Here is a 115,343-nt window from a genome sequence, read left to right on the forward strand (position 1 = left end):
AACGGCGACCCGGACCGGCCGATAATCACCGGTCGCGTGTACAACGACGCGAGCATGCCGCCGTGGGCGCTTCCGGCAGCGGCGACGCAGATGGGCTTTATGAGCCGGACGAAAGACGGCTCGGTCGACAACGCCAACGCCCTGCGCTTCGAGGACAAGGCGGGTGCGGAGCAGGTGTGGATCCAGGCCGAGCGGAATATGGATACCAGCGTTAAAAATGATGAAACGCACAGCGTCGGCGGCGAACGCAGCCACTACGTGAAGAAAAACGAGCTGCATCGCGTGGAGGCTAATCAGATCCAGGCGGTGAAAGGCGGAACCGAGATCCTGACGGGGAAAGGCAAGCTGGATGCGGCGGTGGAACAGTACGTTATCGCTTCCGGAACAAAGCTGAGGCTGGTCTCCGGCGAGAGCGCAATTGAGCTTAACGCGAACGGCAAAATTAGCCTGATCGGCAAAGAGTTTAACTTCTTTGTTGAAGGGGATGGCCATATCACGACGGGCGGTAAGCTGCACCTGAATACCTCTGGCACGAAACCCGGCACCACGGCGCCGGGCGCGGGGCACAAAGGAGACATTGATGCGGCGGTTCAGGCGAAATTCACGCCGCCGAAAGAATAACCGCTTTCTGTCTGACGCCATGTTGTCCATAACGGCCCTTAAAATTCTTCAGCATTCTTAGACGCGGATTCACCAATGAAATATACCCTCCAGGAAGGTTCGTTTTCCCTTTTCCCTGCGGCCTGGCAGGATAACAGCATGAACATTATTCGCGATGACGAAAGCGGGCTGTCCGTCGTGGTCAGCCGCGGCGTTATCCCGGATGGCAGCGATTATGAGAAAGAGTTCCACCGCCAGTGGGACGTGATGCGCCCGCAGATGGGCGAGGTCGCCCAGAGCGAATTCCAGCGTGTGAAAGCCGGGCCTGACGGCAACATCAGCGGTCTGGAGGTTGAAACCAACTTTGACCATAACGGGCAGCGCCTGTGGCAAAAACAGCTGGCCGTGCAGACGCCGGGCAAACCGGTGTTGATGATTTTTACCCTCTCAGCGCTCAGAGCATTCACTGAAGAGGACGAGGGGCGCTGGAGCGCGCTTAAGCAGAGCCTGACGCTAAACGACAACCGGAATGTGTAAGGCATGAGCGATAACAACGCGGCCCGTAAGGGCGACGAGATTATTCATTCCAGCATTTTTGCGGACATCACCAGCATTGTGGCGGAAGGCGCCGCTTATGCGGTGATCGGCGCGGCGGTGGGGGCAGCAGCTACCGTGGCGGCGCCATTGCTGGGGGCAGGGGCGGCAGCCGCAGGCGTGGCGGCGATTGGCTCCAGCTGTCTGTTAAGCGGCATCATTGGCGGCGTGCTGGCCAACGTGGCGGGGATCACAGACGATATCAGCAGCGCCGCCGAGGGGTTAGGCAACGCGATTTTCCCGCCGTCGCCTGCGGGTAAAATTACTACCGGTTCGAATAACGTTCTGACCAATGCGATCCCCGCCGCGCGCGCGGCCGGGACGCTGACGCCAGCAGATACCCCTTCACCTGAGCCGCAGTCTCCGGGCAGCTTTGCCGATTACGCGGGCATGCTGCTTTCCGCTGCCGGACAGTTTGGCAGCGAAATGTGGCAGCCGAGCGTGGCGTCTGCCGCCGCGGGCACCTCACCGCTGGAAGAAGACAAGGTGGCGTGTGAAAAGCACTCCGGACCGCAGTATCTGGCGGAAGGCTCGAAAAGCGTCTTCATCAACGGCCAGCCTGCGGTGCGTGCGAAAGATCGCACCACCTGCGAAGGGACCGTTTCCGATGACGTCTCCCCGAACGTGATCATCGGCGGCGACACGCTCACGGTTCGCGATATCAAAAGCGGCAAAACGCCGGGGCTGGCGCTGGGGATGATTGCGCTCTCCCTGCTGCGCGGCCGTCCGGGCAAGATCCTGAAAAACATGCCCTGCGCGCTGGCGGCAGCCGGCGGAGGGATGCTGGCCGATATGGCCGTCAATGCCGTGTTTGGCTCCTCGCACCCGGTGCATGCCGCCACCGGCGTGAAGGTGCTAAATGACGATGATGAACTCGATTTCTCGCTGCCGGGCCGCTTCCCGCTTCGCTGGCAGCGCAGCTATAACAGCCTGACCACCCGAGAAGGGCTGTTTGGCCTGGGCTGGGCTACCGCCTTTGACAGCTATCTGACGCTGGAAGAAAACAACGCCACTTGGTTCGACGAAACCGGACGCGAGCTGAGCTTTGAACTGCCCCCTGTCGACCGCGCGTTTTACAGCATCAGCGAAGGCATCATTATCCGCCGCAATGAGAGCGGCGACGTGGCGATTGCGGACGATGACGGCGCGGTGTGGCGTCTGTATAAACCGACACGCGCGAACCCCTTAATCCTGCGTCTGGCCTCCCTTAGCGATGAATACGGCAACGCGCTGCTGACGGAGTGGGACGAGCACGGCAGGCTGGTTGGTCTTCACGACGAGCCGCGGGCGATAGACGTCACCCTGCGCTATGAGGACGAACGATTCCCGCAGCGCGTGACCGCCGCCAGCCATTTCGACGGTAGCCGTAGCTGGCCGTTGATGCAGTGGGGCTACGATGCGCGCGGCCAACTGGCGAGCGCGACGGATGCCTCTGGCGTCGTCACCCGCGAATACCGCTATAACGACCACGGCCTGATGGTCTGGCACAGCCTGCCGGGCGGGCTGGAGAGCGAGTACCGCTGGAAAAAATTTGACCACTGGCGCGTGGTGGAAAACCGCACCAGCACCGGCGACGGCTGCCGCTTTACCTATGATTTAGCCGCCGGGCTAACGACCGTCGAGCACTATGATGGTCAGAAGCGTCAGCACTACTGGAACGCGCAGAGCCTGATCGTCCGCTTCGTAGACGAGCGCGGTGAAAACTGGCGCTACGAGTGGGATGACAACGAGCTTCTGACCCGTCGCATCGATCCGCTCGGGAATGCCGTTACCTTCGTTTATGACGAGATGGGCAACCGGGTGCAGGAGATCGACGCCGACGGCAATGCCCGCGCAACGACCTGGCTTGAGCACCGCGCGCTGCCGTCTGCGATTATCGAAGCCGACGGCAGCACTACCCGTTTCTGGTACGACGACCATCACGGCCTGAAGCGCGTGGTGGACCCGATGGGGCAGACGACGCTGCTGCGCCGGGACGAGTTTGGTCAGGTCGTTGAGGAGGTCGATGCCGCGGGCAACAGCCGCTACCAGGAGTACAACGAGGCGGGACAGCTGGTGCGCGCGACGGACTGCTCTGGCCGCACGACCCGGTATCACTATCATCCACTGGGCTGGCTGGTGGCCGAGACTGGCGCCGACGGTGAAGAGACGCGCTATCGCTACGACGCTGCAGGGCGTCCGGTGCAGCTCGATCGCCCGGAAGGCTGGACGGAGTCGCTCAAATGGAACGAACGCGGCCTGCCGGTGAAGCATGCTGGCGCGGATGGTAAAGAAAGTGAGTTCAGATACGATGAGGCCGGGCGCTTAACCGCTACGCGAAATTCTCAGGGTGAAGAGGTCCGTCGCCGCTGGGACAGCCGGGGGCGTCTGATTGCTCTTGAAAACGAAAACGGCGAAGCGTATCAGTTCCGCTGGGGAGCCGATTCGCTGCTGCTGGAAGAGACGGGGCTCGATGGCGTGGCCTCGCAGTATCGCTACGACGCCTGCGGACGCACGATAGCTCGCACCTTTGCCGCCGGTCATCCGGAGGCCATTACCCATGCCTTCGCCTGGAGCGCGAGCGGCCAGCTGGTCGCCCGCACCACGCCGGAAGGCCAGACCCGCTATCACTATACCCCGTCCGGGCTATTAAGCCGGATTGGGCTGCACCCTGCACTTTCAGCGGACGCGTGGAGCACCGAGGCAGAGCAGGAGCTTGCCTTTGAATATGACGCACTCGGTCGCGTGACGCGCGAAGCGGGCGAGCATGGGGAGCTGGCGTGGCAGTACGACGCCCTTGGCAACCGCACCTCCGTTACGCTGCCGGATGGCCGCGAGCTAAAACAGTTCTACTACGGCAGCGGGCATCTGCTCAGCATTGCTCTCGATAAGCTGTCGGTCTCCGACTTTACCCGCGACGAACTCCACCGGGAGACCAGCCGCACGCAGGGGCTGCTGACCACCCGCAGCGAATACGACCGTCTCGGCCGCCTGCATCGCCGGGACGTCTTCACCGGCAACGCCCAGCGCCCGTCGCCGCGCCGCTGGTCCCGCCGCTGGGATTACGACTATCGCAATAACCTGGTGCGTGAAGAGCGGGACGATAACCCGTTCAGCTGGTACCGCTGGCAGTACGACAGCGCCGGGCGTCTGCTCGTTCAGGACGGTACGCTGCCCGGCCAGGAGCAGTGGCGCTGGGATGCTGCCGGTAACCCGCTCGAAGGCTCTGCTGAGAAGGTCACGCACAACCGCCTGACGCAAATGAACGGCATTCGCTGGCGTTATGACATCCACGGCCGCACCGTGGAGAAAGATAATGGCCAGACGCGCTGGCACTACCGGTACGACGGCGAGCACCGCCTGACGGAGGTTATCAGCCAGCCGCGGGACCGCAACAGGCCGCTGACGCAGGTCAGCTTCCGCTACGACCCGCTCGGACGCCGCATCAGCAAAACGCGCCGCCAGATGCTGGGCGGACAGCCAGCCGGCAAGCCGGTCACCACCCGGTTTGTCTGGGAAGGGTTCCGCCTGCTGCAGGAAATGCACGGGGATGTGCCGCTCACCTACGTCTACAGCGACCAGGACAGCTATGACCCGCTGGCGCGTATTGACGGCGTGGAAGCGCCGGAGATTTTCTGGTTCCACTGCCAGCCGAACGGCACGCCGGAGCGGATGACGGATATCGAAGGGCAGGTACGCTGGGAAGGGGTTAACAGCGCCTGGGGCAAGCTGCTGCGGGAAAGCGAAACGCAGCTATCAGGATATTCCCAGAACCTGCGCATGCAGGGGCAATACCTGGACCGTGAGACAGGGCTGCACTACAATCTGTTCCGCTATTACGACCCGGACTGCGGGCGGTTTACGCAGCAGGACCCGATAGGGCTGGCGGGGGGGATAAACCTTTACCAGTATGCGCCGAATGCGTTGGGGTGGGTGGATCCGTGGGGGTTGAGCCGCGAGTGTAGCGGTAAAACGAAACCTGATTTCTATGTTGGTCCAAGTGGCCCTAGTTCGACTATGCCTTCTATCGCATACCGGTATATGGATAGCAAATATGCTGCACAGACAATGGAAAATAAATCAGCACCATTAAGTTATTTTGGATATACGAAATATAAATCTGCACATGAAGCCAGGGATGCCTATCAAATATTTTATGAGAAAGGTAATCCTGATTCATGGAGTGATGCACGTTTACTGGGTGAGTTTGATACATTACAACTTTATAAAAATGGTGTACCTCAGGTGCAAGTCCCTCTTGCCAATGGTGGCAGAGGGCCAGGTTATGAGCTTTTCACCAGTGCATATCCTGAGTATGGTAAAGGTGGGGCATTACAGTTGCTACCAGTCGAACGTAATTACCCTGTTATTTTTGACCGTGTTACTATAATTCCGGAGTAAAAGCGATGACAGAAGAAGAGTTACGAAAAAATCTTGTTTTTTTAATAAAAAAATATGTTCGGGAAAGTCAACAGGAAGCATTTTATGATGACATATCAAAGCCTGATGTGCCAGTGAAAGGTATTTTAGCTGACTTTAATAAAGTCAAAACAAGAACCGTTGATGAAGCGGATGGAGATTTGATACGTGATATTTACTTTTACTTTTGCTAACTAATAGTCATGCGGGGAATTAATTTCTTTCAGGTTGTTTATTATGTTTGTTTTTTATGAAGGGTGAACAGGTTGATGCATGGGGAAGGGTAAATGACTCTTGACTCGTCCCAATAATTATCGTCCTCTCTGAGAGATATTGGAATAATATCAATTACGCCTTTTGTTTTATATATCACGCATTACGCTTAATCCCCTTCTGTTGACTTTATTCACAACCTGTTCGTCGCTGATGATAATCCGCTCGAAGGGGCGATTGAGAAAATTACCCATAACCGCCTGCTGCAGGAGGTACACGGTGACGTGCAGCTGACCTAAGTCTACAGCGACCGGACAGTGATGATCCGCTGGCACATTTTGACGACGTTGATGCCCCAGCGATCTTCTGGTTCTACTGCCAGCCCAACGACACGGCAGAGCGGATAGCGGATATCGAAGGGGAGATGCGCTGGGAAGTGGCGAACAGAGCCTGAGGTAAGCTGCTGCTGGAAAGCGAGACGCAGCTATCAGAATATCCCCAGAATTGTGTGAGCCAAACAAATCAGTATATGAAGTCAGGAATGCCTATCATGGATTACGATTCATATAATGAAGTACTCGATTATCTCAGGTTTTTTTTCAACGTAAGAGTGGACTCATCAATTTATTTAGAAAAACTAATGACTCTTATTGAAGAATCTCGCTTTGAAAAAACAGTGATAATAAGAGCTATTTATGAAACGTACATGCAGTATGTAAAACAAAATAGAGATGGCATAAAAGTTATCTCCGGGGAAAAAGAAATGTGGATTGACTTACTGTACCATTGGCAATAAGACTTTATTGTTGTGCGTATGACATTGTAAATGGTTATAACAAATGTAATTTGTACAGGGGGAATTCTACTCATATGGAGGTTATCATGTTGAGTCGATTATATCATTAAGATCTTGTCACACGATCAGAAGTAAAGCAGGGCAACATGATTGAATTAAAATTTAAACCGATTACAGGTGAACTAAATCTTGATGATCTGCCTTTGGAAATTGATACTGAAGAAGGCTTTTGTAAGTGTGATTTATACCGCGAATTGGTAAAGCACAAAGCCGTTAAGAAAACCATGCCAAATCACTACCTTGTTGACTCAGCAGTGTTTTCCGATAAAGAATTTCAAGTTACCATACGCCCAGTGTGCTATGGTTTTCCTTTTATGCTTCATCTTGTTGATAAAAACAGTCAATACTATAAAGCATTAAATGATTGGAATGCTCGAACTAATATTCACATGCTAAATGAATCAGTAAAAAGCTTGTCTGATTGGCTGAAAGAATCACTAAACCTGGACACGCCTGATACCACAGAAACAGATATCATTAGGTGGAACTTTGCGTGGGGGCGGGTTTCAGTCTCATATGAGACAAAGTCATTTAATCATGGGATATATATAGTTTGGAATATAACGTAGTCACTTCCAGACAAGGTTGTTTAGATATGTTAAAAATGAATCTTGATGTTCATACTGGATTTGTAGCAATTAACAACTACCCAATCGAATTAAAAGATGTTGATACTTTTAAAAATTCCGCATTTTACAAGTTCTTCTCGCCATTGACTAAAATAGGTCCTTTTTATTTCGCTATGGATAATATTAAATGGAAAGATCAAATTTTCATTTTGGAACTGAGGCCTTCAGCATTTTCTTTTACTCCATCATTATTTCTTACTAGTAAGGATGGACGTTTTTATAAAACGCTAGAGGATTGGGATAAAAGGGCTAGCCTGAGTAATTTATCGGATGAGCAGCAGCGTTTGACAGCATGGGTTGAGAGTGAAATAACCTCAAAGCCTAAGCTTAAAATTACCAATCCCCCATATGGATTTCAATGGGAGCATGAATGGGGAAGTATTGTTGTACAGTCCAATGAAAAAAGCTTCGATTGTGGTATTTATATCGAATGGAATGTTTGGCTAAATAATGTTATTAATTAATAAAATCCCTCTTTTTCTTCTTGCCTTACTTTTTCTATTAATAACTTAAAAGCTCAATAAAAATGAAATTAACTAATCGACTGAAGAAGAAGATATTAGTGCTGGATGGCATTGATAATGACTTTATAGATTATGGCGCAAAAATAGCATGCCCTGAATGCGAGGGTGTAATAGTCTATTCCATCGTAAACTCATATGAGTTTGACTCGCTCTCTGAGGAGGTAAAGTACTTTTTGGTTAAGAAAATGAGAGGAGTGAAGCTTGTTAGTGATCATAATGAATTTAGCTATGATGAAAGCCAATTACATGTTTCGAAAAAAGCATGTTCAAATTGTTTAAAAGAATTTTCTATTGTATTAACGTATAAAGAGGTACAGCCAGCCCGATACCGGGTATATCTTATGGGGTTTTTTGAAGGTGACTTGAAACAGATCAAACTTTAAAAATTGAGGTTTACCAATGATTGCAAATCTCATTTGTGTTAAAGAAAATGACCTGGTTCAATGGGCGTGTGGTGAAAGTAACATACTGGTTAGTATGCCATGTTTAGACTATGCAATGGTCGACTCAACACGCCAGTTAGTCTTTGCGTTAAGCGAGCCAAAGCCACTATCAACCGTTTTGACCATCTTCAATGCGCAGGGCGAAAAACTATTTTGGTCAGCACCTCCTGAAGGCGCATTTTTCTGTTACTTAACTTTCAACCTGTCAAAGGAAGTGGTTGTGGTCTGTAGCTATGCGGAAAAGCAAAACGGCTGGCATGATTGGTTTTATTCCTGGGAGATGAAGCGTAATGCTTTGTCTCAATTGGGCCCTGCGTATTAACATCAAAAGCGCCAAAAAATGATAACAATAACCGGTGGCAAAAGAGGCTGCAAAGGCAGTTCCAACAAGCAGTTTAAAACAGAGCTGAGAGGCAAAGAATGAGCACGGTTTACATTGTCATTTTAACCTATATCAAACCCCTTGAAGAGGTTGACGCAGCGATACCAGCTCATGTGGAGTGGCTAAAAAAGGGGTATGCAGAGGGGATATTTCTGGCTTCCGGAAGACGGATCCCAAGAACCGGTGGGGTCATTCTCGCTAAATCTGAGAGTCTTGCCTCTCTTGAAGAGCGCTTGCGCGAGGATCCTTTTCAGGCGTTAAAGCTTGCGACTGCCGAAATCATACCCTTCGAACCCAGTATGAAGGCAGAACTTTTAGACAATGTGTTTTGACGCTGCAATAAAAAAATCCACGCCAGGGCGTGGATTTTTTTGACTCAAGACGAATCAGACGTTAAACAGGAAGTTCATTACGTCGCCATCTTTAACGATATAATCTTTCCCTTCCGCACGCATCTTGCCTGCTTCTTTCGCGCCTTGCTCACCTTTGTAGGTGATGAAGTCTTCAAACGCGATGGTCTGCGCACGAATAAAGCCTTTCTCGAAGTCGGTATGGATTTTACCAGCAGCCTGAGGCGCAGTTGCACCCACAGGGATGGTCCACGCACGCACTTCTTTCACGCCAGCGGTGAAGTAGGTCTGCAGGTTCAGCAGCTCATAGCCTGCGCGGATCACGCGGTTCAGGCCCGGCTCTTCCAGACCCAGCTCGGCCATGAACTCTTCACGGTCGGCATCGTCCAGCTCGGCGATATCAGATTCAACGGCCGCGCACACGGCAACAACCACAGAACCTTCAGCCGCTGCGATTTCACGTACTTTGTCGAGGTACGGGTTGTTCTCGAAACCGTCTTCGTTAACGTTGGCGATGTACATGGTTGGCTTCAGGGTCAGGAAGCTCAGGTATTTGATTGCCGCTTTGTCTTCTTCAGTCAGGTTTTTCAGCGCGCGCAGCATGCCGGCGTTTTCCAGCTGTGGCAGACATTTTTCCAGCGCAGCCAGTTCCGCTTTCGCGTCTTTGTCGCCACCTTTGGCTTTCTTCTGCACGCGGTGAATAGCGCGTTCGCAGGTATCGAGGTCAGAGAGCGCCAGCTCGGTGTTGATGACGTCGATGTCGTCGGCCGGATCCACTTTGTTGTTCACGTGGATAATGTTGTCATTCTCGAAGCAGCGCACAACGTGACCGATCGCTTCGGTTTCACGGATGTTGGTCAGGAACTGGTTGCCCAGACCTTCACCTTTGGATGCGCCTTTTACCAGGCCCGCGATGTCCACGAACTCCATGGTGGTCGGCAGAATACGCTGTGGCTTCACGATTTCCGCGAGCTGGTCCAGACGCGGGTCAGGCATTGGAACAACGCCGGTATTAGGTTCGATGGTACAGAACGGGAAGTTCGCCGCTTCGATACCCGCTTTGGTAAGCGCGTTAAACAGGGTGGATTTGCCCACGTTTGGCAGACCGACGATACCGCATTTGAATCCCATTTCTAAATCACCTTAATATCTTGATAATCAATCCGTTAACGATAACCGACTGATGAAAAGTAAATAACTACGCCTATTATACACGTAACCCGCATGACGCGCGGTAAAAATGCCGTACCGGGTGGATTATTGCGCTTTGAAAGCGTGCAAACGGTTTGTCGCTTTGGTTAACCCATCTTTCAGCCAGATTTCGGTGCAGCGCGCCGCTTCGTCTACCGCCTCGTCAATCAGTTTCTGCTCAGAAACCGGGGGCTTACCCAGAACAAAACCGACAACTTTGTTTTTATCGCCCGGATGGCCGATTCCCACGCGCAAACGGTGAAAATTCGGGTTATTGCCCAGCTTGCTGATGATGTCTTTAAGACCGTTGTGGCCGCCGTGCCCGCCGCCCAGCTTGAATTTTGCCACCCCAGGCGGAAGGTCCAGCTCATCGTGGGCCACCAGAATTTCATCCGGATTAATGCGATAAAACGTCGCCATCGCCGCCACCGCTTTACCGCTCAGGTTCATAAACGTAGTGGGCACCAGCAGGCGAACATCCGCGCCAGCAAGGTTGATACGTGAGGTATACCCGAAGAATTTAGGTTCTTCACGCAGGGGAGCACGTAACCGCTCGGCCAGCAGATCGACGTACCATGCCCCGGCATTGTGGCGGGTGGCCGCATACTCTGCGCCCGGGTTGGCGAGGCCGACAATCAGTTTAATCGTCACGATTCAATTCCTAATGGGTTCCAGATCTGGCGCGTAGTTTACTGTCTGGCGCGCCGCTTGACAAAATTCTGCGATCTTCACAGTGAGATACGAATAATTACCTATTTGAACAATTAGAATTTCAAGCTGTTCAAAGTCTTATTTGTAAACTTTTGTTTGGGAGTTATCTGTAATTGTGATCATTCACGCAACTCATAAAAGGGGCGTTGTCTATACTTTACACACAAGGATTAGGGGCTTTTCCCCTGACGACCCAAAGTTCCGGAGGTGACACATGAAACGCAAAAACGCTTCGTTACTCGGTAACGTGCTGATGGGATTAGGGCTGTTCGTGATGGTAGCCGGCGTGGGTTATTCAATTTTAAACCAGTTGCCGCAGTTTGACCTTCCGCAATATTTTGCGCATGGCGCAATATTGAGCATCTTTGTTGGTGCGGTATTGTGGCTGGCAGGGGCTCGCGTGAGCGGCCACGAGGAAGTGTGTGACAAATACTGGTGGGTGCGCCACTACGACAAACGCTGTCGTCGCGACCAGCATAAGCACAGCTAGTGCTGCGATATCGAACACCGAAACGGCTCCCGAGGGAGTCGTTTTTTTTGCATCAAGGGTTGACCCTCACGTAACGTAAGGCTCCAGAGTGGCGGCACTGGCAAAGAAAAGGAGCAGTTATGTTGATTCAGGTGGGTGAGCTGGCAAAACGGGCCGGCATCACCGTGCGAACGTTGCATCACTATGAGCAAACAGGGTTGTTGCTGCCTTCTGCCAGAAGCGCGGCAGGTTACCGACTTTACAACCTGGCGGATGTTCAGCGTCTGCACATGATCCAGGCGCTGGCAAAAGCGGGGCTGGAACTTGCTGAAATCAGGGATTTTCTGGAACAGGAGTCGCTATCGTTAACGGAGCTCCTCGATGCGCAAATCAGCCTGCTGGATAAGCAGCTGCGCAGCATAAATACGCTGCGCGACCGGATGATGGATTTACGCACCGGGCTTCTCGACGATGCGACCCCGGATCTGGAATCCTGGCTACAGACTCTGGAGTTGATGAATATGTACGATCGCTGGTTTAGCAAAGAAGAGTTACAGCAGCTGCCGTTTGTGGTGCAGAAGGATGCGCTGGCGGCTATCTGGTCGGGGCTGGTTGCGGAGGCCAGCGCGCTGCTGGAACAACACATACCCGCGACGGACGCGCGGGCGATGGACCTGGCTACGCGCTGGATGGTACGCCTGGAGCAGGACACGGCGGGCAAGCCGGAGTTTCTCACCCGGCTGAACGAAATGCACAGCGTTGAGCCACAGATGCAGGCGCAGACCGGCATTACGCCGGAGATGACCGATTACATTACGCGGGCGTTTGCCGAGTCGAAGCTTATTATCTGGGAGAAATATCTCTCTGCCGAAGAGATGGCATTTACCCGTAAGCACTACTTTGACCGCATGATGGAGTGGCCGCCGCTGGTGGCGAAGCTGCACCAGGCGCAGCGGGGAAATCTCGATCCCACCTCTGACGATGCGCAAAAACTTGCCGAAAACTGGCTGGCGCTGTTCCAGTCTTACGCGGGCACGAACCCGGAGACCCAGCAAAAGTTTCGCGTGGCCATGCAGCAGGAGCCGCATCTGATGAAGGGAACATGGATGACGCCTGCCGTGATCGCATGGCTCCAGCAGGCGATCGGGGTGATGATGCAGAGACGTTTCTCTGCATCAGGTGGCTCACAGATCCGCTAACGCCGCTTCACGGTTAGGGTAGAAGGAGAGTCGGCCAGGGATGGGCTGCACGCCCGCGCGCGCCATGGTGCGCAGTGGCTGGAATTCCAGGTTACTTACCCGCAGCTCGCAGCCTTCCGGCAGGCGTTTCACAAAGCGCTGGAAGGCATCCAGCCCGCCGGCATCCAGCACCGGTACGGCATCCCATTTCAGCACCACAATCCGTTTGCCCGCGATGCGGGACTCCAGATCGCTGAACAATCCTTCCGCCGCGGCGAAAAACAGCGGGCCAATCACGCGCAGTACCAGCACGTCGTCGGGCACCTCCACGTTAACCGGGGATAGGCGGGTCATCTGCGCAATGCGGCGCATAAACAGCAGGGATGCGAGCACGATCCCGACGCTGATGGCGATGACCATATCGAACAGCACGGTCAGCGACATGCAGATCAGCATCACGATGATGTCGTCTTTCGGGGCGCGACGCAGCAGGTTCACGACCTTGTGCGCCTCACTCATGTTCCAGGCCACCATCAGCAGGAGGGCAGCCATGGCGGAGAGCGGCAGCCAGGAGAGCAGCGGGGCGAGGATCAGCAGGGCGAGGATCACCAGCACGGAGTGGATAACCGCCGATACGGGCGAGGTTGCCCCGGCGCGCACGTTTGCCGCAGAACGGGCGATAGCCGCCGTGGCCGTAATACCGCCGAAGAACGGCGCGATGATATTCCCTAATCCCTGGCCGACCAGCTCGCCGTTAGCTTTGTGTTTGGTGCCGGTCATGCCGTCAAGCACCACGGCGCAGAGCAGGGACTCAATCGCCCCCAGCATCGCCATGGAGAAAGCAGCAGGAAGCAGGGCGCGAAGGGAATCCCAGCTTAAGGTAAAGCTGGAGCCGGGCAGTTCCCACGGCAGCACCAGCTGCGGTAACAGCTGCGGAATGCCGCTGCCCTGTGAACCGTCCGCCAGAACATAGTGGAACTGCGAGCCGATGGTGGCGACATGACCACCGAACATATTTACGATAGCCATCACCGCGCAGCCCAGCAGCAGCGCGGGCAAATGGCCCGGCAGACGAATGCCCAGACGGGGCCAGACGATCAGCGTGCCCAGCGTCACAATCCCGATGGCGGCGTCGCCCAGGTTCGCAGTCGGCAGGGCCATAAACAGCGCCCCCACTTTTTGCAGATAGTGTTCAGGAACGTGAGCCATTTGCAGGCCGAGGAAATCCTTGATTTGCATCGTCCCGATGGTGATACCGATCCCGGAGGTGAACCCCAGCGTCACGGAAAGGGGGATGTACTCGATCAGGCGGCCAAAGCGGGCCAGGCCAAACAGTATTAAAAAGACCCCGGACATCAGGGTGGCGACCAGCAGGCCTGCCAGGCCAAACTGTTGCGAAACGGGGTAGAGGATCACCACAAAAGCGGCGGTTGGGCCGGAGACGCTAAAGCGTGAACCGCCGGTCAGGGCGATGACGATCCCGGCAACGGCCGAGGTGTACAGGCCGTACTGCGGCGCAACGCCGCTGCCAATCGCCAGCGCCATCGCCAGCGGGATGGCGATAATGCCGACGGTGATCCCGGCAATCAGGTCACGCACAAAGCGTGACGAGGTGTACTTCTCTTTCCAGCAGGCGTCGATGAGGGCGCGAAAGGGCAGAACATGTGAGGAGGTTACGTTTTTCACAATTATCTATCATCCGTATGCGCATCATCTGTCATATGAATGGCAGGTGAAGGAGGCATTAATCATACAAATAAAACCCAGAGACAAAAAAACCCGCCGCAGCGGGTTTTTGGGCCGTGTCCGATTAGTGTTCGAACATTGCAGAGATGGATTCTTCGTTGCTGATACGACGAATCGCTTCGGCCAGCATCCCGGACAGGGTCAGGGTACGCACGTTTGGCAGTGCCTTGATCTCGTCGCTCAGTGGGATGGTATCGCATACTACAACTTCGTCAATAACGGAGTTGCGCAGGTTGTTTACCGCATTGCCGGAGAAGATCGGGTGGGTCGCGTAAGCGAACACGCGCTTGGCACCACGCTCTTTCAGCGCTTCAGCGGCTTTACACAGCGTACCGCCGGTATCGATCATGTCGTCAACCAGCACGCAGTCGCGGCCAGCAACGTCACCGATGATGTGCATCACCTGAGAAACGTTAGCGCGCGGACGGCGTTTGTCGATGATTGCCATGTCGGTATCGTTCAGCAGCTTAGCGATAGCACGAGCACGTACCACGCCGCCGATGTCCGGAGAAACCACGATTGGGTTGTCCAGGTTCAGCTGCAGCATGTCTTCCAGCAGGATTGGGCTGCCGAATACGTTATCAACCGGGACGTCGAAGAAGCCCTGGATCTGCTCTGCGTGCAGGTCAACGGTCAGTACGCGGTCAACGCCGACGCTGGACAGGAAGTCGGCGACAACTTTGGCGGTGATTGGCACACGCGCGGAACGAACGCGACGGTCCTGACGGGCATAGCCGAAGTAAGGAATAACAGCAGTGATACGGCCTGCTGAAGCACGACGCAGGGCGTCGACCATAACAACCAGTTCCATCAGGTTGTCGTTTGTTGGAGCACAGGTGGACTGGATGATGAAAATATCACCACCGCGTACATTTTCGTTGATTTGTACGCTGACTTCGCCGTCGCTAAAGCGACCTACGGCGGCGTCGCCGAGGGAAGTGTACAGGCGGTTGGCAATACGTTGTGCTAGTTCCGGGGTGGCGTTACCAGCAAAAAGCTTCATATCAGGCACGAGAAGAACCTCAGGCATGCGTCCAGTGGTGGATAGCGTTCGCCGCAAACTGTGCGGGCCAGGCAAATGCTATCCAGGCGGTGTATTAAAGAGCGCGATGCAACGTCTGGAACAGGGTGACGTTGTCACCGAAACTCAGTCTGCGCCAGAATGGCGTGCTGCAGGGGGGACGTGTTCATCCCGCGCGCTACAAAACCATGCAGCCAAACCGGCGCTTGCTCAAGCACCTGACGAGCGGCGGATTCGGTGTCAAATTCAGCAAAGACACAGGCCCCTGTACCAGTCAGGCGCGACGGCGCGTATTCTAACAGCCAGGAAAGCACCGCATCAACCTCGCGAAAACGTTTTCTTGCGATATCCTCGCAATCGTTGCTGAATTCACAATTTAATAACGTTTCTATTGACCGAACCGGGGTATCTCTTTTCAGGTCTGGATCTTTAAAGATGACCGGGGTCGGAATGCTTACGCCAGGGTGGGCCACCAGATACCATTTTTCCGGCGGTTCAGCCGGGGAGAGGATCTCACCCACGCCCTCGGCAAAGGCCGCGTGACCGCGAACAAACACCGGGACATCCGCGCCCAGCGTCAGGCCTAAAGCGGCCAGCTCGTCCTGCGACAGCCCGCAACCCCAGAGGTGGTTCAGGGCAACCAGCACCGTGGCGGCGTTAGATGAGCCACCGCCCAGCCCGCCGCCCATCGGCAGACGTTTCTCGATGCGGATGTCCGCACCGCTTCCTGCCGGCAATCGTCCGGCTTCTGCCGCGGCTTTCATCAGCAGGCGCGCAGCGCGAACGATCAGGTTGTCCTCATGCGCCACGCCTTCCACCGGCGTCAGGAGGCAAACCTGGCCGTCCTGGCGCAGTTCGATAGAGATCGTGTCCCCATAATCAATAAACTGAAACAGCGTTTGCAGGGTGTGGTACCCGTCAGCACGCTGGCCGGTAATGTATAAAAACAGGTTCAGTTTTGCCGGAGAGGGCCAGTGGGTCATCATTTAACGATCCAGTTGTCCATTTTCAGCTTGATGCGCTGGCTGCCCTGGGTCAGTTCCATATTTGATGGCAGCGCCGGTTTACTCTTGCTGTCATAGTCGTTGTACACCACTTTCCAGGTTTTGCCGTTCTGGGTGTAGCTCATCTGGCTCAGACGGTATTGCTCGTCAAGCGTGTAGTCGGTTGCCTCACCCGGCAGGCCAAGGATCCACTGACGCAGGCTGTTGAGCGGGATAGGCATCCCGGTCAGCTTGCCAATCATCTCTTCGGCATCGGTCGCGGTGTAGTGCTGGCCTTTATTATCGGTGATCTGCGCTTCGCCCGGTTTCGCGATAAGCTCCAGCTCGGTGCTGCCCAGCGGGTTCAGCAGCAGCAGGCGATAGTTGTCCTGGCCCGTCTGCTGCCAGAAGAAGCGCGCATAAACCTTTTGTTCGTCAGAGAGATAAGCGAAGGCGCCGCGGGTCTGGTACTGGCTCAAATTACGGACGTCCTGCTGGTGCTGACGCCACTGCGGTGAATCAGGGCTTTTGCCCGGGCCTTTTGGTTGGGTGACGGTACATGCGGTCAGAACCAGTGCCGCCAGCGGCAGCAGGCGAATCAGTCGGGTCATAATGAGGACAAATCCTTGAGATACGTTGCAGTTATGACTGTTAATGCTAGCGTCGAAGGGTGCTACCGTCTACGTTCAAATTATCTCAAAGCGTTGTGTAACCTATTACTCCGAAAGGGGGCAGTCCCTTTTATTGATCTCGCGCATCCTGTATGATGCGTTCTGCTAACCTTATTAACGCTGGTACTACTCCCGCTCAACATGACCCTATTAGCACTCGGCATCAACCACAAAACGGCCCCGGTTTCGCTGCGAGAACGCGTTACGTTTTCGCCGGATACGCTTGACCTGGCGCTGGACAGCCTGCTTGCACAGCCGATGGTGCAGGGTGGCGTGGTGCTCTCGACGTGCAACCGTACCGAGCTGTATTTAAGCGTGGAAGAGCAGGATAACCTGCATGAAGCGCTGATCCGCTGGCTATGCGACTACCACAACCTCAACGAAGACGAGCTGCGCAACAGCCTGTACTGGCATCAGGACAACGATGCGGTCAGCCATCTGATGCGCGTCGCCAGCGGGCTGGATTCGCTGGTGCTGGGCGAGCCGCAGATCCTGGGTCAGGTGAAAAAAGCGTTTGCGGATTCGCAAAAAGGGCACCTGAAGGCCAGCGAGCTGGAGCGCATGTTCCAGAAGTCGTTCTCCGTGGCGAAGCGTGTGCGAACCGAAACCGACATTGGTGCCAGTGCGGTTTCTGTTGCTTTCGCGGCCTGCACCCTTGCGCGTCAAATCTTTGAATCCCTCTCAACCGTCACCGTAATGCTGGTGGGGGCGGGCGAAACCATCGAACTTGTGGCGCGCCATCTGCGCGAGCATAAAGTGAAAAAGATGATTATCGCAAACCGCACCCGCGAACGCGCGCAGGTGCTGGCGGATGAAGTGGGGGCAGAGGTGGTTGCCCTGAGCGACATCGATGAACGTCTGAAAGAGGCGGACATTATTATCAGCTCTACCGCCAGCCCGCTGCCGATCATCGGTAAAGGGATGGTGGAGCGCGCGCTGAAGTCCCGTCGTAATCAGCCTATGCTGCTGGTGGATATCGCCGTTCCGCGCGATGTGGAGCCAGAAGTCGGCAAGCTGGCTAACGCCTACCTCTACAGCGTGGATGACCTGCAAAGCATCATTTCGCACAACCTCGCTCAGCGTAAAGCGGCGGCGGTTCAGGCTGAAACCATTGTCGAGCAGGAAACCAGTGAGTTTATGGCCTGGCTGCGCGCGCAAAGCGTCAGCGAGACCATCCGCGAGTACCGCGGGCAGGCGGAGCAGGTGCGTGATGACCTGACTGCCAAAGCGTTAGCGGCCCTTGAACAGGGTGGCGACGCACACGCAATAATGCAGGATCTGGCGTGGAAACTGACCAACCGCCTGATCCATGCACCAACCAAATCTCTTCAGCAGGCAGCCCGTGACGGGGATGATGAACGCCTGACTATTCTGCGCAACAGCCTCGGGCTGGAATAGCGCCCTATACCCATTTTCTAAGACAAGGTGCACTTACGCCTATGAAGCCTTCTATCGTCGCTAAACTGGAAGCTCTGCACGAGCGCCATGAAGAAGTACAGGCGCTGCTCGGCGATGCCGGGACCATTGCGGACCAGGAACGTTTTCGCGCGCTCTCACGTGAATACGCGCAGTTAAGTGATGTTTCTAAATGCTTTACCGACTGGCGACAGGTTCAGGAAGATATCGAAACCGCGCAGATGATGCTCGACGATCCTGAAATGCGCGAGATGGCGCAGGAAGAGTTGCAGGATGCGAAAGCGCGTTCCGAAGAGATGGAGCAGCAGCTTCAGGTGCTTCTGCTGCCGAAAGATCCGGACGATGAGCGTAACGCGTTTGTGGAAGTCCGCGCCGGTACCGGCGGTGACGAAGCGGCCCTGTTTGCCGGGGATCTGTTCCGCATGTACAGCCGTTACGCCGAATCGCGTCGCTGGCGCGTGGAAATCATGAGCGCCAACGAAGGCGAGCACGGTGGCTACAAAGAGGTTATCGCCAAGATCAGCGGCGACGGCGTGTACGGCCGTCTTAAATTTGAATCCGGCGGTCATCGCGTGCAGCGCGTGCCGGCCACCGAATCTCAGGGACGCATTCATACCTCAGCCTGTACGGTAGCGGTGATGCCGGAGCTGCCGGAAGCGGAACTGCCGGACATCAACCCGGCCGATCTGCGCATCGACACCTTCCGTTCCTCCGGGGCGGGTGGTCAGCACGTTAACACCACCGACTCCGCCATCCGTATTACCCACCTGCCGACCGGCATCGTCGTCGAATGTCAGGACGAGCGTTCGCAGCACAAAAACAAAGCCAAAGCGCTGTCCGTGCTGGGTGCGCGTATCCATGCGGCAGAAATGGCGAAACGCCAGCAGGCGGAAGCGTCTACGCGTCGTAACCTGCTGGGCAGCGGCGATCGCAGCGACCGTAACCGCACCTACAACTTCCCGCAGGGCCGCGTGACCGACCACCGTATCAACCTGACGCTCTACCGTCTGGACGAGGTGATGGAAGGTAAGCTGGACATGCTGATTGAGCCTATCGTGCAGGAATACCAGGCCGACCAGCTGGCGGCGCTGTCCGAGCAGGAATAATGGATTTCCAGCGCTGGTTACGCCAGGCCACCGGTGAGCTTTCAGAAAGCGAAAGCCCTAAGCGCGATGCCGAAATTTTGCTTGAGTACGTGACGGGCAAAGCCCGCACGTATCTGCTGGCCTTCGGTGAAACCGAACTCACCGCAGAGCAGGAGGCGCAGCTGGCCGCGCTGCTCGCCCGCCGTAAAGCCGGCGAGCCGGTGGCGCATCTGGTCGGGGAGCGCGAGTTCTGGTCGTTACCCCTGTTCGTCTCAGCGGCGACGCTGATCCCGCGCCCCGACACCGAGTGTCTGGTGGAGCAGGCGCTGGCGCGTTTACCCGCAGAGGCCTGCCGCATTCTCGACCTCGGTACCGGCACCGGTGCTATCGCGCTGGCGCTCGCCACCGAGCGGCCCGATTGCGCGGTAACGGCGGTCGATGTGATGCCCGACGCGGTGGCGCTGGCGCAGCGTAACGTGGCGCGACTGGGCGTGGCTAACGTGACCGTGCTGCAGAGCAGCTGGTTTAGCGCGCTGGAGAAGCAGACCTTCGGGATGATTGTCAGTAACCCGCCCTATATCGACGAGCAGGACCCGCACCTGGCGCAGGGGGATGTCCGCTTCGAACCGCTGACGGCGCTGGTCGCCGCCAACGACGGGTTAGCCGATCTTGACCATATTGTGACAACGTCACGACAGCATTTGCTTCCCGGCGGCTGGCTGCTGGTGGAGCATGGCTGGACGCAGGGTGAAGCCGTGCGTGCGCTCTTTACGCAGGCGGGTTACGCCGCCGTCGAGACCTGCCGCGACTATGGCGGTAACGAACGCCTGACGCTGGGGCAGTGGCCGTGAGCCTGTTTACCGTACTTATTACCGTCCACCTGATTTCCGTTGCGCTGACCATCGGCTTTTTCATCGTGCGTTACTGGTGGCGCTACAGTAATAATCCGCTGATGAATGCCCGCTGGGTGCGTGTCGTGCCGCACTGTATCGACACGGTGTTGTTCCTTTCCGGTGCCGGGCTCATGTGGAAGACCGGCTATCTGCCATTTACTGATAAAGGCGCATGGCTGACTGAAAAGCTGTTTGGCGTTATCATCTACATCGTTTTGGGTTTTATCGCGCTTGGGCGTCGTCGTCCGCGCAGCCAGCAGGTTGGGTTTATCGCCTTTCTGCTGGGTCTGGTGGTGCTGTACATCATCATTAAACTCGCCACCACAAGAATACCGTTACTGGGGTAAGTCATGAGGTCCTTAGCCGATTTCGAATTTAATAAAGTGCCGCTCTGCGATGGCATGATCCTGATTTCGGAGATGATCCGCGACGATTTTACGTCGCAGTATGTCTACGATGAGCTGGAGAGTCTGGTTAGCCTGGCGCGCGAAGAGATCAATCAGGCGCGTCCGCAGGACTGGCAGCTGGAGAAGCTGCTTGAGCTTTTCTACGGCGAATGGGGTTTCTGCGACACGCGTGGCGTGTACCGCCTGTCTGACGCATTATGGCTGGACCAGGTCTTAAAAAATCGTCAGGGTAGCGCGGTTGCGCTGGGCTCTATTTTGCTGTGGGTCGCGCACCGTCTGGATATTCCGCTGGTGCCGGTCATTTTTCCAACGCAGATGATCCTGCGTGCAGAGTGGCTGGACGGTGAGATGTGGCTCATTAATCCGTTTAACGGCGACACGCTGGATGAGCATACGCTGGATGTCTGGCTGAAAGGCAATATCAGCCCGGTGGCCGAGCTCTTTAATGAAGATCTCGATGAAGCCGATAACGCAGAAGTCATCCGCAAGCTGCTGGATACGCTGAAATCCGCCCTGATGGAAGAGCGTCAGATGGAGCTGGCCCTGCGCGCCAGCGAAGTGTTGCTGCAGTTTAATCCGGAAGATCCGTACGAAATTCGCGACCGTGGGCTGATTTATGCCCAGCTCGACTGCGAACACGTGGCGCTGAATGACCTGAACTATTTCGTCGAGCAGTGCCCGGAAGATCCGATCAGCGAAATGATCCGCGCGCAGATCAACGCGATCTCGCACAAACAAATTACACTGCATTAATCTTAATTCCGATTCACACCTGAATAAGGCGATCCTATGAAACAAAAAGTGGTTAGCATTGGTGATATCAACGTGGCAAACGACCTGCCGTTCGTGCTGTTTGGCGGTATGAACGTGCTGGAATCCCGCGATCTCGCTATGCGCATCTGCGAACACTACGTGACCGTGACCCAGAAGCTGGGCATCCCGTACGTGTTTAAAGCCTCTTTTGACAAAGCCAACCGCTCCTCCATTCACTCTTACCGTGGCCCGGGCCTGGAAGAGGGGATGAAAATCTTCCAGGAGCTGAAACAGACGTTTGGCGTGAAAGTGATCACCGACGTGCACGAAGCCTCTCAGGCGCAGCCTGTGGCTGACGTGGTGGACGTGATTCAGCTCCCGGCGTTCCTGGCTCGCCAGACTGACCTGGTCGAAGCGATGGCGAAAACGGGCGCGGTGATCAACGTGAAAAAACCGCAGTTCGTGAGCCCTGGCCAGATGGGCAACATCGTCGATAAGTTTATTGAAGGCGGCAACGACAAAGTTATCCTGTGCGACCGTGGCGCTAACTTCGGTTATGACAACCTGGTTGTGGATATGCTGGGCTTCAGCGTGATGAAGAACGTCTCTAACCAGTCTCCGGTTATTTTCGACGTGACCCACGCGCTGCAGTGCCGCGACCCGTTTGGCGCTGCGTCTGGCGGCCGCCGTGCGCAGGTAACCGAACTGGCGCGCGCCGGTATGGCGACCGGCCTGGCAGGTCTGTTCATTGAAGCGCACCCGGACCCGGACAATGCGAAATGCGACGGCCCATCCGCGCTGCCGCTGGCTAAGCTGGAGCCGTTCCTGAAACAGATCAAAGCGATTGACGATCTGGTGAAAAGCTTCGACGAGCTGGATACCAGCAAATAATAAAAAACCCGCTTCGGCGGGTTTTTTTATGTTTTCTCCCTCTCCCTGTGGGAGAGGGGTGGGGTGAGGGCATCAGGCCGCACCGGATCCATCTTATGCAAATATCGTCATCAGATACGCAATAAACAACGCCATATGTGCCGCTCCGTTCAACACGTTGGTGCGCCCGGTAGAGAACGAAATCTGGCACAGCAGTAACGATGCCACCATCACAATCATCTCTGGCGCGCCCAGCGCAAACTGCAGCTCGTTGCCGGTCATAAAGGCAATCAGCGTCACCACCGGTACGGTGAGTGAAATGGTCGCCAGTACCGAGCCGAAAAACAGATTCATTGCGCGCTGAACCTGATTATTCAATACGGCCTTCAGCGCGCCCAGCCCTTCAGGGGACAGAATCAGCAGCGCCACCAGGAAGCCGGTAAACGCCACCGGCGCGTTCAGCTCGGTTAACAGTGTCTCGAGCGGGTTGGCGTTCATCTTGGTCACGGCAATCACCGCAATCAGATGTACGATCAGCCAAACCGTATGCCACGCGCTGCTGTGGGCCGACGGCTTACCGTGGTGCGGATCGTCGTCGTCGCCGTCGTCTTCATGCTCGTACACAAACAGGCTCTGGTGCGTTTTCGTCTGTATCAGCAGGAATACGCCGTACATGGCGGCGGAAATGAGCGCGACCAGCAGCGCCTGGCCGGTAGAAAAGTTTGCGCCCGGCAGCGCCATCGGGAAGACCAGCACAATAATTGCCAGCGGAAAGAGGGCAATCAGATACTGTTTAATGCCGAACAGGTTCATGTACTGGGTTGCGAATTTGCGTCCGCCCAGTAACAGAGAGAAGCCCACCAGTCCGCCCGTCACAATCATAATGATTGAGTAGAGCGTGTCGCGCATCAGCGTCGGCGCGGCGTCACCGGTCGCCATAAGCGCGGAAATCAGGCTGACTTCGAGAATAACAACGGAAAGGCTGAGAATTAACGATCCGTACGGCTCGCCCAGACGGTGGGCCAGTACGTCCGCATGGCGAACAACGCTAAATGCGCTGGTTAAAATACCGACCAGGGCCAGAATATTGATACCAACCACCACTGGCAGTGACTGACTGCTTCCCCAGAAGAGCAGCACAGCCAGTGCCAGAACCGGGAAAATGAGTGACGACTCCTTGTGGCGGGTCTTTACCGCCTCGTGTGTTGCTGTCATGTGCTTCTCCATCAATGCAGGTGCTTGTAATTATAGATACATTTTTGAGGTCATTAAATTAACAGATCTCTGTTAAATACCCTTTATTTTTTACTTAATTTTACCCTTTGTCATAATTTCACTGTTTGATGTCTATAATACGTCATCTTCATTTAATACTCCTTAAGTAACAGTGAATTATAATTTATTGATGCCCATAATTTCTTACCGGGTGGCACCCTGACGTATCGTCGTCCACACTTATCTCTTTAGCCAAAAGAGAGGTTAGTGATGCCCTATAAAACGAAACGCGAATTACCGGATAACGTACAAAACGTGCTGCCCGCTCACGCGCAGGATATCTACAAAGAGGCGTTTAACAGCGCCTGGGATCAGTACAAAGATAAGGACGATCGCCGGGATGATGCCAGCCGTGAAGAGACGGCGCACAAAGTCGCCTGGGCCGCAGTAAAACATGAATATGAGAAAGGGGACGATGATAAATGGCATAAAAAGAAATAGCCGTGAAATTATTCGCTGCCTTCATTTTGACTTTTCAGGCGGTTGAACTTTCGTTGTATTGCAACTGGTCCGCTAATTGCTTATCGTTATTTAACTGTTGGCAAAATGACCAGCACTTAAGGCCGGGAAGGCGAATTACAGATGTCGCAAGGAAGCATGCAGTGGCGGAGGTGGAAAGTGTTAACGCGTGATTTCTTAATGAAGGCAGACTGTAAGACGGCATTTGGTGCTATTGAGGAATCGCTTCTCTGGTCAGCTGAACAACGTGCGGCGTCGCTCGCTGCTACGCTTGCCTGCCGCCCGGATGATGGCCCGGTATGGATTTTTGGCTACGGTTCGCTGATGTGGAACCCGGCTCTGGAATTTGTCGAATCAGCAACGGGTACGCTCCCTGGCTGGCATCGGGCATTTTGCCTGCGCCTGACGGCCGGGCGCGGCAGCGCGTGCCAGCCGGGACGCATGCTTGCACTGAAAGAGGGCGGACGCACCACGGGCGTGGCGTACCGCCTCCCGGATGCCACGCTGGAAGAGGAGCTTACGCTGCTCTGGAAGCGTGAAATGATCACCGGCTGCTATATGCCGAGCTGGTGCAAGCTGGAACTGGACGACGGACGCACCGTCAATGCGCTGGTCTTTATTATGGACCCGCGCCACCCGCTGTATGAAGCGGACACCCGCACGCAGGTGATTGCCCCGTTAATTGCCGCCGCCAGCGGGCCGCTGGGCACCAACGCGCAGTATCTCTTCTCCCTCGATCAGGAGCTGACCCGCCTCGGCATGAAGGACGATTGTCTGAATGAGCTGGTGGTGAAGGTGAAGGCGCTGCTGGAAGGGAACCCGCTCAACGGTACGCTGCGACCGGGTTTTGCCTGATAATACGCCCGGCTCGCCGGGCGTTTGATTTTATGCGGCCACGTAGCTGACGGAATGCTCCAGAGACTGACTGTGGCTGTCGATCAGCACATCCCACGTGCCGGTATACGGCACGGTAAGCCAGGCCTTATCGTCCTGTACGGTCAGAATATCCGCCTGGGACTGTTTTTGCGCTTTCGAACTCATCAGATGAATACGACAGCGTTCTGAGCAACGCACCACTACCGTATCCCCGCCAAACAGTTTCAAACTTGTTTTTACCAGTGCCATTTTTTACCCCGTAGTCTTAAACAACGCTCTCCCTGCTGCCATATCCGAGCGTGATGTTGTTCACAATTCACTCATGGCATATCACCAAAGGGGGAGGGTCGGGATGCTGATTTTGATCAAAAAATGGCATAACGATTAAACAAAAATGACAAAATTCCTCAAAATATCCGCTGGCGCGCGTTTTACCCGCTAAACGCGCGCCGGAAGAACATTAAATGCGGAAATGGCCGGCGGTTTCAGCAAGGTCGCCCGCCTGGCTCTGCAGTGCGCCCGCGGCGGCGGCGGACTCTACCACCAACTCGGCGTTCTGCTGCACCATGCGGTCGAGATGGGTCACCGCGTGGTTGATCTCGTGAATGCCTTTCATCTGCTCGCTGGTGGCGATGGAGATTTCGCGCATGATGCCGGAGACGCTGCCGATGCTGGAGCGGATCTCATCCATGCTTTCGCCTGCCAGATGCACGTAGCGGGAGCCGGTTGCCACGCTGTCGGTGGTGGAATCAATCAGCGATTTGATCTCTTTCGCCGCCTGGGCGCTGCGGCTCGCCAGGTTTCGTACTTCGCCTGCCACCACGGCAAACCCGCGACCCTGCTCCCCGGCACGGGCCGCTTCTACAGACGCGTTCAGCGCCAGGATGTTGGTCTGGAAAGCAATACCGTCAATCACGCTGGTGATATCGCCAATTTTTGCCGACGCGACTTCAATGGACTGCATGGTGCTGATCGCCTGCGATACCACCTCACCGCCGCGCGCTGCGGCCGCGGAGGCCTTGCTTGCCTGGTCGTTCGCTTCGGCTGCCGATTCATTGGACTGCGTCACCGAGGCGGTGATCTGCTCCACGGCGCTCGCCGTCTCGCGCAGGCTGGACGCTGCTTGCTCGGTACGCCCGGAGAGATCCTGGTTACCTGCGGCAATCTCCTGCGCGGCATTTTTCACCGATTCACTGGCATCACGAAGCTGTACCATCACCACCGAAAGCTTATCGCTGAAGGCGTTAAAGGCCTGAGCAATCTGCGCAACTTCGTCCTCGCCGCTGTCGGGAAGGCGCTGCGAGAGATCGTTGGTCCCGTTGGCAATGTTGTGCATCGCGTCGCGAATATCAGACAGACGCTTCAGCAGACGGGCAATCAGGAAATGGACGATGGCCGCGCTCAGCAGCGCCAGGATCACCAGCGAAATCGCCGATGCTTTAAGCAGGGAATGCATGCCGGAGGTGGCGTCGCCGCTGTCGAGAGCGACGACCAGCAGCCAGTTCGTGCCCGGCACGGCCGTCGCCACGAAGGTTTTCTCAACGTCGTTCAGCGTTCCGTCGACCGAATTACCGCCTTTCAGCGCAGCAAAATCGATGCCTTTGATCGTCTCAGCAAACGGTTTAAGCGTCAGGGCCGGATCGTTAGCCGCAATAACGCTGCCATCGCTGTTCAGAAGTAACCCGCTGCTGGCCGGGGTCGGATGGATCCCGCGTACGTTAGCCACCACGCTGTCCATGGCCACATCGCCCGCCACAACCGCTTTCAGGGTGCCGTTTTCCTTCACCGGCACGGCGAAGGTCACCACCAGTTTGCCGGTACCGGCGTCAACGTAGGGCGCCGTGACGACCGGGCCGTCCGTGCTGACCACCTGCTGATACCAGGGGCGAATGGTCGGGTCATAATCCGCCGGGACACCCGCAGGCTCGGAGAATTTTGCCGTTTTGCTGGCGTAGCCTACATAGACGTTGGTGAATCCACCCGCCTGCGCGAGCTGTTTAAACGCCGGAACCGGGTCGTCACTCAGCGCAACGCTCTGCGCGGAGGCGATGACCATCATCTTGCTTTTTACCCAGTCGGCAATCGCCGTGCTATGGCTGGCGCTGGTGCTGGTCAGGATATCGCGCTGGGACTGCTGGTTATCCTGGCGCGTGACCTGGAAGTTGATAACGGTATTCAGGAGAAGGGCGACGACCAGACAGCCTGCCGTCGCGACGATGATGCGTGCACGAATGGATCTGAACATAAGTGAAATACCTGCTGTGTTGTTTCCATGCCTATCGGCAACCCCGCAGGTAAACTTGATGCTGAAACCGCGTCCATAAGAAAATAATATTTTTACGGGTTTATTATTAAAAAGTTAATACTTTATCGGCGGACAGCGTCCACTCGGCCAGCTCAACCAGCGTACCAATTTCGACACCCTCAATCAGCGGCAGGCCGGTAACGCCGCGCCCGTCGGTGCAGGTCTTGCACAGCTTCACCGGCACGTTTTGCGCGGTCAGGATCTCCAGCATCTGCTGAATGTTATAGCCCTCGGCCGGTTTCTGGCCCTTCAGCCCGGCGGTGACCGCGTCCGACATCAAAAAGAGGCGTAACGCCAGGTCGCTCTCTTTTTCACGCAGCGCAATGGCCAGACGCAGGCTGTTAAAAAGGGATTCGCTGCCGTAGGCCGCGCCGCTGGCGACGATCACAATCTTTTGCATGTTAACTCCTGTTCTTATAAAGGCACGAATATTGCTTAACTTTCCCGAGTTTCGCTGTTCTGGAGAGTAAGCATGACATTAATGGCTGGCATTTCGCCAGGGGCTGCCGAATGGCTCCAGCGCGCAAAGGTGATGCGCCGGGAGCAGCTCAGCAAGCTGGCACAGCTGGGCGTGCTTGTGCATGGCATTAGCCAGCTTGCGCACATGTTACAGTGCGAGCGCGGGGCGTCCAACGTCTGGCTCTGCTCACAGGGTAAGCTTTACGCCCCTGAATGCAAGGCCAGCCGGGCGCTGGTGGATGAAAACCTCGCTGCACTTTACGGCACGCTTGAAGCACAGTCTCCGATCCCGGGAAGTTCCGTTTGCGAACGCATCGGTGGCGCGCTGCTGAGCCTGGAGATGCTCCCCGCGCTGCGTGACGGTGTGATTAAGCAAACGGTAACCGCACCGCAGGCGATGGAGCACTACTCCCGCATGCTTCGCCATCTGCTCAGTATCGTGCCGCAGCTCAATGACAGCATTGACGATCCGCAAATCGCCGGGCGTTTTGTTGCCCTTTATAGCCTGATGCAGGGAAAAGAGCTGGCGGGACAGGAGCGGGCGCTGGGGGCGATTGGCTTTACGCAGGGCTTTTTCGATGATGTGACCCGCCAGCGGCTGGTTGACCGCATCGACGGACAGCAGGCCTGCTTTGAGATCTTTCTCTCGCACAGCGCCGCCGACGTCCAGACCGCTTTTTCCCTGAACTGCCAGCCCGATCGTGAAACGGAGCAACTGCGCCGCGTGGCCTGCACCCGCCAGCCTGCCGCAGACGATGGCCATACCGCGCTGGCCTGGTTTGCCCTACAAACCGCGCGACTTGAACATCTGCGCGCGCTGGAGGAGACGATCATCGCCGATCTGATAGTCGCGGTAGACGAGCGTATTTACCGTGGCGAGGCGTACGCGCCTCCTGCCGATGAGCAGGACGAGCCGCCTGTCCGCTACCCGGAAAAACCCTTACTGACCCTGGTGCGCCAGCAGGCGCGTGAGATAGAGCAGCTTTCGCGCCAGCTTGCATCCCTGCGCGATACGCTTGAAGAGCGCAAAACCATTGATAAAGCGAAAAGCGTGCTGATGACTCATCAGAATATGAGTGAGGAACAGGCCTGGACGGCGCTGCGTAAAATGGCGATGGACAAGAACCAGCGGATGGTGGATATCGCCCGCGCGCTGCTCATGGTGAAGAAGCTTTGGCAGGTAACCCCAAAGGAGTAGCTGCACGGTTAGCGGGCATTTTGTGCCTGATTGAGGTGCGTGAAGGCGGGAGAATTGCCGTTAGCGCCGCGGAAACAGCGTGTTAAAACCTGGCATTCCCTTTGCATTATCTGATTAACCATTTTTGACGATGCGCCAACGGCGGTGCATTCGTCTTCGGGATAAAGGCGTCCAGCGGTGCTTCGGCACTGTCGGGCGCTTTTTTTTGGCTTTTTTTCAGGAGTGGTCATGGCGGATTTGTCGAGACGGCGGTTTTTGCAGGCCAGTATGCTGGCGAGTGGCGCAATGCTGTTACCGGGTGTCATGCAGGCCGCATGGGCGGCAGGCTCGGATAAACCGGAGCAGGAAACGATACGCATCGGGTTTATCCCGCTGACCGACTGCGCGCCGGTGGTTATCGCGGCGCTGAAAGGGTTTGATAAAAAATACGGCATTACCATCGTGCCCACCAAAGAGGCGAGCTGGGCGGCGGTGCGCGACAAGCTGGTGGCGGGCGAGCTGGATGCCGCGCACATACTCTACGGTCTGCTGTACGGGCTGGAGCTGGGTATTGCCGGTAAGCCGCAGCAGATGGCGAACCTGATGACCCTTAACCAGAACGGCCAGGCGATTACCCTCTCAGGCGATCTGGCGGAGAAGGGCGTTCGCGACCTCGATGGCCTGAAAAAGCTGATTGGGCAGCAGGCGCCCGGCACGTACACCTTCGCGCACACCTTCCCGACGGGTACACACGCCATGTGGCTTTACTACTGGCTGGCCAGCGCGGGCATTAACCCGTTTGACGATGTTCGCACCGTGGTGGTACCGCCGCCGCAGATGGTGATGAACATGCGCATCGGCAATATGGTCGGCTTTTGCGTCGGCGAGCCGTGGAACGCGCGCGCCATCAACGACCGCATCGGCTTCACCGCCGCCACGTCGCAGTCCATCTGGGCCGATCATCCGGAAAAAATCCTCGGCACGCGTCGCGAGTGGGTGGAGAAAAACCCGCATACCGCGCGAGCGCTGGTCAGCGCGGTACTGGAGGCGGCGCGCTGGATTGATGCTTCCCCGGAAAACAAACGCGAGACCGCGCAGATCCTCTCCCGCCGCGCGTGGCTGAACACCAAAGAACAGTACCTCACCGGTCGGATGCTGGGCGAGTACGACAACGGTCTGGACACGCGCTGGCAGGACGCCCACCCCATCCGCTTCTTTAACGAAGGGGCCGTCAGCTATCCGTATCTCTCCGACGGCATGTGGTTCTTAACCCAGTTCCGCCGCTGGGGCTTGCTTAAATCCGCGCCGGACTACGCGGGCATTGCACAGCGCATTAACCAGACCGCGGTCTGGCAGGATGCCGCCGCGGCGGTGGGAGGCATTACCGCACCGGCGTCACCGCTGCGCAGCAGCACATTGATGGACGACACCATCTGGAACGGTACCGACCCGGAAGGATACGCCAACCGTTTCGCCATTCATCGTAAAGGGGCCTGATTATGCAGCAACTGCAAAAGACGACATCACACGAGACGCCGGAGAGTGGGGAGGTGATTGTTCTGCCTCCGGTGCAGATTCGCCGCCGTACGCCGACGTTCGCGCGCCGGATTAACGGCATCCTTCAGCGCATCATTCCGGCGTTTCTGGGGCTGGGGCTGCTGGTGGTGCTCTGGCAGCTGGCGGCGATCAACAGCAAAGGATTCCCGACGCCGCTCAGCACCCTGGATTCGGCACTCACGCTGTTCGCCGATCCGTTTTACCGTGACGGACCCAACGACATGGGCATCGGCTGGAACGTGCTCGCCTCACTGCAGCGCGTGGCGGTGGGCTTTGGCCTGGCCGCGCTCGCCGGGATCCCGCTCGGCTTCCTGATTGGTCGCTTCACCTTTTTCTCGCGCATGTTCAGCCCGCTCATCGCGCTGTTGCGCCCTGTCAGCCCGCTGGCCTGGCTGCCCATCGGCCTGCTGCTGTTCCAGAAAGCGGAACCGGCCTCCAGCTGGACCATTTTTATCTGCTCAATCTGGCCGATGGTGATCAACACCGCCGAAGGGGTGCGCCGCATTCCGCAGGACTACCTCAACGTCGCCCGCGTACTGCAGCTCTCCGAGTGGACCATCATGCGCCGCATTCTCTTTCCCGCGGTGCTGCCGGCGGTGCTGACCGGGGTGCGCCTGTCCATCGGCATTGCCTGGCTGGTGATTGTCGCCGCCGAGATGCTGACCGGAGGCTTAGGGATTGGCTTCTGGATCTGGAACGAGTGGAACAACCTCAACGTCGAAAACATTCTCATCGCCATTGTCATCATTGGCGTGGTCGGGTTACTGCTGGAGCAGGGGCTGATGCTTATCGCCCGCCGCTTTAGCTGGCAGGAAAAATAAGGAGCGAAGATGAAACCGATAATTCAGGTCCAGGCCGTGAGCCAGCGTTTTTCCACCGCCAGCGGCGAGTTTCTGGCGCTGCAGAACGTCTCTTTTGATATTCACGAAGGCGAAACCGTGAGCCTGATTGGCCACTCCGGCTGCGGCAAATCGACGCTGCTGAACCTTATCGCCGGCATTACCCTGCCGACGGAAGGCGGGCTGATTTGCGACAACCGTGAAATTGCCGGGCCAGGGCCGGAGCGTGCCGTGGTCTTTCAGAACCATTCGCTGCTGCCGTGGCTTACCTGCTTCGACAACGTTGCCCTGGCGGTGAATCACGTGTTTCGCCACACCATGAGCAAGGCGGAGCGCCGGGAGTGGATTGAACACAATCTCGATCGCGTGCAGATGGGGCACGCCATGCATAAGCGCCCAGGGGAGATCTCCGGCGGCATGAAACAGCGCGTCGGGATTGCCCGCGCGCTGGCGATGAAGCCGAAAGTGCTGCTGATGGACGAGCCGTTCGGCGCGCTGGATGCGCTGACCCGCGCCCATCTGCAGGACTCGGTGATGCAGATCCAGCAGGCGCTCAACACCACTATTGTGCTTATCACCCACGACGTGGACGAGGCGGTGCTGCTCTCCGATCGCGTGCTGATGATGACCAACGGCCCGGCGGCGACCGTCGGGGAGATCCTGAACGTTGACCTGCCGCGCCCGCGTAACCGGGTGCAGCTGGCGGACGACAGCCGCTATCACCATCTGCGTCAGCAGATCCTGCATTTCCTCTATGAAAAACAGCCCAAAGCGGCGTAACGAGGCAGCCATGACGCGACTGATCGTTATCGGCAATGGGATGGCAGCAGCCCGGCTGATTGCCTCGCTGACGGAGCGTGCTCCCGGTCGCTTCGCGATTACCGTGCTGGGCGATGAGCCTGAACACGCGTACAACCGCATCCTGCTCTCTCCGGTGCTGGCCGGGGAAAAACAGGCGGAGCAGATCCGCCTGCAGGATGACGCCTGGTATGAGGCCCGGGGGGTGAGGGTGCGAAGGGGAGAAAAGGTGCTCGCGGTAGATGTGGCGAATCGGCTGGTCCGTACTGCACAAACCACGCTGGCCTGGGATGAGCTGGTGTTTGCCACCGGTTCAACGCCGTTTGTGCCCCCCATCCCCGGCGGCGACGCGTCTCATGTGTTTACCTTTCGTCGGCTGGCGGATATCGACGCGATTCAGACCCTCTCCGGCCCGGCGGTGGTGCTGGGCGGCGGCGTGCTCGGCGTTGAGGCTGCGGCGGCGCTCGCAAACAGTTGTGACAACGTCACGCTGGTGCATCGCGGGGCGTGGCTGATGGAACAACAGCTGGATCGGAAGGCTGGCTTCCTGCTCGAGGAGGCGCTGGCTGAGCGCGGGGTGCGCTGCGCGCTGTCGTCCGGGATTGCGTCCATCGCGGCGGATTCGGTGACGTTATCTGACGGTAAGCGAATGAGCGCCGCACGGGTGGTGCTGACAACGGGGGTACTGCCCAACATCTCACTGGCAAAAGCCAGCGGCGTCAGCTGCGCCCGCGGCATTGTGGTTAACCCGCAGATGCAGACCTCCGCGGCGAACGTCAGCGCCATTGGCGAATGCTGCGAGATCGACGGCCAGACCTTTGGCCTGGTTGCCCCCTGTCTGGCGCAGGCGGATATCCTCGCCGCGCGGCTGGCCGGCGCAGCCGTAGCGTCTTTTGCCCCAGCGGACAGCGGAATGCGGCTCAAGGTGACGGGAATCGAACTGTTCACCGCGGGGCGCGCCACGGAGCAGGCTGACGACGTGGTCTGGAGCGCATGGGATCCGCTGACCCGCCACTACCGACGCTTATTGATTCATCGCGGCGCGCTGGCTGGCGTGCTGCTGATGGGCGACTGCCGCAGCGCGGCGACATTTACCGATTTACTGGCAACGGCTGCGCCCGCTCACGCGGACTGGCTGTTCGATCGTTTCACTACGCAACCGCAGGTTGCAGGACAGAACGCTATGACAAAACCTACTCTGGTGGTGGTTGGGCACGGTATGGTCGGCCACCATTTCCTCGAAGATTGCGTCAGCCGCAATTTGCATCAGCAGTATCAGATAGTCGTCTTTGGCGAGGAGCGCTATGCCGCCTATGACCGCGTGCATCTCTCCGAGTATTTTGGCGGCCGCAGCGCGGAGTCGCTCTCGCTGGTGGAAGGCGATTTCTTTGCCGACAACGGCATTGAGCTGCGCCTGTCGCAGCAGATCGTCGCTATCGATCGCGATGCACGCGTGGTGCGCACCGCCAGCGGGCATGAAACCCACTGGGACAAACTGGTGCTGGCGACCGGCTCATACCCGTTCGTCCCGCCCGTACCGGGCAACGATTTGCCGGGCTGCTTTGTCTACCGCACCCTTGACGATCTGGACGCGATTGCGGCCCATGCGGCAGGCTCCCGCCGCGGCGTGGTGATTGGCGGTGGATTGCTCGGGCTGGAAGCGGCCAACGCCCTGAAACAGCTGGGCCTGGAAACCCACGTGGTGGAGTTTGCCCCCAATCTGATGGCGGTCCAGCTCGACGGCGACGGCGCGGCGATGCTGCGCAAAAAAATCGAGGCGCTGGGCGTTGGCGTTCACACCAGTAGAGCAACGACGGAGATCGCCCCCGCGGACGGCGGGCTGGTGCTTCGCTTCGCCGACGGCGAACAGCTGGAAACGGACATGGTGGTCTTTTCTGCGGGCATTCGCCCCCAGGATGCGCTGGCGCGCAGCAGCGGGCTGGCTATCGGCGAGCGCGGCGGGGTCTGCATTGATGACGGCTGCCGTACCTCCGATCCGGACGTGCTGGCCATCGGCGAATGCGCGCTGTGGGAGGGGAAAATCTTCGGACTGGTCGCGCCCGGCTATCAGATGGCGCGGGTGGCCGCCGCCGCGCTGGCGGGTGAGGATAAAACCTTTACCGGCGCGGATATGAGCACCAAACTCAAGCTGCTGGGCGTGGACGTGGCGTCGTTCGGCGACGCTCACGGGCGTACGCCGGGCGCGCTGAGCTATCAGTGGACGCACGGCCCGCAGCAAATCTACAAGAAAATGGTGGTGAGCCACGACGGAAAAACGCTGCTTGGCGGCGTGCTGGTGGGCGATGCTAGCGAATACGCCACCCTGGTGCAGATGATGCTCAACGGGATAGCTCTGCCAAAAGAGCCGGAGACGCTGATTTTACCCGCGTCGTCCGGCAGCGCGCCAAAAGCGCTCGGCGTGGCGGCGCTGCCGGAAAGCGCGCAAATCTGCTCCTGTCATAACGTCAGCAAAGGCAATATCTGCCGGGCGGTGAGCGCCGGCGCGACGGAGATGGGGGCCATTAAACAGTGTACGAAAGCAGCCACCGGCTGCGGGGGTTGTAGCGCACTGGTGAAGCAGGTGATGGAGTTCCAGCTTTCCGCGCAGGGCGTGGAGGTGAAAAAGGATATCTGCGAGCACTTCCCGTACTCGCGCCAGGAGATTTACCACCTGGTGCGCGTTAACCATATCCGCACCTTCGACCAGCTGATTAGCCGCTACGGGCAGGGGCACGGATGTGAGATCTGCAAGCCGCTGGTGGGGTCGGTGCTGGCCTCATGCTGGAATGAATACCTGCTGAAACCGTCACACCTACCGCTGCAGGACACCAACGACCGCTATTTTGCCAACATCCAGAAGGACGGGACTTACTCCATCGTGCCGCGCATGCCCGCAGGGGAAGTGACCGCTGACGGGCTGATTGCCATCGGCCAGATTGCGAAACGCTACAGCCTTTACAGCAAAATCACCGGCGGCCAGCGTATCGACCTCTTTGGTGCCACCCTTGAGCAGCTGCCGGAGATCTGGCAGGCGCTGGTGGAGGCCGGGTTTGAAACCGGGCATGCCTACGGGAAATCCCTGCGCACGGTGAAATCCTGCGTCGGGTCGACGTGGTGTCGCTACGGGGTGCAGGACTCCACCGGCCTCGCGGTCAGGCTGGAGCACCGCTACAAAGGCCTGCGCGCGCCGCACAAAATCAAAATGGCCGTCTCGGGCTGTACCCGCGAATGCGCCGAGGCGCAGAGTAAAGACGTCGGGGTCATCGCCACGGACAAAGGCTGGAACCTCTATCTGTGCGGTAACGGCGGCATGAAGCCGCGCCATGCGGATCTCTTCGCCAGCGATCTGGACGACGAAACGCTGATCCGCACCGTAGACCGTTTCCTGATGTTCTACATCCGCACGGCGGATCGCCTGCAGCGTACCAGCACCTGGATGGATAACCTGGAAGGCGGTCTCGACTATCTGCGGGAGGTAATCCTTAACGACAGCCTGGGCATCGCCCACGAGCTGGAGCAGGAGATGGCCCGGGTGGTGGAAACCTACCAGTGCGAATGGCAGACAACGCTTAACGATCCGAACCGTCTGGCGCTGTTCCGCACCGCCGTGAATGACGCCGCAGCGGATCGCAACACGCGCTGGCAGGAAATTTGCGGCATCGACGACATTCCGGAGCAGGCGGGCATTGGCGCGCGGCTTGGGCGTAAGCCGATTGCGCTGTTCCGCTTTGGTGAGTTCGTTTACGCACTCGACGATCGGGAGCCGGGCAGCAGCGCGAACGTGCTTTCCCGCGGCATTCTTGGCGATGCGGCGGGGGAGCCGGTGGTGATCTCTCCGATGTATAAGCAGCGCATTCGCCTGCGCGACGGCTGTCAGGTCGATAACGGCGAACCTGCGGTGCGCGCCTGGCCGGTCAAAATTGAAGACGGCAAAGTGTGGGTCGGAAACGACGCCCTGGTGATGCGTGCGGAGGCCTCATGACGGAAACCCGGACAACGTGCCCCTACTGCGGGGTCGGCTGCGGCGTGGTCGCCCGCGTGGAAGGCAAAACGGTCACCGTTCGGGGGGATGAAGCCCATCCCGCGAATGCTGGACGGCTGTGCGTGAAAGGGTCAGCCCTGGGGGAAACGACGGGCCTGCAGGGGCGATTGCTGCACCCCGTGGTTGACGGCGTTGAGGTGGGCTGGGCGCAGGCGCTGGGAGCGGCAGGCGAACGGCTGCGGGACATCATCGACGCTTATGGGCCGCAGGCGGTGGCGTTTTACGCGTCCGGGCAGTTGCTTACCGAGGACTACTACGCCGCCAATAAGCTGATGAAAGGGTTTATCGGCGCGGCAAACATTGATACCAACTCCCGGCTGTGCATGTCGTCGGCGGTGGTTGGCTATAAACGCGCCTTCGGTGAAGACGTCGTGCCGTGCAGCTACGAGGATATGGAAAACAGCGATCTGGTGGTGCTGGCTGGCTCAAACGCGGCCTGGACGCATCCGGTACTTTATCAGCGGCTGGTGCAGGCAAAGCACAACAACCCGGAGATGAAGGTGGTGGTCATCGACCCGCGCAGAACCGCCACCTGTGATATTGCCGACCTCCATCTGGCGCTCGCGCCCGGCAGCGACGCCGGGCTGTTTGTCGGTCTGCTTAACGTGATTCAGGGAACGAACGCATGGCCGATATCCCGCGTGGCGGCGTTTTGCGGCCTCTCGCCGCAGGATATTGGCACGTTTTACGACTGGTTTATGACGGCGCCCCGGGCAGTTACGCTCTACACCATGGGGATTAACCAGTCCTCCAGCGGCAGCGACAAATGCAGCGCCATCATTAACGTTCACCTTGCCAGCGGGAAATTTAACCGTCCGGGCTGCGGCCCGTTTTCGCTGACCGGACAGCCTAACGCGATGGGCGGAAGGGAAGTGGGCGGGCTGGCAAATCAGCTGGCGGCGCACATGCACTTTGAGCCAGAGGATCTCTCGCGGGTGGCGCGTTTCTGGGGAACGGAACGGCTAGCGCAAACCCCGGGGCTGATGGCGGTGGATCTGTTTGACGCCATTGCCCGCGGCGAGGTGAAGGCGGTGTGGATCATGGGCACCAACCCTGCGGTCTCGCTGCCGGACAGCCACGCGGTGTGTCAGGCGCTGGCTGGCTGCCCGCTGGTGATTGTCTCTGAGGTGATGAACGATACCGACACCGGTCGGTTTGCCCATATTCGCCTTCCGGCGCTGGGCTGGGGAGAAAAGGACGGCACGGTCACTAACTCGGAACGGCGCATTTCGCGCCAGCGCGCGTTTCTGCCCGCGCCGGGTGAGGCAAAGCCAGACTGGTGGATCGTCGCGCAGGTGGCAAAGCAGCTGGGCTACGGCGACGCGTTTGCCTGGCAACATCCGCACGAGATTTTTTGCGAGCATGCGGCGCTTACGGCCTTTGAAAATGACGGCGCGCGGGCGCTAAACCTCCATGACCTGTCTGCGCTGACCCGTGAGGAGTGGCAGCGGCTTGAGCCCTATCAGTGGCCGACGGGGGATTTTCCGCGTCGAAACATCGTCCCCGTTAACCCTCTGTCGCACGGCGCGACGGTCAGCGCATTATATCCGCTGATTCTCAACACCGGGCGCATCCGCGATCAGTGGCACACCATGACCCGAACGGGATACGTGGCCAGACTGATGCAGCATATCGCCGAACCGTTTGTTGAGGTTTGCCCCGCGGACGCCGTTCGGTTTTCCCTGTGCGACGGCCAGCTGGCGCGCATCAGCTCGCCGCGCGGCGTCATGGTGGCCAGAGTCCGCGTCAGCGGCGGACAGCGCGAAGGGGAGGTTTTTGCCCCGATGCACTGGAACGCCGGGTTTGCCCGCCAGGGAAAGGTGAATGCGCTCGTGGAAGGGCGCTGCGATCCGATTTCGGGCCAGCCGGAGAGTAAACAAACTGCCGTCAGAATCATGCCCTGGCAGCCCGCCTGGCAGGGGGAACTCTACGCCCGCGAACGGCTGGAAATGCCCGCTTCGGTTTACTGGTGGCGCAAAGCGTCACGCCTGACGGTGGCGGGCGATAAACCGCTGCTGTCGTGGGTAATGGATTACGCCAGCGGCCGGGCCTGGCAACTGCAGATTGCTCAGACCGGAGAGCGCAGCAGCGTGCTGGCCTGGCATGAAGGCCAGCTGATGCTGGGTTTCTGGGAGGGCACCGCGCTACCGGCGCTGGCGCATGCGGTGATAGAAGCCGCTTTTCAGTCACCACCCTCAACGCCTGCTGCGCGCCATGCGCTGCTTAACGGGCAGGGCACCGGCAAGGCGGCGGATCCGGGACGCATTGTCTGTAGCTGTTTCAGCGTCGGGGAAAACGCGATACGGGAGGCGATTGCCGGAGGGTGTGATTCCGTCACCGCGCTGGGGGCGACGCTGCGCTGTGGTACAAACTGTGGCTCCTGCGTGCCGGAGCTGAAAGGACTGTTTGGATAGCGGTGTAAGGGTGTCAGGTGGCGGCTGCGCCTTACCTGACCTACAAATTCGTGCCGCCCCGTAGGTCAGGTAAGGCGCAGCCGCCACCCGACAATAATGTTCAGGATAATCCTGGATTTTCCGTTAAGCCTGCATTTCACTGCTTATCGCGTTAACATAAAAAGAATTGCCTTATGAACACAGGTTCTTATTTACGACGTTGATGGCTGTATCGTCCCGCATTCATTTGCTGTTTTTACTCTCCCTTCTTACGGCCGGAGCCGTTCACGGTGCGCCGAATTCCTTTATGCATCAGGCGCAGAACCCCTTTGATAATAATGGGGATAGTTTGCCCGACCTCGGCATGGCGGCGCCAACGGGCGAGGGGGAGAAGCACCTGGCCGAAATGGCCAAAGCGTTTGGTGAAGCCAGCATGACCGACAACGGCCTCACCACCGGCGAGCAGGCGCGGCAGTTCGCGTTTGGTCAGGTGCGCGACGCGGTGAGCGGCGAAGTGAACCAGCAGATTGAGTCCTGGCTTTCGCCCTGGGGAAACGCCAGCGTGAAATTACTGGTGGATAACGACGGCAAATTTAACGGCAGCAGCGGGAGCTGGTTTATCCCCTGGAATGATACTAACCGCTACCTGAGCTGGAGCCAGCTTGGCCTGACGCAGCAGACGGATGGCCTGGTCAGCAATGCCGGAATAGGGCAGCGCTGGGTCGCCGGGAAATGGCTGCTGGGCTATAACACCTTTTACGATAACCTGCTGGACGAAAACCTGCAGCGCGCCGGGCTGGGGGCGGAAGCGTGGGGGGAAAATCTGCGGCTGTCAGCGAACTATTATCAGCCCTTTGCCGGCTGGCGCGAGCGCTCAGACGTTCAGGAGCAGCGCATGGCGCGCGGGTACGATGTGACGGCCAACGCCTGGCTACCGTGGTTCCATCACCTGAACACCAGCGTCAGCTTCGAGCAATACTTTGGCGATAACGTCGACCTGTTCAACAGCGGAACCGGCTATCACAACCCGGTGGCCGTCAACCTGGGGCTCAACTATACCCCCGTTCCGCTGGTCACGCTGACCGCCGCACACAAGCAGGGCGAGAGCGGCGAGAGCCAGAATAACCTCGGGCTGAAGCTCAACTACCGCTTTGGCGTGCCGCTGTCCAAACAGCTTTCGGCCAGTGAAGTCGCCGCCACGCGTTCCCTGCGCGGAAGCCGCTATGATTCGCCGGAGCGCAGTAGCCTGCCGGTAATGGAGTTCCGTCAGCGCAAAACGCTGTCCGTCTGGCTGGCAACGCCGCCGTGGGATCTGAAAGGGGGTGAGACCGTCATGCTGAAGCTGCAGGTTCGCAGCACGCACGGCATTCGCCAGATCCACTGGCAGGGTGATACCCAGGCGTTGAGCCTGACGTCGCCGGCCAAAAGCAGCAGCAGCGACGGCTGGAGCGTGATTATGCCTGCCTGGGATGGTAGCGAAGGGGCGACAAACCGCTGGCACCTGTCGGCGGTAGTGGAAGATGAGAAAGGCCAGCGCGTCTCGTCCAATGAGATCGTGCTGACCGTGGTGCAGCCGCTGGTCGCATTACCTGACAACGACCCGCGCTGGAAGCTGCTGCCGGAGGAGTAGTCCCTAGAAAATGCGTTCCTGATGGACCCACACGGCGGCCTCAACGCGGGATTTTAATTTCATTTTCTTCAGCATATGTTTCACATGCACTTTGACCGTGCTTTCGGTGATATCCAGGCGGCGGGCGATCATTTTGTTCGGCAGCCCCTGGGCAATCAGCTTGAGAATGTCGCGCTCGCGCGGCGTTAGCTGGCTGACGTCACGGTCGGAGGTGGCGCGGTTTGCACGCAGGCTGGCGGCCAGGACCGGCGTTAAGGCCTCGCTGAGCACCATCTCGCCCGCCGCAGCCTGCTGCAGCGCCTTAAGCAGATCTTCCGGCTCCATATCCTTCAGCAGATACCCATCCGCCCCGCGCTTCAGCGCCGTGACCACATCCTCTTCATGGTTCGACACGCTAAAGACGACGATGCGGCCGGAAAGCGATTTCTCCCGCAGCTTGTCGAGGGTTTCCAGACCGTTCATGCCCGGCATATTCAGATCGAGCAGGATCAGATCGGGATCGAGGGATTCGGCAAGCTCAATGCCCTGTTCGCCGTTGCTGGCTTCGCCCACCACGGTGATATCGGGCGCCATGCTGACCAGCTGTTTTACGCCAGTACGCAGCATCGGATGGTCGTCGATCAACAGGATGGATGCCGGTTCCTGATTAGTCATGGGTTTCTCCTTGAGCAGTTATGAGCGGTTTCTCGGGAATAAAGGTGACGACAACTTCCGTGCCACCCGTCTCTCTCCGGCGAACCTGGCAATCACCGCGCAGGCTTTGGGCGCGGTCTCGCATAATAATTAAACCGTAGTGGTTCGTTCGTTCGGCATTTTCCGGCACGCCGCGGCCGTTGTCGTGAACCGTCAGCTTCACCTGATTGTTGTGCTGGCTGACGGTGACCGTTACCGCCGTCGCGTCGGCATGCTTGAGCACGTTGCTCAGCGCTTCACGGGCGATCTGCAGTAAATGTATGGCCTGATGGGAGGGGACAAACCGCGGCGGCAGCTGGTAGTCCAGCTTCACCGGGAACCCCAGCCGGGCGCTAAATTCGTGACAGCTGGACTCCAGCGCCGGGCGCAGGCCCGGCTCGGTCAGCTGGAGACGGAAGGTAGTCAGCAGCTCGCGAAGCTGTATCCAGGAGGTGTTCAGCTCGTTGCGGATCTGGCTGAGCAGCTGCTTATTGCTTTCCGGCATCTCCGCATCCTGCATCTGCAGGCAGCTCACCTGCATTTTCATACAGGAGAGCGACTGGGCGATAGAGTCGTGGAGCTCGCGGGCGATGGTCGCGCGCTCTTCCATGACGATCAGCTGCTGCTGCTTTTCCTGATGTCTGTCGAGCGCCAGCGTGGCCGTTAGCTGTTCGACCAGCGTATCGACCAGCTGCTGCTGGTCGTGGCTCAGGTGACGCCCGGCCGGCAGGGTTGCCAGCAGAATACCGTACTGGGTGTGGCTGTCCGTTAGCCGCCACTTCAGGGTGGTACCGCTGGAGGTGAGCGGCGGCAGGCCGCGAGGGCAAAGATGGCAGCCTTTGTCATCGCAGGACATATCGGACTGACAGGTAAATTCCTGATGGTTATCTTCGTCTTCCACATCGTAGACCCGCAGCTCAAGGTCGTGAAGCAGGGTCAGATTTTGCAGGCCGTTCAGCACCGGCGAGAGGCGTTCGCATAGCGGCACCTGCATGTGCAGACGGCGGTTGGCCTGCCACAGGAAGGAGAGGATCTCGTTTTTCTGCTCAAGCCCCGCCGTTTTTTCCTGAACGCGCTGCTCCAGCACCGCGTAGCTCTCGGAGAGTTCAGCCGACATGGTATTCAGCGCCTGGCCGAGCATGGCCATCTCGTTGCGCCCGCTGATGTGCGTGCGCTGCGTAAAATCGCGTGCGGTGACCGCGCGGGCCATCGCCAGCAGCTGTTTCCAGGGATTCAGGAGCCGCGCGCGGAGCCAGACGATGGTGAAGATCAGCAGCAGGCCCATAAACAGCGCCATCGCGCGGTGCACCATTACCACCCGGTCGATGCGGAGTTCCGTGGTTTGGTCGAAAGCGGAGACCAGCGCATCAATGCGTGAGACGAACCCCGCCACGTCCTGCGCAACGGCCGCGGTACTGCGCGCCTGTTTCAGGCCCGGCTGCAGCTGGGTGTGCCAGTACCCCTGAAGGGCTTTAAGCTGAGATTGTTGCCCGGCGCGAATGGCGGCATTTTCCAGCTCGGGGCTGAACGCCGTGCGCTCCATTTCATCAAGCAGGGGCCTGTCGTCCTGCGTCAGGGGAACCGACGCCAGCAGACGATAACTCTGCATGCGTAGCGAGCCTGCCTCATTAATGGCATGCGCATTACCCTGTACCCCCTGTACCAGCCAGCCGGAGATCGCCATGCCGGTCACGCCGATGGCGGTGGACAGCAAAACGATCAGAGCGACCTGATTCACGAGCGTCAGCGGTGATAAACATCTTTTTAACATAGCGTGGGCGTGCTCCTGACGTGACCTGCTTGCAGGAATGGCGCTATTCTGGTGTATACCCTGGAGTATACCCATACCAATAAAGGATTACCCCTAAATTGCCAACGGAGTAGGGGGAAGGTGGTGGGGGTAGCACGGATCCGTCAGTACCGTGAAAAACCACGTCTTTTTTACCGAATTAGCCTACTCACTAAGGATAACACCTTTTTTTGTGCCGCAAATCCTCCCACTTTTCCTTTGATTTATATCAACTTACCGCCGCCCTAAAACCCTAATGTTTGCAGCATCATTCGAGAATCAGAGGTGTCTATGAGTCACTCATCCGCTCCCGAAAGGGAAAATGGTGCCGTTATTACTGACTGGCGTCCAGAGGATCCGGCGTTCTGGCAACAGCGCGGCCATCGTGTAGCAAGCCGGAATCTTTGGATTTCCGTTCCGTGTTTGTTATTAGCGTTTTGCGTATGGATGTTGTTTAGTGCAGTGGCGGTTAACCTGCCAAAAGTTGGGTTTACGTTTACCACCGATCAGCTGTTTATGCTGACCGCGCTTCCGTCGCTGTCAGGCGCGCTGCTGCGTGTACCTTACGCGTTTATGGTGCCGGTCTTTGGCGGCCGTCGCTGGACGGCGTTCAGTACGGGCATCATGATCGTCCCGTGCGTGTGGCTTGGCTTCGCGGTGCAGGATACCTCCACGCCGTTCAGCGTGTTCGTGATTATCTCCCTGCTGTGCGGTTTTGCGGGCGCGAACTTCGCCTCCAGCATGGCGAACATCAGCTTCTTCTTCCCGAAAGCGAAGCAGGGCGGCGCGCTGGGCATTAACGGCGGTCTGGGGAATATGGGCGTCAGCGTGATGCAGCTCATTGCCCCGCTGGCGATCTCGGTCTCCATTTTTGCGGCCTTTGGCGGCGGTGGCGTTGAGCAGGCGAATGGTTCATACCTGTACCTGCAAAACGCCGCGTGGATTTGGGTGCCGTTCCTGGTGATCTTCACCCTCGCTTCCTGGTTCTTTATGAATGACCTGTCCGCGTCGAAGGCGTCGCTGAGCGAACAGCTGCCGGTGCTGAAGCGTGGACACCTGTGGGTGATGGCGCTGCTGTATCTGGCAACCTTCGGTTCGTTTATCGGCTTCTCTGCGGGCTTCGCGATGCTGTCGAAGACTCAGTTCCCGGAAGTTCAGATCCTGCAGTTTGCCTTCTTCGGGCCGTTTATTGGCGCCCTGGCGCGTTCGCTGGGCGGCATGGTGTCTGACCGCCTGGGCGGTACCCGCGTGACGCTGGTTAACTTCGTTCTGATGGCGGTCTTCTGTGCGCTGCTGTTCCTGACGCTGCCCGTCGACGGACAGGGCGGTAACTTCATCGCCTTCTTCGGCGTGTTTATGGTGCTGTTCCTGACGGCCGGGCTGGGAAGTGCGTCTACCTTCCAGATGATCTCCGTGATCTTCCGCAAGCTGACCATGGACCGCGTGAAGGCGCAGGGTGGAAGCGAAGAGCAGGCAATGCGTGAAGCGGCGACCGATACGGCTGCGGCGCTGGGCTTTATCTCTGCCATCGGCGCGATTGGCGGCTTCTTTATCCCGAAAGCGTTCGGTATCTCTCTGGACCTGACCGGCTCTCCGGCGGGTGCAATGAAAGTTTTCCTCGTCTTCTATATCGCCTGCGTCGTGATCACGTGGCTGGTATATGGCCGGAATAACAAGAAAAATAAGTAAGTGTGATTATCCGTTTACGCGGCCTTCGGGCCGCGTTTTTTTTGGGTAACAATAGTTACAACATACTGAGAGGCCTGCAGCGAAAACCCGCGGGTAACACCGTGATGGACATCGCTTTACAGGGCGCTCTACCCCTTAATACCTAAGATGTTAAATTTCACTCTGCCTTTTGTACGATAAAATAAAAATAACGATATATTTCATATTGATACGTAATTTATAAAGATACCGCTTTGGTGGTATTTGGTATAACCCCTCGCCAGAAAGTCCCTCATCGTCTTGATCGTTATCAATTCTCCCTCTCTTTCAGGGCGTTACCTTCGCTGCAAATCAGCAATGTCGATTTAGAGAGCCACAGGCTCCACACAGGAGATACCCGATGAGCAAATTTTTGGACCGGTTTCGCTACTTCAAACAGAAGGGTGAAACTTTTGCCGATGGGCACGGCCAGGTTCTGGATACCAACCGGGACTGGGAAGACGGTTACCGTCAGCGCTGGCAGCATGACAAAGTCGTTCGTTCAACCCACGGCGTGAACTGCACTGGCTCATGTAGCTGGAAGATTTTCGTTAAAAACGGTCTGGTGACATGGGAAATGCAGCAGACCGACTATCCCCGCACCCGCCCGGATATGCCAAACCACGAACCGCGCGGCTGCCCGCGCGGCGCCAGCTACTCCTGGTATCTCTACAGCGCTAACCGCCTCAAATACCCTCTGATGCGCAAGCGCCTGATGAAAATGTGGCGTGAAGCGAAGGTGCAGCACAGCGATCCGGTTGATGCCTGGGCGTCTATTATCGAAGACGCGGACAAAGCGAAAAGCTTCAAGCAGGCTCGCGGCCGCGGTGGCTTTGTACGTTCTTCCTGGAAAGAGGTGAACGAGCTGATTGCCGCCTCCAACGTCTACACCGTTAAAACCTACGGTCCTGACCGCGTGGCGGGCTTCTCGCCCATCCCGGCGATGTCGATGGTCTCTTACGCTTCCGGGGCGCGCTATCTGTCGCTTATCGGCGGTACTTGCCTGAGCTTCTACGACTGGTACTGCGACCTGCCGCCGGCGTCTCCACAGACCTGGGGCGAGCAGACCGACGTGCCGGAATCCGCTGACTGGTACAACTCCAGCTACATCATCGCCTGGGGCTCAAACGTGCCTCAGACCCGTACGCCGGACGCGCACTTCTTTACCGAAGTCCGTTACAAAGGCACCAAAACCGTGGCGGTCACCCCGGACTACGCTGAAATCGCCAAGCTGTGCGATCTGTGGCTGGCACCGAAACAGGGTACCGATGCCGCGATGGCGATGGCGATGGGCCACGTCATGCTGCGTGAGTTCCACCTTGATAAGCCAAGCCAGTACTTCACCGACTACGTCCGCCGCTATACCGACATGCCGATGCTGGTCATGCTCGAAGAGCGTGACGGTTACTATGCCGCTGGCCGCACGCTGCGCGCTGCCGATCTGGTGGATGCCCTGGGTCAGGAAAATAATCCTGAGTGGAAAACCGTCGCGTATAACAACAACGGCGAGCTGGTGGCGCCAAACGGCTCTATCGGCTTCCGCTGGGGCGAGAAGGGCAAGTGGAACCTTGAGCAGCGTAACGGCACGACCGGCGAAGAGACTGAACTGCGCCTGAGCATGCTGGGTAGCCAGGACGAAATCGCCGAGGTGGGCTTCCCATACTTCGGCGGCGAAGGTTCCGAGCACTTCAACAAGGTTGAGCTGCAGAACGTTCTGATGCATAAGCTGCCGGTAAAACGCCTGCAGCTGGCCGACGGCTCTACCGCGCTGGTTACCACCGTCTACGACCTGACCATGGCGAACTATGGCCTGGAACGCGGTCTGGGTGATGAAAACTGCGCAACCAGCTATGACGATGTGAAGGCCTACACTCCAGCCTGGGCAGAACAGATTACCGGCGTTCCTCGCGGGCATATTACCCGCATTGCACGTGAATTCGCTGAAAACGCCGACAAGACGCACGGCCGTTCGATGATCATCGTCGGTGCGGGTCTGAACCACTGGTATCACCTCGATATGAACTACCGTGGTCTGATCAACATGCTGATCTTCTGCGGCTGCGTTGGTCAGAGCGGCGGCGGCTGGGCGCACTACGTGGGCCAGGAAAAACTGCGTCCGCAGACCGGCTGGCAGCCGCTGGCGTTTGCCCTCGACTGGCAGCGCCCTGCACGCCACATGAACAGCACCTCCTACTTCTATAACCACTCCAGCCAGTGGCGCTATGAAACGGTCACCGCGCAGGAGCTGCTGTCGCCGATGGCGGATAAATCCCGCTACAGCGGCCACCTGATTGACTTCAACGTGCGCGCAGAGCGCATGGGCTGGCTGCCGTCTGCGCCTCAGCTGGGCACTAACCCGCTGCGCATCGCGGAAGAGGCGAAGAAGGCGGGCATGTCCCCGGTGGATTACACCGTTAAATCCCTCAAGGACGGCTCAATCCGTTTCGCGGCAGAACAGCCGGAAAACGGTAAAAACCATCCGCGTAACCTGTTTATCTGGCGCTCCAACCTGCTGGGCTCGTCCGGTAAAGGCCACGAGTACATGCTGAAATACCTTCTCGGTACCGAAAACGGTATCCAGGGTAAAGATCTCGGCAAGCAGGGCGGCGTGAAGCCGGAAGAGGTGGAGTGGAAAGACAACGGCCTCGACGGCAAGCTTGATCTGGTGGTGACGCTCGACTTCCGTCTCTCCAGCACCTGCCTGTACTCCGACATTGTGCTGCCAACCGCGACCTGGTACGAAAAAGACGATATGAATACCTCGGATATGCATCCGTTTATTCATCCGCTGTCTGCGGCCGTTGACCCGGCGTGGGAATCGAAAAGCGACTGGGATATCTACAAGGACATCGCGAAGAAATTCTCTGAAGTCTGCGTGGGACACCTCGGCAAAGAGACCGACGTGGTGACGCTGCCAATCCAGCACGACTCCGCTGCCGAACTGGCGCAGCCGCTGGACGTGAAGGACTGGAAAAAAGGCGAATGTGATCTGATCCCGGGCGTAACCGCGCCGCACATTATTCCAGTTGAACGTGATTACCCGGCAACGTACGAACGCTTTACCTCTATCGGCCCGCTGATGGAAAAAATCGGTAACGGCGGGAAGGGGATTGCCTGGAACACCCAGAGCGAAATGGATCTGCTGCGTAAGCTCAACTACACCAAAGCGGACGGCCCGGCGAAAGGCCAGCCAATGCTGAACACGGCGATTGATGCGGCAGAGATGATCCTGACCCTGGCACCGGAAACCAACGGCCACGTCGCGGTGAAAGCCTGGGCGGCGCTGAGCGAGTTTACCGGTCGTGACCATACGCACCTGGCGACGAATAAAGAGGAAGAGAAAATCCGCTTCCGCGATATTCAGGCGCAGCCGCGCAAGATTATCTCCAGCCCGACCTGGTCTGGCCTGGAAGATGAACATGTGTCTTATAACGCCGGCTACACCAACGTTCACGAGCTGATCCCATGGCGCACCCTGTCCGGTCGTCAGTCGCTGTATCAGGATCACCAGTGGATGCGCGACTTCGGTGAAAGCCTGCTGGTGTACCGTCCGCCAATTGACACCCGCTCCGTGAAAGCTGTGATGGGGGCGAAATCGAACGGTAACCCTGAGAAGGCGCTGAACTTCCTGACGCCGCACCAGAAGTGGGGTATCCACTCCACCTACAGCGACAACCTGCTGATGCTGACCCTGTCGCGCGGTGGTCCGATTGTCTGGATGAGCGAAACGGATGCCAAAGATCTGGGTATTGAAGATAACGACTGGATCGAAGTGTTCAACAGCAACGGTGCCCTGACGGCACGTGCTGTGGTGAGCCAGCGCGTACCGGCCGGGATGACGATGATGTACCACGCGCAGGAACGTATCGTTAACCTGCCGGGGTCAGAGATCACCGAGCAGCGCGGCGGGATCCACAACTCCGTGACCCGTATTACGCCGAAGCCTACCCATATGATCGGTGGCTATGCGCAGCTGGCCTACGGCTTTAACTACTACGGCACCGTAGGATCGAACCGCGATGAGTTCGTGGTGGTACGTAAGATGAAGAATATTAACTGGTTAGACGGCGAAGGTAATGACCAGGTACAGGAGAGCGTAAAATGAAAATTCGTTCACAAGTCGGCATGGTGCTGAATCTGGATAAATGCATCGGCTGTCATACCTGCTCGGTCACCTGTAAAAACGTCTGGACCAGCCGTGAAGGTATGGAGTACGCCTGGTTCAACAACGTGGAAAGCAAGCCGGGCACCGGCTTCCCGACCGACTGGGAAAACCAGGAGAAGTGGAAGGGCGGCTGGATCCGTAAAATCAACGGCAAGCTGCAGCCGCGCATGGGTAACCGTGCGATGCTGCTTGGTAAAATCTTCGCTAACCCGCATCTGCCGGGCATCGATGATTACTACGAGCCGTTTGACTACGACTATCAGAACCTGCACAACGCGCCGGAAAGCAAACACCAGCCAATTGCTCGTCCTCGCTCGCTGATCACCGGTCAGCGCATGGACAAAATTACCAGCGGTCCAAACTGGGAAGAGATTCTGGGCGGCGAGTTCGAAAAACGCGCCAAAGACCAGAACTTCGAGAACATGCAGAAGGCGATGTACGGCCAGTTCGAAAACACCTTCATGATGTATCTGCCGCGCCTGTGCGAGCACTGCCTCAACCCGGCGTGCGTGGCGACCTGCCCGAGCGGCGCCATCTACAAGCGTGAAGAAGACGGCATCGTCCTGATCGACCAGGACAAGTGCCGCGGCTGGCGTATGTGCATCACCGGCTGCCCGTACAAAAAAATCTACTTCAACTGGAAGAGCGGCAAGTCTGAGAAGTGCATCTTCTGCTACCCGCGCATTGAAGCCGGTATGCCGACCGTCTGCTCCGAGAGCTGCGTAGGCCGTATCCGCTACCTCGGCGTGCTGCTGTACGACGCGGACGCGATTGAAAATGCCGCGAGCACCGAGCACGAGAAAGATCTGTATCAGCGTCAGCTGGACGTGTTCCTCGATCCGAACGATCCGAAAGTGATTGAGCAGGCGCTGAAGGATGGCATTCCGCAGAGCGTCATTGACGCCGCGCAGCAGTCTCCGGTGTACAAAATGGCGATGGACTGGAAGCTGGCTCTGCCGCTGCACCCGGAATACCGCACGCTGCCGATGGTCTGGTACGTGCCGCCTCTGTCACCGATTCAGTCAGCCGCGGATGCGGGCGAGCTGGGCAGCAACGGCATTCTGCCGGACGTGGAAAGCCTGCGTATTCCGGTTCAGTACCTGGCAAACCTGCTGACCGCAGGCGATACCCAGCCGGTACTGCTGGCGCTGAAGCGTATGCTGGCGATGCGCCACTTCAAGCGTGCCGAAACCGTGGACGGCGTGACCGATACCCGCGCGCTGGAAGAGGTCGGACTGACCGAAGCGCAGGCGCAGGAGATGTACCGCTACCTGGCGATTGCCAACTACGAAGACCGTTTCGTAGTGCCGAGCAGCCACCGTGAGCTGGCCCGCGAAGCCTTCCCGGAGAAAAACGGCTGTGGCTTTACCTTTGGCGACGGCTGCCACGGGTCAGACAGCAAATTCAACCTGTTCAACAGCCGCCGCATCGACGCCATGGATGTGACCAGTAAAACGGAGCCGCACTCATGATTGAACTCGTCATTGTTTCGCGTCTGCTCGAGTACCCGGATGCTGCGCTTGCGCAGCATCAGCAGGAGCTCTTTGATGCACTTGCGGCATCTGAAAACCTGGATAAAGAGGATGCCCAGCGGCTTGGCGTTTTCCTCCGCGACCTGTTAGCGCGCGATCTTCTCGATGCGCAGGCGGACTACAGCCAGCTGTTTGACCGCGGTCGTGCAACCTCGTTGCTGCTGTTTGAACACGTTCACGGTGAGTCCCGTGACCGCGGTCAGGCAATGGTTGACCTGATGGCGCAGTACGAGCAGCACGGCCTGCAGCTCGACAGCCGCGAGCTGCCGGACCATCTGCCGCTCTATCTGGAATATCTGGCGCAGCTGCCGAAAGAGGAGGCGCTGGGTGGTCTGCAGGACATCGCGCCGATCCTGGCACTACTCGGCGCGCGTCTTCAGCAGCGCGAGAGCCGTTACGCGGTATTGTTCGATCTGCTGGTGAAGCTGGCCAACGCGTCGGTCGACAGCGAAAAAGTAGCGGAAAAGATTGCCGATGAGGCCCGCGACGATACTCCGCAAGCGCTGGATGCCGTCTGGGAAGAAGAGCAGGTGAAATTCTTTGCTGACCAGAACTGCGGCGAGTCTGAAATCTCTGCTCACCAGCGTCGTTTTGCCGGAGCCGTTGCCCCGCAATATTTGAATATCTCTAACGGAGGACAGCAATAATGCACTTCCTGAATATGTTCTTCTTTGACATCTACCCGTATATCGCGGGCACCGTGTTCCTGGTGGGAAGCTGGCTGCGTTATGACTACGGTCAGTATACCTGGCGCGCTGCCTCCAGCCAGATGCTGGATCGTAAAGGGATGCACGTGGGCTCTAACCTGTTTCACATCGGTATTCTGGGGATTTTTGCCGGCCACTTCCTCGGGATGCTGACGCCGCACTGGATGTACGAAGCGTGGTTGCCTATCGAGGTGAAGCAGAAGATGGCGATGATCGCCGGCGGTGCCTGCGGCGTGATGACCCTGGTCGGGGGGCTACTGCTGCTGAAACGTCGTCTGTTCAGCCCGCGGGTACGTGCAACCACAACCGGAGCGGACATCCTGATCCTCTCCCTGCTGATGGTGCAGTGCGCGCTGGGCCTGCTGACCATTCCGTTCTCCGCGCAGCATATGGACGGCAGCGAAATGATGAAGCTGGTCGGCTGGGCACAGTCCGTGGTGACCTTCCACGGCGGAGCATCTTCACACCTGGACGGCGTGGCGTTTATCTTCCGCGTTCACCTGGTGCTGGGGATGACGCTGTTCGTGCTGTTCCCGTTCTCTCGTCTGGTGCATATCTGGAGCGCGCCGGTGGAGTACCTGACGCGCAAGTACCAGATTGTACGCGCCCGTCGCTAATTTGCCGTTTTGATACCAACCCCGCACTCGCGGGGTTTTTTTTCGCCCCAGCCCAGGTTGTTGCCCGCTGCTGCAAACAGGATCAGCGCACCGCCCGCCAGCTGCGTCAGGTTCAGCGAGTGTCCGAATACCAGATTATCGACAATAATCGCCACCACCGGATAGATAAACGACAGCGAGCCGGTAATGGGCGTAGGCAGCTTTTGAATGGCGCTATAGAGCAGCTGATACATAATGCCGGTATGGACGATGCCCAGCGTCAGCAATATTGGCCAGGGAAAATCGCCGGAAAATGAGGGCATGCGGGCAAACGGCAGAAGCATCACAACGCCGGTCAGCACCTGAATAAAGGCAATATGATGCGGTGCAATCGACCTGAGTTTGCGGGCGATAATGGCCGTTACCGCATAGAAGAAGGCCGCGGCCATTGCCAGACCGATTCCGGCGAGCCAGTTAGCGCCGTGTGCCCCGGTTAACTCGCTTGAGAGCAAAATAACCACGCCGCCAAAGGCGAGGAACAGCCAGCCCCATTTTACCAGGCTGACGCGCTCGCCTAAAAACATCCCCATCAGAACCAGCATAAACGGCTGGGTGTTATATACCACGGTCGAAAGACCAATCGAGATCCGTTCATAGGCAGCGAAAAGCAGCAGCCAGTTCACCACTAATGCCACACCGCCAAGAATAGCCAGCAGCAGCGTCGCCCGGGTGAGGGGGCTAAAAGGCTTTGGGCTTATCCGGATAAAAATAAAAAGCGCCATTGCCCCGATAAGGCAGCGCCAGAACACCACTTCCGTCACTGGCAGACCGGAAAGTAATACAAACGCGCCGATAGAGCCGGAAATTAACATCGCCAGGCTCATCTGCCAGACGCCTTTATGGAAATCACGCATCATCCACCTCCTGATTAATAACGCTATTGTCGAAAATTGCTGACGGGTTTTACAGGGGTGATATAAGGTTGAATACGTTAATGGCTTTTTAAAATTAGGTGAAAGCGATGGAATACCTTCTTGATGATATCGACCGACAAATTTTGGCCTGTCTGGTCGAGGATGCGCGCATGTCCCTGAAGGTGCTCAGCGGGCGTATCGGTCTGACGTCACCCAGCACGGCAGAGCGCCTGAAAAGGCTGGAAGAGCGCGGCGTGATTCAGGGGTATGGCGCACGGGTGAATCTGGCGGCGTTAGGGTACACCCTTCAGGCGATGGTGCGCGTACGGCCGTTGCCGGGGCTGTTGCATAAGGTTGATAAGTATATTCAGGCGATGCCGGAGTGTATTGAGAGCGACAAAGTGACCGGTGAAGACTGTTTTGTTATCCGGCTGGTGGTGCGCTCAATTGAGCAACTGGATGTGCTGCTGGACGGACTGGCGGAACATGCCCAGTGCAATACGTCGATTGTGAAGAGTTCACCCGTGACGCGACGCTTGCCGCCGATGTAGCTGTCTGTTGCCGGGTGACGGCTGCGCCTTACCCGGCCTACGAAGGTGGACTCGGTTCGATTTTGTTATGATTTTTGAAAGTGATGGTGGTGGGGGAAGGATTCGAACCTTCGAAGTCGATGACGGCAGATTTACAGTCTGCTCCCTTTGGCCGCTCGGGAACCCCACCACGGGGTAATGCTATTTACTGGCCTGCTTCCTGCTGGAAGCGGGGCGCATCATATCAAATGAGACGCCCCTGTAAAGCATTCCTTTAGCGAAATGAAGCTGTTTGCCTGCTTTTTATCCGTAAAGGTGCAAAGCTAATCAATTCATTTCTCTGGGATTAAAGAATAATGGTTCTGTTGCCGTAAACGAATACCCGCTGCGCCAGCACCTGATAGAGCGCGCGGCTGAGTACGTTCTTCTCGACGTCACGTCCGGCGCGCATCATATCTTCAGCGGTGTAGGTATGATCCACATGAATCACGTCCTGCATGATGATAGGGCCTTCGTCCAGGTTGTCATTCACGTAGTGCGCGGTAGCACCGATGATCTTCACGCCGCGCTCGTACGCTTGGTGGTACGGGCGCGCGCCAATAAAGGCCGGCAGGAACGAGTGGTGAATGTTGATGATCTTGTTCGGGAAACGGGCAACGAAAGATGGCGTCAGCACGCGCATATATTTCGCCAGAACAACGTAGTCCGGGTTATGCGCTTCAATAGCCTGCGCCATCAGGTCGTCGTGTTCCTCACGGGTATGGCCTTCGTGGCTGACCAGCTCGAACGGAATATCAAAACGCTCGACCAGCGTGCGCAGCGTCTCGTGGTTGCCGATAACGGTAGCAATTTCGACGTCCAGACCACCGTAGTTTGCTTTCATCAGCAGGTCGCCAAGACAGTGTGCTTCTTTGGTCACCAGAATCACGACGCGGCGTCGGCCTGCGGGGGTCAGTTCGCGCACGGAACCTTCCGGCAGCGCGCTGTCCAGATCGGCAAGCAGGGTGTTGTCGTTGAAAATACCTTCCAGTTCGGTACGCATGAAGAAACGACCGGTACGGTGGTCAACGAACTCGTTGTTCTGCACGATATTCAGTTCATGTTTGTAGCAAATGTTGGTAATTCGTGCGATCAGTCCTTTTTGATCGGGACAGATGGTGCGCAGAACTTTACGTTGTAATGATTGCATCGCCGGGAAATCCTGTTTGTATTTGCGAAGTCTGGGTTGTCAGGCGTTACTGCCCGCAACACTTTTTAAATTTTTTACCTGAACCACAAGGGCAGGGATCGTTACGACCAAACTGTGGGCGCGTTCCGTCAATATAATACCATTGCCCGCTTTCCCGTAAGAACCGGGAACGTTCGATAATGGCTCCGGGCTTATTATTCTCACTAAAGCGGGCAACAAAGCTGACGTAGCCTTCATCTGCATGACTCCCGGTTGAGGATTCATAGACGGTAAGGCCAAGCCACTGCGTGTTCGCGAACCCGGCTTCAATGTCCCGTCTGAATTCGGCCGCGCGGCAGGACGGGTGCCAGGTTTTGATCAGGTAGTCTGCGTCTTTGATCACAAAAGCAGTGTACCGTGAACGCATGAGGTGTGACGGGTCTGGTGCAACCTGATCGCCAGAAAGATATCGCTGGCAACATAGGCTATACTCCAGAGCGCTACCACAAGGGCAGAGTTGAGACACGATTCTCTTCCTGGAACAAAAAAATAAGGGCGTAAAACGCTTCGGGTAGCACTATGTTAACTGAGGCGTTGCGTTGACGCTATGTCAGGAATCCAGGGGACGTAAAACAGGGCTAATGAGAAAGGTTAAAATTGGACTGGCGCTGGGCTCAGGTGCAGCCCGGGGATGGTCACACATCGGCGTGATTAATGCTTTAAATCAGATGGGTGTTGACGTCGATATCGTTGCAGGGTGTTCAATAGGATCGCTTGTCGGCTCCGCTTACGCGTGCGGGAAGCTGCCGGACCTCGAAACCTGGGTGCGCTCCTTCAGTTACTGGGACGTGCTTCGTCTGATGGACCTCTCATGGCAGCGCGGCGGGCTGTTGCGCGGCGAGCGCGTTTTTAACCAGTTCCGCCAGGTTATGCCTCTTGAAGACTTCACGGATTGTCACATGCCTTTCGGCGCCGTTGCGACGAACCTCAGCACGGGGCGCGAACTTTGGCTAACCGAAGGGGATATCCATCTTGCTGTGCGTGCCTCCTGCAGTATGCCGGGGTTAATGGCGCCTGTCCCACACAACGGTTACTGGCTGGTTGATGGTGGCGTCGTGAACCCGGTGCCCATCTCGCTCACGCGTGCAATGGGGGCAGACATCGTCATTGCCGTGGATCTGCAGCACGATGCCCACCTGATGCAACAGGACCTCATGCCGGTCAATCTCCAGAGCGAAGACGCAGAGGGTGAGAAACTGGCCTGGCATGAGCGCCTGCGCGGAAGAATCGGGCGTATGGCCGCGCGACGTTCGGTTGCGGCGCCCACGGCAATAGAAATCATGACCACGTCAATCCAGGTTCTTGAGAATCGCCTCAAGCGCAATCGTATGGCAGGCGATCCACCAGATATTCTTATTCAACCGTACTGTCCGCAAATCTCTACCCTTGATTTCCATCGGGCTGAGGCCGCCATCGCAGCGGGCTCGCTAGCCGTCGAAAAGAAAATGGACGAATTGTTGCCTTTTGTGCGAACAGCACGCTAAGCACTTTTTTTGATTACTTCAGCAAAATCTGACAGGCGATAGTGCCGATCGCATGCCACTATTTAGTTACTGTCAGCCAGGGGAGGAAACATGACGCAACCATTGGCCGGAAAACACATTTTGATTGTAGAAGACGAGCCCGTTTTCCGATCGCTACTGGATTCGTGGTTATCCTCACTGGGGGCAATCACCTCACTGGCTGAAGATGGCATCGACGCGCTGGAAAAAATGATCAGCATTACGCCCGATTTGATGATTTGCGACATTGCGATGCCGCGTATGAATGGGCTGAAGCTGGTTGAACATCTGCGTAACGAAGGCAACCAGACGCCGATTCTGGTGATATCTGCCACAGAGAATATGGCCGATATCGCTAAAGCGTTACGTCTTGGGGTGCAGGATATACTGCTTAAACCGGTTAAAGATCTGAACCGGTTGCGGGAAACGGTGTTAGCGTGCCTTTATCCGAATATGTTTAATTCCCGGGTAGAGGAAGAAGAGCGCCTTTTCCAGGACTGGGATGCCCTGGTAAGCGATCCGCCTGCCGCGGCGAAACTTTTGCAAGAGCTTCAGCCGCCCGTTCAGCAAACCATTTCACATTGCCGAATAAATTATCGCCAGCTGGTGGCCGCAGACCAGCCTGGACTGGTGCTGGATATTGCACCCCTCTCTGATTCCGATCTTGCGTTTTATTCACTCGATGTCACCCGGGCGGGAGATAATGGTGTATTAGCGGCGTTACTCCTTCGTGCACTATTTAATGGTTTACTGCAGGAACAGTTATCGCATCAGGGACAACGGCTGCCAGAGTTAGGCAGTTTGCTCAAACAGGTAAACCAGCTTTTTCGTCAGGCGAATTTACCCGGACAGTTCCCGCTGCTTGTCGGTTATTACCACAGCGGTTTAAAGAATCTTATCCTCGTTTCAGCCGGCCTCAATGCTTCACTGAATACCGGTGAACATCATATTGAGGTCAGTAACGGTGTGCCGCTTGGGACATTGGGGACGGCGTATCTTAATCAAATTAGCCATCGCTGTTCCTCCTGGCAGTGCCAAATTTGGGGTGCCGGGGGACGACTGCGCTTAATGTTGTCCACGGAATAAGCAAATGGATCGTAATTTTAAGATTGCTTTACCTGTGTTTTACGGGGAGTGCTACTATCGCTGCCCAGATTCATGCGTATTTATCCTAATTGATCGGCAACGCGTTCTTTTCAGACCCGGACTGTAGGGCGAGGCTGATATACTTAACGCGTTATTTATTGCATAAAAGTTCAAAACTTGAACAGCTCAGGAGAATTTGAATGGCTGCCCTAAATTCGAAAGTCAGAAAGGCCGTCATCCCGGTAGCGGGATTGGGGACCAGGATGTTACCAGCAACTAAGGCGATTCCGAAAGAAATGCTGCCTCTGGTTGATAAGCCATTAATCCAGTATGTCGTTAATGAATGTATCGCTGCCGGCATCACGGAAATTGTGCTGGTTACACATTCATCAAAAAACTCTATCGAAAACCATTTCGATACAAGCTTTGAACTTGAAGCCATGCTGGAAAAACGCGTTAAGCGTCAGCTGTTAGAAGAAGTTCAGTCTATTTGCCCTCCGCACGTCACCATTATGCAGGTTCGTCAGGGGCTGGCTAAAGGCCTGGGCCACGCTGTGCTTTGTGCACATCCTGTTGTGGGTGATGAGCCTGTGGCGGTTATTCTGCCTGACGTTATTCTGGACGAATACGAATCCGATCTTTCTCAGGATAATCTGGCTGAGATGATCAAACGTTTTGACGAAACAGGCAGCAGCCAGATCATGGTTGAGCCTGTAGAAGACGTGACGGCTTACGGTGTGGTTGATTGCAAAGGCGTTAACCTTAACCCGGGTGAAAGTGTGCCAATGATTGGCGTGGTAGAGAAGCCTAAAGCCGACGTAGCGCCTTCAAACCTGGCCGTAGTAGGTCGCTATGTCCTGAGCGCTGAAATCTGGCCTCTGCTTGCGAAAACGCCTCCAGGAGCAGGTGACGAGATCCAGCTGACTGATGCCATCGATATGCTGATCGAGAAAGAGACCGTTGAGGCTTACCATATGAAAGGTAAGAGCCATGACTGTGGTAATAAGCTCGGTTATATGCAGGCATTTGTTGAATATGGCATTCGCCACAATACCCTTGGCGAAGAATTTAAAGCCTGGCTCAAAGAGAGCGCAGGTATTAAGAAATAAGCCACGACAGCAGATGTTAGAAACCGGTGAGGCGTTGCCCACCGGTTTTTTTATGCCCATAACACACCGTAAGCCTGTCTGAAAGTAAGCGCCTTGAAATAGCTGAATAACGCTTTATGACAGAGTGTAAGGGGATGTTTGCGATAAATTTTGGTTAAAAAAAATCCCGCATTATGCGGGATTTTTCTGAATGCGGCGTGATTAATCCTTGATCAGGAAGTCATCCAGCTGTTTACCTTGCTCATCCATGGCTTTCTTGATAACAGCAGGAGTACGACCCTGGCCAGTCCAGGTTTTAGTTTCGCCGTTCTCGTCAACGTAGCTATATTTAGCAGGACGGGCAGCACGCTTAGCTTTAGTACCGGTTTTAGCTGCAGCCATGCTGTTCAGCAATTCATTTGGATCGATACCATCAGCAATCAGCATTTCACGATATTGCTGCAGTTTACGAGTACGCTCTTCGATTTCAGCAGCAGCAGCGCTTTCTTCTTCGCGACGTTCATTAACTACAACTTCTAATTTTTCCAGCATTTCTTCAAGCGTTTCGAGGGTGCATTCTCTTGCCTGCGCACGAAGAGTACGGATGTTGTTCAGAATTTTAAGTGCTTCGCTCATTGTAGTAATCTCAAACTTATAATGGGGGGTGGTTTGTTGACCTAATAATAGAGCCATAAATTCAGTTGTGCAATAGCCAGGAATGTAAGGAATTCAAAAAATACTAAATAATGCCGCTATTATTAATTACGCTAACTTAAATTTCATCACCCGACAGTCTCGCTTGTTATCACGTAAACCTGCTTAACCCGGTCGCTTGCATCTTTTTTTTGTGACATTTACCGCAGGAATTATAGTTGCGGTGGAGAAATATCAGCCTTTCGTATTAGTTCCCTTCAGTGATGTTAAGACAGAAATAGTTAATAAATAGTGAATTTTAATGAACGGTGATTCCACTATAAAAAGAAGTGTTATGTTTGGTGGAACTTATAACATATTGGCCTGGCAAAATGAGTTTACTTCCTGTTTTAACGGATTATTTTTGAAAACAGAAGGCCCGGATTTCTGCTGCGAACAGCATCCTGTGTGCGCTGTATCGCTGATGACCCGACAAAATATGGTACAATCAATCATCGGGAATATTACACATTGATTAGGGTTTTACGGCCAATGGCACAACTTTATTTCTACTATTCGGCAATGAATGCCGGGAAATCCACCGCGTTGCTGCAGTCCTCGTACAATTACCAGGAACGAGGGATGCGTACCGTTGTTTATACGGCTGAGATAGACGATCGCTTCGGTGCCGGGAAGGTGAGTTCCAGAATAGGCCTCTCGTCGCCTGCCAGGCTGTTTAACCCGAAAACTGACCTGTTTGAGGACATTCGCACAGCGCATGCCGCTCAGCCCATACACTGTGTCCTGGTGGATGAGAGCCAGTTCCTGACGCGTGAACAGGTGCATGCGCTATCAGAAGTGGTCGATGAGCTCGATATCCCCGTTCTTTGTTACGGGCTGCGCACGGATTTTCGCGGTGAGCTCTTTGCCGGGAGTCAGTATTTGCTTGCCTGGTCAGATAAGCTTGTTGAACTGAAAACGATCTGTTTTTGCGGCCGCAAAGCCAGTATGGTGCTTCGTCTCGACCAGGCCGGAAAACCTTATGCAGATGGTGAGCAGGTAGTGATAGGCGGTAATGAACGCTATGTTTCGGTCTGCCGTAAGCATTATAAAGAAGCGTTGTCTGTAGGCTCGCTGACGGCGATTCAGCACGACAACAGAAAGTAACGTCAGCTTTATTATTCGGATTATTCAGACATAAAAAAACCCGCCATACAGGCGGGTTTTTATTATTAGACTGTCAGTTAAGCGCTTTTCTTCGCTTTCTTGTCAGCTTTAATCACTGGAGCTTCTGTTTTCACAGCGGCAACGTCGTTTTCTTTGAACTCACGGCCGTAGAAGGTATCCAGCAGAATCTGTTTCAGCTCGGAGATCAGCGGGTAGCGCGGGTTAGCACCAGTACACTGGTCATCGAATGCATCTTCAGACAGCTTATCTACGTGAGCGAGGAAGTCAGCTTCCTGAACGCCTGCTTCGCGGATAGATTTAGGAATACCCAGTTCAGCTTTGAGGCTTTCAAGCCATGCCAGCAGTTTCTCAATCTTCGCCGCAGTACGGTCGCCCGGTGCGCTCAGACCAAGATGGTCAGCGATCTCAGCATAACGACGACGTGCTTGCGGACGGTCGTACTGGCTGAAAGCAGTCTGCTTAGTTGGGTTGTCGTTCGCGTTATAACGGATAACGTTGCTGATCAACAGGGCGTTCGCCAGACCGTGAGGAATGTGGAACTGTGAGCCCAGCTTGTGCGCCATTGAGTGACAAACACCCAGGAAGGCGTTGGCAAACGCGATACCGGCGATGGTTGCAGCACTGTGAACGCGTTCACGAGCAACCGGGTTTTTAGAGCCTTCGTTGTAAGATGCTGGCAGGTTTTCTTTCAGCAGCTTAAGCGCCTGCAGAGCCTGACCGTCAGAGAACTCAGACGCCAGGACAGAAACGTATGCTTCCAGGGCGTGAGTCACGGCATCCAGACCACCGAAGGCACACAGTGACTTAGGCATCTCCATGACCAGGTTCGCATCAACGATAGCCATGTCTGGAGTCAGCGCATAGTCAGCCAGTGGGTATTTCTGACCTGTTGCATCATCCGTTACAACCGCAAACGGTGTAACTTCTGAACCGGTACCGGAAGTGGTCGTTACCGCGATCATCTTCGCTTTCACGCCCATTTTCGGGAACTTGTAGATACGTTTACGGATGTCCATAAAGCGCAGCGCCAGTTCTTCGAAGTGGGTTTCCGGATGTTCGTACATAACCCACATGATTTTCGCAGCATCCATTGGGGAACCACCACCCAGGGCGATAATCACATCAGGTTTGAAGGAGTTAGCCAGCTCAGCACCTTTACGCACAACGCTCAGGGTAGGGTCAGCTTCAACTTCAAAGAACACTTCAGTTTCAACGCCAGCTGCTTTCAGCACAGAGGTGATCTGGTCAGCGTAGCCGTTGTTGAACAGGAAACGGTCAGTCACGATGAGCGCACGTTTGTGGCCATCAGTAATCACTTCATCCAGCGCGATTGGCAGAGAGCCACGGCGGAAGTAGATAGATTTCGGAAGTTTGTGCCACAACATGTTTTCAGCTCGCTTAGCAACGGTTTTCTTGTTGATCAGGTGTTTTGGACCAACGTTTTCAGAGATGGAGTTACCACCCCAGGAACCACAACCCAGAGTCAGGGAAGGTGCGAGTTTGAAGTTGTAAAGGTCACCGATACCACCCTGGGAAGCAGGGGTGTTGATCAGGATACGCGCAGTTTTCATCATCTGACCGAAGTGAGCGACGCGTTCTGGCTGGTTATCCTGGTCGGTGTACAGGCAAGACGTGTGACCGATACCGCCCATGGCAACCAGTTTCTCGGCTTTTTCTACCGCGTCTTCGAAATCTTTCGCACGGTACATTGCCAGCGTAGGAGACAGTTTTTCGTGTGCAAACGGCTCGCTTTCGTCGACAACTTTCACTTCACCGATCAGGATTTTGGTTGTTGCAGGAACGGTAAAGCCTGCAAGTTCTGCAATTTTGTATGCTGGCTGACCTACGATAGCGGCGTTCAGCGCGCCATTTTTCAGGATGATGTCCTGAACCGCTTTCAGCTCTTTGCCCTGCAGCAGGTAGCCGCCGTGGCTGGCGAAACGTTCACGAACGGCGTCGTAAACGGAGTCTACAACCACAACAGACTGTTCGGATGCACAGATTACGCCGTTATCGAAGGTTTTAGACATCAGTACGGAAGCAACAGCACGTTTGATGTCAGCAGTTTCGTCGATAACAACAGGAGTGTTACCTGCACCCACACCGATAGCCGGTTTACCGGAGCTGTATGCGGCTTTAACCATGCCAGGACCACCGGTCGCCAGGATCAGGTTAATATCCGGGTGATGCATCAGCGCGTTGGACAGCTCTACAGAAGGTTGGTCGATCCAGCCAATCAGGTCTTTTGGTGCGCCGGCAGCAATAGCGGCCTGCAGGACGATATCCGCAGCTTTGTTGGTCGCGTCTTTCGCACGTGGGTGTGGAGAGAAGATGATTGCGTTACGGGTCTTCAGGCTAATCAGCGATTTGAAGATAGCAGTAGAGGTTGGGTTCGTTGTCGGAACAATACCGCAGATAATGCCGATAGGTTCAGCGATGGTGATAGTACCGAAGGTGTCGTCTTCAGACAGCACGCCACAGGTTTTCTCATCTTTATAGGCGTTGTAGATATACTCTGAAGCAAAGTGGTTTTTGATCACTTTATCTTCAACGATACCCATGCCGGATTCGGCAACGGCCATTTTAGCGAGAGGGATTCGAGCATCTGCAGCAGCCAGTGCGGCCGCGCGGAAGATTTTATCAACCTGTTCTTGGGTGAAATTGGCATATTCACGCTGGGCTTTTTTAACGCGCTCGACGAGGGCGTTCAGTTCAGCGATATTAGTAACAGCCATAATGCTCTCCTGATAATGTTTAAACTCTTTTAGTAAACCAGCGCTCGATACGTCACTCAGTATAGTCAGAGCCGATACCACTTGCGTAACACAAAGTAAAACAAAGAGTTACTTTCTGCTTCAGCACACTAATTTACTAAAAGAGCCTTACCTTAGCATCATCCATTTTTGTCAGGCGATCTCCCTGGGGGCGTAACCAAGATTACTCACTTCTGAGTACGGAAATCATGATCTGCATCAATTTTTCCCCAAGCTGATACCTTTCAGCAGGGTTATTTCGTTGTGATTTTTCCAGTGTTAAATAATTACGTAAGTATTGGAAGCGGCGCTATCATTGATTATACATATGTTTAACATCCTGAAATGATAACGTTTTGGCACAGATTTCAAGTGAAGTATGCTGATAAAAAGGGTATCTTCAGCGCGATTTCTCATGACAAATTCTCAGTCCCGGGCATATGTATAAGCGGAGCAAAACGTGATCCAAACGCTCTTTGATTTTCCAACGTATTTCAAATTTTTTATTGGTTTGTTTGCCCTGGTCAACCCGGTGGGGATCATTCCTGTCTTTATTAGTATGACGAGTTACCAGACGGCAGCGGCCAGGAATAAGACCAATCTCACCGCTAACCTGTCTGTGGCGGTCATATTGCTGACCTCCCTTTTTCTGGGGGATGCCATTCTTCAGCTCTTCGGCATTTCGATCGATTCTTTCCGCATCGCGGGTGGGATCCTGGTGGTGACTATCGCCATGTCCATGATCAGCGGGAAGCTGGGTGAGGATAAACAGAACAAGCAGGAGAAATCAGAAACCGCCATCCGGGAAAGCATCGGCGTGGTGCCGCTGGCATTACCGCTCATGGCCGGTCCTGGCGCTATCAGTTCAACCATTGTCTGGGGCACGCGTTACCATAGCCTGATGCATCTGATTGGTTTTTCAGTCGCCATCGCTCTTTTCGCGCTCTGTTGTTGGGGAGTATTCCGCATGGCACCGTGGCTGGTGCGCCTGCTGGGGCAGACGGGCATTAACGTCATTACGCGTATCATGGGCCTGCTGCTGATGGCGTTAGGGATAGAATTTATTGTCACGGGGATTAAAAGCATTTTCCCCGGCTTGTTACACTAATATTTCATATGAAAGAACGGAGCGACGGCTCCGTTTTTTTACGTGATTATCAGCAAATCATATAACTTAAGTTGAAATGCTCACATATCATAATAAATTCTACTAATAATGTTCATCTCTTGTATTTCAATAAGTTATTAATTCCGCCTCAACCCGCCTGCACATAAAACCTTCGATCGCTCTGTTATTTTACTCACATGATACTCTGGGGCTTGCTGAGAGATAACCGAAATGATATTAGTAATTTCAACATTCCCTTAGATGAATGTGCTAAATAATAACCAGTTGTTAAATTTTTGTACAAAACCACCCGATGATGGCGCAGCGACGCGCTTATAGAGACAATTTTCTCTATCATATTGAATGTCATGTGTTTTTGATGGTGTTTGATGTCTGGCAGGGCTGCCCCCAAAGATACGGTGTTCACCGTAAAAGAGAATTGCTTAACAAATTTGCAAAATGTATTGGCGCGCGTTTACGCCATTTGATACTTTCCGGCCTAATATTTTGCAGCATAAAACAATCAGATGAGAATTATTTTCATATAGTTCTCTTCTCAGATATCCAGCACGGGTCTCAGACAGGGGAGGCCGGTGAAGAATCGACGCAAGACGGCCATACGAGCGGTCAGTAATAAAAAAGTCGGTGATAGCAAGCAGTAAAAGAAGAACCTGACAGCAGCAAAAAAAACTCCTGCGCTGTACAGGCCCCAACAGGGGATTACACAGCTGGCGAAGGCCAGTAATTATAATGAGTGGAGTACCAACACAATGTCCATCATCACAAAAAAAAATCTGGTAGCGGCGGGGATTTTAACTGCGCTAATCGCGGGCAACGCTGCAATGGCTGCGGACGTTCCTGCAGGAGTTCAACTGGCTGAGAAGCAGACGCTGGTTCGTAATAACGGTGCGGAAGTTCAGTCTCTTGACCCGCACAAAATTGAAGGTGTTCCTGAGTCTAACGTTAACCGCGACCTGTTCGAAGGCCTGCTGGTGACGGACGTAGACGGCCACCCAGCACCGGGTGTGGCAGAAAAATGGGAAAACAAAGATTTCAAAGTCTGGACCTTCCATCTGCGTAAAGATGCGAAATGGTCCGACGGTACCCCGGTTACGGCCGAAGATTTCGTTTATAGCTGGCAGCGCCTGGCGAACCCAAACACCGCCTCCCCGTATGCGAGCTACCTGCAATATGGCCACATCGCCAATATTGATGACATCATCGCGGGCAAAAAGCCGGTTACAGACCTGGGCGTAAAAGCGATTGATGCAAATACCTTTGAAGTGACGTTGAGCGAACCTGTTCCGTACTTCTATAAGCTGCTGGTTCACCCGTCCGTCTCTCCGGTACCGAAATCCGCAGTGGAAAAATTTGGCGAAAAATGGACGCAGCCTGCCAACATCGTGACCAACGGCGCCTATAAGCTGAAAGACTGGGTGGTTAACGAACGCATGGTTCTCGATCGTAACCCGCAGTATTGGGACAACGCGAAAACCGTGATTAATCAGGTGACCTACCTGCCAATCTCTTCCGAAGTGACTGACGTTAACCGCTACCGCAGCGGTGAAATCGACATGACCTATAACAACATGCCGATTGAACTGTTCCAGAAACTGAAAAAAGAGATCCCGAAAGAAGTTCACGTCGATCCGTACCTGTGCACCTATTACTACGAAATCAACAACCAGAAAGCACCGTTCACCGACGTGCGTGTACGTACTGCGCTGAAGCTGGCACTGGATCGCGATATTATCGTGAACAAAGTGAAAAACCAGGGCGATCTGCCAGCGTACAGCTATACCCCTCCATACACCGATGGTGCAAAACTGACTGCGCCAGAATGGTTCAAAGAAACGCAGGAACAGCGTAACGCAGAAGCGAAGAAACTGCTGGCCGAAGCGGGCTACACCGCTGACAAGCCGCTGACCTTCAGCCTGCTGTACAACACCTCCGATCTGCACAAAAAACTGGCTATCGCCGTTGCCTCAATCTGGAAAAAGAACCTGGGCGCAAACGTGAAGCTGGAAAACCAGGAGTGGAAGACCTTCCTCGACAGCCGTCATCAGGGCACCTTTGATGTGGCGCGTGCAGGCTGGTGTGCGGACTATAACGAACCGACCTCCTTCCTGAACACCATGCTGAGCGACAGCTCAAACAACACCGCGCACTATAAGAGCCCGGCGTTTGACAAGCTGATTTCTGACACGCTGAAAACCACTGACGAAGCGCAGCGTACCGAACTGTACTCTAAAGCTGAGCAGCAGCTGGATAAAGATTCCGCGATCGTTCCGGTTTACTACTACGTTAACGCCCGTCTGGTGAAACCGTGGGTAGGTGGGTATACCGGTAAAGACCCGATGGATAATATCTACGTTAAAAACTTGTATATTATCAAGCATTAATGGCAATGAGTGGGGCGAGCATGCTCGCCCCACGGTGTCTAACCAACGTCACATTATATAGGCACACGCCAGAAGGTACGGGCAATGTTGAAATTTATCCTACGTCGCTGTCTTGAAGCGATTCCAACGCTTTTTATTCTAATTACGATTTCCTTCTTCATGATGCGTCTTGCACCGGGAAGTCCATTTACCGGTGAGCGTACGCTGCCGCCAGAAGTTATGGCGAATATCGAAGCGAAATACCATTTAAACGATCCTATCTCCACTCAGTACTTCAATTATCTGAAGCAACTGGCCCACGGTGATTTTGGACCGTCATTTAAATATAAAGACTATTCCGTTAACGACCTGGTGGCGTCCAGCTTCCCGGTTTCGGCAAAATTGGGTGCTGCGGCATTCATTCTGGCCGTCGTTTTCGGGGTCGCCGCTGGCGTTATCGCCGCGCTCAGACAAAATACCAAATGGGATTATGCCGTAATGGGAGTGGCGATGACCGGGGTAGTTATACCCAGCTTCGTTGTCGCGCCATTACTGGTAATGATATTTGCCATCACGCTGAAGTGGCTGCCTGGCGGCGGCTGGAACGGTGGGGCATTAAAGTTCATGATTTTGCCGATGGTGGCATTATCTCTGGCGTACATCGCCAGTATCGCGCGTATCACCCGTGGTTCAATGATCGAAGTGCTGCACTCGAACTTCATTCGTACCGCGCGCGCAAAAGGGCTGCCGATGCGCCGGATTATTTTCCGCCACGCGCTCAAGCCGGCGCTGTTGCCCGTGCTCTCCTACATGGGGCCTGCCTTCGTCGGGATCATCACCGGTTCAATGGTTATCGAAACGATCTACGGTCTGCCGGGCATTGGCCAGCTGTTTGTTAACGGTGCGCTCAACCGCGACTATTCGCTGGTGCTGAGTCTGACCATCCTCGTCGGTGCGCTGACCATTCTCTTTAACGCGATCGTCGATGTGCTGTATGCCGTCATCGATCCGAAAATCCGTTACTAACGCTGGAGCACGCCATGATGTTGAGTAAGAAAAACAGCGAGGCGCTGGAAAACTTCAGTGAAAAACTGGAAGTAGAAGGCCGTAGCCTCTGGCAGGACGCGCGCCGTCGCTTTATGCACAACCGTGCAGCGGTCGCCAGTCTGGTTGTTCTGGTGATTATCGCGCTGTTTGTGACCCTGGCGCCGATGCTGTCGCAGTTTACCTATTTCGACACCGACTGGGGCATGATGTCCAGCGCGCCGGATATGGAATCCGGCCACTATTTTGGCACGGACTCTTCCGGGCGCGATCTGCTGGTGCGCGTCGCTATCGGTGGCCGTATCTCGCTGATGGTCGGTATCGCAGCCGCGCTGGTGGCGGTAATACTGGGTACGCTTTACGGCTCACTTTCCGGCTATCTTGGCGGCAAAGTGGACTCGGTAATGATGCGTCTGCTGGAAATCCTGAACTCCTTCCCGTTTATGTTCTTCGTCATCCTGCTGGTGACCTTCTTCGGCCAGAACATCCTGCTGATCTTCGTGGCCATCGGGATGGTTTCCTGGCTGGACATGGCGCGTATTGTTCGCGGCCAGACGCTGAGCCTTAAACGTAAAGAGTTTATCGAGGCCGCGCAGGTAGGGGGCGTCTCTACCGGAAATATCGTGGTTCGTCATATCGTTCCCAACGTGCTGGGCGTGGTGGTGGTGTACGCCTCACTGCTGGTACCAAGCATGATTCTGTTTGAATCCTTCCTGAGCTTCCTCGGGCTGGGTACGCAAGAACCACTGAGCAGCTGGGGCGCGCTGCTGAGCGATGGCGCAAACTCAATGGAAGTCTCACCGTGGCTGCTGCTATACCCGGCGGGTTTCCTGGTCGTCACCCTGTTTTGTTTTAACTTTATCGGCGATGGCCTGCGTGATGCCCTCGACCCGAAAGACCGTTAAGGAGCGCCGTCATGACAATTATTGAAACGGCCACTGCGCCACAGGCGCAACAGCAGAGCAATCTTCTGCTGGACGTGAAAGACCTCCGCGTGACCTTTAAAACGCCGGACGGGGATGTTACCGCCGTCAACGATCTCAACTTCAACCTGCGTGCGGGCGAAACGCTGGGGATCGTCGGTGAATCCGGCTCGGGCAAATCCCAGACCGCCTTTGCGTTGATGGGGCTGCTGGCATCGAACGGCGTGATTGGGGGTTCCGCAAAATTCAACGGCCGTGAAATCCTCAACCTGCCGGAGCATGCGCTGAACAAGCTGCGCGCCGAACAGATCTCGATGATTTTCCAGGATCCGATGACCTCGCTTAACCCGTATATGCGCGTTGGCGAGCAGCTGATGGAAGTGCTTATGCTGCACAAAGGCCTGGGGAAAGCAGAGGCCTTTGAAGAGTCCGTTAAAATGCTGGATGCGGTGAAAATGCCGGAAGCGCGTAAGCGTATGCGCATGTTCCCGCACGAGTTCTCCGGCGGTATGCGTCAGCGCGTGATGATTGCGATGGCGCTGCTGTGCCGGCCAAAATTGCTGATTGCCGATGAACCCACCACCGCGCTGGACGTCACCGTTCAGGCGCAAATCATGACCCTGTTGAACGAGCTTAAGCGCGAGTTCAACACGGCGATTATCATGATCACCCACGATCTGGGCGTGGTTGCGGGCATTTGTGACAAAGTACTGGTGATGTATGCCGGTCGTACCATGGAATACGGAAACGCGCGCGATGTGTTTTATCAGCCTGCGCATCCGTATTCAATTGGCCTGCTGAATGCGGTCCCGCGTCTCGATGCGGAAGGGGAAGCGCTGCTCACTATTCCGGGCAACCCGCCAAACCTGCTGCGTCTGCCGAAAGGCTGTCCGTTCCAGCCGCGCTGTCCGCACGCGATGGAAATCTGCAACAGCGCACCGCCGCTGGAAGAGTTTGCACCAGGCCGTCTGCGCGCCTGCTTTAAGCCGCAGGAGGAGCTGGTATGAACGCATTAGATGAAAAACGCAACGTGCTGCTCGAAATCGCAGACCTTAAAGTGCATTTCGACATCAAAGACGGAAAACAGTGGTTCTGGCAACCGCCAAAGACGCTGAAAGCGGTGGATGGCGTGACGCTGCGCCTGTACGAAGGGGAAACCCTGGGCGTGGTGGGCGAATCCGGCTGCGGTAAATCGACCTTTGCGCGAGCGATTATCGGTCTGGTCAAAGCCACCGGCGGCAAGGTGGCCTGGCTGGGTAAAGATCTGCTGGGCATGAAGCCGGACGAGTGGCGCGACGTGCGCAGCGATATCCAGATGATATTCCAGGATCCGCTGGCGTCATTAAACCCGCGTATGACCATCGGTGAGATTATTGCCGAGCCGCTGCGTACCTATCATCCGAAGATGCCGCGTCAGGAAGTTCGCGATCGTGTTAAGGCGATGATGATGAAAGTGGGTCTGCTGCCTAACCTCATCAACCGCTATCCGCATGAATTCTCCGGCGGTCAGTGCCAGCGTATTGGTATTGCGCGCGCGCTGATCCTCGAGCCGAAGCTGATCATCTGTGATGAGCCGGTTTCCGCGCTGGACGTGTCCATTCAGGCTCAGGTCGTAAACCTGCTGCAAAAGCTGCAGCGTGAAATGGGGCTGTCGCTGATCTTCATTGCGCATGACCTGGCCGTAGTGAAACACATCTCTGACCGCGTACTGGTGATGTACCTGGGTCATGCCGTGGAGCTGGGCACCTACGATGAGGTGTACCACAACCCGCTGCACCCTTACACCAAAGCGCTGATGTCCGCGGTGCCGATTCCGGACCCCGATCTGGAAAAAAATAAAACGATTCAGCTTCTGGAAGGGGAATTGCCCTCGCCGATTAACCCGCCGTCGGGCTGCGTTTTCCGTACGCGATGCCCTCTGGCCGGGCCGGAGTGTGCGAAAACGCGACCGGTTCTGGAAGGCAGTTTCCGACATGCGGTTTCCTGCCTGAAAGTAGACCCGTTATAATCGCAAGGGCTGACATGATGTCAGCCCTTATTTTTTGCGAGGTAACCGTGTCGCGTTTATTCACGTCAGCCCGTCGGCGGCTTTATCATTTATTATTCGATCCTGAAACGGTATCCGGACGACGCTTCGAAGGTCTTTGTGGCTTATTCGCACTCCTGAGCGTGGTTGTCATCTTTATTGAATCGGGTGCCGGGACGCAATATCACCTGACGTTTGACGAATGGCATATCTTTGTCTGGCTTGAACTGGCGATAACCCTGGTCTTTACCGCTGAATACATCCTCAGAGTGGTTACCTGGCCTAACCCGGCCCGATATGTTTTCAGCTTTTGGGGGGTTATCGATTTAGCCACCATCCTGCCGCTCTATGTGATGTGGCTGTGGCCGGAAATCAGCCTGAGCTATGTCTTTGCCTGGCGCGCGATGCGCGTTATTCGGGTATTACGTATTCTGAAATTACTGCGGTTTATGCCGTCATTGCGCATATTCTGGAGTGCGATCGTTAGCGCGCGACATCAGCTTATTCTGTTCTATTCATTTATTGCCATCGTCATGATTGTTTTCGGCGCGCTGATGTATTTGATAGAAGGGCCGAAATATGGCTTTACGACGCTCAATGCGTCGGTGTACTGGGCGATTGTGACCGTCACGACCGTGGGCTACGGAGATATCACGCCCCATACGCCACTGGGCCGCATTGTGGCGTCAGTGCTGATCTTGATTGGATATTCGGTGATTGCGATCCCGACGGGACTCATTACTACACACATGAGCAACGCATTTCAGAGCCGCAAGCAGCAGCGTAAATGCCCGAGCTGCCATCAGGGCGAACATGAACACAGCGCGCGGTTTTGTAATCGTTGCGGAAGTGAATTGCCGGAGTAAATAAAAAAGGCTGCAATCGCAGCCTTTTTTATTATTCGCGCCAGAGAATATGGCACAGCTTGTGGTCTTTCTCGCGACACAGCAGGACGCGGGCAAAGATGTCGTTAATTTCGCCGCCATCTTCATCAGCCAGCCCAATCACCACTTCGGCAAAGAAGTCAGGATTAAGGTCAAAATCCACATGCTCAGCCCAGTCTTCTGACGGGTCGAACAGTTCAGCACCGCCGCGCTCTTCGAACTGCAAATTAAAGAGGATCACGTCTGCGGGATCGAGGTTATCAACCGCCAGTTCGAGAAAAATGTCGTAGGCCTGCTCGAGCGTTTCGTCTTCGGTCAGGCGATTGTTCAGATCCATTTCCATGATGACTACCTGTTTAACATCGTTGGGCACGTTTTACAGCAACGGACTAAAGAAGTAAAACAGTCGTTCGGCAATTCTCTGCCACAGCGGACGTTTTACCCACAGTCTGGCATCCAGCAGCCGCGAGCGGGAGATATAATCATCCTGCACCGCCGCAAGATCGCCGCCAAAGCCGGCATCATCAATCACCAGCGTGATTTCAAAGTTTAGCCACAGGCTACGCATATCCAGGTTGACCGTCCCCACCAGGCTTAGCTCACCGTCGACGAGAACGCTCTTGGTGTGGAGCAAGCCGCCCTCAAACTGGTAAATCTTCACCCCCGCGGCCAGCAGTTCGCTAAAGAATGCACGGCTGGCCCAGCCCACCAGAAGGGAGTCATTTTTGCGTGGCAAAATGATGCTCACATCGACGCCGCGCTGCGCGGCGGTGCAGATTGCGTGCAGAAGATCGTCGCTGGGGACAAAGTAGGGCGTTGTCATGATCAGATATTCACGCGCCGAGTACGTTGCCGTCAGCAGCGCCTGATGGATCAAATCTTCCGGGAAGCCCGGCCCGGAGGCAATGGTATGAATAGTGTGACCGCTGGCCTCCTCAAACGGCATAATATTGCCGTCCGGCGGCGGCGGCAGAATACGCTTGCCGGTCTCTATCTCCCAGTCGCAGGAGTAGACGATGCCCATCGAGGTGGCAATCGGCCCCTCCATGCGCGCCATCAAATCCACCCACTGGCCAACGCCCGAGTCCTGCTTGAAGAAGCGCGGGTCAACCATGTTCATGCTGCCGGTGTAGGCAATATAGTTATCGATCATGACCATCTTGCGATGCTGGCGGAGATCCATCCTGCGCAGAAATACGCGCAGGAGATTCACCTTCAGCGCCTCTACCACTTCGATACCGGCATTGCGCATCATGCCCGCCCACGGGCTACGGAAGAACGCCACGCTGCCCGCGGAGTCAAGCATCAGGCGGCAATGAATGCCACGCCGTGCTGCCGCCATCAGCGATTCAGCGACCTGGTCGGCCATGCCGCCGGGTTGCCAGATGTAGAAGACCATCTCGATATTATGGCGGGCCAGCTGGATATCGCGGATTAACGCCTGCATGACGTCGTCGGACGAGGTCAGGAGCTGGAGCTGATTGCCTTTTACGCCACCAATCCCCTGGCGCAGCTCGCAGAGCTTAAATAATGAGGAGGCGACGCTGCTGTTCTCCTCGGCAAAGATATGTTTGCAGGCTTTAAGGTCGTGGAGCCACTTCGCGGTCGAAGGCCACATGGCGCGGGCCCGCTCGGCGCGGCGTTTACCCAGATGAAGCTCACCGAAAGAGAGATAGGCAATAATTCCCACCAGCGGCAGGATGTAGATTATCAGAAGCCAGGCCATGGCAGAGGGTACGGCTCTGCGCTTCATCAGGATGCGTAATGTCACACCCGCGATTAACAGCCAGTATCCCAAAATGACCAGCCAACTCACCACGGTGTAGAAGGTTGTCATAGGTAAAAAAATCCTTTTGAAAGCGTATTGTTAAGAGTGTACGCATCAGGATTCATCTGGCAAATAAAAACGCCAGGTAAAAGCGCTGGTTTGCTGACGGGTTGGGTTTATAATGGCCTTTCTTTAAGAGAAAAAGTGTTAGAGAAAGAGTTGTAAACATGAAGCGCAGTAGAACAGAAGTAGGGCGCTGGCGCATGTTGCGACAGGTGAGTCGTCGCAAGGCTCGTTGGCTGGAAGCACAATCCCGCCGCAATATGCGTATTCACGCCATCAGAAAATGTGGATTGACCAGACACCGTAACGCGTTGCTGTTCGCAGTCCAGGATATCTGAGAACCATGAGGGCACCGTAATGGTGCCCACTGTTTTTATAGCGTCTGATTTTTGGGAATAGCGTATTTGCAGCGATATTCCCGTTGTGTTTAGCAAAAGGAGGGAGAAGTGTTTGCGGAGTTTGGTGTACTGAATTTCTGGACGTACGTTGTCGGCGCCTTTTTTATCGTGCTGGTGCCGGGGCCAAATACCCTGTTTGTGCTGAAAACCGGGATCGGTCACGGCGTTAAAAAAGGCTATCTCGCCGCGACAGGGGTATTTATCGGCGATGCGGTACTGATGTTTCTGGCCTGGGCGGGCGTGGCTGCGTTAATCCAGACCACCCCGGTGCTATTTAATATCGTACGTTATCTCGGCGCTTTCTATCTGCTGTGGCTGGGCGGTAAAATGCTCTGGTCGGTCATCACCCGGCAGAATCATGCTCACGAGAGCGGAACCGAACCTGCCAGCGCAATCATGAAACGCTCGCTGGTATTAAGCCTGACGAATCCAAAAGCGATTCTGTTCTACGTATCGTTTTTCGTTCAGTTTATTGACGTGAATGCTGAGAACACAGGTACCTCTTTCCTGATCCTCGCTACCACGCTTGAACTGATTAGCTTTATGTATATGAGCTTCCTGATCTTCTCCGGCGCGTTTGTGACGCGTTATCTGAAAACCAAAAAGAAACTGGCAAAGCTGGGGAACGGGCTGATAGGGCTGCTGTTTGTCGGGTTTGCGGCGAGGCTAGCGTCGCTACATTGATTGAATGAAAGGCTCCTGCGGGAGCCTTTTTAATTCTGTTTGACAGCCCCTCACTATTTAGTTGTATAGTACAACTAAATAGTGAGGGCATAACATGCACACCGAAAACCCCGTAGTCAGCGTTATCCGTAGTTCCTCGCGTCTGATGGTGCGAGAGTTAGGCTTTATGGCGTCCACTCTGGCCTCAACCCATTACTCACCCTCGGCCGTGCACACCCTCGTCGAAATCGCATTGCGCAAGGAGATGACGGCGGGTCAACTGGTGCAGCTGCTGGGTCTGGAAAAGTCCAGCGTCAGCCGAATGCTGGCTCGCCTGATTGCCGCGGGTGAACTGGAAGAGGTGGTCTCCACTGACGATGCCAGAGCAAAATGTCTCAGGTTGACTGCGAAAGGCCATGAGACGGTCAAAAAAATTAATACCTACAGCAACGAGCGAGTTGTCTCAGCGATAAAGTCCCTGAAGCCCGCTCAGCAGCAAACCATCTCTCAGGGATTATCCCTTTACGCCAACGCGCTGCTGGCGTGTCGTGAGACGACTGTCGATACCCGCCCCGACGAGCTTAAGATTGTGCAGGGTTATCTACCCGGCATGATTGGCCGCATTGCAGAAATGCACGGGTGCTATTACGCCCGAGAGCATAATTTTGGTCGTTTCTTTGAGGCCAAAGTGGCCGCAGGTCTGGCTGAGTTTAGTGGTCGGCTGGACAAACCCTGTAACCAGATCTGGCTGGCGGTGATGAACGACAGGATCGTGGGGTCGGTGGCAATCGATGGCGAGGACTTAGTACAGGGCGAAGCCCACCTGCGCTGGTTTATTATCGACGACGGCTGTCGGGGCCATGGCGCGGGAAAAAAATTACTCACCGAAGCCATGCGTTTTTGCGACAGCGTCGGGTTTTCAGCCGTGCATCTCTGGACGTTTAACAAGCTGACCACAGCCCGGCGGCTGTACGAATCGTTTGGGTTTACGCTAGTGAAAGAGTGGGAAGGCGACCAGTGGGGAAGCCTTATGACGGAGCAGCAGTTTACCCGGCACAGAGACGCGTAGCCGCCGCCATAAAAAAGGCTCCTTTCGGAGCCGCCTGGTATCAGAACACTTTCTTATACGGTCGAACCGTCACCTTCGCATACACGCCCGCAGCAACGTACGGGTCAGCGTCAGCCCAGGCCTGAGCGGCTTCCTGGGATTCAAACTCAGCAATGACCGTGGAGCCCGAAAAACCAGCGGCACCCGGATCATTGCTGTCTACAGCAGGCATTGGGCCAGCGGTCAGTAACCGGCCTTCATCCTGGAGCAACTGCAAACGCGCGAGGTGGGCAGGGCGAACAGACTGGCGTTTTGCGAGTGAATCAGCAACATCTTCAGAGTAAATCACGTAAAACACGGCGAAGCTCCTTAACCGGTAAAAGTGTCAGTTACGTTATGTGAAAGGGCAAACGACTGCAATGTAAAATAAAAACAATGTTAATGTCCTGATCTGAATGCGCTTTTTTTGGCCTCTTATGCGCTAAAGTTGCGCCAGAGCAAAGTGTCTTATTGAATATGATTGCTATTTGCATTTAAAATCAGTGTTCGGTTTTTTAACGTTGATGATTATGACTTCGATGACCCTTGATTTACCTCGCCGCTTTCCCTGGCCGACGCTGCTTTCCGTCGTGATTCACGGTGCCGTTGTGGCGGGTTTGCTGTATACCTCGGTTCATCAGGTTATTGAAATGCCAGCACCCGCGCAGCCGATTTCGGTGACGATGGTATCGCCAGCGGATCTCGAACCTCCGCAGGTTGCACCTCCGCCGCCACAGCCGGTTGCTGAGCCGGAGCCAGAACCCGAACCCGTTCCGGAGCCGCCGAAGGAAGCCCCGGTGGTTATCCATAAACCTGAACCGAAGCCAAAACCTAAGCCGAAGCCAAAGCCGGTCAAGAAGGTCGAGGAACGTCCGAAACGCGAGGAGCGTCCGGTTGAACCGCGCGCGACCCAGCCGGTTGAAAATGCAGCGCCTTCACGTCCGGTGATGAACAATACGGCAACGACCGCAAAGCCGACGGTAACCGCGCCAGCGGGTCCGCGGGCCCTGAGCCGCAATCAGCCTCAGTATCCGCCTCGCGCTCAGATGTTGCGCATTGAAGGCCGCGTGCGGGTGAAGTTTGACGTCACGGCGGAGGGTCGCGTTGATAACGTGGAAATCTTGTCTGCTCAACCGTCTAATATGTTTGAGCGAGATGTGAAAACGGCTATGCGCAAATGGCGTTATGAGCCCGGCAAGCCTGGTAATGGGCTGATAGTGAACATTGTTTTCCGCCTGAACGGCGGGGCGCAGATGGAATGAAAAAAGCCTCCTGATGGAGGCTTTTTTTTGCCTGTCGATCAGGCCTGCGGAAGCTGACGAGGTTTACCCTCGCTGTCCACTGCGACATAAATAAACAGTGCTTCAGTGGCCTTGTAGCGCTGTCCAATCGGCTCAGAAGAGACTTTTTTGACCCATACTTCTATGTTGATTGAAATAGAGGTATTGCCGCGCTTGACGCAGCGCGCGTAGCAGCAAACCACATCACCCACCGCAACCGGGCGCAGGAAGGTCATGCCATCCACCCTCACGGTGACCACACGCCCATGGGCGATCTCTTTTGCCAGAATTGCGCCGCCCATATCCATCTGCGACATCAGCCAGCCGCCAAAAATATCGCCATTGGCATTGGTGTCAGCGGGCATTGCCAGTGTGCGTAAAACCAGTTCGCCCTGAGGGGCGTTAGTTGTTGTCATTGTTTTAACTCGTAACGGAAGACTTCAGGCGGGATGCTACTATGATTTCGAGGCGGAGAGAATAGACCAGAACGCCTGTCGTTAACGTCCTGGTCAGTCATTAATCAGTGCTTGTCGTCCTGCGGCATGTGGCGATAGATATATACGCCGCTTAACAGCGTGAAGATAAGCGTCAGCGCGGTCAGGCCGAAGACCTTAAAGTTGACCCAGATATTCTGCGGCAGCCAGAAGGCGATATAGATGTTGGCGAGGCCGCAGAGAATAAAGAAGACCGCCCAGGCGATATTCAGACGCGACCAGACTTCCTGAGGCAGGGTCAGCTCCTTGCCCAGCATGCGCTGGATCAGCGGCTTTTTCATTACCCACTGGCTGATTAGCAATGCACCCGCAAACAGCGCGTAAATCACGGTCACTTTCCACTTAATAAATTCATCGTTGTGGAAGAACAGAGTAAGCCCGCCGAACACGGCGACCAGGACGAACGTTATCAGCGCCATTTTTTCGACTTTACGATAGCGAACCCAGCTGTAGATCAGTACAACAGCGGTCGCAACGATCAGTGCAGTGGTCGCGGCATAAATGTCATACAGCTTATAAAAAGCAAAAAAGACCACGAGCGGTAAAAAATCAAGAAACTGCTTCATTCTGTGATTCCATCTTCTGAGCGGGGCGGGAGACAGCGATGTCCCCGCCTCAGGATTACTGACGAATTAACATATACAGGCGGAACAGGTAGACCAGCAGTACCGCTGAAATCAGATTGCTCAGCGTATTCGCCACCACTGCGCCAACGTTTGGCGTCAATACCGCAAAATTCGGTGCAAACAGTAACAGGAGCGTTTTGGCGAGCAGCCAGCCGATCACGGCGGGAGCCACAAGACGCATATTAGCCCATGCCAGTCTGATGCTGCTGCGCATCGCGGTAAAAATACCCATTTTGTCCTGCACAACCATGACCGGGGCAAAGGAGAGCACGATAGCCAGTAACACACCCGGCACCACGACCAGCATAATCCCCATTTGCACCAGCAGGGTGGTTAAAAAGATCAGGATAAACAGCTTAGGTAAGACCGGCGCGCTGGCACCAATCGCCCGTAAGGCGCTGACCCGATGACCCGCCGATACCAGTTGAATCATCAGTAAAACTCCGCCCGCCAGAACCGCATTACCAATAAGGCCTGAGAACGTGGATGCAGCAGAGGCCCGCAGCAGAATCTGCTGCTGCTCCGGCGTCATGTTTTGCACCAGCTCAAACAACCCCACGCTTCCCGCAAGATGGTCGCCCTGGCTCAGGCTGGCAATCTGTTCTTCACTCGGTGAGAACGCATGACCCAGCACCACCGTGATAAAGGCGCAAAGCAACGCGATCAGTAAAAAGGTTATGAACTGATTGCGGAAAAAGTTTCCCGTGTCACGGTAGACAGACTTCGCCGTGATAGACATGCACTCTCCTTGAGTATTGCAGGTGTTAATTAGCCGGCAATTGTACACCGGATGCGCCTGCTGTGGCAGCATCAAGGCTTGTATGGAAAAGCATATCTTTGTAAAGCGGCGGTAATCCAACGCGCGCCCGGGCGCGATTGCAGGATTCATTGACCTGCCCATCTTCTCCCGACATGGCAAATTCCCGGCACGGGCTGGGACGATCCTCATAGATAGAACACCGGGTAGAAACCCCGGGCTCACCCTGTAGCGCCGCACAGCGGACCTGTTTTTGGTTCGTGCCGCTCATGCAGCGCAGAAAAGGCGTTAGCGGCTCTGTGAGATGAACCGGAACGGTACCGCCGCCATCGCTGGCTTCGGCCCAGTAGAAAGAGACTCGAAAATACGCACAACAGGCTCCGCACGTCATGCACGGTTTTTTATCACTCATGGCACACCTGCAAATGAAGAACGCATCAAATCAACTTGTGAGAGCGCTAAATTATCCAGCCGCCATAGGAAGAGCAAGAGGGGGAAATGAGAAAATTTTGTAACTGTGAAATGCCAAAAATTGACATGGAAACAACTTATTGCTTTGCGATGCGCCACAAAAAATTAACCCAGATCAATGAATGTTAACTTACTGGTTTTAATGTGATCTGTGGCAGATCACTTATTACTCATTTGTGAGTATATTCTCACCCGCGATTAAAACCACAACGATGGAGCGGATATGAAAAAATTAGCGGTGGCAGCCCTTGTATTAAGCAGTCTCTCTGGCGGCGCGTATGCGCATGAAGCAGGCGAATTCTTTATTCGTGCCGGTTCGGCTACGGTTCGCCCAACTGAAGGGTCGGATGATGTACTGAAAATGGGCGGTTTTAACGTCAGTAATAACACCCAGCTAGGGTTAACCTTTACCTATATGGCGACGGATAACATTGGTGTTGAGCTTCTGGCCGCAACGCCTTTCCGTCATCGCGTAGGTCTTGGACCAACCGGTGATATCGCCACGGTGCATCATCTGCCGCCAACGCTGATGGCGCAGTGGTACTTTGGTGACTCAAGCAGCAAGGTGCGTCCCTATATTGGCGCGGGTGTGAACTACACCACCTTCTTTGATGAGAAGTTTAACGATACCGGGAAAGAGGCCGGCCTGACCGATCTCAGCCTGAAAGATTCGTGGGGGATGGCAGGGCAGGTCGGACTGGATTATCTGATTAACCGCGACTGGTTAATTAACGCCTCCGTCTGGTATATGGATATTGATACCGATGTGCGCTTCAAGCATAACGGTGACCAGCAAAGCATCAACACGCGGCTGGATCCGTGGGTGTTTATGTTCTCTGCGGGTTATCGTTTCTGATCTCCCGTCAAACTGGCCACGCGGTGGCCAGTTTGTTTTGCACGCTTCAAAACGACGGATACACCGGTCGCTCATCAAGTTTTACGCAGTGCCTCAGGACCTTTTCCCCATCATATAAATAGCTGAAAGCGTCGCTGGACGTGGAATGGAAAAGAATATCGCCATTCGCAAACGGGATAATTTCGGTATCTCCCGCGCGCTTGTGTCCCGCACCGGTTTCGAAATGACCGCGCCACCTTTCCTGCGTATGGTCGTAAACGTGCAGAATAATCTCGACGAGCCCTCTTTCCGGACAATTAAGGCGCAGGAAGGTAGATGAGAAATTCAGGGAGAGTGCGTGAAAGGGAATCAATAGGGTGAAAACCAGTAAAGCTCGTAAATACATCAAACCGCTAAAACCTCCTTTAAAAGGGATATAAGATTTTACTTAAGTCGAAGGTTTGGGTTTTGCCGTGGATCAAGACGCCTTACAATTCAAAGCGATAAAGGCCCCTTACGAGGCCTTCAGCGATCATTTTTGAATCAAATAGCGAATGGTCGGGCCATCCTGCTGGATGTCCAGCACGGTGTAGCCGTGATTTTTGGCATCCAGCGGAATGTTGTTAATGGACTGCGGGCAGTCGCTCACCACTTCCAGAATTTCACCTTTTTTAAGCTGCGGGAGCGCTTCAAGCGTAGCGACGGCCGGGTAAGGGCAAGGTTCACCGACCATATCCAGGCGGTAGTCAGGCACGATATCTTTCATGCAGCATTCTCCTGCGTTTCAGTTTTGACGGTGGCACGACGAAAGAACCGTTTCTCCTGCGCGACAACCAGTAAAAAAGCGACAAGCAGCAGGCCATAGGTGACCAGCAGGCCGCCGAGCGGACCGAAAGTGCTTAGCAGGTTGACCTTATCCCAGCTAGTAGCCAGCGCCGGAGAGAGAGCGTCCCAGAAGTACGCCAGGATCGTTGAGCCAATAACATTCCCCAGGCCCACCCACCAGTAGTGCACCTGACCTTCAACGGCGCGGTACATCCAGCCAGTTTCACACCCGCCGGCCAGCACGATTCCGAAGCCAAACAGCAGACCGCCAATAACCGCGTTAGGACCGGCCCACATGATTTTCGGTTCGACGCCTAGCTGAACATAGCTGAAAATCCCGATGGCGCTGACAGCCATCCCGGCGATAATCGCCTTCGCCATCATCGTGCGGCCGGTGATCCACATATCGCGAAACGCGGAGGTGAAGCAGATCTGCGCGCGTTCAATGAGCAGGCCAAAACCCACGCCGAACAGCATTGCCAGACCGAGTTTTGGCTGGTTCATGGCCGTACACAGCGCCCATGCCACCATAGCGAAAAAGACCAACATACCGAGGCGGAAACGGCGACGCGCCTGAGAGGGCCTTTGCGTAAGCGGCGACGCGGCGCTCACTTTGACCATTTTGACGGGAATACGAAACAGTGGCAGAAGGGTAAATTTAGCGCCAAAGTAAGAGCCGATGGCCGTAGCGACAGCAAAGAACCAGGCATGCAGCGAAAACTGAGGGATCCCGGTAAAGAAGGCGGCAAGGTTACACCCCATCGCCAGGCGCGCACCGAATCCGGCAATGATGCCGCCGACAATCGCCTGCAAAATGCGGATCCGGCTTTTGGGCAGCCTGAGCTTGACGTTATTTGCCCACAGTGCAGCAGCAAAACAGCCGCCGAACATGCCGATGATCATCATGCCGTCTATGCGGGTTAGCGGCGTACCGTCCAGATGAATGAGTTTAAAGTACCCCCACTCTTCGGTATGTACGCCAGCCAGTTGCAGCAGTTGCCCACCCCAGCGGGTGAACTCGCCGGTAACTGCCCAGAAGGTGCCTGTAATGCCGAAGTAGTAAGTAGAAAGAATGCCTGCCGCAATGACGGCCGGGACAGGTGACCAGAACTTAACCAGGTAAGTCTGTTTGAAGTAGTGCCATGACATGAATAAGCCTCTGAACTCAGAAGGTTAATACTGAAAAGAGACCAGATAATACGCTTATGGCAAGGGTTGAAAAGCCATTCACACCGAAAATATCGACAGGATCAATTTTGACCTAATCCTTTGGTGATGATGGGCACGAAAGGGGAACCGTCTGGCTGAAATGCCAGACGGTAGAAGGGTTATACTTTGCGCGTCGCGGCTTTCATGCCGCTGACGAACGCTTTCAGCTCGGCCAGCATCTGCTCCGGCTTGTCTACGTTCTTTTCGATGATTTTGACGATAGCAGAGCCGGAGATCGCACCTGCCGCTTTCGCCTCAATCGCCGCGGTGACCTGATCGGGAGATGAAATCCCGAAGCCCTGCAGCGGAGGTGCAGCGTGGTATTCAGCCAGCTTTTCCACCAGATGATGCAGCGGCAGCGCCGCCTTGTTCTCAGCGCCGGTCACGCCCGCGCGGGAGAGCAGGTAGGTATACCCGCGTCCGTAAGAGGCAATCTGGCGCAGCAGTTCGTCATCAGCATTTGGTGGACAGATGAAAATCGGGGCGACGTTATGGCGCATCGCCGCCTGGCGGAACGGCGCGGACTCTTCAACCGGCACGTCGGCTACCAGCACCGAGTCGACGCCCACCCGCGCGCACTCGGCATAAAATTCGTCGATGCCGCGGTTAAACACCAGGTTAGCGTACATCAGCAGACCAATAGGAATGGTCGGGTGCTTCTGGCGGATCGCGGCCAGCATCTCGAAACACTGGGTTGGCGTCACGCCCGAAGCAAATGCGCGCAGCGTCGCGTTCTGAATGGTCGGGCCATCCGCCAGCGGGTCAGAGAACGGAATACCCAGCTCCAGTGCATCAGCGCCGGCTTCAATCAGGGTATCGATAATCTTCAGCGACTGTTCCGGGCCCGGATCGCCCAGGGTGACGAAGGGAACGAACGCGCCTTCCTGGCGGGATTTCAGCTCTGCAAATACGTTATCGTAGCGTTCCATCAGATTTCCCCTCGTGCTTTCAGAATATCGTGAACGGTGAAGATATCTTTGTCACCGCGACCGGAAAGGTTCACCACCAGCAGCTGTTCTTTTTCCGGGTTTTCTTTAATCATTTTCAGCGCATGCGCCAGCGCGTGCGAAGACTCCAGCGCCGGGATGATCCCTTCGCTGCGACACAGCGTTTTGAACGCTTCCAGGGCTTCGTCATCGGTAATGGAAACGTAATCCGCACGACCGGTGCTGTTCAGGAAGGCATGCTGTGGCCCAACAGAGGGGAAATCGAGACCGGCAGAAATAGAGTAAGACTCTTCAATCTGGCCTTCATCGGTCTGCATCATTGGCGCTTTCATACCGAAGTAGATCCCCACGCGGCCATGCTTCAGCGGCGCGCCGTGTTCACCCGTTTCAATCCCGTGGCCGGCGGGTTCAACGCCAATCAGGCCCACGCTGGTGTCGTCAATGAAATCGGCAAACATACCGATGGCGTTAGACCCGCCGCCAACGCAAGCGATAACGGCATCCGGCAGGCGACCCTCTTTTTCGAGGATCTGCGCTTTGGTTTCTTCACCGATCATGCGCTGGAATTCGCGCACGATGGTCGGGAACGGATGCGGACCCGCAGCGGTACCCAGCATATAGTGCGCGGTCTCATAGCTGCCAGACCAGTCGCGCAGCGCTTCGTTACAGGCATCCTTCAGCGTGGCGGAGCCGCTGTGCACCGGGATCACTTCGGCGCCCATCAGACGCATGCGGAACACGTTTGGAGACTGACGCTCAACGTCTTTCGCGCCCATGTAGATGCGACACTTCAGGCCGAGCAGGGCGCTGGCGAGCGCAGAGGCGACACCGTGCTGGCCCGCGCCGGTTTCAGCGATGATTTCGGTTTTGCCCATACGCTTTGCGAGCAGCGCCTGGCCAAGAACCTGGTTGGTTTTATGGGCACCGCCGTGCAGCAGGTCTTCACGCTTCAGATACAGCGTGGTTTTCGTGCCTTCCGTCAGGTTACGGCATTTGGTCAGCGCCGTTGGGCGGCCTGCGTAATTTTTCAGCAGGTCGGTAAATTCAGCCTGAAACGCCGGATCTTTCTGCGCGCTGACAAAGGCTTCTTCCAGCTGGCGCAGCGCGGGCATCAGGATTTGCGGGACGTACATCCCACCAAACTCACCAAAGTACGGGTTAAGTAATGTCGTCATCTTCTCTTCCTTAATATGCACGCAGAGTTTTAAACACTGAGGCCAGTTTGCTGGCATCTTTTATGCCGGGTTGGGACTCTACGCCTGAATTGAAATCAAGGCCTGCGCAGCCGGTTTTGGCGGCTTCTACACAGTTATCCGGGCTTAATCCACCCGCCAGCAGGACGTTGTCCAGCTTTTCGCCGTTAAGCAGTGACCAGTCAAATCGCTGACCCGTGCCGCCCTGGCCGTTATCGAGGACGTATTTGTCCACATGGTTCAGGTTTCGCGCGGGCAAGGTATCGCCGACGCTTTGTGCTTTCCAGATCTGCACCTGAGGCGCGAGAGCGGTACGCAGGGCATCGATATACGCCTGATCTTCGCCACCGTGGAGCTGCACCGCGCTCAGAGATAACGCCTCGGCTTTTGCTACGACCTCTGCGATATCCGCATTGCGGAACACGCCGACATAGCTGAGAGGGGCCGCGGCGATCACCTTACGCGCATGCTCTCCACTCACCGCCCGAGGGGAGGTATCCACGAAAATCAGTCCGCCGTAAATGGCACCTGCTTCATACGCGGCCTGAGCATCCTGTTCGCGGGTTAAGCCGCAGACTTTGTTTTCACCCAGCAGCACGCGGCGCACGGCAGCATTGAGATCGTCATGCTCCATCATGGCGGAGCCAATCAGAAAACCGTTGGCAAAGTGGCTCAGCTCGCGCACCTGGGCGTAGCTGTTAATCCCGGACTCGCTGATAACGGTTACGCCCGGACCCAGGCGCGGCGCCAGCTGGCGCGTGCGGTTGAGGTCAATCGACAGATCGCGCAGATCGCGGTTGTTGATCCCGACCACTTTGGCCCCGAGTTGGATGGCGCGCTCCAGCTCCTCTTCGTTGCTTACTTCGGTCAGCACGCCCATATTCAGGCTGTGCGCGACGGCAGCGAGCTGGCGATACTGTTCGTCATCAAGCACCGAGAGCATCAGCAGGCAGGCATCAGCCTGGTAGAAACGCGCCAGCCAGATCTGATACGGGTCAATAATAAAGTCTTTGCACAGGATCGGCTGCGGCGCGATGCCGCTGACGATCGGCAGGAAATCGAAGCTGCCCTGAAAATATTTTTCATCCGTCAGCACCGAGATGGCTGACGCATGATGCTTATAAATACCGGCAATACGCGCCGGGTCGAAATCGTCACGAATAACGCCTTTAGACGGGGACGCTTTTTTGCACTCAAGAATAAACGCGGTGCGCGCACCCTGCAGGGCGTCATAGAAACGACGGCTGCTCGGGACGACGTCGTTCTGGAAACTGGCAAGCGGCTGCTTTTGCTTGCGGGCTTCCACCCAGATGGCCTTATCGGCAACGATTTTCGCTAAAACGGTCTGCATTCTTTACCCTCTTGCCGCAAGTGCGGTAACGCGATCGTAAGCTGCACCGGAGCGCAGTACATCCAGAACTTTTTGAACGTTGGCCTTCAGGTCTTCCTCACCGTGCAAACGCATCAGCATGGCGACGTTGGCAGCAACGGCGGCCTCATGGGCGACCTCACCCTTACCTTGTAATAAGCGCGTCAGAATGTCACGGTTTTCTTCCGGCGTACCGCCTGCCAGCGCTTCCTGATGATACGGCGCAAGGCCGAAGTCGGCAGCGTCCAGCTGGTAGCTCAGAATTTCACCGTCCCGCAGTTCGGCCACCAGCGTCGGGGCATGCAGCGACACTTCATCCATACCGCCGCTGTGCACCACGGCAGCACGCTGGTAGCCCAGGACGCGCAACGTTTCTGCAATCGGCAGGACCAGCTCCGGGCTATAGACGCCAATCAGCGCCAGCGGCGGGTGAGCCGGGTTGATCAGCGGCCCCAGGACGTTAAACAGCGTGCGGGTTTTAAGCTGCTGGCGAACCGGCATCGCGTGGCGGAAACCGGTGTGATACTTCGGTGCAAACAGGAAGCAGACGCCCAGGTCATCCAGCGCTTCACGGGAACGCTCGGCGTTCATATCGAGATTAATACCGAATGCGGCGAGCAAATCAGACGAGCCTGACCGGCTGGAAACGCTGCGGTTACCGTGTTTCGCCACCTTCAAACCACACGCCGCCGCCACGAAGGCGCTGGCGGTGGAGATATTGATGCTGTTACTGCCGTCACCGCCGGTGCCGACAATATCGGCAAACTGATAGTCCGGGCGCGGGAACGGCGCGGCATTTTCCAGCAGGGCCGTGGCGGCGCCGGCGATCTCCTGCGGGCTTTCGCCGCGCACTTTCATGCTCACCAGCGCGGCCGCCAGCTGCTCAGGCTTCAGCTCGCCGCGAACCACCGCGGAGAAGAGCTGGTGGCTCTCCTGCTGGCTCAGGGTCTGCGCCTGGTACAGTTTTTCCAGAATTGGCTGCAGGGTGTTGGTCTGCTCCAGCTTCTGTAACGCCCAATCCAGGGTCTGTTCCAGCAGACGGGCGCCGTGGGATGTCAGGATCGATTCCGGGTGGAACTGCATGCCGCAGACGCGGTCAGCGTCGTGACGCACCGCCATCACCATCCCTTCAAACGAGGCGTTAATGGTCAGCCCGGCGGGAATGTTGCTTCCGACCAGCGAGTGGTAGCGCGCAACCGGAAGCGGATTTGGCAGCCCGGCAAACATCGCCTGGCCGTCATGTTCGATGCTGGACGCTTTACCGTGCAGGATCTCGCCCGCCTGGCCGACGTAGCCGCCGTAGGCTTCAACGATGGCCTGATGGCCCAGGCAGATGCCGATAATCGGCAGCTTGCCGCGCATGCGGGTCAGCAGCTCGGGCATACAGCCCGCTTCGCTCGGTGCGCCAGGCCCCGGGGAGAGCATCAGCACCGGGTTTTGCATGGTTGCCAGACGGTCAATCAGGGTCTGCGCCGGTACATGGTTGCGATAGATAACGACGTTATGACCATTCGCACGCAGCTGATCTGCCAGGTTATAGGTAAAGGAGTCGATATTATCGAGCAGCAGAATGTCAGCCATCAGAAAATCTCCTGTGCATGGTGTGCGGTTGCAATGGCGCGAAGGACCGCACGCGCTTTACTGCGCGTTTCGTCAGCTTCAGACTGCGGAACAGAATCAAGAACAATCCCGGCTCCCGCCTGTACGGTAGCAATGCCGTCTTCGACATAGGCGGAGCGGATCACGATGCAGGTATCGAGGTCACCGTGGGCCGTGAAGTAGCCCACCGCGCCGCCGTAGCTTCCGCGACGGCGTCCTTCGGCTGCGGCAATCAGCTGCATGGCGCGCACTTTCGGCGCACCGCTCAGGGTGCCCATGTTCATGCAGGCGCGATAGGCGTGCAGCACGTCGAGATCGTGACGCAGCTCGCCGACCACGCGGGAGACCAGGTGCATCACGAACGAATAACGGTCAACTTTGGTCAGGTCCGCCACGTAGCGGCTGCCCGGGGTGCAAATGCGGGCCAGATCGTTACGCGCCAGGTCAACCAGCATCAGGTGCTCGGAGAGCTCTTTGTGGTCGGTACGCATCTCCAGCTCAATGCGGCTGTCGAGATCGCGATCCAGCGAGCCATCAGCACGACGCCCGCGTGGACGGGTTCCGGCAATCGGGTAGATCTCAATCTGGCGGCTGGTGGCGTCATACTTCAGCGAGCTTTCCGGCGATGCGCCAAACAGCGTGAATTCGTTGTCCTGCATAAAGAACATGTACGGGCTTGGGTTACTCTTCTTCAGCACGTCGTAGGCCGCCAGCGGGGACGGGCAGGGCAGTGAGAAGCGACGGGACGGCACAACCTGGAAAATTTCCCCGGCACGAATCGCTTTTTGCATCTGGCGAACGACGGCACCGTACTGATCGTCAGTCTGGTTTACATCGCATGTCATTTTTTCCACGCGCTGCACCGGCAGCGCAGGTGGCGCTTCGCGCATCTGCTGTTCCAGTTGGGCGATACGGTGTTCGAGGCGTTCTTTCTCCGCGCTGGACGGCGTGAACAGGCTAGCCTGAATGCGGGTGTACTTTTTCTGATGGTCGATCACCAGCAGGGTTTCAGCCAGATAGAAGCAGTAATCCGGGCAGCGGTTACCCTGTTCCGTTTCAGGCAAATCTTCGAAACCGGCAACCAGGTCGTAAGCAAACAGTCCGCCAAAGAACATCGCTTCGCGTTCCTCTGCCGGCACGGTGACCAGATTCTGCAGCAGGCGGAAGGCATCGAAAACGGAAAGAGAGCAGAGCCGCGCGTCTTCGTCCAGCAGCTGGCTGACCGCCGGGAAATGCAGAATGCGCATTTCCGGGTGGCGTTCATTTTCAATACCTGAAGGCAGAGCGGCATCCAGCAGCGGCAGCAGCGATGCGCCATTGTCCGACAGCGCCTTGATCGTGACGGTATCACCTAACGCGGTAATGCGCAGTGCGCTATCAACCAGCAGCAGACTCTTGAGATCGTCCTTGCTGTCGATATCCGCAGATTCCAGCAGCAAGGTCGCTGGACGGGCACCGCACACCTGATGAAACAGGGCAGTAGGGTTGTGACGATAGGCCGCCTCGCAGGTCAGCAATTCGAGGTGTGGTTTGGCTGTTTGCATTATGTTGTTCTCATTTTCTGTTCAAAAAAAAGCCCGCTTGGTAGCGGGCTGGGTATCTGTTTGCATTTCGCAGACGCGTGACACTGCCCGAAGATCAGGAAGTACGCCACCAACCGTGCAGAGTGAAATGTGCTGTCATTTTCAGATACCTTTCTCGTGTGAACTTGCGTACTAGTTAACTAGTTCGATGGCGTATTGTCAACCCTTGATTTCAGAATTTCGCGTTAAGTCGGTATCATGGTGGTTTCGGATGTCTCCAACCTGTTATGGGAAGTGCTTTGAGCGATACCACCTACGCCATTATTTATGATTTACACAGCCATACTCAGGCCTCTGATGGCCTACTGACACCCGAAGATCTGGTTCATCGTGCCGTTGAAATGCGTGTTGGCACGCTGGCGATAACCGATCACGATACGACAGATGCCATTCCGGCGGCGCGGGCCGAAATTGCCCGCAGCGGGCTGGCGCTGAATCTGGTGCCCGGCGTCGAGATATCCACGCTCTGGGAAAACCACGAAATTCATATCGTTGGCCTGAACATCGATATAGAACATCCGGCACTTCGTGCGTTTTTGCAAGAACAAAAAACGCGCCGCAACCAGCGTGCAGAGATGATCGGCGAGCGTCTGGAAAAGGCGCATATTCCGGGCGCGCTGGAAGGCGCGCAGAAGATGGCGAACGGCGGGGCGGTGACTCGCGGCCATTTCGCCCGTTTTCTGGTTGAGGCAGGCAAAGCAACGACCATGGCGGATGTCTTTAAAAAGTATCTGGCACGGGGGAAAACCGGATACGTTCCGCCACAGTGGTGTACAATAAAACAAGCTATTGATGTGATTCATCATTCTGGCGGTAAGGCCGTGCTGGCCCATCCGGGACGGTATAATCTTTCTGCTAAATGGCTGAAAAGACTGCTGGCACACTTTGCCGAATGCGGCGGTGAGGCGATGGAAGTCGCCCAGTGTCAGCAGGCGCCCAACGAGCGTGCGCAGCTCGTGACCTATGCCCGCCAGTTTGGCCTGCTTGGGTCACAAGGGTCTGATTTCCATCAGCCCTGCGCCTGGATTGAACTGGGGCGCAAGCTCTGGTTGCCCGCTGGCGTTGAGCCGGTCTGGCAGCTCTGGGAACAGCCGCAGCAAATTGAAGAGAGGGAAGTATGAGTCAGTTTTTCTATATCCATCCGGATAACCCGCAGCCGCGCCTGATTAACCAGGCCGTGGAGATCGTCCGCAAAGGCGGCGTGATTGTCTACCCGACCGATTCAGGCTACGCGCTGGGCTGCAAAATTGAAGATAAAGGGGCAATGGAACGCATTTGCCGTATTCGCCAGCTGCCGGACGGCCATAATTTTACCCTGATGTGCCGAGACCTTTCAGAGCTGTCGACCTACGCTTATGTCGATAACGTGGCGTTTCGCCTGATTAAGAACAATACGCCGGGTAATTACACCTTCATCCTGAAAGGGACAAAGGAAGTGCCGCGTCGTCTGTTGCAGGAAAAACGTAAAACCATCGGCATGCGCGTGCCGTCGAACCCGATTGCGCAGGCGCTGCTGGAAACCCTCGGTGAACCGATGCTCTCTACCTCGCTGATGCTGCCGGGAAGTGAGTTTACCGAGTCCGATCCGGAAGAGATCAAAGATCGTCTGGAGAAGGTGGTCGAGCTGATTATCCACGGCGGCTATCTCGGTCAGCAGCCGACCACCGTCGTCGACTTAACCGAAGATGCCCCGGAAGTGATTCGTGAAGGCGTGGGCGACGTAAAGCCTTTCTTGTAAACCTAAGGAATAAGGGGGCAAATGCCCCTTTATTCTCAACGGCGAGTCAATGCCAGGCGTAGACCTAACCCTATAAATGTTACGCCAACGATTCGATCCAGTATTTTCTGCAATCTTCTATTCTGAGAAACTGCACCGGCGGCACTGCCTGCAAGAACAGCAAAAGCGGTATCAGTCAAAAATGCTATCAGCGCGTAGACCATACCCAGAATCAGGAAAGAAGTGGTGTGATGTTCACCCCCTGGTGAAACAAACTGGGGGAAGAAGGAGATAAAAAATAAGAGCACCTTCGGATTGGTTAAGGTTGTAATAAAGCCTTTAGAAAGCAGATTCGTGAGAGTAGATTTTGTCTTCACTGGTTCAGCTTCACGGTGATTGACGGTTTGTTTTGCGAATGTTCCCAAAACCATCTTACTGCCAAGATACATTAGATAAGCCGCTCCAAGATACTTAATGAGGGTGAACATCAGTGGAGAAGCTGTAATCAATGCCGTTAATCCCACTGCACTTGCAACAGCATGGGTACAGCTACCTAAAGCCACGCCTGCAGCAGAGATGATCCCCGCTCGCCTTCCGTTAGCTACACTTTGACCTATCACGTAGGCCATGTCAGGCCCTGGTGTTACGGAAAGGAGAAAAACAGACAGGGCAAAAAGCCCAAAGTTTGTTATGTCCAGCATTGTCACCTCCGAAAAACTCAACGTTTAACACGCATGCTAGCATTGAATGATTATGCATGAAATGGGGTATTTTATGCTAATAAGGTGGTGCCAGAGTCAGCATTAGCACGCGTTTTATTTTTGGCTACCTCGCGAATAATTCCTTTTACCTCTGGCGAAAAAGATTGGTTTGATTCAACACTACTTTGTTTCGAAGGGTTAGCTTGTTTTAGCTATCAATACCGAGACTCAGACGCACAAAACTTGTTGAATCTTTTAGTCTAAAGTTAGTGTAGTATGTCCGCCCACGAATCATTCTGTGTGGCATATTGTTTGCCATGCTGTGCACCATGAAATGTCGACATATCAGTGAGTTAAGTTGTTTTTACACTAACTCTTTGTTTTGAAAGTACACCAGACGCCTGTGAAGGCGACACCTGAGGAAGCTCAATGAGCGAGAAGTTACAGAAAGTGCTGGCGCGCGCCGGCCACGGTTCACGCCGTGAAATCGAAGCCATTATTGAAGCGGGCCGCGTGAGTGTGGACGGTAAAATCGCCACGCTGGGCGACCGCGTAGAAATCGTACCGGGGCTGAAGATCCGCATCGACGGTCATCTTATCTCCGTGAAAGAGTCCGCTGAGCAGATCTGCCGCGTGCTGGCTTACTACAAGCCGGAAGGCGAGCTGTGCACCCGCAACGACCCGGAAGGTCGCCCGACGGTGTTTGACCGTCTGCCAAAACTGCGTGGCGCTCGCTGGATTGCCGTAGGTCGTCTGGACGTGAACACCTGCGGTCTGCTGCTGTTTACCACCGATGGTGAACTGGCGAACCGTCTGATGCACCCGAGCCGTGAAGTGGAGCGCGAATACGCCGTGCGTGTATTTGGCCAGGTTGATGAGAATAAACTGCGCGATCTGTCGCGCGGCGTTCAGCTGGAAGACGGTCCTGCGGCGTTCAAAACCATCAAATTTACCGGTGGGGAAGGGATTAACCAGTGGTACAACGTTACGTTGACCGAGGGCCGTAACCGCGAGGTGCGTCGTCTTTGGGAAGCGGTGGGCGTCCAGGTTAGCCGTCTGATCCGTGTCCGCTACGGCGACATTCTGCTGCCAAAAGGTCTGCCGCGCGGTGGCTATACCGAACTGGATCTGACGCAAACTAACTACCTGCGCGAACTGGTTGGCCTGACGCCAGAAACCACCTCTAAAGTGGCGGTGGAGAAAGATCGTCGTCGCATGAAGGCGAATCAGATTCGCCGTGCGGTGAAGCGCCACAGCCAGGTGAGCAGCAACCGCCGCTCCGGAAGCCGTAACAACAACGGTTAAAAACGAAAGCCCGGTCAGTGACCGGGCTTTTTTTTAGTAATCAATCCCGATTTGCGCTTTGATGCCCGCATCGAAGGCGTGTTTCACCGGACGCAGCTCGCTGACGGTATCTGCCAGCTCCAGAATATCCCGATGACACCCGCGCCCCGTGACGATAACCGTCTGATGCGCTGGGCGGTTATTCAGGGCTGTCAGCACGGCCTCCAGCGGCAGATAATCGTAGGCGACCATGTACGTTATCTCATCCAGCAGAACCATATTCAGCGTGGGGTCGGCCAGCATCCTTTTGGCGTGCTCCCAGACGGCAAGACAGGCTGCGGTATCGGTTTCCCGGTTCTGCGTGTCCCACGTAAACCCGGTCGCCATCACCTGAAACTCAACGCCGTGAGGCTCAAGTAAATTTCGCTCGCCGTTGGGCCATTCGCCTTTGATAAACTGGATAACGCCGACTTTCTGCCCATGGCCGACCGCGCGGGTGGCGGTACCAAACGCGGCAGTGGTTTTCCCTTTGCCGTTGCCGGTAAACACGATGACGATCCCGCGCTCGTCCTGCGCTGCCGCGACGCGTGCATCGACCTGTTCTTTAAGACGCTGCTGGCGCTGCTGATGACGTTCTTCACTCATTGCGAAATTCCCGGTTTACGGCCCGGCTGGGCGTCAAAGGTCATCCCGGTCTTGCGGCGGCTGTCGTCGCCCATCAGCCAGAGATAGAGCGGCATAATATCTGCCGGAGTTTTCAACTTCTGCGGATCTTCGCTCGGGAACGCGCTGGCGCGCATTTTGGTGCGCGTACCGCCCGGGTTAATGCAGTTCACGCGAAGATGGCGGCTCTGATACTCCTCCGCCAGCACCTGCATCATGCCTTCGGTGGCGAATTTTGATACGGCATATGCGCCCCAGTTTGCGCGCCCCTCGCGGCCTACGCTGGAGGAGGTAAAGACCAGGGAGCCTGACTCGGATTTGAGTAATAAAGGAAGCAATGCCTGCGTGAGGAAAAACGTGCCGTTGACGTTAACCTGCATCACCTGCTGCCAGATATCCGGATCTTGTTCATCCATTGGCCGCACCTCTCCAAGCAGGCCGGCGTTATGCAGCACGCCGTCGAGCCGTGGATAGTGGGTGCTGATGCGTCGGGCTAATTCCTGGCACTCCGCGGGCGTGCAGGTCAGTAAATCGAGCGTATACCACGGAACCGGAGTGCCGTATGCGGCCTCAATCTCCTGAGCGACGCTTTTCAGTTTATCTTCGTTGCGCCCTATCAGAATAACGTTCGCGCCGTACTCGGCGTAGGTCAGGGCTGCCTCGCGGCCAATCCCATCGCTGGCACCGGTGACAAGAATGATCCGGTTCTGCAGCAGATTTTTTTGCGGTTGATAATGCACGGTGGCTCCTCAGGTGCCCGGTGATGCAGTGGCACCTTTATAATGACTTTTCGGCTTTATGCCCGAATTAGCATGAGAATTCAATCAGTCTACAGGACGCATTACTGTAAAATTAACAATTTGCAAATATTTAAACTACACGCCGGGGATTCCTGAAGGCGGCTCGCAGAGGTAATGTCACGAGCGAGACGCATGGGCGGGGCTGTTGTACACTGCCGTGAAAGATTCGTGGTTAAATCAAGGTGGAACGCGTGGAATTACTTTCTCAATATGGGTTGTTTTTGGCCAAAATCGCGACGGTGGTGATTGCCATTGCGGTGATTGCCGTTCTGATTGTCAACCTGACGCAGCGTAAGCGTCAGCGTGGGGAGTTACGTATCACCCGCCTGAGCGAACAGTATAAAGAGATGCAGGAAGAGATGTCTCTGGCGCTGCTTGATAGTCATCAACAGAAACTGTGGCTGAAAGCACAGAAGAAAAAGCATAAACAGGATGCCAAAGCGGCAAAGGCAAAAGCGAAGCTCAATGCACCGCAGGAGAAGGCCGCGCCACGCGTTTACGTGCTCGATTTTAAAGGCAGTATGGATGCGCATGAAGTTTCCTCTCTGCGGGAAGAGGTCACCGCCGTTCTGGCCGTGGCGACCCCGCAGGATCAGGTTGTTGTGCGTCTTGAAAGCCCGGGCGGTGTAGTTCATGGCTATGGGCTGGCCGCCTCGCAGCTGCAGCGCCTGCGTGAAAAACAGATCCCGTTGACCGTTGCCGTGGATAAAGTGGCGGCGAGCGGGGGGTATATGATGGCCTGTGTGGCGGACAAAATCGTTGCCGCGCCGTTCTCCATTATTGGTTCAATCGGCGTGGTCGCACAAATACCGAACTTTAACCGCTTCCTGAAAAATAAAGAGATTGATATCGAACTTCACACGGCGGGCCAGTACAAACGCACCCTGACGCTGCTGGGCGAAAATACGGAAGAAGGGCGTCAAAAATTCCGTGAAGACCTCAACGAAACGCATCACCTCTTTAAAGACTTTGTGCACCGGATGCGCCCGACGCTTGATATCGAACAGGTGGCGACGGGTGAGCACTGGTACGGGGTCCAGGCGCAGGAGAAAGGGCTGGTGGATGAAGTCGGGACCAGCGATGACCTGCTGCTCAACCTGATGGAAGGCCGGGAGCTGGTTGGTGTGCGCTTCACCCAGCGTAAGCGACTGCTGGACCGCTTTACCAACAGTGCGGCAGAGAGTGCGGACCGCCTGCTGCTCCGCTGGCTGCAGCGCGGACAAAAACCGCTGCTGTAAACAAAAACGCGAGGCATATGCCTCGCGTTTTGCATTAATCGACCAGGTGATATTTCTCTGAAAGCGTATGTGCCAGGTATTTAAACATGTTAAATACGGCGGTGCTTTTCGGGGTCGGTAACCCCTGTTCGTCAAGGAAGTATTCGCCGCTGAAAATCAGCACCCCATTGCGCTGCTCTACGCCGGTGGCTTCAATGCCCGCCAGCGTATCTTCATGGTCACGGATAAGCTTGTTTGCTTCGATAAGCAGAGAGGCTCGGTCAATAGGTTGGGTCGTATTCTGCATAATCCACTCCTTAAACAGTGACAATAGTCTACGCCGAGGGCGCTTTGGGGGCAAATTTTCCCTGTAATGTGAGGGGGTAAGGTAGCGGGACCCGGCTGGCAGGATTTGCTTTTGCATGCTAATAAAGTTGCGTAACGAATTTTATCAGGTAGAGTGTGCGCTTTCGTCATTCTGGCAACAGAATTGCTTGACATTCGACCTGGAATTCGTCACGAATTACACGAGATGTGAGAAAAATACCCGAAAACTCAATCACCTGGGCGTTTTTTGTTTGACGCTCAGTAAGACAAAGGGGTTGATATCTCCTGACGCAGTCGCAATATCATTGGCTCGTCGTCAGCGGAAGGGAAATCAACGTGCGGCGTATTCCTGGAAGAATTAAATTAGGTAAAGGTGAATATGGGTAAAGCTCTCGTCATCGTTGAGTCCCCGGCAAAAGCCAAAACGATCAATAAGTATCTGGGTAATGACTACGTGGTTAAGTCCAGCGTCGGTCATATCCGCGATTTGCCGACCAGTGGCTCAGCCAGCAAAAAGAGCGCAGACTCTACCTCCACCAAAGGGGCTAAAAAGCCTAAAAAGGATGAACGTAGCGCGCTTGTCAACCGCATGGGTGTTAACCCATGGCACAACTGGGATGCACAATATGAAGTGCTGCCCGGGAAAGAAAAAGTCGTTAACGAGCTGAAGCAGCTTGCTGAAAAAGCAGACCACATCTATCTCGCAACCGACCTCGACCGCGAAGGGGAAGCCATTGCGTGGCACCTGCGGGAAGTGATCGGTGGTGATGACAAACGCTACAGCCGTGTAGTGTTTAACGAAATTACGAAGAATGCGATTCGTCAGGCTTTTGAAAAGCCGGGCGAGCTGAATATCGACCGTGTAAACGCACAGCAGGCACGTCGCTTTATGGACCGTGTAGTGGGTTACATGGTCTCTCCACTGCTGTGGAAGAAGATTGCCCGTGGGCTGTCCGCAGGTCGTGTGCAATCTGTCGCTGTGCGCCTTGTTGTTGAGCGTGAACGCGAAATTAAAGCCTTCGTGCCGGAAGAGTTCTGGGAAGTCGATGCCAATGTGACCACGCCGGGCGGTGACGCTCTGCCGCTGCAGGTAAGCCACCAGAACGACAAGCCTTTCCGTCCAGAAAACCGCGACCAGACCATGGCCGCCGTAGCGCTGCTGGAAAAAGCTCGCTATCAGGTACTGGAACGAGAAGACAAACCGACCAGCAGTAAGCCTGGTGCGCCGTTTATTACCTCGACGCTGCAGCAGGCTGCCAGCACGCGTCTGGGCTATGGCGTGAAGAAAACCATGATGATGGCCCAGCGCCTGTATGAAGCGGGTTACATCACCTATATGCGTACTGACTCAACCAACCTGAGCCAGGACGCGGTCAACATGGTGCGCGGTTACATTGGTGACAATTTCGGTAAGAAATATCTGCCGGAAACTGCTAACCAGTTCGCCAGCAAAGAGAACTCTCAGGAAGCGCACGAAGCGATTCGTCCTTCCGATGTCTCTGTGTTAGCCGAATCGCTGAAAGATATGGAAGCCGACGCCCAGAAGCTGTATCAGCTGATCTGGCGCCAGTTCGTAGCGTGTCAGATGACGCCAGCGCAGTACGACTCCACTACGCTGACCGTCGGTGCAGGTGATTTCCGCCTGAAGGCGCGCGGTCGTATCCTGCGTTTCGACGGCTGGACGAAAGTCATGCCAGCGCTGCGTAAAGGCGATGAAGACCGAACGCTGCCGGCGGTTAACAAAGGTGACGAACTGTCTCTGGTTGAACTGATCCCGGCTCAGCACTTCACCAAGCCGCCTGCGCGCTTTAGCGAAGCCTCTCTTGTGAAAGAGCTGGAGAAACGCGGTATCGGTCGTCCGTCAACCTACGCATCCATCATCTCGACGATTCAGGACCGTGGCTACGTACGTGTTGAAAACCGTCGTTTCTATGCGGAAAAAATGGGTGAGATCGTCACTGACCGTCTGGAAGCCAACTTCCGCGAGTTGATGAACTACGATTTCACCGCGCAAATGGAAGACAGCCTCGACCAGGTCGCCAGCCACCAGGCGGAGTGGAAAAAGGTACTCGATAGCTTCTTCAGCGACTTTACCGACCAGCTTGAAAAAGCGGAGAAAGATCCTGAAGAGGGCGGCATGCTGCCTAACCAGATGGTACTGACCAGCATCGAGTGCCCAACCTGTGGCCGTAAGATGGGGATCCGTACTGCCACGACGGGCGTTTTCCTCGGATGCTCCGGCTACGCGCTGTCGCCAAAAGAGCGCTGCAAAACCACCATCAACCTGGTGCCTGAGAATGAAGTTCTCAATGTGCTGGAAGGTGACGATGCAGAAACAAACGCTCTGCGTGCCAAACGTCGCTGCAAAAAATGCGGCACGGCAATGGACAGTTACCTGATCGATCCAAAACGTAAACTGCACGTGTGCGGTAATAACCCAACGTGTGATGGATATGAGATTGAAGAGGGTGAGTTCCGCATTAAGGGCTATGACGGCCCGATTGTGGAGTGCGAGAAGTGTGGTTCTGAAATGCACCTGAAAATGGGGCGTTTCGGTAAGTACATGGCGTGCACTAACGACGAGTGTAAAAACACGCGTAAAATTCTGCGTAACGGTGAAGTGGCGCCACCGAAGGAAGATCCGGTTCCGCTGCCTGAGTTGCCGTGTGAGAAATCCGACGCGTACTTCGTGCTGCGTGACGGCGCTGCGGGTGTCTTCCTGGCCGCCAACACCTTCCCGAAATCGCGTGAAACGCGCGCGCCGCTGGTCGAAGAGTTGCATCGTTTCCGCGATCGTCTGCCTGAGAAACTGCGTTACCTGGCCGATGCACCGCAGCAGGATCCGGAAGGCAACAAAACCGTGGTACGCTTTAGCCGTAAAACCAAGCAGCAGTATGTTGCGGCAGAAAAAGAGGGCAAAGCGACCGGATGGTCAGCCTTCTTTGTCGATGGCAAATGGGTTGAAGGCAAGAAATAATCTTCCCTTACCGTAACTTACCTGTAAAAGGGCCGGACTTCCGGCCCTTTTTTATTGCCTTGTTATTATTTTTTGTTCCGTACTATACAGTCAGGCTATAAATGATATAGTGGTTATAGTTAACCTGTTTTTTATTATTAAATCGTCTTAAGCGATTGACCGCGTGCGCTAAATCGGATGGTCTGGCATGAAATTACAGCAGCTTCGTTATATCGTTGAGGTGGTGAATCACAACCTTAACGTCTCTTCCACCGCCGAGGGGTTATATACCTCTCAGCCGGGCATCAGCAAACAAGTTCGTATGCTGGAGGATGAGTTAGGTATCCAGATATTTGCCCGCAGCGGGAAACACCTCACCCAGGTGACGCCAGCAGGGCAGGAAATCATCCGCATCGCGCGGGAAGTCCTCTCTAAAGTCGATGCGATTAAGTCTGTCGCAGGGGAGCATACCTGGCCGGATAAAGGCTCGCTGTATATTGCCACAACGCATACTCAGGCGCGCTATGCGCTGCCGGGCGTTATTAAGGGCTTTATCGAGCGCTATCCCCGCGTCTCTTTGCATATGCATCAGGGCTCGCCAACGCAAATTGCGGAGGCGGTATCGAAGGGCAACGCGGACTTTGCTATCGCGACGGAAGCCCTTCACCTGTATGACGATCTGGTGATGCTCCCGTGCTACCACTGGAACCGTTCTATTGTCGTGACGCCCGATCACCCGCTGGCAGGCAAGGGGTCGGTGACTATTGAAGAGCTGGCACAGTATCCTTTAGTGACCTATACGTTTGGCTTCACCGGGCGGTCTGAGCTTGATACGGCTTTTAACCGGGCAGGATTAACGCCGCGTATTGTCTTTACCGCTACCGATGCCGACGTTATTAAGACCTATGTTCGGCTTGGTTTGGGGGTGGGCGTTATTGCCAGCATGGCGGTCGACCCGGTGTCAGACCCTGACCTGGTGCGCCTTGATGCGCATGATATTTTCAGCCATAGCACCACAAAAATTGGGTTCCGCCGCAGCACCTTCCTGCGTAGCTATATGTATGATTTTATTCAGCGCTTTGCCCCTCATTTAACGCGTGACGTGGTTGATACCGCCGTTGCATTACGTTCAAATGAAGATATCGAAGAGATGTTTAAAGATATCAAACTCCCTGCAAAATAATCACACCCGGTATCTTTCCCTCACGGAAAGATACCGAAATAACCCCTCAAAGCTAAATTAGAATTATCTTCATCTACGCTTCCTGTCATATAATGTCAGTATCCTTTTAATTGGTGTGGTTATAATGTCGTGAATTGGCGACAAAAGTAGAAACTAATTAACGGCTACGCAAATTTTTCTTTTCAATTATTTATTTCTGGTCAAAAGAATGAATATTTCCTGGGTTCCGGTGCGTAAATTCACTGGCTTTTCGGCTAAAGTTTCTTTAGGATTTATCTCAACAGATGATTAATTGTACCAATTGTTTGGTCCTAAATGATAAGCGATATCGATTGTATGAGGTTAGCAATGCCTTCAGGAAGTGAAGAACCGCAAAGGGATCCTGCGCTCAAGCGTAAAGCCTGGCTGGCGGTCTTTCTCGTTTCCGCCCTGTTTTGGGTGGCAGTTGCTCTCCTGGCCTGGAAATATTGGGGTTAAATATGGCAGTGACGGTTCGTACAGCAACGGTAAAACAGATGTGTCAGCATCGTGACAATGGTCACAGAGGGCGTAAAGCACCTGCGACTGTTGTACCCGCGTCCTGGAAACTGACGCCGCAGCAGCAAGCGTTTATTGATGTGTTCGCAGAAGACGAACCCAAAAAACAATAATTTAGTTTATTGCGTAATGATGCAAATAGTGTGAATAACGACTCTGCACTTTTGTACTCTTTAATAAATACACATCAGCAATATAGCACTGAGGTCTAACCTCGGAACTTTTTATAAATAATGCCTGGTGTCCCTATGATGAATAACATGACGTCTCACAAATACTGGTCATGGATCGGCGTTTTTACCGTGTCGATTCTGTTCTGGAGTCAGCTCATCTGGTTGGCCCTCCACTAAATTGTAAAACCTCGCTACGGCGGGGTTTTTTGTTTCTCTCCTCTGGACCAATCCGAAATTTATCAATTCGGGTTGTTATCAAAACGTTACGACATCTTTGTGTTATCTTTAATTACAGCCCTGATGTTTGTCAGGGCATCTCTGTGATTAAGGAGGAGCTTATGTCGTTAACCCTACGCGAAGCCAGTAAGGACACATTACAGGCAGAAAATAAAACCTGGCATTACTACAGCCTGCCGCTGGCTGCCAGAACGCTTGGGGACATTTCGCGTTTACCCAAGTCATTGAAAGTTTTACTGGAAAACCTGTTGCGCTGGCAGGACGGTGACTCCGTCACCCTCGACGATATCCAGGCGCTGGCCGGGTGGCTTGAGAATGCCCATGCCGACAGAGAAATTGCCTACCGCCCGGCAAGGGTCCTGATGCAGGACTTTACCGGGGTTCCTGCCGTGGTTGATTTAGCCGCGATGCGCGAAGCCGTTAAGCGTCTCGGCGGTGATACGGCAAAAGTGAATCCACTTTCCCCTGTTGACCTCGTCATTGACCACTCCGTCACCGTTGACCACTTCGGCGACGATGATGCCTTTGGTGAGAACGTGCGTCTGGAGATGGAGCGTAACCACGAGCGCTACGTATTTCTGAAGTGGGGGCAACAGGCGTTCAGCCGGTTTAGCGTGGTTCCACCGGGTACCGGTATTTGTCACCAGGTTAACCTCGAATATCTGGGGAAAGCCGTCTGGAGTGAACTGCAGGATAAAGAGTGGGTGGCTTATCCGGATACGCTGGTGGGTACGGACTCCCATACCACCATGATCAACGGTCTGGGTGTGCTGGGGTGGGGTGTCGGCGGTATTGAAGCCGAAGCCGCCATGCTCGGCCAGCCGGTTTCCATGCTCATCCCTGATGTGGTGGGCTTCAAGCTGACCGGTAAACTGTCTGAAGGCATTACCGCTACCGATCTGGTGCTCACCGTCACCCAGATGCTGCGCAAGCATGGGGTGGTAGGCAAGTTTGTTGAGTTTTACGGCGACGGACTGGATTCGCTGCCGCTGGCCGACCGCGCCACCATCGCCAATATGGCGCCGGAATATGGCGCAACCTGCGGCTTTTTCCCTATCGATGACGTCACGCTGGAGTACATGCGCCTTAGCGGTCGTAGCGAAGAGCAGGTGGCGCTGGTGGAGGCGTATACCAAAGCGCAGGGCATGTGGCGAAACCCGGGTGACGAACCGGTCTTCACCAGTTCGCTTGAGCTCGATATGGGCAGCGTCGAGGCGAGCCTCGCCGGGCCTAAACGTCCTCAGGATCGGGTTGCGCTGACTGACGTGCCGAAAGCGTTCGCAGCCAGCAATGAGCTGGAAGTGAACGTAGCGAAGAAAGACCATCGTCCCATCGACTATGTTCTGAACGGTCATCAGTATCAGCTTCCGGACGGGGCGGTGGTTATCGCAGCCATTACCTCCTGCACCAACACCTCGAACCCCAGCGTGTTAATGGCGGCCGGTTTGCTGGCCAAAAAAGCGGTAGAGCTTGGGCTAAAACCTCAGCCGTGGGTCAAGGCCTCGCTGGCACCGGGCTCCAAGGTGGTGTCGGATTACCTGGCCCAGGCCAGGCTGACGCCGTACCTCGACGAACTGGGCTTTAACCTCGTGGGCTACGGCTGTACGACCTGTATCGGTAACTCCGGTCCGCTGCCTGAACCCATTGAAACTGCGATCAAGCAGGGCGATCTGACGGTTGGTGCAGTTCTTTCCGGTAACCGAAACTTTGAAGGGCGAATTCATCCGCTGGTAAAAACCAACTGGCTCGCCTCGCCGCCACTGGTGGTGGCCTACGCCCTGGCAGGGAACATGAATATCAACCTGGTGACCGATCCGATTGGTCACGATCGCAAGAATGACCCTGTCTACCTGAAAGATATCTGGCCGTCATCGCGTGAAATCGCGCTGGCCGTTGAAAAGGTCTCGACCGAAATGTTCCGCAAAGAGTATGCGGAAGTCTTTGAAGGTACGCCGGAATGGAAAGCCATTAACCTCGCAGGTTCGGATACCTATGACTGGCAGGATGACTCGACCTATATCCGTCTGTCGCCGTTCTTTGATGAGATGCTGGCCGAGCCGGCACCGCTTAAGGATATCCACGGCGCGCGCATCCTGGCGATGTTGGGGGATTCGGTCACGACCGACCACATCTCTCCGGCGGGGAGTATCAAAGCCGATAGCCCGGCAGGCCGCTATCTGCAAAGCAGGGGGGTGGAACGCCGTGATTTTAACTCCTACGGTTCGCGCCGCGGTAACCATGAAATCATGATGCGCGGCACGTTTGCCAATATCCGCATTCGTAACGAAATGGTACCGGGTATTGAAGGGGGCATGACGCGCCATCTGCCGGGAACGGAAGTCGTGTCGATTTATGATGCGGCCGTGAAATATCAGCAGGAAGGAACGCCGCTGGCGGTGATCGCTGGCAAGGAGTACGGTTCCGGCTCAAGCCGTGACTGGGCGGCGAAAGGTCCGCGCCTGCTGGGCGTTCGTGTGGTTATCGCCGAATCGTTCGAACGTATTCACCGCTCGAATCTGATCGGTATGGGGATCCTGCCGCTTGAGTTCCCGCAGGGCGTGACGCGCAAAACGCTGGGCCTGACCGGAGAAGAGCAGATTGATATCAGCGATCTGCAAAACCTGAAGCCGGGTAAAACGGTGCCGGTGAAGTTAACGCGGGCTGACGGGAAAACCGAGGTGCTGGAATGCCGGTGTCGTATTGATACGGCAACCGAGCTGACCTATTACCAGAACGACGGCATTTTACATTATGTGATTCGCAAGATGCTGGATTGATGAAGCGAGCCCGGCACCCGTGCCGGGCTTTTAACGTTTACTCGTTCAGGAGATGGCCCATTTTGGCCGCTTTGGTATCTAAATAGTGGGCGTTTTTCGGGTTACGGCCGACAATCAGCGGGACACGCTCAACGATATTGATCCCGGCTTCGGTCAGGATCTCCACTTTTTTCGGGTTATTGGTCAGCAGGCGAACTTCATCCACGCCCAGCAGCTTGAACATATCGGCACACAGGGTGAAGTCACGTTCGTCAGCGGCAAAACCGAGTTGATGGTTCGCTTCAACCGTATCGTAGCCCTGGTCCTGAAGCGCGTAAGCGCGGATTTTATTCAGCAGACCAATATTACGGCCTTCCTGACGGTGGTAAAGCAGCACGCCGCGACCTTCTTCAGCAATATGAGAAAGGGCCGCTTCCAGCTGGAAACCGCAATCACAGCGCAGGCTGAACAACGCATCGCCGGTAAGACACTCTGAGTGTACGCGGGACAGCACCGGCGTCTGCCCTGAAATGTCGCCGTACACCAGCGCGACATGATCCTGTCCGGTTGCCAGTTCTTCAAATCCGACCATCAGGAAATCGCCCCATGGGGTTGGCAGTTTGGCTTCTGCCACACGTTTAAGCTGCATGTGATTCTCCAGAGTAGGCTGACACGTTTCGCGTCTTTGCCCTGTTTTGCTTTCTGTATCAGTTCATTTTGCCACAAGCTCAGCATGTTCGCCTAATGGGCGCCACGCTATATGAACGTTAAACGCACGATCCGACATCTCCACCCAGCGAATAAATTTCAGTTATGATTGTGGCGCTTAGCGAAAAAGGAGAAGACATGCTTTCGATCGCCAGACGTACGGCAGCAGGTGCGGCCATTTTACTGATTATGCCTCTGGCCGTATGGGCCTCGGGGTGGATGTGGCAGCCCGGGCAGAACGCCACGTGGCTGAAATCGTTATACTGGATAACGGAAACGGTCACTCAGCCGTGGGGGATCATTACCCACGTACTCCTCTGCGCCTGGTTCCTGTGGTGTTTGCGCTTTCGTCTGCGCGCGGCGCTAACGCTTTTTGCGATCCTCGCTGCTGCCATTGTTATTGGCCAGGGCGTAAAGTCCTGGGTGAAAGATCGCGTTCAGGAACCGCGTCCTTTTGTCGTCTGGCTGGAAAAAGCGCATCATGTTCCGGTAGATGAGTTCTACAATTTAAAGCGTAAAGATCGCGGGGCATTGGTAAAAGAACAGCTTTCGGAACAGCAGGATATCCCGAAGTTTTTGCGTAAGCACTGGCAAAAGGAGACGGGGTTCGCGTTTCCTTCCGGTCACACCATGTTTGCGGCCAGCTGGGCGTTACTGGGGGTTGGGCTGCTTTGGCCAAGACGTCGGACGGTCACTATCGCGATTTTACTGGTCTGGGCTACAGGTGTGATGGGCAGCCGCTTGCTGCTGGGTATGCACTGGCCGCGGGACCTGGTTGTCGCTACGCTTATTTCATGGCTGCTGGTGACGCTGGCGACCTGGCTTGCTGAACGATTCTGCGGCCCGCTAACGCCACCGCCAGTAGAGAAAGAAGAAATAGCCGAAAGGGAGCAAAGCGACGCCTGACGGTTGATATTCCGTATTTTGCCCATAAATCCATGGCTGGCGCGTTACTTTTTCCGTTTCGCGCCCGTCACTAAAATGGTAGTTTATAAGGCTGATTGCGGTGAGTTGAACACACTTTATTCGCTTGAACCACATAACGGGAAGTAATGTGAAATATTTACTCATTTTCTTACTGGTATTGGCGATTTTTGTCATTTCAGTCACATTGGGTGCACAGAACGATCAACAGGTGACGTTTAACTATCTGCTGGCTCAGGGCGAGTATCGCGTGTCGAGCCTGCTGGCGGTCTTATTTGCTGCGGGCTTTGCCATTGGCTGGCTGGTTTGCGGTCTGTTCTGGTTAAAAGTCCGTGTCTCTCTTGCGCGCGCTGAACGTAAAATTAAACGACTCGAAAATAACATTGCGCCTGCGTCCGACATTCCGGAAAGCTCCGGTGTGCCGGTCGTGAAGGAATAATCGACTATGCTGGAGTTGTTGTTTCTGCTTTTGCCTGTCGCCGCAGCCTATGGCTGGTATATGGGCCGCAGAAGTGCGCAACAAACAAAACAGGATGAGGCCAATCGTCTCTCCCGCGACTACGTGGCGGGGGTAAACTTCCTCCTGAGCAATCAGCAGGACAAAGCGGTAGATCTGTTCCTCGACATGCTGAAAGAGGATACCGGTACTGTTGAAGCGCATCTCACCCTGGGTAACCTGTTCCGCTCGCGCGGTGAGGTCGATCGCGCCATTCGTATCCACCAGACCCTGATGGAAAGCGCCTCGCTGACCTACGATCAGCGTCTCCTTGCGGTACAGCAGCTGGGGCGTGATTACATGGCTGCTGGGCTGTACGACCGCGCTGAAGATATGTTCTCGCAGCTGGTGGATGAAACGGATTTCCGTATCGGTGCGTTGCAGCAGCTGCTGCAGATTTATCAGGCCACCAGCGACTGGCAGAAAGCCATTGATACGGCTGAACGACTGGTGAAGCTGGGTAAAGATAAACAGCGCGTTGAGATAGCTCATTTCTACTGCGAGCTTGCCCTTCAGCAGATGGGCAATGACGACATGGACAAAGCTATGGCGTTGCTGAAGAAAGGGGCCGCCGCAGACCGCAACAGCGCACGTATCTCCATCATGATGGGGCGCGTCTTTATGGCGAGTGGCGACTACGCCAAAGCCGTTGAAAGCCTGCTGCGCGTCATTGATCAGGACAAAGAGCTGGTCAGTGAAACGCTGGAAATGCTGCAAACCTGCTACCAACAGTTGGGCAAGCAGGAAGAGTGGGTGGCATTCCTGCGCCGCTGCGTAGAAGAGAATACCGGGGCAACCGCGGAACTGATGCTCTCAGACGTGGTTGAGCAGTATGAGGGAAGCGACACCGCGCAGGTGTATATTACCCGACAGCTGCAGCGCCACCCGACCATGCGGGTATTCCATAAGCTGATGGATTATCACCTAAACGACGCTGAAGAAGGGCGCGCCAAAGAAAGCCTGATGGTGCTGCGCGACATGGTTGGCGAGCAGGTGCGAAGCAAACCGCGCTATCGTTGCCAGAAGTGTGGTTTTACCGCCTATACGCTCTACTGGCATTGTCCTTCCTGCCGCGCATGGTCCACCATTAAGCCAATTCGCGGCCTCGACGGGCAGTGATTTTTTAAAACACCTCACTTTAGTTACAACATACTTATCCCTATCTAACATCTTTTGGCTCCGTGCGGTTTGCCGGTCTGGCAGGAAAGCAAATGGATTCTGTCAATTTGCGGCGGCGGCAGGTAGAATGCTCGCCGTTTATCTGTTCCGCGCCGCTGCGCGCCCATAGACGAAAAGGGCTGGTCATGACGTCTGTTACATCCTCCACTTCCCGCATAATTACGGATTCTCCTGTTGTTGTTGCGCTTGATTACAATAAGCGTGACGCTGCACTGGCGTTTGTCGACGGTATCGACCCTCGCGATTGCCGTCTGAAAGTTGGCAAAGAGATGTTCACGCTGTTTGGACCGCAAATCGTTCGCGATCTGCAGCAGCGCGGCTTTGACGTGTTCCTCGACCTCAAATTCCATGATATCCCGAATACCACAGCGCACGCCGTAGCTGCAGCCGCCGATCTGGGCGTATGGATGGTTAACGTCCATGCATCGGGTGGGGCGAGAATGATGACGGCTGCCCGTGAAGCGCTCCTGCCGTTCGGCAAAGATGCGCCACTGCTGATTGCGGTCACCGTGCTGACCAGTATGGACGAAAGCGATTTACGCGACCTCGGCGTGACGTTGTCACCTGCCGAGCATGCTGAGCGTCTCGCGCGTCTGACGCAGCATTGCGGACTTGATGGCGTCGTCTGCTCCGCGCAGGAAGCCGTGCGTTTTAAATCAGTGCTGGGTCAGGATTTTAAGCTGGTCACCCCGGGGATTCGTCCTGCAGGCAGTGAAGTTGGCGATCAGCGCCGTATTATGACGCCTGAGCAGGCGCTGGCTGCAGGCGTTGACTACATGGTCATCGGGCGTCCGGTGACGCAGTCTGCAAACCCGGCAGATACGCTTAAGGCTATCAACGCGTCGCTGAGAAAGGGGGCATAATGACCGATTCCAACAGTCGTCTGGTCTACTCAACCGACAGCGGGCGTATCGACGAGCCGAAAGCGAAAGCCGAGCGTCCGAAGGGCGACGGAATCGTTCGCATCCAGCGTCAAACCAGCGGGCGAAAAGGAAAGGGGGTCTGCCTTATCTCCGGAATTGACCTGGATGATGCGGAGCTGACAAAGCTGGCGGCCGAACTGAAAAAGAAATGCGGCTGCGGCGGTGCCGTGAAAGACGGCATTATCGAAATCCAGGGTGATAAACGCGATTTAATAAAATCGCTGCTGGAAGCCAAAGGCATGAAGGTCAAACTGGCGGGCGGCTAAAATAAATAAGCCACGGCAAATGCCGTGGCTCGTGTTATATACGTGCGTATGTCAGACCTGAAATGCGTTCAAATATCACAATACCGCGGAAGGCTTATAGAATAATTATTTGCCGACCTGGTGACCGATAATACCACCGACAGCAGCGCCACCTAATGTACCCAGCGTACTACCATCCGTTAATACTGCACCACCGAGAGCACCTGCACCGGCACCAATCGCGGTGTTACGGTCACGTTTAGACCAGTTAGAGCATGCGCTCAGGGACATAGCTACAGTGATTGCCAGAACAGCGGCGGCTAATTTTTTGCTGGTTAAGGTCATAATACTTTCTCCTGAATTATCGATTCACGGAAAGATGTACACGTTAAGTATAGACGAATTGAATACTTAATTCTGTTCTCCGTGAAAGCTGGTCGCGCAGGCGTTACGTAATCACGCAGGTGATAGTCACTTCCTGTTATATCGCTAACATTAATTTTACGACTTTAGGGCGAGTTAAACAGGTAAAAACTCTTAAAGAAGTACCAGGAATCATCTCAGAGAATGAAGGGCGAGAGCGCCCGAAATTCGGGCGCACAGAGGGCTCAGGCGGTTGTTTTAATAATATTGACGATGAGACCGTCATCCTCCAGTTTATTACGGTGCTCTTCGCGTAAACGTTCGTCAGTAATAACGCGGCTAAAGCGAGAAAGAGGCCCCATCGTATACGGATGGACGGCGCCGAATTTAGAGCTATCGGTGAGCACAATGGCTTCACACTCTTTTTCCAGTACGGCATTCACGACGTCAGAACGCATCATATCCCGGCCGGTGAACCCCGTCTCAGGCTGCCAGCCGTCAATGCCGATAAAGGCCTTACTGAAATGAACCTGCTGGACGTACTGGCGGGTCAGCGGGCCGACCATGCTTTCACTTTTTTTCTGATAAATACCGCCCAGCAGAATGACCTCGCAGCGGGTCTCTTTGAGTAAATGTGCGATATAGCTACTGACGGTGATGATGGTAACGTCTTTTTGATCAGCAAGCGTGCGCGCCAGAAGGGCATTACTGCTGCCGTTTTCAATAAAGACCGTTTCACCATTGTTCACTAACGACGCGGCAAATTCCGCCAGTTCACGTTTGAGCGCGTAGTTATTCATCATGCGCGTCTCAACGTCATCGCTGTCCAGCGGGACGGCATATCCGTGCGCGCGACGCAGGTAGCTTTGTTTTTCCAGCAGATTAAGATCCTGGCGGATTGTGACCTCAGACACGCCGGTCGTTTTAGCGAGATCGACTACGCTGACGCGTCCCTGATCGATGACCATCTGCAAAATGAGTTGTTGTCGGGAATTCATAGCATCCATTTAATAAAGCGAAACGAGGTCGGAAACGGTGGGGTTAAACTTCCCACGGCGCTTTGGGCTGTCTGTTTTCGGGAGGCACGTCAGCGCCATTCTGAGCAAGAAGTTCAGACTTCAGGATCTCAAGATTGCGGATAGCAGAGTGATAATCGCCTGCCACCAGGATATCCAGCACGGTATCAATACGTTGTGCTACAGCTTGTGCATCAATAGTCGACATAATCTCACCCCAGGCGCGAAAAGTTAATATTTTCAATGATGCAGAAATTAGGATCAAAAGAGAAGGGAAAAAATACAATAACTAAATTACTTAAACGGAAGTGATAAATTTATTCCCCCTCATGTAGCGGGCTTATTGAGTGGATTAGTCTAAAACTGCGCGCAACGCGCTTTTTTATAAGAGGAATGAGACTATGACCGTTATCAATCAGCCTACCTGCACACTGTTTACCGATACTGAACGGTTCACTCAGCTGTCAGGGTATTACGAGGCGGAGCGACGCACAGTCTGGATGATGCTGCGGGCCCAGCCGCGTCCTTGCTTCAACCACGCGTTAATTGAGGAGATCATGAATTTTTCATGGCTGGTTCGCCAGTCTGGTTTTGCGGTTGATTTTTGGGTAACCGGTTCGCTGGTTCCCGAGATGTACAACGTGGGCGGTGATTTGCAGTTCTTCGTCGAGTGCATTCAGAACGGACGTCGGGAAGCGCTGCGGGCGTACGCGCGCGCCTGCGTTGATTGCGTCCACGCGGCATCTCGCGGGTTTGATACGGGGGCCATCTCTCTGGCAATGGTCGAAGGCAGTGCGCTAGGCGGCGGGTTTGAGGCCGCACTGGCGCACCATTTCGTTCTGGGTCAGCGCGATGCCCGTTTAGGTTTCCCGGAGATTGCCTTCAATCTCTTCCCCGGCATGGGGGGATATTCTCTGGTAGCACGCCGTTCAGGCATGAAGCTGGCGGAGGAGCTCATCTATAAAGGGGAATCCCATACGGCGGAATGGTACGAACAGCACGGGCTGGTGGATGTCCTGTTTGAGCCCGGACAAAGCTATGTTTCCACCAGAACCTTTATCGATACGCTGCGGCCAAAACTGAATGGCGTAAGGGCGATGCTGCGCGCCCGTACGCGCGTTCTGCAATTGCCTCGCAGTGAATTGATGGACATCACGGAAGACTGGGTTGATGCTGCCTTCTGCCTGGAGCCGAAAGATATCGCCTACATGGAGCGTCTGGTGATGCTGCAAAACCGCCATCATGCGGCGGGTTTGCGTAAAGCCAGTTAACGCTGTTTACGCGCTTGATATCGTTTTAGCCATCGCTCGAATGCGGCAGCGGGCATCGGCTTAGCAAACAGAAAACCCTGCCGTTCGTTGACGCCGTTCTTGGTCAGAAAGGCGTCTTCTTTTGCACTTTCGACCCCTTCGGCAATCACCTGCAGGTTCAGCGCCTGCGCCACCGCGACGATGGCGCGCACCAGAGACTGGGAAATTGACTGCTTATGAATATCCCTGACAAAGGATTGATCGAGCTTGATGGCGTCGATGGGGAAACGGGCCAGCTGGGAGAGGGAAGAGTAGCCGGTACCAAAATCGTCCAGGTGAATTTGCGCCCCGAGCCGGCTGAACTGCTGGATCACCGAGAGCGCCAGCTCTTCGTTCTCAATAAGACAGCTTTCGGTTAATTCAACGTCGACGGGGCAGTATTCAAAGTTAAGATCTTTTAGCGCCTGCTTTAAATCACTGAAAATAGTCTGGTCGGCCAGCTGTCGCGCTGAGACGTTCACGGCCACGCGCAGGTTTATCCCCTTATCGCGCCATTTCGCCACCTGGCGAACCACATCGAGCATGACCCAGCGCCCCAGCGGCACAATCAGGCCCGATTCCTCGGCATAAGAGATAAACTCCAGCGGCGGAATCAAGCCGCGTTCCGGTGATTGCCAGCGGACCAGCGCCTCAAGGCTTCTGATCTCCCCGCGCCAGGTTATTTTAGGCTGGTAGTGGATCAGGAGCTGATCGTTATCCAGCGCTTTACGCAGGTTGGTATCCAGCCAGAGATACTCAAACACGCGCTGGTTCATCTCGGGCGAGAAGACGCAGAACTTGCCGCGACCGTTCTCTTTGGCGGTATACATGGCGGTATCGGCGTTACGAATGACGCTTTCCCGGTCGTTACCGTGCTGCGGAGCGAGGGCGATGCCCAGAGAGCAACCGGTGTAAACCTCAATCAGACCGATTCTGAACGGCTGGCGCAGGCGGGTCAAAATGCGCGACGCCATCGCTTCCAGAGAACCCTGAGAGGTATTGGTGGCCATGACGATAAACTCATCGCCGCCAAGTCGCGCCAGCACCTGTCCTTCATCCAGACAGCTCAAAATGGCGAGAGCGACGGCCTGTAACAGCTGATCGCCAAACATATGCCCGTAGGCGTCGTTGACCTTTTTAAAGTTATCCAGATCGAGATACACCACGCCAACCTGCGTATCGCCGCGGCTGGTGATGGCGTCGGAAATCAGTTCATGAATGGCATTACGGTTTGGCAAGCCGGTGATGGTATCGGTATTGGCCAGCACGCGCAGCCGCTCCTGCGCGCGGCGCTCCTCGGTAATATCGGTACCGGAACAGATAAGGAAAATTTCATTTTTACCGCTGCCGCTGTGAACGAACTTATTTCTGAACAGAAACAACCGCTGCCCTTTACGCGTTTTAATCCAGCGTTCGACCTCGTAGGAGCTGCCGTTACGGAAGAAACCGGTGATATTACGCTTTGAGGCTGCCGCTTCGCTGCGGCTCATAAACAGCTTAAACACGTTCTGACCAATCACTTCGTGTTCTTTCAGGCCGGTATACTCTTCGCTCAGCCGGTTAAAACGCTGAATATTGCCGTTTTGATCGAGAATAACAATGACGGAGTTGGCCTCTGAGACAACCTGTTCCGCGAAAGAGAGACCCTGAGCCAGATCGCGCGCGACGGAGGGCGTATCGTTCCATGCTGAAGCGGTGCCGGCCCACTCGTTGCGGGTAATTTTTCGCCCCACAAGATGCACCGGGACATCTTCCCCGTACAAAGAGAGCGACATGGAGATGCTGGAGGTAATAACGGTTAACTGACGGATGAGATCGGCCTGTTCATCGTCCAGTGACACCACCTGAGTGACATCGGCGTTTTCGCTGGTGGCAAGGTGCAGAGCATTGCTGTCAGCTGACAGGCGCCACCAGGGGCTGTGCGTCCCCATGTAACGAAACAGCAAATTCTGCTCCAGATCGTCCATCATGTCTTCTCCCGCCGCTGTTCATTAGCGCACAAATTATTCATTTGCAGTCGACTTTTCCGTTGCGAAACAGCGGCAAAACCGAAGTGAACTTATTGTTTTTCCCTGTTTTCTTATATTAAAACGAGTCGGGTAAAAAAGAATACTCAGCGTATAAAAATTCACGTAACCGAATATAACAACACTCTTTTACTGTAGATAATTATGGCGAGTTTGGGCGGCAGTAAACGGAAAATAGTGAGAAAAAATGATGATTTTGTGGCGGGGATAAAAAGAAAAATTGTCGGCCCCTCCGGAAAGGAAATGGCCGACAATTTAACAGGTTATCAGGCGACAGGGCGCGCGATAATACTGCGGGTTTCCATGCGGACTTCGGCGATGTTTACGTCAATCACGTCTGTGACTTTGTAAACTGTTTCACCTTTAATTTGCACCGTCCCGTTTTCCTGACTGCAGACCATTTCGTCGCGTACGGCATGCAGGAACGGAGCAGGAATAAAGGCGACAGCGCCGTTATCCACCAGGCGGACGCGCATACCGCCGCGGCTGATATCAATGATCTCTGCGGCGAAACGGGTATCCGTACCAGCTTTATCCTGCAGGAAGCGCGCGTACAGCCAGTCTCCCACGTCACGCTCCGCCATGCGGTTCAGGCGGCGACGTTCGGCCATCTGCAGCGTGGTATCCTCCTGAGGACGCGCGATCGTTTCGCCTTTGATAATCGCTTTCAGCAGACGGTGGTTAACCATATCGCCATACTTACGGATTGGAGAGGTCCAGGTAGCGTAAGCTTCCAGACCGAGACCAAAGTGCGGGCCCGGCTCTGTGCTGATTTCCGCGAAGGACTGGAAGCGACGAATGCGGCTGTCCAGGAAACCGGACGGCTGCGCGTCCAGCTCACGACGAAGTTTGCAGAAGCCCGGCAGCGTCAGCACTTCTTCCGGATCAACGTGCACATCATGATTCTTCAGCAGGGCCGCCAGCGCTTCGGTGTTCGCAGGATCAAAACCGGTGTGGACGTTGTAAATGCCGAAGCCCAGCTTGTCGCGCAGCACGCGTGCGGCACAAATGTTGGCAGAAATCATCGCTTCTTCAACAATGCGGTTCGCAATGCGTCGCGGCTCGGCCACGATATCCAGCACTTCGCCTTTTTCACCCAGAACAAAGCGGTAATCCGGACGGTCTTTGAACACCAGCGCGTGGGTTTTACGCCACTCGCCGCGGTTCAGGCAGATACGCTGCAGCAGACGGATCTGCGCGGCAATAGCGTCTGATTCAGGTTTCCAGCTACCGGTATTTTCAAGCCAGTCGGACACGTTATCGTAGGCCAGCTTGGCTTTCGATTCGATGGTAGCGGCAAAGAACTCGATATCGTCTTCAATCGCGCCATCCGCTGCGATGGTCATGCGGCAGGCAAGGACCGGGCGCACTTCATTGGGGCGCAGCGAGCAGAGATCGTCTGACAGCTCGCGCGGCAGCATCGGAATGTTGAAGCCTGGCAGGTAGTTGGTGAAGGCACGGATTTTCGCCGCGTCATCCAGCTTGCTGCCTTCGGCAATCCAGGCGGTGGGATCGGCAATGGCAACCGTCAAATGCAGTTTGCCATCGGCGCTCTCTTCAGCGTAGAGCGCGTCATCCATATCTTCCGTGCTGGCGCTGTCGATGGTGACAAATTCCAGGGCAGTGAGATCGCGACGCGTCAGACCTTCGTCCTGCATCTCCGTCGCCACGCCGTTAGGTGCTTCTTTTTCAAGATTATGGCGCGCGAGCGTGACCCACCACGGCACGAAATGGTCGGCACCAAAGGTGATGAACTGGGTCAATTCAGCATAAAAACCGCGATCGCCTTTCAGAGGATGACGGCGCATTTCTGCTACGGCCCAGTCACCTTCTTTAAAATCATGCTCAACACCGCGGGCGGCTCGGCAGGGGATGGCATCTTTCAGCAGGGGATGATCCGGCACGATAGACAGACGATCGTCTTTTCTCTGCACCTTACCCACAAAGCGGGTCAGGAACGGTTCGATAAGTTCTTCCGGCTCGGCGGACTCTCGTTCCTTTTCGGTATGAATGACGGCCATGACGCGGTCGCCATGCATCACTTTCTTCATCTGCGGTGGCGGAATGAAGTAGCTTTTCTGCGCGTCAACTTCAAGGAAGCCAAAGCCCTTTTCCGTGGCTTTTACGACCCCTTCTGCACGCGGCGTCTGGGAATGCAGTTGCTGTTTAAGCTGCGCTAGCAGCGGGTTGTCCTGAAACATAATGTTCTATTTTCGTAGCCATTGAGCGGCTGACAGTTTTACGCGATTCTCACTGTCTCAGCAAGCGGTCTTTGGGTAATTAGTATGGTTATTCCTCTTTGCCAAACGCGACTTTCAGACGCGTAAGCCAGCCATCAAACGCACTTTGGGTAAGCAGCGAGATCGCCTGTTCGGCAGAGAGTCCTTGATCCGTGAGCGGGGTAAACTGTGCGGCACTGAAGCGGTCCGGAGAGCGCGTCAGCAGTTCGACCGCTGCCGAAAGTGCAGGAGAAGTCAGAGAAATCTCTTCGCGACTGTTGATCAGGATTTCTCCCGTCAGGTCGAGCAGCGACGGCTCATGGCAAAGAACCGGCGTCAGGGCTTCAAGCGCGGGTTCTGCCTGCCAGCGGGACAGCGACTCAAGCTGATGCGCGCTCGCATAGCGCAGCTCGACGACCGGCAAAAGCGGCACCCAGGCGTTGTGGCTCGCGGGCAGGGTGTGCGGCTGAATATGATGGCCAGGCAACCAGCGAACGGGTTGTCCTAACAGCGCCTGAAAAACCGCGACCACGCGCGCCTGAAAACCAATAAAGCCGATAATCTGGTTAATCACCACAATGTCATATATTGACAGGCCAACCTCATCAAGCTGGTTCTGCGCTTTATCATCAATGACATCAGGGGAGCTGGAAAGCTGGCGGGCATACTGCGTGATTTGCGCCAGGCGTTGGTTGCTTTCGCGCGAGGAGTCCGGGCCGGGTAGTGGGGCGAGGAGGGCGGCGTAATGGTTACAAAGCCGCTGAACGCCACAGGCCTGTGCGACCGTCAACGCGGTACTGAGCCGATCGTAGGCGCTGAGCGTATGCAGGCGGTTCACGGGAATCGAGAGCGGAAACAGCTGGTGGCATAAGGCTCTGGCAGGGGCAAACCAGCCAGAACAGGCGGCGACAATCTCATCAGGCAAAGCTAAATCGAGCAAAAAACGATCGTCGACGTTAGCGGCTTCGGGCACCAGAGGCAGAACATCCGTCTGCGCGTGGTTTGACTGGGTTTCGTGGTACCAGTGGCCTTTGCCGGAAAAACGGCGTTGTTCCATGTGCGTTCCTTGATCTCAAAATGGCGATCAATATCCTGGCGTAACGCAGATAAAGGGAAAAATATTGTTAGGTGATAACAAATAGCAGAACGGAATAACGGAGGAGTGGTGCGGGAGGAAAACTCTCTTCCCCTGCGGGAAGAGAGTCACAGCTTATTTAATTTCCAGCTCGTTCATTGCAGCGATGTTGAAGCCGCCGTCAACGTGAACCACTTCGCCGGAGATACCCGCGGAAAGGTCAGAGCACAGGAAGGCTGCAGAGTTACCCACATCTTCAATGGTAACAGTACGACGAATCGGGGTAACCGCTTCGCAGTGTGCCAGCATTTTACGGAAATCTTTGATGCCGGAAGCTGCCAGGGTGCGGATAGGACCAGCAGAGATGGCGTTAACGCGCACGCCTTCAGGACCCATTGCGTTCGCCATGTAGCGTACGTTTGCTTCCAGAGACGCTTTAGCCAGACCCATTACGTTGTAGTTAGGGATAGCACGTTCTGCGCCCAGGTAAGACAGGGTCAGCAGGGCTGCGC

At 55.3% G+C, this 115,343-nt stretch carries 110 protein-coding genes, 1 tRNA gene and 1 other annotated feature (1 of these 112 running past the window's edge); of the genes, 66 read left to right on the forward strand and 45 right to left on the reverse strand.

All coding sequences use genetic code 11. The features are described from left to right. From ABR39_RS18955 to ABR39_RS19000, 10 genes are all read left to right on the forward strand, one after another. Window positions 1–621, forward strand: a 621-nt coding sequence (locus ABR39_RS18955; RefSeq protein WP_047348201.1) for a bacteriophage T4 gp5 trimerisation domain-containing protein, incomplete at its 5' end; no start/stop codon positions are given. 75 nt (window positions 622–696) lie between these two features. Continuing rightward, on the forward strand, window positions 697–1,137 hold the full coding sequence (locus tag ABR39_RS18960) for a DcrB-related protein (RefSeq protein WP_047348202.1): 441 nt from the start codon (window positions 697–699) through the stop codon (window positions 1,135–1,137). A gap of 3 nt (window positions 1,138–1,140) precedes the next feature. Continuing rightward, window positions 1,141–5,574, forward strand: coding sequence for an RHS repeat-associated core domain-containing protein (locus ABR39_RS18965; RefSeq protein WP_047348203.1), 4,434 nt, complete (start codon window positions 1,141–1,143; stop codon window positions 5,572–5,574). Between the two features lie 5 nt (window positions 5,575–5,579). Then, the gene (locus ABR39_RS18970; protein ID WP_032674991.1) at window positions 5,580–5,786 is read left to right on the forward strand and encodes a hypothetical protein; all 207 of its coding nucleotides are present in this window, start codon (window positions 5,580–5,582) and stop codon (window positions 5,784–5,786) included. A gap of 569 nt (window positions 5,787–6,355) precedes the next feature. Further along, window positions 6,356–6,601, forward strand: a complete 246-nt coding sequence (locus ABR39_RS18975; RefSeq protein WP_047348204.1) for a hypothetical protein — start codon at window positions 6,356–6,358, stop codon at window positions 6,599–6,601. Between the two features lie 146 nt (window positions 6,602–6,747). Then, entirely contained in the window at window positions 6,748–7,230 is a 483-nt protein-coding gene (locus ABR39_RS18980; protein ID WP_047348205.1) for a hypothetical protein, read from the forward strand. A 26-nt stretch (window positions 7,231–7,256) separates the two neighbouring features. After that, window positions 7,257–7,754 carry a hypothetical protein gene (locus ABR39_RS18985; RefSeq protein ID WP_047348206.1) on the forward strand — a complete coding sequence of 166 codons (498 nt, stop codon included), beginning with the start codon at window positions 7,257–7,259 and terminating at the stop codon, window positions 7,752–7,754. Between the two features lie 98 nt (window positions 7,755–7,852). Continuing rightward, window positions 7,853–8,197 carry a hypothetical protein gene (locus ABR39_RS18990; RefSeq protein WP_240477087.1) on the forward strand — a complete coding sequence of 115 codons (345 nt, stop codon included), beginning with the start codon at window positions 7,853–7,855 and terminating at the stop codon, window positions 8,195–8,197. A 16-nt stretch (window positions 8,198–8,213) separates the two neighbouring features. Continuing rightward, window positions 8,214–8,579 (forward strand): hypothetical protein, encoded by a 366-nt coding sequence (locus ABR39_RS18995; RefSeq protein ID WP_047348208.1) that lies wholly within the window; start codon window positions 8,214–8,216, stop codon window positions 8,577–8,579. Window positions 8,580–8,677: 98 nt separating this feature from the next. Beyond that, window positions 8,678–8,971 (forward strand): YciI family protein, encoded by a 294-nt coding sequence (locus ABR39_RS19000; RefSeq protein WP_047348209.1) that lies wholly within the window; start codon window positions 8,678–8,680, stop codon window positions 8,969–8,971. Window positions 8,972–9,025: 54 nt separating this feature from the next. Here ABR39_RS19000 and ychF read toward each other — a convergent pair whose 3' ends face one another. Further along, on the reverse strand, window positions 9,026–10,120 hold the full coding sequence (ychF, locus tag ABR39_RS19005; RefSeq protein ID WP_010432886.1) for a redox-regulated ATPase YchF: 1,095 nt from the start codon (window positions 10,118–10,120) through the stop codon (window positions 9,026–9,028). 126 nt (window positions 10,121–10,246) lie between these two features. After that, window positions 10,247–10,831 carry an aminoacyl-tRNA hydrolase gene (pth, locus tag ABR39_RS19010; protein WP_023336005.1) on the reverse strand — a complete coding sequence of 195 codons (585 nt, stop codon included), beginning with the start codon at window positions 10,829–10,831 and terminating at the stop codon, window positions 10,247–10,249. Window positions 10,832–11,105: 274 nt separating this feature from the next. Here pth and ychH point away from each other — a divergent pair, with 274 nt between their 5' ends. Next, on the forward strand, window positions 11,106–11,381 hold the full coding sequence (gene ychH, locus ABR39_RS19015) for a stress-induced protein YchH (protein WP_047348210.1): 276 nt from the start codon (window positions 11,106–11,108) through the stop codon (window positions 11,379–11,381). 119 nt (window positions 11,382–11,500) lie between these two features. Then, entirely contained in the window at window positions 11,501–12,559 is a 1,059-nt protein-coding gene (locus ABR39_RS19020; RefSeq protein WP_047348211.1) for a MerR family transcriptional regulator, read from the forward strand. Here the strand turns inward: ABR39_RS19020 and dauA are convergent. The 4 genes from dauA to lolB form a co-directional block, all read right to left on the reverse strand. Next, the gene (gene dauA, locus ABR39_RS19025) at window positions 12,545–14,224 is read right to left on the reverse strand and encodes a C4-dicarboxylic acid transporter DauA (protein ID WP_047348212.1); all 1,680 of its coding nucleotides are present in this window, start codon (window positions 14,222–14,224) and stop codon (window positions 12,545–12,547) included. The genes ABR39_RS19020 and dauA overlap by 15 nt on opposite strands. Window positions 14,225–14,348: 124 nt before the next feature. Beyond that, the gene (prs, locus tag ABR39_RS19030) at window positions 14,349–15,296 is read right to left on the reverse strand and encodes a ribose-phosphate diphosphokinase (protein WP_003856663.1); all 948 of its coding nucleotides are present in this window, start codon (window positions 15,294–15,296) and stop codon (window positions 14,349–14,351) included. A 125-nt stretch (window positions 15,297–15,421) separates the two neighbouring features. Then, window positions 15,422–16,291 carry a 4-(cytidine 5'-diphospho)-2-C-methyl-D-erythritol kinase gene (gene ispE / locus ABR39_RS19035; protein WP_047348213.1) on the reverse strand — a complete coding sequence of 290 codons (870 nt, stop codon included), beginning with the start codon at window positions 16,289–16,291 and terminating at the stop codon, window positions 15,422–15,424. Next, a complete protein-coding gene (gene lolB, locus ABR39_RS19040) occupies window positions 16,288–16,899 on the reverse strand; it encodes a lipoprotein insertase outer membrane protein LolB (RefSeq protein ID WP_047348214.1) in 612 nt (203 codons plus the stop codon). The genes ispE and lolB overlap by 4 nt, the downstream gene beginning before the upstream one ends. Before the next feature lie 201 nt (window positions 16,900–17,100). Here lolB and hemA point away from each other — a divergent pair, with 201 nt between their 5' ends. The 6 genes from hemA to kdsA are packed head-to-tail and all read left to right on the forward strand — an operon-like array spanning window position 17,101 to window position 22,404. Continuing rightward, window positions 17,101–18,357, forward strand: coding sequence for a glutamyl-tRNA reductase (hemA, locus tag ABR39_RS19045; protein WP_028018745.1), 1,257 nt, complete (start codon window positions 17,101–17,103; stop codon window positions 18,355–18,357). 41 nt (window positions 18,358–18,398) lie between these two features. Then, window positions 18,399–19,481: a peptide chain release factor 1 gene (gene prfA / locus ABR39_RS19050; RefSeq protein WP_021240360.1), complete on the forward strand. Its 1,083-nt coding sequence runs from the start codon at window positions 18,399–18,401 to the stop codon at window positions 19,479–19,481. Further along, a complete protein-coding gene (prmC, locus tag ABR39_RS19055) occupies window positions 19,481–20,311 on the forward strand; it encodes a peptide chain release factor N(5)-glutamine methyltransferase (protein ID WP_047348215.1) in 831 nt (276 codons plus the stop codon). Before prfA ends, prmC begins: the two co-directional genes overlap by 1 nt. Window positions 20,312–20,313: 2 nt before the next feature. Then, the gene (gene sirB2, locus ABR39_RS19060; RefSeq protein WP_430748983.1) at window positions 20,314–20,700 is read left to right on the forward strand and encodes an invasion regulator SirB2; all 387 of its coding nucleotides are present in this window, start codon (window positions 20,314–20,316) and stop codon (window positions 20,698–20,700) included. A 3-nt stretch (window positions 20,701–20,703) separates the two neighbouring features. Beyond that, complete coding sequence (sirB1, locus tag ABR39_RS19065; protein WP_047348217.1) at window positions 20,704–21,513, forward strand: invasion regulator SirB1; 810 nt, start codon at window positions 20,704–20,706, stop codon at window positions 21,511–21,513. A gap of 36 nt (window positions 21,514–21,549) precedes the next feature. Next, on the forward strand, window positions 21,550–22,404 hold the full coding sequence (kdsA, locus tag ABR39_RS19070) for a 3-deoxy-8-phosphooctulonate synthase (protein ID WP_047348218.1): 855 nt from the start codon (window positions 21,550–21,552) through the stop codon (window positions 22,402–22,404). Window positions 22,405–22,497: 93 nt separating this feature from the next. On the opposite strand, the gene chaA is transcribed toward kdsA, so the two are convergent. Beyond that, entirely contained in the window at window positions 22,498–23,598 is a 1,101-nt protein-coding gene (chaA, locus tag ABR39_RS19075) for a sodium-potassium/proton antiporter ChaA (RefSeq protein ID WP_047348219.1), read from the reverse strand. Window positions 23,599–23,868: 270 nt separating this feature from the next. On the opposite strand from chaA, the gene chaB reads away from it, so the two are divergent. Together chaB and ABR39_RS19085 are read left to right on the forward strand one after the other, a co-directional pair. Then, entirely contained in the window at window positions 23,869–24,099 is a 231-nt protein-coding gene (gene chaB / locus ABR39_RS19080) for a putative cation transport regulator ChaB (RefSeq protein WP_008499518.1), read from the forward strand. A gap of 177 nt (window positions 24,100–24,276) precedes the next feature. After that, entirely contained in the window at window positions 24,277–24,972 is a 696-nt protein-coding gene (locus ABR39_RS19085) for a gamma-glutamylcyclotransferase (RefSeq protein ID WP_023344362.1), read from the forward strand. Window positions 24,973–25,002: 30 nt separating this feature from the next. On the opposite strand, the gene ABR39_RS19090 is transcribed toward ABR39_RS19085, so the two are convergent. The 3 genes from ABR39_RS19090 to ABR39_RS19100 all read right to left on the reverse strand — a co-directional run bounded on the left by ABR39_RS19090 (window position 25,003) and on the right by ABR39_RS19100 (window position 27,698). Further along, window positions 25,003–25,242, reverse strand: a complete 240-nt coding sequence (locus tag ABR39_RS19090) for a DUF1883 domain-containing protein (protein ID WP_010432930.1) — start codon at window positions 25,240–25,242, stop codon at window positions 25,003–25,005. Window positions 25,243–25,453: 211 nt separating this feature from the next. Further along, window positions 25,454–27,238 (reverse strand): methyl-accepting chemotaxis protein, encoded by a 1,785-nt coding sequence (locus ABR39_RS19095; RefSeq protein WP_047348220.1) that lies wholly within the window; start codon window positions 27,236–27,238, stop codon window positions 25,454–25,456. 106 nt (window positions 27,239–27,344) lie between these two features. Next, window positions 27,345–27,698: a DsrE/DsrF/TusD sulfur relay family protein gene (locus ABR39_RS19100; protein WP_047348221.1), complete on the reverse strand. Its 354-nt coding sequence runs from the start codon at window positions 27,696–27,698 to the stop codon at window positions 27,345–27,347. A gap of 72 nt (window positions 27,699–27,770) precedes the next feature. Here ABR39_RS19100 and nasR point away from each other — a divergent pair, with 72 nt between their 5' ends. The 7 genes from nasR (at window position 27,771) to ABR39_RS19135 (ending at window position 40,193) form a co-directional block, all read left to right on the forward strand. Then, window positions 27,771–28,955 carry a nitrate regulatory protein NasR gene (gene nasR, locus ABR39_RS19105; RefSeq protein WP_047348222.1) on the forward strand — a complete coding sequence of 395 codons (1,185 nt, stop codon included), beginning with the start codon at window positions 27,771–27,773 and terminating at the stop codon, window positions 28,953–28,955. 228 nt (window positions 28,956–29,183) lie between these two features. Next, the gene (locus tag ABR39_RS19110) at window positions 29,184–30,431 is read left to right on the forward strand and encodes a CmpA/NrtA family ABC transporter substrate-binding protein (protein WP_047348223.1); all 1,248 of its coding nucleotides are present in this window, start codon (window positions 29,184–29,186) and stop codon (window positions 30,429–30,431) included. 2 nt (window positions 30,432–30,433) lie between these two features. Next, the gene (ntrB, locus tag ABR39_RS19115; protein WP_047348224.1) at window positions 30,434–31,312 is read left to right on the forward strand and encodes a nitrate ABC transporter permease; all 879 of its coding nucleotides are present in this window, start codon (window positions 30,434–30,436) and stop codon (window positions 31,310–31,312) included. A 9-nt stretch (window positions 31,313–31,321) separates the two neighbouring features. Then, entirely contained in the window at window positions 31,322–32,110 is a 789-nt protein-coding gene (locus ABR39_RS19120) for an ABC transporter ATP-binding protein (RefSeq protein WP_047348225.1), read from the forward strand. Between the two features lie 10 nt (window positions 32,111–32,120). Next, window positions 32,121–36,110 carry a nitrite reductase large subunit NirB gene (gene nirB / locus ABR39_RS19125; RefSeq protein ID WP_082132671.1) on the forward strand — a complete coding sequence of 1,330 codons (3,990 nt, stop codon included), beginning with the start codon at window positions 32,121–32,123 and terminating at the stop codon, window positions 36,108–36,110. After that, window positions 36,107–38,584, forward strand: a complete 2,478-nt coding sequence (locus tag ABR39_RS19130; RefSeq protein WP_047348226.1) for a nitrate reductase — start codon at window positions 36,107–36,109, stop codon at window positions 38,582–38,584. The genes nirB and ABR39_RS19130 overlap by 4 nt, the downstream gene beginning before the upstream one ends. Window positions 38,585–38,786: 202 nt before the next feature. After that, window positions 38,787–40,193: a YchO/YchP family invasin gene (locus ABR39_RS19135; RefSeq protein ID WP_047348227.1), complete on the forward strand. Its 1,407-nt coding sequence runs from the start codon at window positions 38,787–38,789 to the stop codon at window positions 40,191–40,193. 3 nt (window positions 40,194–40,196) lie between these two features. On the opposite strand, the gene narL is transcribed toward ABR39_RS19135, so the two are convergent. After that, window positions 40,197–40,847 (reverse strand): two-component system response regulator NarL, encoded by a 651-nt coding sequence (gene narL / locus ABR39_RS19140; RefSeq protein WP_008499531.1) that lies wholly within the window; start codon window positions 40,845–40,847, stop codon window positions 40,197–40,199. Next, entirely contained in the window at window positions 40,840–42,636 is a 1,797-nt protein-coding gene (narX, locus tag ABR39_RS19145; protein WP_047348228.1) for a nitrate/nitrite two-component system sensor histidine kinase NarX, read from the reverse strand. Before narX ends, narL begins: the two co-directional genes overlap by 8 nt. A gap of 309 nt (window positions 42,637–42,945) precedes the next feature. On the opposite strand from narX, the gene ABR39_RS19150 reads away from it, so the two are divergent. The 5 genes from ABR39_RS19150 (at window position 42,946) to narI (ending at window position 51,382) form a co-directional block, all read left to right on the forward strand. Then, on the forward strand, window positions 42,946–44,343 hold the full coding sequence (locus ABR39_RS19150; protein WP_047348229.1) for a NarK family nitrate/nitrite MFS transporter: 1,398 nt from the start codon (window positions 42,946–42,948) through the stop codon (window positions 44,341–44,343). A gap of 379 nt (window positions 44,344–44,722) precedes the next feature. After that, entirely contained in the window at window positions 44,723–48,466 is a 3,744-nt protein-coding gene (locus ABR39_RS19155; RefSeq protein WP_047348230.1) for a nitrate reductase subunit alpha, read from the forward strand. Further along, window positions 48,463–49,998, forward strand: coding sequence for a nitrate reductase subunit beta (gene narH, locus ABR39_RS19160; RefSeq protein WP_023335987.1), 1,536 nt, complete (start codon window positions 48,463–48,465; stop codon window positions 49,996–49,998). The genes ABR39_RS19155 and narH overlap by 4 nt, the downstream gene beginning before the upstream one ends. Continuing rightward, window positions 49,995–50,705: a nitrate reductase molybdenum cofactor assembly chaperone gene (gene narJ, locus ABR39_RS19165; RefSeq protein WP_047348231.1), complete on the forward strand. Its 711-nt coding sequence runs from the start codon at window positions 49,995–49,997 to the stop codon at window positions 50,703–50,705. Before narH ends, narJ begins: the two co-directional genes overlap by 4 nt. Continuing rightward, entirely contained in the window at window positions 50,705–51,382 is a 678-nt protein-coding gene (gene narI, locus ABR39_RS19170; RefSeq protein WP_047348232.1) for a respiratory nitrate reductase subunit gamma, read from the forward strand. Before narJ ends, narI begins: the two co-directional genes overlap by 1 nt. On the opposite strand, the gene ABR39_RS19175 is transcribed toward narI, so the two are convergent. After that, a complete protein-coding gene (locus ABR39_RS19175; protein ID WP_047348233.1) occupies window positions 51,379–52,275 on the reverse strand; it encodes a DMT family transporter in 897 nt (298 codons plus the stop codon). The genes narI and ABR39_RS19175 overlap by 4 nt on opposite strands. Window positions 52,276–52,382: 107 nt before the next feature. On the opposite strand from ABR39_RS19175, the gene ABR39_RS19180 reads away from it, so the two are divergent. Next, entirely contained in the window at window positions 52,383–52,826 is a 444-nt protein-coding gene (locus ABR39_RS19180) for an Lrp/AsnC family transcriptional regulator (RefSeq protein WP_047348234.1), read from the forward strand. An 84-nt stretch (window positions 52,827–52,910) separates the two neighbouring features. Here the strand turns inward: ABR39_RS19180 and ABR39_RS19185 are convergent. The 3 genes from ABR39_RS19185 to ABR39_RS19195 all read right to left on the reverse strand — a co-directional run bounded on the left by ABR39_RS19185 (window position 52,911) and on the right by ABR39_RS19195 (window position 54,499). Continuing rightward, window positions 52,911–52,995: transfer RNA gene (locus tag ABR39_RS19185), tRNA-Tyr, on the reverse strand. A gap of 156 nt (window positions 52,996–53,151) precedes the next feature. After that, window positions 53,152–53,994 (reverse strand): formyltetrahydrofolate deformylase, encoded by an 843-nt coding sequence (gene purU, locus ABR39_RS19190; protein ID WP_047348235.1) that lies wholly within the window; start codon window positions 53,992–53,994, stop codon window positions 53,152–53,154. A gap of 46 nt (window positions 53,995–54,040) precedes the next feature. Beyond that, on the reverse strand, window positions 54,041–54,499 hold the full coding sequence (locus ABR39_RS19195; RefSeq protein ID WP_047348236.1) for a YchJ family protein: 459 nt from the start codon (window positions 54,497–54,499) through the stop codon (window positions 54,041–54,043). Window positions 54,500–54,614: 115 nt separating this feature from the next. On the opposite strand from ABR39_RS19195, the gene rssA reads away from it, so the two are divergent. The 3 genes from rssA to galU all read left to right on the forward strand — a co-directional run bounded on the left by rssA (window position 54,615) and on the right by galU (window position 57,730). Beyond that, on the forward strand, window positions 54,615–55,517 hold the full coding sequence (rssA, locus tag ABR39_RS19200) for a patatin-like phospholipase RssA (protein ID WP_047348237.1): 903 nt from the start codon (window positions 54,615–54,617) through the stop codon (window positions 55,515–55,517). Window positions 55,518–55,607: 90 nt separating this feature from the next. Beyond that, window positions 55,608–56,621, forward strand: coding sequence for a two-component system response regulator RssB (gene rssB / locus ABR39_RS19205; protein ID WP_047348238.1), 1,014 nt, complete (start codon window positions 55,608–55,610; stop codon window positions 56,619–56,621). Between the two features lie 200 nt (window positions 56,622–56,821). Next, the gene (gene galU, locus ABR39_RS19210; RefSeq protein WP_047348239.1) at window positions 56,822–57,730 is read left to right on the forward strand and encodes a UTP--glucose-1-phosphate uridylyltransferase GalU; all 909 of its coding nucleotides are present in this window, start codon (window positions 56,822–56,824) and stop codon (window positions 57,728–57,730) included. A 201-nt stretch (window positions 57,731–57,931) separates the two neighbouring features. Here the strand turns inward: galU and hns are convergent, their stop codons facing one another. Beyond that, window positions 57,932–58,345, reverse strand: a complete 414-nt coding sequence (gene hns / locus ABR39_RS19215; RefSeq protein WP_008502781.1) for a histone-like nucleoid-structuring protein H-NS — start codon at window positions 58,343–58,345, stop codon at window positions 57,932–57,934. 549 nt (window positions 58,346–58,894) lie between these two features. Between hns and tdk the strand changes: the two genes are divergently transcribed. Next, a complete protein-coding gene (tdk, locus tag ABR39_RS19220; RefSeq protein ID WP_047348240.1) occupies window positions 58,895–59,509 on the forward strand; it encodes a thymidine kinase in 615 nt (204 codons plus the stop codon). A gap of 77 nt (window positions 59,510–59,586) precedes the next feature. Here tdk and adhE read toward each other — a convergent pair whose 3' ends face one another. After that, window positions 59,587–62,265, reverse strand: coding sequence for a bifunctional acetaldehyde-CoA/alcohol dehydrogenase (adhE, locus tag ABR39_RS19225; protein WP_047348241.1), 2,679 nt, complete (start codon window positions 62,263–62,265; stop codon window positions 59,587–59,589). Window positions 62,266–62,743: 478 nt separating this feature from the next. On the opposite strand from adhE, the gene ABR39_RS19230 reads away from it, so the two are divergent. From ABR39_RS19230 to ABR39_RS19260, 7 genes are all read left to right on the forward strand, one after another. After that, window positions 62,744–63,391, forward strand: coding sequence for a YchE family NAAT transporter (locus ABR39_RS19230; RefSeq protein ID WP_047348242.1), 648 nt, complete (start codon window positions 62,744–62,746; stop codon window positions 63,389–63,391). Between the two features lie 770 nt (window positions 63,392–64,161). Further along, entirely contained in the window at window positions 64,162–65,793 is a 1,632-nt protein-coding gene (gene oppA / locus ABR39_RS19235; RefSeq protein WP_047348243.1) for an oligopeptide ABC transporter substrate-binding protein OppA, read from the forward strand. An 84-nt stretch (window positions 65,794–65,877) separates the two neighbouring features. Then, complete coding sequence (oppB, locus tag ABR39_RS19240; RefSeq protein ID WP_047348244.1) at window positions 65,878–66,798, forward strand: oligopeptide ABC transporter permease OppB; 921 nt, start codon at window positions 65,878–65,880, stop codon at window positions 66,796–66,798. 14 nt (window positions 66,799–66,812) lie between these two features. Next, complete coding sequence (gene oppC, locus ABR39_RS19245) at window positions 66,813–67,721, forward strand: oligopeptide ABC transporter permease OppC (protein WP_047348245.1); 909 nt, start codon at window positions 66,813–66,815, stop codon at window positions 67,719–67,721. A gap of 11 nt (window positions 67,722–67,732) precedes the next feature. Then, a complete protein-coding gene (locus ABR39_RS19250; protein ID WP_047348246.1) occupies window positions 67,733–68,746 on the forward strand; it encodes an ABC transporter ATP-binding protein in 1,014 nt (337 codons plus the stop codon). Then, window positions 68,743–69,747, forward strand: a complete 1,005-nt coding sequence (oppF, locus tag ABR39_RS19255; protein ID WP_014832245.1) for a murein tripeptide/oligopeptide ABC transporter ATP-binding protein OppF — start codon at window positions 68,743–68,745, stop codon at window positions 69,745–69,747. Before ABR39_RS19250 ends, oppF begins: the two co-directional genes overlap by 4 nt. 14 nt (window positions 69,748–69,761) lie before the next feature. Continuing rightward, complete coding sequence (locus ABR39_RS19260) at window positions 69,762–70,631, forward strand: ion transporter (protein WP_065365750.1); 870 nt, start codon at window positions 69,762–69,764, stop codon at window positions 70,629–70,631. Window positions 70,632–70,662: 31 nt separating this feature from the next. Here ABR39_RS19260 and ABR39_RS19265 read toward each other — a convergent pair whose 3' ends face one another. Together ABR39_RS19265 and cls are read right to left on the reverse strand one after the other, a co-directional pair. Then, window positions 70,663–70,992, reverse strand: a complete 330-nt coding sequence (locus tag ABR39_RS19265; RefSeq protein WP_006810881.1) for an HI1450 family dsDNA-mimic protein — start codon at window positions 70,990–70,992, stop codon at window positions 70,663–70,665. 33 nt (window positions 70,993–71,025) lie between these two features. After that, window positions 71,026–72,486, reverse strand: coding sequence for a cardiolipin synthase (cls, locus tag ABR39_RS19270; protein ID WP_047348247.1), 1,461 nt, complete (start codon window positions 72,484–72,486; stop codon window positions 71,026–71,028). A gap of 158 nt (window positions 72,487–72,644) precedes the next feature. Between cls and ABR39_RS25915 the strand changes: the two genes are divergently transcribed. From ABR39_RS25915 to ABR39_RS19280, 3 genes are all read left to right on the forward strand, one after another. Beyond that, the gene (locus ABR39_RS25915; protein WP_086379783.1) at window positions 72,645–72,818 is read left to right on the forward strand and encodes a YciY family protein; all 174 of its coding nucleotides are present in this window, start codon (window positions 72,645–72,647) and stop codon (window positions 72,816–72,818) included. 108 nt (window positions 72,819–72,926) lie between these two features. Next, entirely contained in the window at window positions 72,927–73,562 is a 636-nt protein-coding gene (gene leuE / locus ABR39_RS19275) for a leucine efflux protein LeuE (RefSeq protein WP_047348248.1), read from the forward strand. Window positions 73,563–73,656: 94 nt separating this feature from the next. After that, a complete protein-coding gene (locus tag ABR39_RS19280; RefSeq protein WP_047348249.1) occupies window positions 73,657–74,610 on the forward strand; it encodes a bifunctional helix-turn-helix transcriptional regulator/GNAT family N-acetyltransferase in 954 nt (317 codons plus the stop codon). Window positions 74,611–74,650: 40 nt separating this feature from the next. Here the strand turns inward: ABR39_RS19280 and ABR39_RS19285 are convergent, their stop codons facing one another. Further along, entirely contained in the window at window positions 74,651–74,947 is a 297-nt protein-coding gene (locus ABR39_RS19285) for a YciI family protein (protein ID WP_047348250.1), read from the reverse strand. A gap of 220 nt (window positions 74,948–75,167) precedes the next feature. Here ABR39_RS19285 and tonB point away from each other — a divergent pair, with 220 nt between their 5' ends. Further along, window positions 75,168–75,890, forward strand: coding sequence for a TonB system transport protein TonB (gene tonB, locus ABR39_RS19290; protein WP_047348251.1), 723 nt, complete (start codon window positions 75,168–75,170; stop codon window positions 75,888–75,890). 38 nt (window positions 75,891–75,928) lie between these two features. Here the strand turns inward: tonB and yciA are convergent, their stop codons facing one another. From yciA to ABR39_RS24230, 4 genes are all read right to left on the reverse strand, one after another. Further along, the gene (yciA, locus tag ABR39_RS19295) at window positions 75,929–76,324 is read right to left on the reverse strand and encodes an acyl-CoA thioester hydrolase YciA (protein WP_008502796.1); all 396 of its coding nucleotides are present in this window, start codon (window positions 76,322–76,324) and stop codon (window positions 75,929–75,931) included. Window positions 76,325–76,428: 104 nt separating this feature from the next. Then, entirely contained in the window at window positions 76,429–76,968 is a 540-nt protein-coding gene (locus tag ABR39_RS19300) for a septation protein A (protein WP_023312088.1), read from the reverse strand. A 55-nt stretch (window positions 76,969–77,023) separates the two neighbouring features. Beyond that, window positions 77,024–77,767 (reverse strand): YciC family protein, encoded by a 744-nt coding sequence (locus ABR39_RS19305; RefSeq protein ID WP_033145752.1) that lies wholly within the window; start codon window positions 77,765–77,767, stop codon window positions 77,024–77,026. A 25-nt stretch (window positions 77,768–77,792) separates the two neighbouring features. Next, window positions 77,793–78,197: a YkgJ family cysteine cluster protein gene (locus ABR39_RS24230; protein WP_048339060.1), complete on the reverse strand. Its 405-nt coding sequence runs from the start codon at window positions 78,195–78,197 to the stop codon at window positions 77,793–77,795. Between the two features lie 282 nt (window positions 78,198–78,479). On the opposite strand from ABR39_RS24230, the gene ompW reads away from it, so the two are divergent. Both ompW and ABR39_RS26010 read left to right on the forward strand, forming a co-directional pair. Further along, window positions 78,480–79,112, forward strand: a complete 633-nt coding sequence (ompW, locus tag ABR39_RS19310) for an outer membrane protein OmpW (RefSeq protein WP_047348252.1) — start codon at window positions 78,480–78,482, stop codon at window positions 79,110–79,112. 145 nt (window positions 79,113–79,257) lie between these two features. After that, window positions 79,258–79,431 (forward strand): hypothetical protein, encoded by a 174-nt coding sequence (locus tag ABR39_RS26010; RefSeq protein ID WP_165587294.1) that lies wholly within the window; start codon window positions 79,258–79,260, stop codon window positions 79,429–79,431. A 192-nt stretch (window positions 79,432–79,623) separates the two neighbouring features. Here the strand turns inward: ABR39_RS26010 and yedF are convergent, their stop codons facing one another. The 8 genes from yedF to trpL form a co-directional block, all read right to left on the reverse strand. Further along, window positions 79,624–79,857: a sulfurtransferase-like selenium metabolism protein YedF gene (gene yedF, locus ABR39_RS19315; RefSeq protein ID WP_006175744.1), complete on the reverse strand. Its 234-nt coding sequence runs from the start codon at window positions 79,855–79,857 to the stop codon at window positions 79,624–79,626. Continuing rightward, the gene (gene yedE, locus ABR39_RS19320; protein WP_047348253.1) at window positions 79,854–81,065 is read right to left on the reverse strand and encodes a selenium metabolism membrane protein YedE/FdhT; all 1,212 of its coding nucleotides are present in this window, start codon (window positions 81,063–81,065) and stop codon (window positions 79,854–79,856) included. The genes yedF and yedE overlap by 4 nt, the downstream gene beginning before the upstream one ends. A 179-nt stretch (window positions 81,066–81,244) precedes the next feature. Beyond that, window positions 81,245–82,054: a tryptophan synthase subunit alpha gene (trpA, locus tag ABR39_RS19325; protein ID WP_047348254.1), complete on the reverse strand. Its 810-nt coding sequence runs from the start codon at window positions 82,052–82,054 to the stop codon at window positions 81,245–81,247. Beyond that, entirely contained in the window at window positions 82,054–83,247 is a 1,194-nt protein-coding gene (gene trpB / locus ABR39_RS19330) for a tryptophan synthase subunit beta (RefSeq protein WP_047348255.1), read from the reverse strand. Before trpB ends, trpA begins: the two co-directional genes overlap by 1 nt. A 10-nt stretch (window positions 83,248–83,257) precedes the next feature. Continuing rightward, the gene (gene trpCF / locus ABR39_RS19335; protein ID WP_047348256.1) at window positions 83,258–84,616 is read right to left on the reverse strand and encodes a bifunctional indole-3-glycerol-phosphate synthase TrpC/phosphoribosylanthranilate isomerase TrpF; all 1,359 of its coding nucleotides are present in this window, start codon (window positions 84,614–84,616) and stop codon (window positions 83,258–83,260) included. 3 nt (window positions 84,617–84,619) lie between these two features. After that, window positions 84,620–86,215 (reverse strand): bifunctional anthranilate synthase glutamate amidotransferase component TrpG/anthranilate phosphoribosyltransferase TrpD, encoded by a 1,596-nt coding sequence (gene trpD / locus ABR39_RS19340; protein WP_047348257.1) that lies wholly within the window; start codon window positions 86,213–86,215, stop codon window positions 84,620–84,622. After that, window positions 86,215–87,777, reverse strand: a complete 1,563-nt coding sequence (locus ABR39_RS19345) for an anthranilate synthase component 1 (protein ID WP_047348258.1) — start codon at window positions 87,775–87,777, stop codon at window positions 86,215–86,217. Before ABR39_RS19345 ends, trpD begins: the two co-directional genes overlap by 1 nt. Window positions 87,778–87,800: 23 nt before the next feature. Then, window positions 87,801–87,895, reverse strand: a sequence feature (Trp leader region). Further along, entirely contained in the window at window positions 87,872–87,916 is a 45-nt protein-coding gene (gene trpL / locus ABR39_RS26410) for a trp operon leader peptide (protein WP_106993556.1), read from the reverse strand. It overlaps the preceding feature by 24 nt. Window positions 87,917–88,043: 127 nt before the next feature. On the opposite strand from trpL, the gene rnm reads away from it, so the two are divergent. Together rnm and ABR39_RS19355 are read left to right on the forward strand one after the other, a co-directional pair. Beyond that, complete coding sequence (gene rnm / locus ABR39_RS19350) at window positions 88,044–88,937, forward strand: RNase RNM (protein ID WP_065365751.1); 894 nt, start codon at window positions 88,044–88,046, stop codon at window positions 88,935–88,937. After that, the gene (locus tag ABR39_RS19355; protein WP_003856793.1) at window positions 88,934–89,554 is read left to right on the forward strand and encodes an L-threonylcarbamoyladenylate synthase; all 621 of its coding nucleotides are present in this window, start codon (window positions 88,934–88,936) and stop codon (window positions 89,552–89,554) included. The genes rnm and ABR39_RS19355 overlap by 4 nt, the downstream gene beginning before the upstream one ends. A 35-nt stretch (window positions 89,555–89,589) precedes the next feature. Here the strand turns inward: ABR39_RS19355 and ABR39_RS19360 are convergent, their stop codons facing one another. Continuing rightward, window positions 89,590–90,234 carry a LysE family translocator gene (locus ABR39_RS19360; protein WP_047348260.1) on the reverse strand — a complete coding sequence of 215 codons (645 nt, stop codon included), beginning with the start codon at window positions 90,232–90,234 and terminating at the stop codon, window positions 89,590–89,592. Window positions 90,235–90,663: 429 nt separating this feature from the next. Between ABR39_RS19360 and rluB the strand changes: the two genes are divergently transcribed. Beyond that, window positions 90,664–91,539, forward strand: coding sequence for a 23S rRNA pseudouridine(2605) synthase RluB (gene rluB, locus ABR39_RS19365; RefSeq protein WP_008502809.1), 876 nt, complete (start codon window positions 90,664–90,666; stop codon window positions 91,537–91,539). Window positions 91,540–91,572: 33 nt separating this feature from the next. On the opposite strand, the gene cobO is transcribed toward rluB, so the two are convergent. Both cobO and ABR39_RS19375 read right to left on the reverse strand, forming a co-directional pair. After that, window positions 91,573–92,163 (reverse strand): cob(I)yrinic acid a,c-diamide adenosyltransferase, encoded by a 591-nt coding sequence (gene cobO, locus ABR39_RS19370; RefSeq protein WP_047348261.1) that lies wholly within the window; start codon window positions 92,161–92,163, stop codon window positions 91,573–91,575. After that, window positions 92,160–92,921, reverse strand: a complete 762-nt coding sequence (locus ABR39_RS19375; RefSeq protein WP_047348262.1) for a YciK family oxidoreductase — start codon at window positions 92,919–92,921, stop codon at window positions 92,160–92,162. The genes cobO and ABR39_RS19375 overlap by 4 nt, the downstream gene beginning before the upstream one ends. Window positions 92,922–93,172: 251 nt before the next feature. Between ABR39_RS19375 and sohB the strand changes: the two genes are divergently transcribed. Next, window positions 93,173–94,219, forward strand: a complete 1,047-nt coding sequence (gene sohB / locus ABR39_RS19380) for a protease SohB (protein WP_047348263.1) — start codon at window positions 93,173–93,175, stop codon at window positions 94,217–94,219. Between the two features lie 34 nt (window positions 94,220–94,253). Here the strand turns inward: sohB and ABR39_RS19385 are convergent, their stop codons facing one another. Further along, window positions 94,254–94,505 (reverse strand): YciN family protein, encoded by a 252-nt coding sequence (locus ABR39_RS19385; protein WP_023312072.1) that lies wholly within the window; start codon window positions 94,503–94,505, stop codon window positions 94,254–94,256. 399 nt (window positions 94,506–94,904) lie between these two features. On the opposite strand from ABR39_RS19385, the gene topA reads away from it, so the two are divergent. The 6 genes from topA to acnA all read left to right on the forward strand — a co-directional run bounded on the left by topA (window position 94,905) and on the right by acnA (window position 102,388). Further along, window positions 94,905–97,502, forward strand: a complete 2,598-nt coding sequence (topA, locus tag ABR39_RS19395) for a type I DNA topoisomerase (protein WP_047348265.1) — start codon at window positions 94,905–94,907, stop codon at window positions 97,500–97,502. 187 nt (window positions 97,503–97,689) lie between these two features. Then, a complete protein-coding gene (gene cysB, locus ABR39_RS19400; protein ID WP_006175683.1) occupies window positions 97,690–98,664 on the forward strand; it encodes an HTH-type transcriptional regulator CysB in 975 nt (324 codons plus the stop codon). 336 nt (window positions 98,665–99,000) lie between these two features. Further along, window positions 99,001–99,141: a YmiA family putative membrane protein gene (locus ABR39_RS24235; RefSeq protein ID WP_216689425.1), complete on the forward strand. Its 141-nt coding sequence runs from the start codon at window positions 99,001–99,003 to the stop codon at window positions 99,139–99,141. A gap of 2 nt (window positions 99,142–99,143) precedes the next feature. Then, complete coding sequence (locus tag ABR39_RS26015) at window positions 99,144–99,314, forward strand: hypothetical protein (protein ID WP_048339061.1); 171 nt, start codon at window positions 99,144–99,146, stop codon at window positions 99,312–99,314. Window positions 99,315–99,452: 138 nt separating this feature from the next. Next, on the forward strand, window positions 99,453–99,551 hold the full coding sequence (gene ymiC, locus ABR39_RS26260; protein WP_032623144.1) for a small membrane protein YmiC: 99 nt from the start codon (window positions 99,453–99,455) through the stop codon (window positions 99,549–99,551). 161 nt (window positions 99,552–99,712) lie between these two features. After that, complete coding sequence (gene acnA / locus ABR39_RS19405; RefSeq protein WP_047348266.1) at window positions 99,713–102,388, forward strand: aconitate hydratase AcnA; 2,676 nt, start codon at window positions 99,713–99,715, stop codon at window positions 102,386–102,388. Between the two features lie 37 nt (window positions 102,389–102,425). Here the strand turns inward: acnA and ribA are convergent, their stop codons facing one another. Beyond that, entirely contained in the window at window positions 102,426–103,016 is a 591-nt protein-coding gene (gene ribA, locus ABR39_RS19410; protein ID WP_047348267.1) for a GTP cyclohydrolase II, read from the reverse strand. Window positions 103,017–103,213: 197 nt separating this feature from the next. On the opposite strand from ribA, the gene pgpB reads away from it, so the two are divergent. The 5 genes from pgpB to yciH all read left to right on the forward strand — a co-directional run bounded on the left by pgpB (window position 103,214) and on the right by yciH (window position 106,863). Next, window positions 103,214–103,981 carry a phosphatidylglycerophosphatase B gene (pgpB, locus tag ABR39_RS19415; protein WP_047348268.1) on the forward strand — a complete coding sequence of 256 codons (768 nt, stop codon included), beginning with the start codon at window positions 103,214–103,216 and terminating at the stop codon, window positions 103,979–103,981. Window positions 103,982–104,129: 148 nt separating this feature from the next. Beyond that, window positions 104,130–104,438: a LapA family protein gene (locus tag ABR39_RS19420; RefSeq protein ID WP_023312067.1), complete on the forward strand. Its 309-nt coding sequence runs from the start codon at window positions 104,130–104,132 to the stop codon at window positions 104,436–104,438. Window positions 104,439–104,444: 6 nt separating this feature from the next. Then, window positions 104,445–105,614: a lipopolysaccharide assembly protein LapB gene (gene lapB, locus ABR39_RS19425; protein WP_047348269.1), complete on the forward strand. Its 1,170-nt coding sequence runs from the start codon at window positions 104,445–104,447 to the stop codon at window positions 105,612–105,614. Between the two features lie 185 nt (window positions 105,615–105,799). Further along, the gene (gene pyrF / locus ABR39_RS19430; protein WP_047349047.1) at window positions 105,800–106,537 is read left to right on the forward strand and encodes an orotidine-5'-phosphate decarboxylase; all 738 of its coding nucleotides are present in this window, start codon (window positions 105,800–105,802) and stop codon (window positions 106,535–106,537) included. Continuing rightward, window positions 106,537–106,863: a stress response translation initiation inhibitor YciH gene (gene yciH, locus ABR39_RS19435; RefSeq protein WP_047348270.1), complete on the forward strand. Its 327-nt coding sequence runs from the start codon at window positions 106,537–106,539 to the stop codon at window positions 106,861–106,863. The genes pyrF and yciH overlap by 1 nt, the downstream gene beginning before the upstream one ends. Before the next feature lie 105 nt (window positions 106,864–106,968). On the opposite strand, the gene osmB is transcribed toward yciH, so the two are convergent. The 3 genes from osmB to ABR39_RS19450 form a co-directional block, all read right to left on the reverse strand. Beyond that, window positions 106,969–107,187: an osmotically-inducible lipoprotein OsmB gene (gene osmB, locus ABR39_RS19440; protein WP_008501216.1), complete on the reverse strand. Its 219-nt coding sequence runs from the start codon at window positions 107,185–107,187 to the stop codon at window positions 106,969–106,971. Between the two features lie 263 nt (window positions 107,188–107,450). Then, window positions 107,451–108,203, reverse strand: coding sequence for a DNA-binding transcriptional regulator YciT (locus tag ABR39_RS19445; protein WP_047348271.1), 753 nt, complete (start codon window positions 108,201–108,203; stop codon window positions 107,451–107,453). Window positions 108,204–108,246: 43 nt separating this feature from the next. Next, window positions 108,247–108,429 carry a hypothetical protein gene (locus ABR39_RS19450; protein WP_047348272.1) on the reverse strand — a complete coding sequence of 61 codons (183 nt, stop codon included), beginning with the start codon at window positions 108,427–108,429 and terminating at the stop codon, window positions 108,247–108,249. Window positions 108,430–108,622: 193 nt separating this feature from the next. On the opposite strand from ABR39_RS19450, the gene ABR39_RS19455 reads away from it, so the two are divergent. Then, entirely contained in the window at window positions 108,623–109,492 is an 870-nt protein-coding gene (locus ABR39_RS19455) for a crotonase/enoyl-CoA hydratase family protein (protein WP_047348273.1), read from the forward strand. Here ABR39_RS19455 and pdeR read toward each other — a convergent pair. The 4 genes from pdeR to fabI all read right to left on the reverse strand — a co-directional run. After that, window positions 109,489–111,480: a cyclic di-GMP phosphodiesterase gene (pdeR, locus tag ABR39_RS19460; RefSeq protein ID WP_047348274.1), complete on the reverse strand. Its 1,992-nt coding sequence runs from the start codon at window positions 111,478–111,480 to the stop codon at window positions 109,489–109,491. The genes ABR39_RS19455 and pdeR overlap by 4 nt on opposite strands. A 323-nt stretch (window positions 111,481–111,803) precedes the next feature. Further along, window positions 111,804–113,738, reverse strand: coding sequence for an exoribonuclease II (locus ABR39_RS19465; RefSeq protein WP_047348275.1), 1,935 nt, complete (start codon window positions 113,736–113,738; stop codon window positions 111,804–111,806). An 88-nt stretch (window positions 113,739–113,826) separates the two neighbouring features. Then, complete coding sequence (locus tag ABR39_RS19470; protein WP_047348276.1) at window positions 113,827–114,813, reverse strand: CMD domain-containing protein; 987 nt, start codon at window positions 114,811–114,813, stop codon at window positions 113,827–113,829. 153 nt (window positions 114,814–114,966) lie between these two features. After that, window positions 114,967–115,343: the end of an enoyl-ACP reductase FabI gene (gene fabI, locus ABR39_RS19475; RefSeq protein ID WP_025756597.1), read on the reverse strand. It continues 412 nt past the right edge of the window; the window shows 377 of its 789 coding nt (coding positions 413–789); its start codon lies beyond the right edge, outside the window — the gene reads right to left on this strand; its stop codon occupies window positions 114,967–114,969.

This window comes from Enterobacter genomosp. O, assembly GCF_001022965.1.
Classification (GTDB): Bacteria; Pseudomonadota; Gammaproteobacteria; order Enterobacterales; family Enterobacteriaceae; genus Enterobacter; species Enterobacter cloacae_L.

Bases quoted from the DNA above. Each gene is read 5' to 3' on its own strand.
- cysB (WP_006175683.1), top strand. From the start codon at position 97,690: ATGAAATTACAGCAGCTTCGTTATATCGTTGAGGTGGTGAATCACAAC.
- ABR39_RS19300 (WP_023312088.1), bottom strand. From the start codon at position 76,968: ATGAAGCAGTTTCTTGATTTTTTACCGCTCGTGGTCTTTTTTGCTTTT.
- acnA (WP_047348266.1), top strand. From the start codon at position 99,713: ATGTCGTTAACCCTACGCGAAGCCAGTAAGGACACATTACAGGCAGAA.
- narL (WP_008499531.1), bottom strand. From the start codon at position 40,847: ATGACTAATCAGGAACCGGCATCCATCCTGTTGATCGACGACCATCCG.
- ompW (WP_047348252.1), top strand. From the start codon at position 78,480: ATGAAAAAATTAGCGGTGGCAGCCCTTGTATTAAGCAGTCTCTCTGGC.
- hemA (WP_028018745.1), top strand. From the start codon at position 17,101: ATGACCCTATTAGCACTCGGCATCAACCACAAAACGGCCCCGGTTTCG.
- ABR39_RS19150 (WP_047348229.1), top strand. From the start codon at position 42,946: ATGAGTCACTCATCCGCTCCCGAAAGGGAAAATGGTGCCGTTATTACT.
- yedF (WP_006175744.1), bottom strand. From the start codon at position 79,857: ATGAAAGATATCGTGCCTGACTACCGCCTGGATATGGTCGGTGAACCT.
- ABR39_RS19465 (WP_047348275.1), bottom strand. From the start codon at position 113,738: ATGTTTCAGGACAACCCGCTGCTAGCGCAGCTTAAACAGCAACTGCAT.
- yedE (WP_047348253.1), bottom strand. From the start codon at position 81,065: ATGTCATGGCACTACTTCAAACAGACTTACCTGGTTAAGTTCTGGTCA.
- ychH (WP_047348210.1), top strand. From the start codon at position 11,106: ATGAAACGCAAAAACGCTTCGTTACTCGGTAACGTGCTGATGGGATTA.
- ABR39_RS18970 (WP_032674991.1), top strand. From the start codon at position 5,580: ATGACAGAAGAAGAGTTACGAAAAAATCTTGTTTTTTTAATAAAAAAA.
- prfA (WP_021240360.1), top strand. From the start codon at position 18,399: ATGAAGCCTTCTATCGTCGCTAAACTGGAAGCTCTGCACGAGCGCCAT.
- ABR39_RS19175 (WP_047348233.1), bottom strand. From the start codon at position 52,275: ATGCGTGATTTCCATAAAGGCGTCTGGCAGATGAGCCTGGCGATGTTA.
- rluB (WP_008502809.1), top strand. From the start codon at position 90,664: ATGAGCGAGAAGTTACAGAAAGTGCTGGCGCGCGCCGGCCACGGTTCA.
- narJ (WP_047348231.1), top strand. From the start codon at position 49,995: ATGATTGAACTCGTCATTGTTTCGCGTCTGCTCGAGTACCCGGATGCT.
- rssA (WP_047348237.1), top strand. From the start codon at position 54,615: ATGAGAAAGGTTAAAATTGGACTGGCGCTGGGCTCAGGTGCAGCCCGG.
- ABR39_RS19135 (WP_047348227.1), top strand. From the start codon at position 38,787: ATGGCTGTATCGTCCCGCATTCATTTGCTGTTTTTACTCTCCCTTCTT.
- tonB (WP_047348251.1), top strand. From the start codon at position 75,168: ATGACCCTTGATTTACCTCGCCGCTTTCCCTGGCCGACGCTGCTTTCC.
- trpB (WP_047348255.1), bottom strand. From the start codon at position 83,247: ATGACGACATTACTTAACCCGTACTTTGGTGAGTTTGGTGGGATGTAC.
- ABR39_RS19090 (WP_010432930.1), bottom strand. From the start codon at position 25,242: ATGGCACTGGTAAAAACAAGTTTGAAACTGTTTGGCGGGGATACGGTA.
- ABR39_RS24230 (WP_048339060.1), bottom strand. From the start codon at position 78,197: ATGAGTGATAAAAAACCGTGCATGACGTGCGGAGCCTGTTGTGCGTAT.
- ABR39_RS24235 (WP_216689425.1), top strand. From the start codon at position 99,001: ATGAGGTTAGCAATGCCTTCAGGAAGTGAAGAACCGCAAAGGGATCCT.
- oppC (WP_047348245.1), top strand. From the start codon at position 66,813: ATGATGTTGAGTAAGAAAAACAGCGAGGCGCTGGAAAACTTCAGTGAA.
- ABR39_RS19260 (WP_065365750.1), top strand. From the start codon at position 69,762: ATGATGTCAGCCCTTATTTTTTGCGAGGTAACCGTGTCGCGTTTATTC.
- ABR39_RS19470 (WP_047348276.1), bottom strand. From the start codon at position 114,813: ATGGAACAACGCCGTTTTTCCGGCAAAGGCCACTGGTACCACGAAACC.
- ABR39_RS18975 (WP_047348204.1), top strand. From the start codon at position 6,356: ATGGATTACGATTCATATAATGAAGTACTCGATTATCTCAGGTTTTTT.
- ABR39_RS19355 (WP_003856793.1), top strand. From the start codon at position 88,934: ATGAGTCAGTTTTTCTATATCCATCCGGATAACCCGCAGCCGCGCCTG.
- oppF (WP_014832245.1), top strand. From the start codon at position 68,743: ATGAACGCATTAGATGAAAAACGCAACGTGCTGCTCGAAATCGCAGAC.
- trpA (WP_047348254.1), bottom strand. From the start codon at position 82,054: ATGGAACGCTACGATAACGTATTTGCAGAGCTGAAATCCCGCCAGGAA.
- ychF (WP_010432886.1), bottom strand. From the start codon at position 10,120: ATGGGATTCAAATGCGGTATCGTCGGTCTGCCAAACGTGGGCAAATCC.
- sirB1 (WP_047348217.1), top strand. From the start codon at position 20,704: ATGAGGTCCTTAGCCGATTTCGAATTTAATAAAGTGCCGCTCTGCGAT.
- ABR39_RS19450 (WP_047348272.1), bottom strand. From the start codon at position 108,429: ATGTCGACTATTGATGCACAAGCTGTAGCACAACGTATTGATACCGTG.
- purU (WP_047348235.1), bottom strand. From the start codon at position 53,994: ATGCAATCATTACAACGTAAAGTTCTGCGCACCATCTGTCCCGATCAA.
- ABR39_RS18965 (WP_047348203.1), top strand. From the start codon at position 1,141: ATGAGCGATAACAACGCGGCCCGTAAGGGCGACGAGATTATTCATTCC.
- ABR39_RS19345 (WP_047348258.1), bottom strand. From the start codon at position 87,777: ATGCAAACAGCCAAACCACACCTCGAATTGCTGACCTGCGAGGCGGCC.
- narX (WP_047348228.1), bottom strand. From the start codon at position 42,636: ATGTTAAAAAGATGTTTATCACCGCTGACGCTCGTGAATCAGGTCGCT.
- nirB (WP_082132671.1), top strand. From the start codon at position 32,121: ATGACGCGACTGATCGTTATCGGCAATGGGATGGCAGCAGCCCGGCTG.
- ABR39_RS18960 (WP_047348202.1), top strand. From the start codon at position 697: ATGAAATATACCCTCCAGGAAGGTTCGTTTTCCCTTTTCCCTGCGGCC.
- ABR39_RS19020 (WP_047348211.1), top strand. From the start codon at position 11,501: ATGTTGATTCAGGTGGGTGAGCTGGCAAAACGGGCCGGCATCACCGTG.
- osmB (WP_008501216.1), bottom strand. From the start codon at position 107,187: ATGACCTTAACCAGCAAAAAATTAGCCGCCGCTGTTCTGGCAATCACT.
- ABR39_RS19455 (WP_047348273.1), top strand. From the start codon at position 108,623: ATGACCGTTATCAATCAGCCTACCTGCACACTGTTTACCGATACTGAA.
- ABR39_RS19110 (WP_047348223.1), top strand. From the start codon at position 29,184: ATGGCGGATTTGTCGAGACGGCGGTTTTTGCAGGCCAGTATGCTGGCG.
- ABR39_RS19280 (WP_047348249.1), top strand. From the start codon at position 73,657: ATGCACACCGAAAACCCCGTAGTCAGCGTTATCCGTAGTTCCTCGCGT.
- tdk (WP_047348240.1), top strand. From the start codon at position 58,895: ATGGCACAACTTTATTTCTACTATTCGGCAATGAATGCCGGGAAATCC.
- ABR39_RS19265 (WP_006810881.1), bottom strand. From the start codon at position 70,992: ATGGAAATGGATCTGAACAATCGCCTGACCGAAGACGAAACGCTCGAG.
- prmC (WP_047348215.1), top strand. From the start codon at position 19,481: ATGGATTTCCAGCGCTGGTTACGCCAGGCCACCGGTGAGCTTTCAGAA.
- ABR39_RS19100 (WP_047348221.1), bottom strand. From the start codon at position 27,698: ATGCAAAAGATTGTGATCGTCGCCAGCGGCGCGGCCTACGGCAGCGAA.
- lapB (WP_047348269.1), top strand. From the start codon at position 104,445: ATGCTGGAGTTGTTGTTTCTGCTTTTGCCTGTCGCCGCAGCCTATGGC.
- ntrB (WP_047348224.1), top strand. From the start codon at position 30,434: ATGCAGCAACTGCAAAAGACGACATCACACGAGACGCCGGAGAGTGGG.
- ABR39_RS19155 (WP_047348230.1), top strand. From the start codon at position 44,723: ATGAGCAAATTTTTGGACCGGTTTCGCTACTTCAAACAGAAGGGTGAA.
- oppB (WP_047348244.1), top strand. From the start codon at position 65,878: ATGTTGAAATTTATCCTACGTCGCTGTCTTGAAGCGATTCCAACGCTT.
- ABR39_RS26010 (WP_165587294.1), top strand. From the start codon at position 79,258: ATGGAAAAGAATATCGCCATTCGCAAACGGGATAATTTCGGTATCTCC.
- ABR39_RS18980 (WP_047348205.1), top strand. From the start codon at position 6,748: ATGATTGAATTAAAATTTAAACCGATTACAGGTGAACTAAATCTTGAT.
- ABR39_RS19120 (WP_047348225.1), top strand. From the start codon at position 31,322: ATGAAACCGATAATTCAGGTCCAGGCCGTGAGCCAGCGTTTTTCCACC.
- narI (WP_047348232.1), top strand. From the start codon at position 50,705: ATGCACTTCCTGAATATGTTCTTCTTTGACATCTACCCGTATATCGCG.
- adhE (WP_047348241.1), bottom strand. From the start codon at position 62,265: ATGGCTGTTACTAATATCGCTGAACTGAACGCCCTCGTCGAGCGCGTT.
- yciA (WP_008502796.1), bottom strand. From the start codon at position 76,324: ATGACAACAACTAACGCCCCTCAGGGCGAACTGGTTTTACGCACACTG.
- hns (WP_008502781.1), bottom strand. From the start codon at position 58,345: ATGAGCGAAGCACTTAAAATTCTGAACAACATCCGTACTCTTCGTGCG.
- kdsA (WP_047348218.1), top strand. From the start codon at position 21,550: ATGAAACAAAAAGTGGTTAGCATTGGTGATATCAACGTGGCAAACGAC.
- trpD (WP_047348257.1), bottom strand. From the start codon at position 86,215: ATGGCTGACATTCTGCTGCTCGATAATATCGACTCCTTTACCTATAAC.
- nasR (WP_047348222.1), top strand. From the start codon at position 27,771: ATGACATTAATGGCTGGCATTTCGCCAGGGGCTGCCGAATGGCTCCAG.
- ABR39_RS19180 (WP_047348234.1), top strand. From the start codon at position 52,383: ATGGAATACCTTCTTGATGATATCGACCGACAAATTTTGGCCTGTCTG.
- ABR39_RS19360 (WP_047348260.1), bottom strand. From the start codon at position 90,234: ATGCTGGACATAACAAACTTTGGGCTTTTTGCCCTGTCTGTTTTTCTC.
- ABR39_RS19095 (WP_047348220.1), bottom strand. From the start codon at position 27,238: ATGTTCAGATCCATTCGTGCACGCATCATCGTCGCGACGGCAGGCTGT.
- chaA (WP_047348219.1), bottom strand. From the start codon at position 23,598: ATGACAGCAACACACGAGGCGGTAAAGACCCGCCACAAGGAGTCGTCA.
- galU (WP_047348239.1), top strand. From the start codon at position 56,822: ATGGCTGCCCTAAATTCGAAAGTCAGAAAGGCCGTCATCCCGGTAGCG.
- ABR39_RS19250 (WP_047348246.1), top strand. From the start codon at position 67,733: ATGACAATTATTGAAACGGCCACTGCGCCACAGGCGCAACAGCAGAGC.
- lolB (WP_047348214.1), bottom strand. From the start codon at position 16,899: ATGACCCGACTGATTCGCCTGCTGCCGCTGGCGGCACTGGTTCTGACC.
- ABR39_RS19000 (WP_047348209.1), top strand. From the start codon at position 8,678: ATGAGCACGGTTTACATTGTCATTTTAACCTATATCAAACCCCTTGAA.
- ispE (WP_047348213.1), bottom strand. From the start codon at position 16,291: ATGATGACCCACTGGCCCTCTCCGGCAAAACTGAACCTGTTTTTATAC.
- yciH (WP_047348270.1), top strand. From the start codon at position 106,537: ATGACCGATTCCAACAGTCGTCTGGTCTACTCAACCGACAGCGGGCGT.
- trpCF (WP_047348256.1), bottom strand. From the start codon at position 84,616: ATGCAGACCGTTTTAGCGAAAATCGTTGCCGATAAGGCCATCTGGGTG.
- ABR39_RS19130 (WP_047348226.1), top strand. From the start codon at position 36,107: ATGACGGAAACCCGGACAACGTGCCCCTACTGCGGGGTCGGCTGCGGC.
- ABR39_RS18995 (WP_047348208.1), top strand. From the start codon at position 8,214: ATGATTGCAAATCTCATTTGTGTTAAAGAAAATGACCTGGTTCAATGG.
- rssB (WP_047348238.1), top strand. From the start codon at position 55,608: ATGACGCAACCATTGGCCGGAAAACACATTTTGATTGTAGAAGACGAG.
- oppA (WP_047348243.1), top strand. From the start codon at position 64,162: ATGTCCATCATCACAAAAAAAAATCTGGTAGCGGCGGGGATTTTAACT.
- pgpB (WP_047348268.1), top strand. From the start codon at position 103,214: ATGCTTTCGATCGCCAGACGTACGGCAGCAGGTGCGGCCATTTTACTG.
- ABR39_RS19385 (WP_023312072.1), bottom strand. From the start codon at position 94,505: ATGCAGAATACGACCCAACCTATTGACCGAGCCTCTCTGCTTATCGAA.
- ABR39_RS26015 (WP_048339061.1), top strand. From the start codon at position 99,144: ATGGCAGTGACGGTTCGTACAGCAACGGTAAAACAGATGTGTCAGCAT.
- chaB (WP_008499518.1), top strand. From the start codon at position 23,869: ATGCCCTATAAAACGAAACGCGAATTACCGGATAACGTACAAAACGTG.
- ABR39_RS25915 (WP_086379783.1), top strand. From the start codon at position 72,645: ATGAAGCGCAGTAGAACAGAAGTAGGGCGCTGGCGCATGTTGCGACAG.
- ABR39_RS19445 (WP_047348271.1), bottom strand. From the start codon at position 108,203: ATGAATTCCCGACAACAACTCATTTTGCAGATGGTCATCGATCAGGGA.
- ABR39_RS19305 (WP_033145752.1), bottom strand. From the start codon at position 77,767: ATGTCTATCACGGCGAAGTCTGTCTACCGTGACACGGGAAACTTTTTC.
- topA (WP_047348265.1), top strand. From the start codon at position 94,905: ATGGGTAAAGCTCTCGTCATCGTTGAGTCCCCGGCAAAAGCCAAAACG.
- ABR39_RS18985 (WP_047348206.1), top strand. From the start codon at position 7,257: ATGTTAAAAATGAATCTTGATGTTCATACTGGATTTGTAGCAATTAAC.
- cls (WP_047348247.1), bottom strand. From the start codon at position 72,486: ATGACAACCTTCTACACCGTGGTGAGTTGGCTGGTCATTTTGGGATAC.
- narH (WP_023335987.1), top strand. From the start codon at position 48,463: ATGAAAATTCGTTCACAAGTCGGCATGGTGCTGAATCTGGATAAATGC.
- ribA (WP_047348267.1), bottom strand. From the start codon at position 103,016: ATGCAGCTTAAACGTGTGGCAGAAGCCAAACTGCCAACCCCATGGGGC.
- cobO (WP_047348261.1), bottom strand. From the start codon at position 92,163: ATGAGTGAAGAACGTCATCAGCAGCGCCAGCAGCGTCTTAAAGAACAG.
- pdeR (WP_047348274.1), bottom strand. From the start codon at position 111,480: ATGATGGACGATCTGGAGCAGAATTTGCTGTTTCGTTACATGGGGACG.
- rnm (WP_065365751.1), top strand. From the start codon at position 88,044: ATGGGAAGTGCTTTGAGCGATACCACCTACGCCATTATTTATGATTTA.
- pyrF (WP_047349047.1), top strand. From the start codon at position 105,800: ATGACGTCTGTTACATCCTCCACTTCCCGCATAATTACGGATTCTCCT.
- ymiC (WP_032623144.1), top strand. From the start codon at position 99,453: ATGAATAACATGACGTCTCACAAATACTGGTCATGGATCGGCGTTTTT.